The sequence below is a fragment of the Blastococcus litoris genome (assembly GCF_003075095.1).
GTDB classification, from domain to species: domain Bacteria; phylum Actinomycetota; class Actinomycetes; order Mycobacteriales; family Geodermatophilaceae; genus Blastococcus_B; species Blastococcus_B litoris.
The window spans coordinates 223,138-338,480 of record NZ_QCZF01000002.1; the positions used below are offsets into that span (position 1 = coordinate 223,138).

General features: G+C 73.3%; 103 protein-coding genes (2 of these 103 only partly in view). 65 read left to right on the forward strand and 38 right to left on the reverse strand.

All coding sequences use genetic code 11. From position 1 onward, the window contains the following. From uvrB to DCS98_RS05600, 6 genes are all read left to right on the forward strand, one after another. Positions 1-1,954: the 3' portion of an excinuclease ABC subunit UvrB gene (uvrB, locus tag DCS98_RS05575; protein WP_116450368.1), read on the forward strand. The gene continues 176 nt to the left of window position 1, outside the view; the window shows 1,954 of its 2,130 coding nt (coding positions 177-2,130); the start codon falls outside the window, past its left edge; it ends in the stop codon at positions 1,952-1,954. 75 nt (positions 1,955-2,029) lie between these two features. Further along, on the forward strand, positions 2,030-2,371 hold the full coding sequence (locus DCS98_RS05580; RefSeq protein WP_116450369.1) for an MmcQ/YjbR family DNA-binding protein: 342 nt from the start codon (positions 2,030-2,032) through the stop codon (positions 2,369-2,371). A 263-nt stretch (positions 2,372-2,634) separates the two neighbouring features. Beyond that, on the forward strand, positions 2,635-3,765 hold the full coding sequence (locus DCS98_RS05585) for a TerC family protein (RefSeq protein WP_116450370.1): 1,131 nt from the start codon (positions 2,635-2,637) through the stop codon (positions 3,763-3,765). A gap of 118 nt (positions 3,766-3,883) precedes the next feature. Then, positions 3,884-4,978, forward strand: coding sequence for a TerC family protein (locus tag DCS98_RS05590; RefSeq protein ID WP_116450371.1), 1,095 nt, complete (start codon positions 3,884-3,886; stop codon positions 4,976-4,978). A gap of 49 nt (positions 4,979-5,027) precedes the next feature. Then, a complete protein-coding gene (locus tag DCS98_RS05595; RefSeq protein WP_116450372.1) occupies positions 5,028-7,082 on the forward strand; it encodes a S9 family peptidase in 2,055 nt (684 codons plus the stop codon). 9 nt (positions 7,083-7,091) lie between these two features. Continuing rightward, entirely contained in the window at positions 7,092-7,280 is a 189-nt protein-coding gene (locus tag DCS98_RS05600) for a hypothetical protein (protein ID WP_116450373.1), read from the forward strand. A gap of 45 nt (positions 7,281-7,325) precedes the next feature. On the opposite strand, the gene DCS98_RS05605 is transcribed toward DCS98_RS05600, so the two are convergent. The 5 genes from DCS98_RS05605 to DCS98_RS23555 all read right to left on the reverse strand — a co-directional run bounded on the left by DCS98_RS05605 (position 7,326) and on the right by DCS98_RS23555 (position 12,359). Then, positions 7,326-9,032, reverse strand: coding sequence for a M20/M25/M40 family metallo-hydrolase (locus tag DCS98_RS05605; RefSeq protein WP_206340113.1), 1,707 nt, complete (start codon positions 9,030-9,032; stop codon positions 7,326-7,328). A 248-nt stretch (positions 9,033-9,280) separates the two neighbouring features. Further along, the gene (locus tag DCS98_RS05610) at positions 9,281-9,520 is read right to left on the reverse strand and encodes a hypothetical protein (RefSeq protein ID WP_116450374.1); all 240 of its coding nucleotides are present in this window, start codon (positions 9,518-9,520) and stop codon (positions 9,281-9,283) included. A 112-nt stretch (positions 9,521-9,632) separates the two neighbouring features. Then, a complete protein-coding gene (locus tag DCS98_RS05615) occupies positions 9,633-10,772 on the reverse strand; it encodes an AI-2E family transporter (RefSeq protein WP_116450375.1) in 1,140 nt (379 codons plus the stop codon). Positions 10,773-10,834: 62 nt separating this feature from the next. After that, a complete protein-coding gene (locus tag DCS98_RS23550; protein ID WP_241037221.1) occupies positions 10,835-11,329 on the reverse strand; it encodes an RDD family protein in 495 nt (164 codons plus the stop codon). After that, positions 11,319-12,359 carry a hypothetical protein gene (locus DCS98_RS23555; protein WP_241037223.1) on the reverse strand — a complete coding sequence of 347 codons (1,041 nt, stop codon included), beginning with the start codon at positions 12,357-12,359 and terminating at the stop codon, positions 11,319-11,321. The genes DCS98_RS23550 and DCS98_RS23555 overlap by 11 nt, the downstream gene beginning before the upstream one ends. A gap of 210 nt (positions 12,360-12,569) precedes the next feature. On the opposite strand from DCS98_RS23555, the gene DCS98_RS05625 reads away from it, so the two are divergent. Together DCS98_RS05625 and DCS98_RS05630 are read left to right on the forward strand one after the other, a co-directional pair. Next, positions 12,570-15,290 (forward strand): winged helix-turn-helix domain-containing protein, encoded by a 2,721-nt coding sequence (locus DCS98_RS05625; RefSeq protein WP_116450377.1) that lies wholly within the window; start codon positions 12,570-12,572, stop codon positions 15,288-15,290. Positions 15,291-15,384: 94 nt separating this feature from the next. Continuing rightward, positions 15,385-15,729: a hypothetical protein gene (locus DCS98_RS05630; RefSeq protein WP_116450378.1), complete on the forward strand. Its 345-nt coding sequence runs from the start codon at positions 15,385-15,387 to the stop codon at positions 15,727-15,729. On the opposite strand, the gene DCS98_RS05635 is transcribed toward DCS98_RS05630, so the two are convergent. Continuing rightward, a complete protein-coding gene (locus tag DCS98_RS05635; RefSeq protein WP_116450379.1) occupies positions 15,726-16,601 on the reverse strand; it encodes a YhjD/YihY/BrkB family envelope integrity protein in 876 nt (291 codons plus the stop codon). The two genes, DCS98_RS05630 and DCS98_RS05635, sit on opposite strands and share 4 nt — an antisense overlap. Positions 16,602-16,842: 241 nt before the next feature. Between DCS98_RS05635 and DCS98_RS05640 the strand changes: the two genes are divergently transcribed. Then, entirely contained in the window at positions 16,843-17,292 is a 450-nt protein-coding gene (locus tag DCS98_RS05640) for a DUF7144 family membrane protein (protein WP_116450380.1), read from the forward strand. A gap of 72 nt (positions 17,293-17,364) precedes the next feature. On the opposite strand, the gene DCS98_RS05645 is transcribed toward DCS98_RS05640, so the two are convergent. Beyond that, complete coding sequence (locus tag DCS98_RS05645) at positions 17,365-17,949, reverse strand: Rv1733c family protein (protein ID WP_116450381.1); 585 nt, start codon at positions 17,947-17,949, stop codon at positions 17,365-17,367. A 99-nt stretch (positions 17,950-18,048) separates the two neighbouring features. Further along, the gene (locus tag DCS98_RS05650) at positions 18,049-18,429 is read right to left on the reverse strand and encodes an SHOCT domain-containing protein (protein ID WP_116450382.1); all 381 of its coding nucleotides are present in this window, start codon (positions 18,427-18,429) and stop codon (positions 18,049-18,051) included. Positions 18,430-18,708: 279 nt separating this feature from the next. On the opposite strand from DCS98_RS05650, the gene DCS98_RS05655 reads away from it, so the two are divergent. Then, positions 18,709-18,939, forward strand: coding sequence for a hypothetical protein (locus tag DCS98_RS05655; protein ID WP_164704401.1), 231 nt, complete (start codon positions 18,709-18,711; stop codon positions 18,937-18,939). Positions 18,940-18,979: 40 nt separating this feature from the next. On the opposite strand, the gene DCS98_RS05660 is transcribed toward DCS98_RS05655, so the two are convergent. From DCS98_RS05660 to DCS98_RS05670, 3 genes are all read right to left on the reverse strand, one after another. After that, complete coding sequence (locus DCS98_RS05660) at positions 18,980-20,398, reverse strand: MFS transporter (RefSeq protein ID WP_116450384.1); 1,419 nt, start codon at positions 20,396-20,398, stop codon at positions 18,980-18,982. Positions 20,399-20,446: 48 nt separating this feature from the next. Then, complete coding sequence (locus DCS98_RS05665) at positions 20,447-20,809, reverse strand: carboxymuconolactone decarboxylase family protein (RefSeq protein WP_116450385.1); 363 nt, start codon at positions 20,807-20,809, stop codon at positions 20,447-20,449. An 85-nt stretch (positions 20,810-20,894) separates the two neighbouring features. After that, entirely contained in the window at positions 20,895-22,742 is a 1,848-nt protein-coding gene (locus tag DCS98_RS05670; protein WP_116450386.1) for a glycoside hydrolase family 15 protein, read from the reverse strand. 132 nt (positions 22,743-22,874) lie between these two features. Between DCS98_RS05670 and DCS98_RS05675 the strand changes: the two genes are divergently transcribed. Beyond that, positions 22,875-24,425 carry an SHOCT domain-containing protein gene (locus tag DCS98_RS05675; protein ID WP_116450387.1) on the forward strand — a complete coding sequence of 517 codons (1,551 nt, stop codon included), beginning with the start codon at positions 22,875-22,877 and terminating at the stop codon, positions 24,423-24,425. A 6-nt stretch (positions 24,426-24,431) separates the two neighbouring features. On the opposite strand, the gene DCS98_RS05680 is transcribed toward DCS98_RS05675, so the two are convergent. From DCS98_RS05680 to DCS98_RS05690, 3 genes are read right to left on the reverse strand one after another with little or no spacing between them, the layout of a single operon-like run. Beyond that, a complete protein-coding gene (locus DCS98_RS05680; protein WP_164704402.1) occupies positions 24,432-24,992 on the reverse strand; it encodes a potassium channel family protein in 561 nt (186 codons plus the stop codon). 59 nt (positions 24,993-25,051) lie between these two features. Beyond that, positions 25,052-26,494, reverse strand: coding sequence for a DUF2252 domain-containing protein (locus DCS98_RS05685; protein ID WP_206340114.1), 1,443 nt, complete (start codon positions 26,492-26,494; stop codon positions 25,052-25,054). Next, positions 26,488-26,907, reverse strand: a complete 420-nt coding sequence (locus tag DCS98_RS05690) for a hypothetical protein (protein WP_164704404.1) — start codon at positions 26,905-26,907, stop codon at positions 26,488-26,490. Before DCS98_RS05690 ends, DCS98_RS05685 begins: the two co-directional genes overlap by 7 nt. Before the next feature lie 115 nt (positions 26,908-27,022). Between DCS98_RS05690 and DCS98_RS05695 the strand changes: the two genes are divergently transcribed. The 10 genes from DCS98_RS05695 (at position 27,023) to DCS98_RS05740 (ending at position 38,137) form a co-directional block, all read left to right on the forward strand. Further along, positions 27,023-27,598 carry an HdeD family acid-resistance protein gene (locus DCS98_RS05695; protein ID WP_116450390.1) on the forward strand — a complete coding sequence of 192 codons (576 nt, stop codon included), beginning with the start codon at positions 27,023-27,025 and terminating at the stop codon, positions 27,596-27,598. A gap of 52 nt (positions 27,599-27,650) precedes the next feature. Continuing rightward, positions 27,651-27,914, forward strand: coding sequence for an SHOCT domain-containing protein (locus tag DCS98_RS05700; protein WP_116450391.1), 264 nt, complete (start codon positions 27,651-27,653; stop codon positions 27,912-27,914). Positions 27,915-27,958: 44 nt separating this feature from the next. After that, positions 27,959-28,474, forward strand: coding sequence for a DUF1269 domain-containing protein (locus tag DCS98_RS05705; RefSeq protein ID WP_116450392.1), 516 nt, complete (start codon positions 27,959-27,961; stop codon positions 28,472-28,474). A gap of 172 nt (positions 28,475-28,646) precedes the next feature. Next, positions 28,647-30,059: an amino acid permease gene (locus DCS98_RS05710; RefSeq protein WP_116450393.1), complete on the forward strand. Its 1,413-nt coding sequence runs from the start codon at positions 28,647-28,649 to the stop codon at positions 30,057-30,059. 25 nt (positions 30,060-30,084) lie between these two features. Next, positions 30,085-31,308 carry an arginine deiminase gene (locus DCS98_RS05715; RefSeq protein ID WP_116450394.1) on the forward strand — a complete coding sequence of 408 codons (1,224 nt, stop codon included), beginning with the start codon at positions 30,085-30,087 and terminating at the stop codon, positions 31,306-31,308. 16 nt (positions 31,309-31,324) lie between these two features. Then, entirely contained in the window at positions 31,325-32,329 is a 1,005-nt protein-coding gene (argF, locus tag DCS98_RS05720) for an ornithine carbamoyltransferase (protein WP_116450395.1), read from the forward strand. A gap of 1 nt (position 32,330) precedes the next feature. Continuing rightward, on the forward strand, positions 32,331-33,263 hold the full coding sequence (gene arcC / locus DCS98_RS05725; RefSeq protein WP_116450396.1) for a carbamate kinase: 933 nt from the start codon (positions 32,331-32,333) through the stop codon (positions 33,261-33,263). Then, positions 33,260-36,094 carry a cation-translocating P-type ATPase gene (locus DCS98_RS05730; RefSeq protein WP_116450397.1) on the forward strand — a complete coding sequence of 945 codons (2,835 nt, stop codon included), beginning with the start codon at positions 33,260-33,262 and terminating at the stop codon, positions 36,092-36,094. The genes arcC and DCS98_RS05730 overlap by 4 nt, the downstream gene beginning before the upstream one ends. A gap of 10 nt (positions 36,095-36,104) precedes the next feature. Continuing rightward, on the forward strand, positions 36,105-36,947 hold the full coding sequence (locus DCS98_RS05735; RefSeq protein WP_241037226.1) for a class II glutamine amidotransferase: 843 nt from the start codon (positions 36,105-36,107) through the stop codon (positions 36,945-36,947). Next, a complete protein-coding gene (locus DCS98_RS05740; protein WP_164704405.1) occupies positions 36,944-38,137 on the forward strand; it encodes a carboxylate-amine ligase in 1,194 nt (397 codons plus the stop codon). Before DCS98_RS05735 ends, DCS98_RS05740 begins: the two co-directional genes overlap by 4 nt. Here the strand turns inward: DCS98_RS05740 and DCS98_RS24055 are convergent. Then, a complete protein-coding gene (locus DCS98_RS24055) occupies positions 38,134-38,280 on the reverse strand; it encodes a helix-turn-helix domain-containing protein (protein WP_420837347.1) in 147 nt (48 codons plus the stop codon). The genes DCS98_RS05740 and DCS98_RS24055 overlap by 4 nt on opposite strands. Here DCS98_RS24055 and DCS98_RS23560 point away from each other — a divergent pair. Together DCS98_RS23560 and DCS98_RS05750 are read left to right on the forward strand one after the other, a co-directional pair. After that, positions 38,263-38,598: a putative sulfate exporter family transporter gene (locus DCS98_RS23560; protein WP_241037228.1), complete on the forward strand. Its 336-nt coding sequence runs from the start codon at positions 38,263-38,265 to the stop codon at positions 38,596-38,598. The two genes, DCS98_RS24055 and DCS98_RS23560, sit on opposite strands and share 18 nt — an antisense overlap. A gap of 54 nt (positions 38,599-38,652) precedes the next feature. After that, positions 38,653-38,967: a PLDc N-terminal domain-containing protein gene (locus DCS98_RS05750; protein ID WP_116450399.1), complete on the forward strand. Its 315-nt coding sequence runs from the start codon at positions 38,653-38,655 to the stop codon at positions 38,965-38,967. 33 nt (positions 38,968-39,000) lie between these two features. Here the strand turns inward: DCS98_RS05750 and DCS98_RS05755 are convergent, their stop codons facing one another. Together DCS98_RS05755 and DCS98_RS05760 are read right to left on the reverse strand one after the other, a co-directional pair. Then, the gene (locus DCS98_RS05755) at positions 39,001-39,492 is read right to left on the reverse strand and encodes a hypothetical protein (RefSeq protein WP_116450400.1); all 492 of its coding nucleotides are present in this window, start codon (positions 39,490-39,492) and stop codon (positions 39,001-39,003) included. 63 nt (positions 39,493-39,555) lie between these two features. Beyond that, positions 39,556-41,523, reverse strand: a complete 1,968-nt coding sequence (locus DCS98_RS05760; RefSeq protein ID WP_164704407.1) for an alpha/beta-hydrolase family protein — start codon at positions 41,521-41,523, stop codon at positions 39,556-39,558. 109 nt (positions 41,524-41,632) lie between these two features. Between DCS98_RS05760 and DCS98_RS05765 the strand changes: the two genes are divergently transcribed. The 4 genes from DCS98_RS05765 (at position 41,633) to DCS98_RS05780 (ending at position 46,248) form a co-directional block, all read left to right on the forward strand. Further along, positions 41,633-43,357 carry an alpha/beta hydrolase gene (locus DCS98_RS05765; protein WP_206340116.1) on the forward strand — a complete coding sequence of 575 codons (1,725 nt, stop codon included), beginning with the start codon at positions 41,633-41,635 and terminating at the stop codon, positions 43,355-43,357. 15 nt (positions 43,358-43,372) lie between these two features. Then, on the forward strand, positions 43,373-44,089 hold the full coding sequence (locus DCS98_RS05770) for a CPBP family intramembrane glutamic endopeptidase (RefSeq protein ID WP_116450402.1): 717 nt from the start codon (positions 43,373-43,375) through the stop codon (positions 44,087-44,089). Between the two features lie 90 nt (positions 44,090-44,179). Further along, positions 44,180-44,464, forward strand: coding sequence for a three-helix bundle dimerization domain-containing protein (locus DCS98_RS05775; RefSeq protein WP_116450403.1), 285 nt, complete (start codon positions 44,180-44,182; stop codon positions 44,462-44,464). Next, positions 44,461-46,248, forward strand: coding sequence for a SulP family inorganic anion transporter (locus tag DCS98_RS05780; RefSeq protein WP_116450404.1), 1,788 nt, complete (start codon positions 44,461-44,463; stop codon positions 46,246-46,248). Before DCS98_RS05775 ends, DCS98_RS05780 begins: the two co-directional genes overlap by 4 nt. Positions 46,249-46,258: 10 nt before the next feature. Here the strand turns inward: DCS98_RS05780 and DCS98_RS05785 are convergent, their stop codons facing one another. Both DCS98_RS05785 and DCS98_RS05790 read right to left on the reverse strand, forming a co-directional pair. Next, positions 46,259-47,614 (reverse strand): diacylglycerol/lipid kinase family protein, encoded by a 1,356-nt coding sequence (locus DCS98_RS05785; RefSeq protein ID WP_116450405.1) that lies wholly within the window; start codon positions 47,612-47,614, stop codon positions 46,259-46,261. A gap of 61 nt (positions 47,615-47,675) precedes the next feature. After that, positions 47,676-48,725: an AraC family transcriptional regulator gene (locus tag DCS98_RS05790; protein WP_116450406.1), complete on the reverse strand. Its 1,050-nt coding sequence runs from the start codon at positions 48,723-48,725 to the stop codon at positions 47,676-47,678. Positions 48,726-48,873: 148 nt separating this feature from the next. Here DCS98_RS05790 and DCS98_RS05795 point away from each other — a divergent pair, with 148 nt between their 5' ends. After that, positions 48,874-49,149 (forward strand): LuxR C-terminal-related transcriptional regulator, encoded by a 276-nt coding sequence (locus DCS98_RS05795; RefSeq protein WP_116450407.1) that lies wholly within the window; start codon positions 48,874-48,876, stop codon positions 49,147-49,149. Between the two features lie 133 nt (positions 49,150-49,282). Next, a complete protein-coding gene (locus tag DCS98_RS05800; RefSeq protein ID WP_164704408.1) occupies positions 49,283-49,714 on the forward strand; it encodes an STAS domain-containing protein in 432 nt (143 codons plus the stop codon). A gap of 1 nt (position 49,715) precedes the next feature. Here the strand turns inward: DCS98_RS05800 and DCS98_RS05805 are convergent, their stop codons facing one another. Next, positions 49,716-50,402 (reverse strand): MBL fold metallo-hydrolase, encoded by a 687-nt coding sequence (locus DCS98_RS05805; RefSeq protein WP_116450409.1) that lies wholly within the window; start codon positions 50,400-50,402, stop codon positions 49,716-49,718. 48 nt (positions 50,403-50,450) lie between these two features. Here DCS98_RS05805 and DCS98_RS05810 point away from each other — a divergent pair, with 48 nt between their 5' ends. Then, positions 50,451-51,899: an amidase gene (locus DCS98_RS05810; RefSeq protein WP_116450410.1), complete on the forward strand. Its 1,449-nt coding sequence runs from the start codon at positions 50,451-50,453 to the stop codon at positions 51,897-51,899. A 129-nt stretch (positions 51,900-52,028) separates the two neighbouring features. Beyond that, positions 52,029-54,920 carry an excinuclease ABC subunit UvrA gene (gene uvrA, locus DCS98_RS05815; protein ID WP_116450411.1) on the forward strand — a complete coding sequence of 964 codons (2,892 nt, stop codon included), beginning with the start codon at positions 52,029-52,031 and terminating at the stop codon, positions 54,918-54,920. 36 nt (positions 54,921-54,956) lie between these two features. On the opposite strand, the gene DCS98_RS05820 is transcribed toward uvrA, so the two are convergent. Continuing rightward, the gene (locus DCS98_RS05820) at positions 54,957-55,493 is read right to left on the reverse strand and encodes a hypothetical protein (RefSeq protein WP_164704410.1); all 537 of its coding nucleotides are present in this window, start codon (positions 55,491-55,493) and stop codon (positions 54,957-54,959) included. Between the two features lie 142 nt (positions 55,494-55,635). Between DCS98_RS05820 and DCS98_RS05825 the strand changes: the two genes are divergently transcribed. The 12 genes from DCS98_RS05825 (at position 55,636) to DCS98_RS05880 (ending at position 67,862) form a co-directional block, all read left to right on the forward strand. Beyond that, positions 55,636-56,562, forward strand: coding sequence for an alpha/beta fold hydrolase (locus DCS98_RS05825; protein ID WP_116450413.1), 927 nt, complete (start codon positions 55,636-55,638; stop codon positions 56,560-56,562). 106 nt (positions 56,563-56,668) lie between these two features. Continuing rightward, positions 56,669-56,977: a hypothetical protein gene (locus DCS98_RS05830; protein ID WP_116450414.1), complete on the forward strand. Its 309-nt coding sequence runs from the start codon at positions 56,669-56,671 to the stop codon at positions 56,975-56,977. A gap of 85 nt (positions 56,978-57,062) precedes the next feature. Further along, positions 57,063-59,099, forward strand: a complete 2,037-nt coding sequence (gene uvrC / locus DCS98_RS05835; protein ID WP_116450415.1) for an excinuclease ABC subunit UvrC — start codon at positions 57,063-57,065, stop codon at positions 59,097-59,099. Then, a complete protein-coding gene (rapZ, locus tag DCS98_RS05840; RefSeq protein WP_116450416.1) occupies positions 59,096-60,043 on the forward strand; it encodes an RNase adapter RapZ in 948 nt (315 codons plus the stop codon). Before uvrC ends, rapZ begins: the two co-directional genes overlap by 4 nt. Next, positions 60,043-60,993 carry a gluconeogenesis factor YvcK family protein gene (locus tag DCS98_RS05845; RefSeq protein WP_206340117.1) on the forward strand — a complete coding sequence of 317 codons (951 nt, stop codon included), beginning with the start codon at positions 60,043-60,045 and terminating at the stop codon, positions 60,991-60,993. Before rapZ ends, DCS98_RS05845 begins: the two co-directional genes overlap by 1 nt. Before the next feature lie 91 nt (positions 60,994-61,084). Continuing rightward, complete coding sequence (gene whiA / locus DCS98_RS05850; RefSeq protein ID WP_116450417.1) at positions 61,085-62,065, forward strand: DNA-binding protein WhiA; 981 nt, start codon at positions 61,085-61,087, stop codon at positions 62,063-62,065. Positions 62,066-62,228: 163 nt separating this feature from the next. Next, a complete protein-coding gene (gene gap, locus DCS98_RS05855; RefSeq protein WP_476727140.1) occupies positions 62,229-63,254 on the forward strand; it encodes a type I glyceraldehyde-3-phosphate dehydrogenase in 1,026 nt (341 codons plus the stop codon). After that, positions 63,254-64,447, forward strand: a complete 1,194-nt coding sequence (locus DCS98_RS05860; RefSeq protein ID WP_116450419.1) for a phosphoglycerate kinase — start codon at positions 63,254-63,256, stop codon at positions 64,445-64,447. Before gap ends, DCS98_RS05860 begins: the two co-directional genes overlap by 1 nt. Positions 64,448-64,458: 11 nt before the next feature. After that, the gene (gene tpiA, locus DCS98_RS05865) at positions 64,459-65,283 is read left to right on the forward strand and encodes a triose-phosphate isomerase (RefSeq protein WP_116450420.1); all 825 of its coding nucleotides are present in this window, start codon (positions 64,459-64,461) and stop codon (positions 65,281-65,283) included. Positions 65,284-65,332: 49 nt separating this feature from the next. Continuing rightward, on the forward strand, positions 65,333-67,108 hold the full coding sequence (locus DCS98_RS05870) for an ABC transporter substrate-binding protein (RefSeq protein WP_116450421.1): 1,776 nt from the start codon (positions 65,333-65,335) through the stop codon (positions 67,106-67,108). A 57-nt stretch (positions 67,109-67,165) separates the two neighbouring features. Beyond that, positions 67,166-67,399 carry a preprotein translocase subunit SecG gene (gene secG, locus DCS98_RS05875; protein WP_116450422.1) on the forward strand — a complete coding sequence of 78 codons (234 nt, stop codon included), beginning with the start codon at positions 67,166-67,168 and terminating at the stop codon, positions 67,397-67,399. Between the two features lie 124 nt (positions 67,400-67,523). Further along, positions 67,524-67,862, forward strand: coding sequence for an RNA polymerase-binding protein RbpA (locus DCS98_RS05880; protein WP_116450423.1), 339 nt, complete (start codon positions 67,524-67,526; stop codon positions 67,860-67,862). Between the two features lie 9 nt (positions 67,863-67,871). Here DCS98_RS05880 and DCS98_RS22875 read toward each other — a convergent pair whose 3' ends face one another. The 8 genes from DCS98_RS22875 to tkt form a co-directional block, all read right to left on the reverse strand. Next, the gene (locus DCS98_RS22875) at positions 67,872-68,072 is read right to left on the reverse strand and encodes a hypothetical protein (protein ID WP_164704411.1); all 201 of its coding nucleotides are present in this window, start codon (positions 68,070-68,072) and stop codon (positions 67,872-67,874) included. After that, positions 68,069-68,953, reverse strand: a complete 885-nt coding sequence (locus DCS98_RS05885) for a PIG-L deacetylase family protein (protein ID WP_116450424.1) — start codon at positions 68,951-68,953, stop codon at positions 68,069-68,071. The genes DCS98_RS22875 and DCS98_RS05885 overlap by 4 nt, the downstream gene beginning before the upstream one ends. Positions 68,954-68,993: 40 nt before the next feature. Then, positions 68,994-69,767, reverse strand: a complete 774-nt coding sequence (gene pgl / locus DCS98_RS05890) for a 6-phosphogluconolactonase (protein ID WP_116450425.1) — start codon at positions 69,765-69,767, stop codon at positions 68,994-68,996. Next, positions 69,764-70,816 carry a glucose-6-phosphate dehydrogenase assembly protein OpcA gene (locus DCS98_RS05895; RefSeq protein WP_116450426.1) on the reverse strand — a complete coding sequence of 351 codons (1,053 nt, stop codon included), beginning with the start codon at positions 70,814-70,816 and terminating at the stop codon, positions 69,764-69,766. The genes pgl and DCS98_RS05895 overlap by 4 nt, the downstream gene beginning before the upstream one ends. 37 nt (positions 70,817-70,853) lie before the next feature. Continuing rightward, positions 70,854-72,371 carry a glucose-6-phosphate dehydrogenase gene (gene zwf / locus DCS98_RS05900; protein ID WP_116450427.1) on the reverse strand — a complete coding sequence of 506 codons (1,518 nt, stop codon included), beginning with the start codon at positions 72,369-72,371 and terminating at the stop codon, positions 70,854-70,856. 72 nt (positions 72,372-72,443) lie between these two features. Further along, positions 72,444-74,042, reverse strand: coding sequence for a glucose-6-phosphate isomerase (locus DCS98_RS05905; RefSeq protein ID WP_116450428.1), 1,599 nt, complete (start codon positions 74,040-74,042; stop codon positions 72,444-72,446). Further along, a complete protein-coding gene (tal, locus tag DCS98_RS05910; RefSeq protein WP_116450429.1) occupies positions 74,039-75,139 on the reverse strand; it encodes a transaldolase in 1,101 nt (366 codons plus the stop codon). Before tal ends, DCS98_RS05905 begins: the two co-directional genes overlap by 4 nt. 32 nt (positions 75,140-75,171) lie before the next feature. Next, positions 75,172-77,382, reverse strand: a complete 2,211-nt coding sequence (gene tkt / locus DCS98_RS05915; RefSeq protein WP_116450430.1) for a transketolase — start codon at positions 77,380-77,382, stop codon at positions 75,172-75,174. Positions 77,383-77,667: 285 nt separating this feature from the next. On the opposite strand from tkt, the gene DCS98_RS05920 reads away from it, so the two are divergent. Continuing rightward, complete coding sequence (locus DCS98_RS05920; protein ID WP_116450431.1) at positions 77,668-78,600, forward strand: heme o synthase; 933 nt, start codon at positions 77,668-77,670, stop codon at positions 78,598-78,600. Further along, complete coding sequence (locus DCS98_RS05925) at positions 78,597-78,881, forward strand: hypothetical protein (RefSeq protein ID WP_116450432.1); 285 nt, start codon at positions 78,597-78,599, stop codon at positions 78,879-78,881. The genes DCS98_RS05920 and DCS98_RS05925 overlap by 4 nt, the downstream gene beginning before the upstream one ends. A gap of 70 nt (positions 78,882-78,951) precedes the next feature. Here the strand turns inward: DCS98_RS05925 and DCS98_RS05930 are convergent, their stop codons facing one another. Beyond that, positions 78,952-79,896: a COX15/CtaA family protein gene (locus DCS98_RS05930; protein WP_116450433.1), complete on the reverse strand. Its 945-nt coding sequence runs from the start codon at positions 79,894-79,896 to the stop codon at positions 78,952-78,954. A gap of 127 nt (positions 79,897-80,023) precedes the next feature. On the opposite strand from DCS98_RS05930, the gene DCS98_RS05935 reads away from it, so the two are divergent. The 9 genes from DCS98_RS05935 to DCS98_RS05975 all read left to right on the forward strand — a co-directional run bounded on the left by DCS98_RS05935 (position 80,024) and on the right by DCS98_RS05975 (position 87,657). Beyond that, positions 80,024-80,830, forward strand: a complete 807-nt coding sequence (locus DCS98_RS05935) for a helix-turn-helix transcriptional regulator (RefSeq protein WP_241037231.1) — start codon at positions 80,024-80,026, stop codon at positions 80,828-80,830. Further along, entirely contained in the window at positions 80,827-82,254 is a 1,428-nt protein-coding gene (gene sufB, locus DCS98_RS05940; protein ID WP_116450434.1) for a Fe-S cluster assembly protein SufB, read from the forward strand. The genes DCS98_RS05935 and sufB overlap by 4 nt, the downstream gene beginning before the upstream one ends. Continuing rightward, positions 82,254-83,570, forward strand: coding sequence for a Fe-S cluster assembly protein SufD (gene sufD, locus DCS98_RS05945; RefSeq protein WP_116450435.1), 1,317 nt, complete (start codon positions 82,254-82,256; stop codon positions 83,568-83,570). The genes sufB and sufD overlap by 1 nt, the downstream gene beginning before the upstream one ends. Continuing rightward, the gene (locus tag DCS98_RS05950; RefSeq protein WP_116450436.1) at positions 83,567-83,923 is read left to right on the forward strand and encodes a non-heme iron oxygenase ferredoxin subunit; all 357 of its coding nucleotides are present in this window, start codon (positions 83,567-83,569) and stop codon (positions 83,921-83,923) included. Before sufD ends, DCS98_RS05950 begins: the two co-directional genes overlap by 4 nt. Before the next feature lie 19 nt (positions 83,924-83,942). Further along, a complete protein-coding gene (gene sufC / locus DCS98_RS05955) occupies positions 83,943-84,716 on the forward strand; it encodes a Fe-S cluster assembly ATPase SufC (protein WP_116450437.1) in 774 nt (257 codons plus the stop codon). After that, a complete protein-coding gene (locus DCS98_RS05960) occupies positions 84,713-86,026 on the forward strand; it encodes a cysteine desulfurase (protein WP_116450438.1) in 1,314 nt (437 codons plus the stop codon). The genes sufC and DCS98_RS05960 overlap by 4 nt, the downstream gene beginning before the upstream one ends. A gap of 10 nt (positions 86,027-86,036) precedes the next feature. Continuing rightward, positions 86,037-86,492 carry a Fe-S cluster assembly sulfur transfer protein SufU gene (sufU, locus tag DCS98_RS05965; protein ID WP_116450439.1) on the forward strand — a complete coding sequence of 152 codons (456 nt, stop codon included), beginning with the start codon at positions 86,037-86,039 and terminating at the stop codon, positions 86,490-86,492. Next, a complete protein-coding gene (locus DCS98_RS05970) occupies positions 86,489-86,884 on the forward strand; it encodes a metal-sulfur cluster assembly factor (RefSeq protein WP_116450440.1) in 396 nt (131 codons plus the stop codon). Before sufU ends, DCS98_RS05970 begins: the two co-directional genes overlap by 4 nt. A gap of 239 nt (positions 86,885-87,123) precedes the next feature. Continuing rightward, positions 87,124-87,657: a hypothetical protein gene (locus tag DCS98_RS05975; RefSeq protein ID WP_164704413.1), complete on the forward strand. Its 534-nt coding sequence runs from the start codon at positions 87,124-87,126 to the stop codon at positions 87,655-87,657. Here DCS98_RS05975 and DCS98_RS05980 read toward each other — a convergent pair. The 3 genes from DCS98_RS05980 to DCS98_RS05990 form a co-directional block, all read right to left on the reverse strand. Then, positions 87,612-93,863 (reverse strand): hypothetical protein, encoded by a 6,252-nt coding sequence (locus tag DCS98_RS05980; protein WP_164704414.1) that lies wholly within the window; start codon positions 93,861-93,863, stop codon positions 87,612-87,614. The two genes, DCS98_RS05975 and DCS98_RS05980, sit on opposite strands and share 46 nt — an antisense overlap. Before the next feature lie 145 nt (positions 93,864-94,008). Beyond that, positions 94,009-95,817 (reverse strand): SCO7613 C-terminal domain-containing membrane protein, encoded by a 1,809-nt coding sequence (locus tag DCS98_RS05985; RefSeq protein WP_164704415.1) that lies wholly within the window; start codon positions 95,815-95,817, stop codon positions 94,009-94,011. A 39-nt stretch (positions 95,818-95,856) separates the two neighbouring features. After that, the gene (locus DCS98_RS05990) at positions 95,857-97,947 is read right to left on the reverse strand and encodes an SCO7613 C-terminal domain-containing membrane protein (protein WP_116450444.1); all 2,091 of its coding nucleotides are present in this window, start codon (positions 97,945-97,947) and stop codon (positions 95,857-95,859) included. Positions 97,948-98,078: 131 nt separating this feature from the next. On the opposite strand from DCS98_RS05990, the gene DCS98_RS05995 reads away from it, so the two are divergent. Beyond that, positions 98,079-99,680, forward strand: a complete 1,602-nt coding sequence (locus DCS98_RS05995; protein ID WP_116450445.1) for an ABC-F family ATP-binding cassette domain-containing protein — start codon at positions 98,079-98,081, stop codon at positions 99,678-99,680. 116 nt (positions 99,681-99,796) lie between these two features. Here DCS98_RS05995 and DCS98_RS06000 read toward each other — a convergent pair whose 3' ends face one another. Next, positions 99,797-100,429, reverse strand: a complete 633-nt coding sequence (locus DCS98_RS06000; RefSeq protein ID WP_164704417.1) for a tetratricopeptide repeat protein — start codon at positions 100,427-100,429, stop codon at positions 99,797-99,799. A gap of 220 nt (positions 100,430-100,649) precedes the next feature. Here DCS98_RS06000 and DCS98_RS06005 point away from each other — a divergent pair, with 220 nt between their 5' ends. The 3 genes from DCS98_RS06005 (at position 100,650) to DCS98_RS06015 (ending at position 103,622) form a co-directional block, all read left to right on the forward strand. Continuing rightward, on the forward strand, positions 100,650-100,877 hold the full coding sequence (locus tag DCS98_RS06005; RefSeq protein WP_116450447.1) for a helix-turn-helix domain-containing protein: 228 nt from the start codon (positions 100,650-100,652) through the stop codon (positions 100,875-100,877). Further along, a complete protein-coding gene (locus tag DCS98_RS06010; protein ID WP_241037233.1) occupies positions 100,874-101,656 on the forward strand; it encodes an enoyl-CoA hydratase/isomerase family protein in 783 nt (260 codons plus the stop codon). The genes DCS98_RS06005 and DCS98_RS06010 overlap by 4 nt, the downstream gene beginning before the upstream one ends. 79 nt (positions 101,657-101,735) lie before the next feature. After that, a complete protein-coding gene (locus DCS98_RS06015) occupies positions 101,736-103,622 on the forward strand; it encodes an ABC transporter ATP-binding protein (RefSeq protein ID WP_241037235.1) in 1,887 nt (628 codons plus the stop codon). A gap of 33 nt (positions 103,623-103,655) precedes the next feature. Here DCS98_RS06015 and DCS98_RS06020 read toward each other — a convergent pair whose 3' ends face one another. After that, positions 103,656-105,080, reverse strand: a complete 1,425-nt coding sequence (locus tag DCS98_RS06020) for an FG-GAP repeat domain-containing protein (RefSeq protein ID WP_164704418.1) — start codon at positions 105,078-105,080, stop codon at positions 103,656-103,658. Between the two features lie 263 nt (positions 105,081-105,343). On the opposite strand from DCS98_RS06020, the gene DCS98_RS06025 reads away from it, so the two are divergent. The 3 genes from DCS98_RS06025 to DCS98_RS06035 are packed head-to-tail and all read left to right on the forward strand — an operon-like array spanning position 105,344 to position 106,945. Then, positions 105,344-105,808 (forward strand): SgcJ/EcaC family oxidoreductase, encoded by a 465-nt coding sequence (locus tag DCS98_RS06025; protein ID WP_116450449.1) that lies wholly within the window; start codon positions 105,344-105,346, stop codon positions 105,806-105,808. A gap of 7 nt (positions 105,809-105,815) precedes the next feature. Continuing rightward, positions 105,816-106,637, forward strand: coding sequence for a sulfurtransferase (locus tag DCS98_RS06030; protein ID WP_116450657.1), 822 nt, complete (start codon positions 105,816-105,818; stop codon positions 106,635-106,637). A 29-nt stretch (positions 106,638-106,666) separates the two neighbouring features. Next, positions 106,667-106,945 carry a hypothetical protein gene (locus tag DCS98_RS06035; protein WP_164704419.1) on the forward strand — a complete coding sequence of 93 codons (279 nt, stop codon included), beginning with the start codon at positions 106,667-106,669 and terminating at the stop codon, positions 106,943-106,945. 1 nt (position 106,946) lies between these two features. On the opposite strand, the gene DCS98_RS06040 is transcribed toward DCS98_RS06035, so the two are convergent. Genes DCS98_RS06040 through DCS98_RS06050 form a run of 3 tightly spaced genes read right to left on the reverse strand, consistent with a single transcriptional unit; the run spans position 106,947 to position 111,257 of the window. Then, positions 106,947-107,639, reverse strand: coding sequence for a sirohydrochlorin chelatase (locus DCS98_RS06040; RefSeq protein WP_116450451.1), 693 nt, complete (start codon positions 107,637-107,639; stop codon positions 106,947-106,949). Then, positions 107,636-108,391, reverse strand: a complete 756-nt coding sequence (locus DCS98_RS06045; protein WP_116450452.1) for an SDR family oxidoreductase — start codon at positions 108,389-108,391, stop codon at positions 107,636-107,638. The genes DCS98_RS06040 and DCS98_RS06045 overlap by 4 nt, the downstream gene beginning before the upstream one ends. Before the next feature lie 13 nt (positions 108,392-108,404). Beyond that, positions 108,405-111,257, reverse strand: coding sequence for an aconitate hydratase (locus DCS98_RS06050; protein ID WP_116450453.1), 2,853 nt, complete (start codon positions 111,255-111,257; stop codon positions 108,405-108,407). A 232-nt stretch (positions 111,258-111,489) separates the two neighbouring features. Here DCS98_RS06050 and DCS98_RS06055 point away from each other — a divergent pair, with 232 nt between their 5' ends. The 4 genes from DCS98_RS06055 to DCS98_RS06070 all read left to right on the forward strand — a co-directional run. Next, positions 111,490-112,512, forward strand: a complete 1,023-nt coding sequence (locus tag DCS98_RS06055) for a phosphatase PAP2 family protein (protein ID WP_116450454.1) — start codon at positions 111,490-111,492, stop codon at positions 112,510-112,512. After that, positions 112,509-113,267: an SIR2 family NAD-dependent protein deacylase gene (locus DCS98_RS06060; protein WP_116450455.1), complete on the forward strand. Its 759-nt coding sequence runs from the start codon at positions 112,509-112,511 to the stop codon at positions 113,265-113,267. The genes DCS98_RS06055 and DCS98_RS06060 overlap by 4 nt, the downstream gene beginning before the upstream one ends. Positions 113,268-113,316: 49 nt before the next feature. Continuing rightward, positions 113,317-114,852 (forward strand): AMP-binding protein, encoded by a 1,536-nt coding sequence (locus DCS98_RS06065; RefSeq protein ID WP_116450456.1) that lies wholly within the window; start codon positions 113,317-113,319, stop codon positions 114,850-114,852. Positions 114,853-115,029: 177 nt separating this feature from the next. Beyond that, a protein-coding gene (locus DCS98_RS06070; RefSeq protein ID WP_241037238.1) for a C40 family peptidase crosses the window boundary here: on the forward strand, positions 115,030-115,343 show its start. It continues 955 nt past the right edge of the window; only the first 314 of its 1,269 coding nucleotides appear in the window; its start codon is at positions 115,030-115,032; its stop codon lies off the right edge, out of view.

Below are 115,343 nucleotides of genomic sequence, written 5' to 3' on the forward strand. Positions count from 1 at the left end.
CTGGCTGGTCGAGCAGGTGCAGCGGCCGACGCTGGTGATGGCGCCGAACAAGACCCTGGCGGCGCAGCTGGCCAACGAGTTCCGCGAGCTGCTGCCGAACAACGCGGTCGAGTACTTCGTCTCGTACTACGACTACTACCAGCCCGAGGCGTACGTCCCGCAGACCGACACCTACATCGAGAAGGACTCCTCGATCAACGAGGAGGTCGAGCGGCTGCGGCACTCGGCGACGCAGGCGCTGCTCACCCGGCGCGACGTCGTGGTGGTCGCCACCGTGTCCTGCATCTACGGCCTGGGCACCCCGCAGGAGTACGTCGACCGGGCGCTGAAGATCTCGGTGGGAGAGGAGCGCGACCGCGACGAGCTGCTCCGCACGCTGGTCACCGAGCAGTACACCCGCAACGACCTGTCGTTCACCCGCGGCACGTTCCGGGTGCGGGGCGACACCATCGAGGTCTTCCCGGTGTACGAGGAGCTCGCCGTCCGGATCGAGATGTTCGGCGACGAGGTGGAGCGGCTCTACTACCTGCACCCGCTGACCGGCGAGGTCGTGCGCGAGGTCCAGGAGCTGTTCGTCTTCCCGGCGACCCACTACGTGGCCGGCCCCGACCGCATGGAGCGGGCGATCAGGGGCATCGAGGCCGAGCTCGAGCAGCGGCTGGCCGAGCTGGAGCGGCAGGGCAAGCTGCTGGAGGCCCAGCGGCTGCGCATGCGCACCACCTACGACATCGAGATGATGCGCCAGGTCGGGTTCTGCTCGGGCATCGAGAACTACTCGCGGCACATCGACGGGCGCGCGCCCGGCAGCGCCGGCGCCTGCCTCATCGACTACTTCCCCGAGGACTTCCTGCTGGTCATCGACGAGTCGCACGTGACGGTGCCGCAGATCGGCGGCATGTACGAGGGCGACATGAGCCGCAAGCGGACGCTGGTCGAGCACGGGTTCCGGCTGCCGTCGGCGATGGACAACCGGCCGCTGAAGTGGGAGGAGTTCACCGACCGCATCGGGCAGACGGTCTACCTGTCGGCGACGCCGGGCAACTACGAGCTCGGTCGCACCGGCGGTGAGTTCGTGGAGCAGGTCATCCGGCCCACCGGGCTTGTCGACCCCGAGGTGGTCGTCAAGCCGACCAAGGGGCAGATCGACGACCTGGTGCACGAGATCCGGATCCGCACGGAGAAGGACGAGCGGATCCTGGTCACCACGCTGACCAAGAAGATGGCCGAGGACCTCACCGACTACCTGCTCGAGCTGGGCATCAAGGTGCGGTACCTGCACTCCGAGGTCGACACCCTGCGCCGCGTGGAACTGCTGCGCGAGCTGCGGCAGGGCGAGTACGACGTGCTGGTGGGCATCAACCTGCTCCGCGAAGGTCTCGACCTGCCCGAGGTGTCGCTGGTGGCCATCCTCGACGCGGACAAGGAGGGGTTCCTCCGCTCGGGCACCTCGCTGATCCAGACGATCGGCCGCGCCGCCCGGAACGTCTCCGGCCAGGTGCACATGTACGCGGACAAGATCACACCGTCGATGGCCCAGGCGATCGAAGAGACCAACCGGCGTCGCGAGAAGCAGATCGCCTACAACACCGAGCGCGGCGTCGACCCGCAGCCGCTGCGGAAGAAGATCGTCGACATCCTCGACGGCATCTACCGCGAGGCGGAGGACTCCGAGTCGGCCGAGCTCATCGGCGGCTCCGGCCGGCAGCAGTCGCGCGGCAAGGCGCCGGTCCCGGGTCTGTCGTCGAAGAACAAGGCCGGGTCGGCCAAGGGCAAGGCGGGCTCGATCGACGTCCAGGGCCTGCCGCGCAACGAGCTGGCGGACCTCATCACGCAGATGAACGAGCAGATGCTGGCGGCCGCGCGCGAGCTGCAGTTCGAGGTCGCCGCCCGGCTGCGCGACGAGCTGAGCGAGCTGAAGAAGGAGCTCCGCCAGTTCGACGCCGCGCACGCGTGACCGGGCGGCCGTCCTGCGGACGGTCGTACGCCACCGTGCACGCCGCCCACCGCGACAGGACGTGAGGAGCCGCCCGTGGACCGGGACGAGCTGGTCGCCTACTGCCTCGCCAAGCCGGGGGCGGAGGAGACCTACCCCTGGGGCGAGGAGGAATTGGTCGCCAAGGTCGGCGGCAAGGGCTTCGCCTTCATCGGCGCCACCACGGTCAGCGTCAAGTGCGGCCGCGACGCCGCAGAGGCAGGGGAGTGGCGCGACCGCTACCCCGGCGCGGTGACGACGAGCCACTACGTGGGCCGGTACGGCTGGAACTCCGTCGACTTCACCGGCCCGGTGCCCGACGACGACGTCCACGAGCTGGTCGACGCCTCGTACGACGCGGCGGTCGCCGCACTGCCGAAGAGCCGCCGCCCCGCCTGAGCCGGATGTGACGCAGGTCTCCGGCCGACGCCGCGGGTCCGGGAACTCGGGCCGCCCAGCTGTCGTTGCACCGGACGGACCACACGGAGTGCGGGCGGTGACGCGCGCCGTCATCCGGGCGGTCCGTGGAGGGGAGTATCCCCACGCGGCAGGGCCGTCAGTACGAGATCCCGTGATCTCCGGTCCCGTCGGTCACCGGCCCCGGCCGGTGGCGGGAGAGACCTCCGGTACTGACTGCTGCCAGTGACCGGAGGCATTGCCGTATGGACGTCCCCTTCTGGGTGTGGGCTCTCACGATCGGTCTGATCGTCGGGATGCTCGTCTTCGACCTCGTCGGCCACGTGCGGACCCCGCACGCGCCGACCCTGCGCGAGTCCGCCATCTGGTCGAGCGTCTACGTCGCCATCGCGATCGTGTTCGGCCTGCTGATCTTCTGGTTCTACGGGGCCCAGTTCGGCGGCGAGTACTTCGCCGGCTACATCACCGAGAAGAGCCTGTCGATCGACAACCTCTTCGTGTTCGTGCTGATCATGGCCAGCTTCTCCGTGCCACGGGAGCTGCAGCAGAAGGTGCTGCTCTACGGCATCACGTTCGCGCTGATCCTGCGCACCGTCTTCATCCTCATCGGCGCCGCAGCCATCGAGAACTTCAGCTGGGTCTTCTACCTCTTCGGCGCGATCCTGATCTACACCGCCTGGGCGCAGGCGCGCAGCGGCGGGCACGGCGAGGAGGAGGACTTCACGGAGAACATCCTCCTCCGTGGCGCCCGCCGGGTCTTCCCGACCACCGACGAGTACCACTCGGACAAGATGGCGGTGCGGATCGACGGCAAGCGGTACATCACCCCGCTGGCCATCGCGCTCATCGCCATCGGCAGCGCCGACATCCTCTTCGCCGTCGACTCGATCCCGGCGATCTTCGGCCTGACCCAGGAGACCTACCTGGTCTTCGCGGCCAACGCGTTCTCGCTCCTGGGCCTGCGCCAGCTGTTCTTCCTCATCGACGGCCTGCTCGACCGGCTCGTCTACCTGTCCTACGGCCTCGCGGTCATCCTCGGGTTCATCGGCGTCAAGCTGGTCATCCACGCCCTGCACACCAACGAGCTGGGCTTCATCAACGGCGGCGAGCACGTCACCGTGATCCCCGAGATCCCGACCTGGCTGTCCCTGTCGGTCATCCTCGTGACCCTCCTCGTCACCACCGTGGCCAGCCTGGCGAAGAACCGGCGCGACCGGGCCGAGCACGTCGCGCCCGCCGGCAGCGGCGAGGTCCGCGACGGGACCCGGGCAGAGGCCCCGGCCCAGCCCCGGCCCGCGGCCGAGGGGGGCACCTCGCCGGGGCGGGATGCCGGCCCGGCTGTCGCCCCCACCGAGGACGAACCGCTGCACCGGTAGCACCGCTCCACCCCGTCGCCGCGGGGCCGGCGACGGCCCCGCGGCGACGCGCCACGACCGCCCGAGGGGTCCTGCCGGCGTCAGCGACGGCAGGACCCCGCCCGTAGAGTGAGGCCCCGTGGAGCTCCCCGTCTGGTTCGAGATCACGACGTTCGTGGGGCTGACCGTCCTGCTGCTCGCCGACCTCGCCATCGTCGCCCGCCGCCCGCACGAGCCCTCCGTCAAGGAGGCCAGCCTGTGGGTGAGCTTCTACGTCGGCCTCGCCCTGGTGTTCGGGCTCCTCCTGCTCACGTTCACCACCGGCCGGTTCGCGACGGAGTTCTACGCCGGCTGGCTGACCGAGTACTCGCTGTCGGTCGACAACCTCTTCGTCTTCGTGATCATCATGGCGCGCTTCCAGGTGCCCCGGAAGCTGCAGCAGGAGGCGCTGATGGTGGGCATCATCATCGCCCTGGTGCTGCGCGGGATCTTCATCCTGCTGGGCGCCGCGGTGATCGAGCGCTTCACCTGGGTCTTCTACATCTTCGGCGCCTTCCTCGTGTACACGGCGATCAACCTCGTGCGGCACCGCGGCGAGGACGAGGACTACGAGGAGAACGCCTTCATCCGGCGGATGCGCAAGGTCCTGCCGATCACCAAGGACTTCCACGGCGCGAAGATCCGGGTGACCGAGGGTGGCAAGAAGATGTGGACGCCGATGATCGTCGTCTTCCTCGCGCTCGGGACGACGGACCTGCTGTTCGCCCTCGACAGCATCCCGGCGATCTTCGGCCTCACCAAGGAGCCGTTCATCGTCTTCACGGCCAACGTCTTCGCCCTGATGGGTCTCCGCCAGCTGTACTTCCTGCTGGGCGGCCTCCTCAAGCGGCTGGTCTACCTGTCGATCGGCCTGGCCGTGATCCTCGCCTTCATCGGGGTGAAGCTGATCATGGAGGCGCTGCACACCAACGAGCTGCCGTTCATCAACGGCGGGGAGCACATCGACGCGGTGCCGGAGATCCCCATCTGGCTGTCGCTCACCATCATCCTCGGCGTCCTCGTGATCGCGACCGTCGCCAGCCTGCTCAAGACCCGCGGCCAGCTGGCCGACGCCGACGACGCCGTCGTCGACACCGCGACGGCCGAGTCGGTGCCCACCGGTGGCCCGGAGGCGGCCGCCGCCGCGGAGGCCCGGATCGCCGGCGAGCCGGACGAGGACCGCGCCCGCCGCTGAGCCCCGGGGGCAGGGCCGGCCGTCAGCCCGCTCGGCTAGCGTCGCGCCCATGCGGCCGACCGACCTCGCGCTCCTGCGCACGCCGGGCGTGCCGACCGTGTCGCCGGACGGCCGCATGGCGGTGGTCTCGGTGACCCGCCCCGACCTCGGGTCCGACGAGTACCGCGGCCAGCTCTGGGCGGTGCCGGCGGACGGGTCGGCTCCTGCGCGGCCGGTCACCTCCGGGCACCGCGACACCGCCCCGGCGTTCTCCCCGGACGGCCGCTGGCTGGCCTTCCTCAGCGCCGAGCCCGGCGGACGCCCCCAGATCTGGCTGCTGCCCACGGCCGGGGGAGAACCTCGCCGGCTCACCGACCACCACCTGGGTGCCGGCGCGCCCGTGTGGGCACCGGACTCGCGGCGGCTGGCGTACGTCGCGCGGGTGCCCGAGCACGGTCGGTACGGCACGGTCGCGGGCGTCGACCCCGCCGCCGAGCCGCCCCGGCTGATCACGACCCTGCAGTACCGGCTGGACGGCGTCGGCTTCCTGGCCGACCGCCGCAGCCAGGTGTTCGTGCTCGATCTCCCCGCCGACTTCACCGACGACACCGCCCCGCTGCCGGAGCCGGTCCAGGTGACGACGGGCGACGCTGACTGCGAGGACGTCACCTGGCGCCCGGACGGCGCGGAGCTGGCCTTCGTCTCGGCGCGTCACCCTCGCGCCGACCGCGACCTCGTCCGCGACGTCCACGTGATCGCCCCCGACGGCTCGGGGCTGCGCCGGGTCACCGACTCCCGCGGCGACTGCTCGCTCCCCGCGTGGGCGGGCGGCGAGCTGGTCGTCACCGCCGTCCCCGACCTGGGCCCCGAGGGTCTGGACTTCGTCGCGCGGCAGGCGGTGCCGTGCCGGGTGGGGTCCGGCGGAGAGCTCGTCCCCCTGCTCGACCCCGAGGAGCACCAGCGCGGCGACGAGACGCCGGCGACCGTGGTGACCGACGGTGCCGTCCTGGTCGGGGTCGAGCGCCGCGGCAGCGTGGAACTGCTGTCCGTGCCCCTCGACGGGAGCGCCCCCACCGCGCTGGTCGACGGTCCGTTCACCGTGCGCGGCTTCGCCGCCGGGGGCGGGGTGGTCGTGGCCGTCGTCGCGCACGACCGGTCCGCCGGTGAGCTGGTCGCCCTGACGCCCGGACGGCGCCGGCTGCTGACCTCGTTCGGCCGGGCGCTCGGCGAGACGGGCCGGGTCCACCGGATGCAGGAGCGGACGGCGGCGGCGCCGGACGGCCACCCCGTGCACGGCTGGGTGACCACCCCACCGGGCCCCGGCCCGCACCCGGTGCTGCTCACGATCCACGGCGGGCCGTTCGCGCAGTACGGCTGGACGTTGTTCGACGAGACGCAGACCTACGTCTCCGCCGGCTACGCCGTCGTCCAGTGCAACCCGCGCGGGTCGTCGGGCTACGGTGCCGCGCACGGTAGGGCCATCGAGGGCGCCTGGGGCGGGCTCGACGCCGACGACGTGCTCGCCTTCCTCGACGCCGCGCTCGAGGATCCGGCGCTCGACGCGGAGCGGGTGGGCGTCATGGGCGGCTCGTACGGCGGGTACCTCACCGCGCTGCTCATCGGCCGCACGACCCGGTTCGCCGCGGCCGTGGTCGAGCGCGCCTTCACCGACCCGGTCAGCTTCGTCGGGTCGTCGGACATCGGCTGGTACTTCCCGGACCGCTACCTGGGCACCGACCCGGCGCGGATCGGTGCGCAGAGCGCCCTGGCGGCCGCGCACGGGATCACCACGCCGACGCTGGTGATCCACTCCGAGGAGGACTGGCGCACCCCCGTCGAGCAGGGGGCGCGGCTCTACGTCGAGCTCAAGCGGCGCGACGTGCCCTCCGAGCTGCTGCTCTTCCCGGGGGAGGGCCACGAGCTGAGCCGGTCGGGTCGCCCGCGGCACCGGCTCGCCAGGTTCGAGCACGTCCTGCGCTGGTGGGCCCGCTGGCTGCCGACGACGGAGAACCCGGCGGGCGTCCACGAGCCCGCGCCGGCGGAGTCCTCCGCGGCGGCGGACGGTCACCCGCCGGCCGCGCGTGCCGCCCAGCCGCTGACGGTGCGCGCCGGCCGGGCCGGCTGACGCCGGGCGGTGCCCGGCGTCCTGGGCGGCCGGGCGCTGGGGCGCGCCACGCTCGCCCGGCGGCTGCCTGGAGCGGGTGGACGGGCCGGTCGCCGGAGCGCTGGACCGGTCGAACGGGACGACGTCGTGGAGGAGGGGGAGCGGCTGCTGTCCTTCCTGGCCCCGGACCGTGCGCACGACGTGCGCGTCGGGGGCTGACGCGGACGGGGCCGACCCGCAGGCCGGCCCCGTCACGTCGTGCCCTTACGCGGTGGCGTGGTGGGCGTGCAGCCCGCCGCCCCCGTCCTCGGCGAACGTGCCCTCCGGGCCGGCGGGTGCCGGCAGGACGACGGGCTTGCCCGGGACCTTCTTGCCCGGGACGCCGTTCACCGACTCCGTGGAGTACGCGAAGGTCAGCATCGCGAAGGCGATCAGGTCGCTGTTGACCTCGAGCGCCTCGGGGTCGATGTTCCCGATGCCGTCGCAGGCCTGGTGGTAGCACTGGTCGAACGCCTCGTCGGCGACACCACCCCAGATCGCCTGCTGCTCCGGCGTCTTGATCTCCTCGGCGCCGGTGAACAGCCCGCTCGACGGGATGCCCGCCAGGATGAACGCCTCGTAGTCGCTGCGACCGGAGAACTCGGTGTCGTCGTACGGCTCACCGATGGACGTGTAGTACGACTCGTAGAGGTCCTCGATGGCGGTCGACCCGTCGGGGATCGGGACCGGCGCCTCGAAGGTCGACTCGTCGGCGTCGTAGACCATCTGGATGTAGTTCGGCGAGCCGACCATGTCGTAGTTCATGTAGAGCGCGATGCGGTCGCGCTCCTGCTCCGACAGGCCCGCGACGTAGGCCGCCGAGCCGAGCAGGCCCTGCTCCTCGCCGGCCCACCAGCCGAAGCGGAGGGTGTTCTCCGGCTTCGTGTTGGCCATCATCAGCGCGGTCTCCAGGATCGCCGCCGACCCGGAGCCGTTGTCGTTGATCCCTGGTCCCTCGATGACGCTGTCGAGGTGGGCGCCGGCCATGACCACGTTGTCCGGGTTCTTGCCCGGCAGCTCGGCGATCACGTCGTAGTCGGTCCGCGTCTGCGCAGGCAGGACGTTGACGTACGCCGTCGAACCCTCGTCGGCGAGCGCGAGGCCGTCCTCGAAGCTCGCCCCGACCACGGGGATGCCGTGGGTGACGGGGTCGGGGAGCGCGGTGCCGGGGTCGGCCGGGTCGTCGACGCTGGTGGCGTCGGCGACGATCAGCTCCTCCCGGTCGGGAGTGTTGCCCTGGTTCATGATGACGACGGCCTCGGCGCCGGCCTGCTCGGCGAACTGCGCCTTCGTGCCGAAGAAGCAGGTGCCGCGCTGGACGAGGGCGATGTCGTCGTCACCGGACCAGTCGACGCCCTCGAAGTCGGCCGCCTCGCAGCCGCTGGTCGAGACCGCGTCCTCGCCCGTCTCGAGGTTGAAGTCGATGGCGTAGACGTTCCCCTCGACCTCGCCCGAGCCGCTGCCGGTGAAGACGCCCGTCTCGTACTCGGCCTCGGTGGGCGTGAGCTGGCGGAGGGTCGCCGGGAAGTTGAAGGTGATGTCGACCGGGGTCAGGGTGACGTCGTAGCCCGCGTCCTCGAGCAGGCCCGACACGTACTCGACGCTGTCGGCGTAGCCGAGGGTGCCGGCGGCGCGCGTGCCCGGGTAGACCGGGTCGCCGCTGTTGTCGGCGATCTTCTGGAACGCGTCGAGGTGCTCCATGACGCCGTCCAGCGTCACGCAGCCCAGGAGCTTGTCGTAGGAGTTGTTGTTCCGGTGGTCGCAGGCGTTGCCGCCGCCATGGCCTCCGCCAGGCCCACCGCCGTGACCCCCGCCGGGCTTGCCGCCGCCCCCGGCGACCGCCGCCGTGGCGGGCATCGCTACGGCGAGCAGCAGGGCCCCCGTCGTGACGGCCAGCGCGCGTCGCGCCGGCCCTGTCCGCAGATCGTGCATCCCGTTCCCCTTCGTCGCGCCCGGCGGAGTCGCCGGTGCTGGGCGGTTCCCGATTCCGGTGACGATGGTCGGACCGGAACTCCCGGACAACGCGATGAGTGAGGGATCGGTTACGGGCGAGCGGGGTAAGAGCGGAAGTTGCTCTCGCAACGACCCCGGCAGGACAGGCGAACTTCCCGTTACCCGGAGTACGAAAGCGGCGACTCACCGAAGTCGTCGGTTTCACGCTCCGCGATCGGGTGGATTCATCAGGTGAGCATCTGGAGGGTTTCGTGGGCGGTGGTCCCGACCGCCGGGGCGACCCGCGCGGCGTGGCGGTAGTCGAGCAGGGCGTCGAGGTGCTCCTCGGCACGGGAGCAGAGCTCGAGGTTGCGGCGGCTCCCCGAGCGCTCCGCGCGGGACCGTGCGGCACGCAGGTCCCAGAGCGCCTCGAGGATCATCCGGTCGAGGAGGGCGAACTCGCCCCGTGGCAGAGCCGGTGCACTCATGGCGAGCCTCCCGCCGGTGGTCGTGCCGGTCGTCCGACGTACCGGATCCAGCGTCGGCCCACCGAGCCGGCGCCGGCATCCTCCGGGGAGGACGACGCCGCACCGCCCGTGCTCAGCCGGTGGAGGCGACCCGGGGAGCGGGAGGTGCGTCCGGGGACGGCGGCGGCTCGGCCCGCTCCCGCCGGTCCCCTCCGGCGGCGCGACGGCGGGCGCCGGCCGTCCCCTCCAGCAGGATGCGGGCCCACTGCCGCTCCGGGTCCTGCCCGACGAGGACCGCGTGGACGAACAAGGTCAGCGGCACGGCGAGCAGCGCGCCCAACGGTCCCAGGACGGTGGTCCACACGATGACCGACAGGAAGGAGAGCGTGACGGAGAGCCCGACCGCGTCCCCGACGAACACCGGTTGCACGACCGACTGGATGACGAAGTTGGCCAGCGAGTAGACCAGCACCACGACGAGCGCGAGGCCCGGACCGCCCACCAGCAGCGCGAGCAGCGCCGGGGGCGCCAACCCCAGGAAGAACCCGATGTTGGGCACGTAGTTGGTGAGGAAGGACAGCAGTCCCCAGAGCAGCGGCAGCGGGATGCCGATGACGACCAGGGCCACGGTGTCGACGACGGCCACGACGGCACCGAAGACCGTCGTGACCACGACGTAGCGGCGGGTGTTGCGGGCGAACCCGCGGAGCGCTCCCCGGAGGCGCCAGGTGCCCGGCGCCTGCGCCAGGCGCGCCGGGAGCTCGGCACCCTCGGCGGTCATGAACAGCACGGTCGCCAGCACGAGGACCAGGGCGGCGATCCAGCCGCCGAAGCCGGCGAGCACGCCCTGCACCGCGGAGAGGACCGCCTCGGGGCCGACCGTCCGCAGGGCCGCCTCGACCTGCTCCGGGCCGATGCCCGCGCCGGCCAGCGTGGAGCGGGCGCCGTCCAGGAGGTCCGCCCACTCCTCCGAGTACTCGGGGAGGACCGTCGCCAGCCTGCCGAAGGAGAGGAACAGGGCGACCGCGAAGCCGATGAGCGCGCCCTCCAGCACGAACACCGTCACCGCGACGGCCAGACCCCGCCGCACACCCCGGCGCTGCAGGGCACCGGTCATCGGGTGCCCGACGACGCACAGGACGAAGGCGAGGACGACGGGTCCGAGGATCGGCGCAGCCGTGCGGAGGGCCCACGCCGCGCCGCCGGCGCCGGCGACGCCGAGCACCACGGTCAGCCACAGGGGCAGGGCACGGCCGACCGGGGTCGCGGGCATGCCGTCCAGCGTGCGGGGCCGGAGGAGGCCTGGCGTCCCCTCGGGAGGGTGACCGCCGGGACTCAGGCGTAGACGACGGAGGTGCGCAGCAGCGCGTCCTGCACGGATCGGTTCTCGCCGCTGACCAGCACCCAGAGGAGCCCGACGGGGAAGACGGTGCACAGCCCCGCCCGGATCGCGCTCCGCGCCCAGCGCAGCCGCGCCCCCCGGTCGTCGCAGACCTGGAGACCGAGCAACCGGTCCCCGTAGGTGGCGCCGGCGACGGCCCAGGTGACCGTGAAGTACAGCGCCTGGATGCCCAGCCCGATGAGGAGGAACGCCCCCGCCGGCACCACGGGGAAGGAGAAGCTGGTGGGCCCGATGAGGAAGCGGACCGCCGCCACGCCGAGGTACCCCCCGGCCAGGAGGGCGAGGACGACGCCGACGTCCACGACGTTGGCCAGGGACCTGGTCACCAGCCCCGCGCGCGTGCCCACGACCGCGGACGGCAGCCGGGTGGACGGCGTCGGACCCGAGTCGTGCCACGGGTACGCGGGCTGCCGCTCGTCAGTGGTCACGGGAGGCCCCCCGACCTGCGGCGGGTCCGCCGTCGGCGGTCGCCGTCCGGCGGCTCTGGCGGTGCAGGAGGCGGTCCACCATCCGCTCGACCGCGCGGTCGGCGTCCGCGCCCTGCTCGCGGACGCTGCGCGCCATCTCGGAGGTGACCGAGCCGGTCGAGGTGCGCAGCAGGCCGGGCAGGTCGATCTCCTGCACGATGTAGCGGGCGAGACCGACGAGGTCGGTGCGCGCGATGACACGATCGACGTCCACCCGGTCCACGGCCCGGTCGAGGTCGACGCCGGCCACGACGGCATCGAGGTCGACACGGTCGACGATCCGGACGACGTCGACCCGGTCGACCAGGGCGTCGAGGTCGATGCGGGCGGCGATCGCGTCCAGGTCGATCCGGTCGAGCACGGCGTCGATGTCCACCTTCGCGACCACGTCGTCGACGTCCACCCGGTCGATGACGCGGGCGACGTCGACCCGGTCGACCAGGGCGTCGAGGTCGATGCGGGCGGCGATCGCGTCCAGGTCGATCCGGTCGAGCACGGCGTCGATGTCCACCTTCGCGACCACGTCGTCGACGTCCACCCGGTCGACGACGGCTGCGACGTCGAGCTGGTCGGCCAGGCGGTCGAGGTCGACGAACTCGCGCACGATCGCCGGGACGTCGAGCCTGGCCAGGACGGCGCGGACGACGGCCGGGACCAGTTCGTCGGCCGCGGTGGACACGGCGTCGGCCGCCGCGGACACCGGCCGGATCAGGGCGCGCGCCACCGACGCGTGGACCCCGCGCGCCAGACCCCACGCGTCCCGGGTGGTCGGGAGCCGCGGGTGGGGCCGGCGACGGAGAGCCCGCTCCGCGGCGTACCGACCCAGGGCGCCCGCGACGGAGAGGACGGCGAAGGCGCCGTTCACCGTGTCCTCCACGACGCCGCTGTCCACCAGCGCCAGGCGGGACCGGGCAGAGGCGGCCCGGTGGGGGACGACGGCCTCGACGCGCGGCACGGCGAACAGCCGGGGGTCCTCCGGGTTCACGGCCACCGTGGACCGACCTCCGCTGCGCGGCACATCCGTCCTCCCGGGTTCCGATCCTCGGACCAGCATCGGGGCGTGGTGCGGGCCGCCCACTCATCCGGAGCGGATGAGTCGCCGTGCGGGGCGGGCGACCGATCCTCGTCCGCGGGCCGGTACCGGGCCGGCGGGAGGAAGAACTCGGAGCGGGCGGGTGCCGCTCCCGTCCTGGGGGAGCACATGAGGGTTCCGACGGCCGCGGACGCGGTCACGGCGCACGGCGCGGCCGTGGCCAGGCACGTCGAGGAGCGGCCGTACCGGCCCCAGGACCGCCGCGGAGCGGCGATCCTCACGTCGAAGCTGGTGCCACCGGAGCCCGCGCACGCGACCGTCGCGCGGCCGCGGCTGGGAACGCTCGTGGACCGGCACGTCCAGCACTCGCCCGTGACCCTGCTCAGCGGTCCCGCCGGTTCGGGCAAGACGGTGCTGGCGGCGCAGTGGCATGCCGGCCAGAGCGCGGCCCGCCCCGTCGGCTGGCTGTCCCTCGACCAGTACGACGACGACCCCGCCACCTTCTGGACCTATGTGCTGGAGACGGTGTCCCGCGCCGGCGTCCCGGTGACAGCGGTGCCGGAGCTGGTGCCCGGGGAGCCCCTGCCGGGCCGGCTGGTCGCCGGTCTCGCCGCCGACATCAGCGCCTCCTCCCGTCCGGTCGTCCTGGTCCTGGACGACGCCGACTCCCTGACCGACCGCTCCATCACGAGCGGGCTCGACCTGCTGGTCCGCAACGCCGGGCACCGGCTCCGCCTGGTTCTCTGCGGCCGGGCGGACCCTCTGCTCCCGCTGCACCGCTACCGGCTGGACGGCGTCCTGGCCGAGATCCGGACCGACGAGCTCGCGTTCACGCCGGAGGAGACCCGGGAGCTGTTCTCGGCGCTCGGCGCGCCGGTGACGGAGGAGGTCGCGCGGGGCCTCGCGGCCGAGACGCGTGGCTGGGCGGTCGGGCTGCGGCTGGCCGCCGCCCCCCTGAAGCAGGGCGTGGCGCCCGAGGACCTCTACACCTCGCTGGCCCGCGACGACGGGAGCGTCGCGCAGTACCTGTTCGAGGAGGTCTTCAAGGACCAGCCGGCGGGCATCCGGCGCATCCTGGAGCGCATCAGCGTGACCGACGAGCTGTGGCCCGACCTGGTGGAGCGGCTCTGCGGCCGTCCGAACGTGCGGCGTGTCCTCACCGGGCTGGTGCACGCCAACGCGTTCGTCGAGGCGTCCCCCGGAGTCCCGGGTGGGTTCCGCATCCACCCCCTGTTCCAGGAGATGCTCCAGGCGCAGCTGATCTACGACCACCCGGGCGAACTGGCCGGCCTGCACCGGACCTGCGCCCGCTGGTACGCCGACCGGCACGACACCACGACGGCGCTCGACCACGCGGTGGCCGCATCGGACTGGGCGCTCGTGGCGCGCCTCCTGGTCGACGACCTCTGGGTACCGCGCGTCCTGGCGCACGGGACCGATCACGTGCCGGGTGGGCTGCGCCCCGTGCCGGCGGACGTGCCGGGCGCCGCGGCCGCGGTCGTCCGGACGGTCGCGGCAGTGGCGGGGGGCTCCCGCCCGTCACCGGCCGACGTCGCCGTCGCGGCGGGCGTCCGGGACAGCGGTGAGCGGATCGAGCTGCGGCTCTCCGCGGGCCTGGCCGGCCTGGTCGCCGGGGCGGACGCGGGCCGCCCCCCGTCCGCGCTCCTCGCGGACGTGGACGCCGTGGCTGCCCTCGTCGCGCAGCTGCCCGAGGACCAGGCGCAGGTCCGGCGCGAGTGCGCGGCGGTGCTGGGACACCAGCGGGCCATGGCGGTGGCCGCCACCGACGTCGCCGTCGACCAGCTGCTGGTGGTGCTGCGTGCGGCCGTGACGGCGGCGCAGGGCGCCGGTGCCCGGCGTCTCCGGGCGCGTGCCGCGGGGCTCCTCGCCCTGGTCGAGGCCGTGACCGGCCACCTCACCCGCGCCGGCCAGCTCGCCGGGTCGGCCGAGGCGTTCGCGGCCGAGGAAGGCGCCGAGGGCGCGAGGCGCGAATCGGCCCCCGCCCTGGCACTGGCCTGGACCCACCTGCGCCGGTACGAGCTCGTCGAGGCTCGGGACTGGCTGGTCCGGGTCCGCGAGCGCACGCCGGGCGGTTCCTCCCGGCTCCCCGGGGTCGAGGCGCTGCACGCCGTGCTCCTCGCCCAGCAGCTGCGGCTGCGGCACGAGCACGAGGCGGCGGAGCAGGCCCTGCGCCCCTTCGCGGAGGCGGACGGGCTGCCGCGGTGGCTGCGCGAGCAGGTCGTTCCCGAGGCGGTCCGGCTGCAGGTCGCCCGCGGCCGTACCGCCGAGGCGCTGCGGCTCCTGGACCGCGCCGGTCCGGGCGAGCGCTGGGCGGCCCGCCTGCGGGTGACGGTGGCGCTGGTCACCGGGGCCCCCGTCCCGGAGCTCCTGCCGCCCGCCGGTCCCGGGGCCGTGCCGGCCGATGCTGTGGAGACCTCCGTTCTCATGGCCTGCCAGCACCTCGAGGCGGGGCGGCTGACCACCGCCGTGGACGAGCTCGGTGCCGCGCTGGACCTGGCCCGCCCGGAGCTGCAGCGGTGGCCCTTCGTCGACACCCCGCCGCAGGCTCGCCGCCTGCTGCGGACCCAGCAACGGCTGCACGGGCCCGGAGCCTGGCTGAGCCCGTCGAGCGGAGCACGTCCGAAGCCGGGGACGGCGCCCGCCGCGCGGCCCGCGGTCACTGCGCCGCTGGTCCAGGACCTGAGCGACCGGGAGCTGGAGGTGCTGCGCTACCTGGCCGAGATGCTCTCCACCGCGGAGATCGCCGCGGCGATGTTCATCTCGGTGAACACGGTCCGCACCCACATCCGCAGCATCCTGCGCAAGCTGTCGGTGGGCCGGCGCAACCAGGCGGTCCGCAAGGCCCGGGAGCGCGGGCTCCTCGGGTGAGCGCGGTCATGCGCGGCGGAGGAGGCGCCCCGGACGGGGGACCGGCAGCCTCGGCGAGGACGGCGACCAACGCGAGCACGGAGGTCCATGGGACATGGAGGCGGTCGGAACCCGGTTCGAGGTACGGGTGGGAACTCTCGTCAACCCGGCGATCCTCGCCGCGTTCCGGCTCCCGCTGAGCCGGGTCGCGGTGCCGCGCAACACGCTGCGCCGGCTCCGGATCACCGCCGACCACGACGTGCCGGCCGTGCTCTCCCGGTTGATCGAGAGCGACGTCGAGGTCCTCGAGATCCGTCGCTGCACCATCCCCTCGGCCCGGGCCGACACCACCGAGCCGGCCCCGCGCACACCGCCCCCGGTCCCGGCGGGCACCGACGGCGCCGCCGGCGTCGTCCTGCCGTTCCGGGGCCGGTCCGGCGACCGCCGGCGGCCCCGCTAACCCCCGGAGCTGCCGGTCCTGCGGGTGTGCAGGAGGTGACCCACGACCGCTCCGCCCAGCAGCACCGTGCTGAACCAGGTGAGCCAGGACATCAGCACGAAGACGACGCCGATCGGGCCGTAGCGGTCGGCGTTCCACACGATCGCGCGGGACAGGTACACGCTCGTGACGACGCCGAACGCGGCGATGGCGGCCGCGGTCACGAGCGCCCCGGGCAGGAGCGAGGACCGGGGCACCCGCCCCGCGAGCAGGAAGCCCTGCATCCACCAGACCCACGTGAGGAGGAGCGGGGAGCACAGCCCGGCGGTGAGCAGCGCGCCGGCCACCCCGCCCGCGATGCTGCCGACCCAGGCGACCACGACGACGACGGCGAGCATCGAACCCAGCCAGACCAGCGGTCGCCACAGCTGGCGCCAGCCGAGCGGGGGGAGTCCCCAGACGGCCTGGTAGAAGCGCTGCAGCTCGGCCGGCCAGGCGTAGGCGGCCAGCACGGTGAAGACCGCCCCGACCGCGGACGTCGCCGTGCGCACGGTCCGGTCGGTGCCGAAGAGGGCCCGGACGGAGGCGCGCGCCTCTTCGGACAACGCCATGTGGTGGGCCATCCGGTCGGCCAGCCCGTGGTCGCTGCCCAGGGGGAGGACGGCGGCGAGGCTGATCAGCGCCGGCACGAACAGCACCATGCCGAGCGCGCTGAAGACCAGGGCGTGGTGCGAGATGCCCAGGTCGCGCATCCGCGTCTGCACCGAGCCGAGCGTCCCGGCGCGTGCGCGGTCCGCGGCGGTCGCCGCCAGCTCGCGCGAGCGCGCCAGCCGCGCGGCGACCCGCTGGGTGGCCCCCGTGCGCGCACCCCTGGTCGGTCCGGCAGGTGCCATGCGCGAGCCTCCTCTCCCCACCGGGCGCAGGGTCGAGTGAACCGGCGCCGGCGCCCCTGTTGATCCCCCCTCGCGGGGGAACGGAGCCCTCCGCCCGGGCCCGCGCTCATGCGCTGCGGACGATGCCGTCTCCCTGCCGCGGTCCCACGCTGCTGACGCACATCCCTGCACGAACTCGACGGCGCACCCCGTGGACGAGCGGCGACCCGGGCGCCGAGGCCGGATCTAGGAGGACAGGCACATGACGGACACCTCGCACCGAAGGATCACCGAGACCGACACCCGGTACGACGACGAGCTCTCGGGGTGGACCGGGTGGGTCGTCTTCGGCGGCGTCATGCTGATCATGCTCGGCGCGTTCCAGGTCATCGAGGGCCTCGTGGCCCTGTTCGACGACGGCTTCTACCTCGTCCGGTCGAGCGGGCTGGTGGTCGACGTGGACTACAACACCTGGGGCTGGATCCACATGGGCATCGGCGTCGTCGGCATCCTCGTCGGCCTCGGCCTGCTGACCGGCAACATGGCCGCCCGCATCTTCGGGGTGGGCATCGCGTTCCTGAGCGCGCTGGTCAACCTGGCGTTCATCTCGGCCTACCCGATCTGGTCGACCATCCTGATCGTCCTCGACGTCCTCGTGATCTTCGCGATCGTCGTCCACGGGCGCGAGATGAAGGGCACCTACGTCCGCTGACGCGGTTCCGGTGGGCAGGGGCGTCCGGCCGGACGCCCCTGCCCACCGCGCTGCCCGGCCCCGGACGGGGTGTCAGAGCGAGCGGGACGTCCACCCCGGTCCGACCGACGCCCACTCCCGCGCCCACCGGCGGTCCCGGTACCGGTCCAGCCCGGCGCACAGGACCACGTAGCACGCGCCGGCACCCAGCGGGACCACGAGCAGGGTCGACGCCCCGACGGCCGCCGCCGTGACGGGGATGGTCGCGGGGTCCCGGGGGGCGCGGGCCGGCTCGCCGCCCGCGTCGAGCCACACGTGCACGGGCGAGCCGGCGGGGGCTCCCGGCGCGGCCACCACGTCCCCGCGCCGCTCCCTGCCGTCCCGGTCGGTCCAGACGGCGGGCACCCGGGGTGGCCGCGGGTCCGCCTGCCCGAAGTCGCCGGCACCGCCGACGGACCGGGGTGGCGGCGCCTCCGCGAGCAGCACCGCGGTGGCCCGGGTGCGGGACGCCGCCTCGGCCGCGGCAACCTCGTCGAGGTGGGAGCCGGTCGCCGTGGCGGCCGCCACGGCGAGGGGTGGGGAGCCGAGGACGGAGAGAACGACCACCACGCGGCCCACGACCTGGATCCGGTCGGAGCGCCGCTTCAGCGGACCCGAGCCGAGGCCGAAGCGGCGCACGCACCGGCGGACCCTGCCCACCTCGCCTCTGCCGCGCGCCGGGTCCGTCCCGTCCTGGGGTCCGGGGGTGGGCATCGCCGGAGCGGGGGACGGGCCGGCTCAGACGAGGACGCGGCGCTTGAGCTGCTCGAACTCCTGCTCGGTGATCGCGCCGCCGTCGAGCAGCTCCTTGGCCCGCGCGATCTCGTCGACGGCGGTGTAGGCGCGGGGCGCGTCGGGCCGCGGCCGGCCCGCGAGGGCTGCCGAGCGGTCGAGGTCACCCGCCCGTGCCTGCGTGACCAGGTAGGCGAGCGACCCCAGCACCGGCAGGACGAGGACCAGGACGACCCAGCCGGCCTTCGCCCAGCCGGAAAGGTCGCGTCGTCGGAACACGTGCGCCAGGACCGTGACGACCAGCCAGAAGACGGTCATCAGGCAGAAGAAGATGACGAACGTCCACAGCACGTCGGCGAGCGGGTAGTCGTCGGCAGCGGTGATCATGTCCCACCTCCGGAGGGCTCGGCCCAGCATGCGGACCGGGGCACGGCGGCTCATCCCCCTGCTCGGATGACCGTCGCCAGCGTGCGAGGCGCCCGGGTCCGGACCGCGGGCCCCGGCCTCATCCGGGAGGGAGGAGGCGGCGCGGCGGGCAGTGGGCGAGGCTCTGCGCGTCGCACGGACCCGCCGTCGTCCCCGACCGGGCGCGGTGGGCGTCCGAACCAGCCAGCCGGGCCGCACCCCGCGGAGCGGCGTTCCGGTCGAGCGAGGGGGAACGCACAGATGGCACGTCTCGTGTACGAGCTCCGGGTGCGTGGGCCGGTCCCGCCCGAACTCCTCGAGGAGATCGGTGCGGAGGACCTGGGCGAAGAGCCCCCGTTGACCATCCTCCGGACCGAACCCACCGACCAGCCCGGGCTGCACGGGGTGCTGCAGCGGTTGCGCAGCCTCGGGCTGGACCTGATGGAGGTCCGCACCGCGGGCGCGGAACCGACCGACCGGGAAGGCGTCTGACCGGCAGGCCGTCGGCCCTCGCCCTCCGCGACCGGAGGCGTCAGGTGCGGGCCTGGTCCGCCCGGGGTGCACGGGGGAGCAGGAGGGCGGCGACCCAGCCCACGATCGCGAAGGCCCCCACCACGACGATCGCGGTGAGGAAGGGCGGGTTGCCCTGGGCGGTGGCGGCCACGATCACCGAACCGGCGATCGCGACGCCGAGGGACGACCCCAGGTTGGAGACGCTGCGCGACACCCCGGAGATGTCGCCCTGGTCCCCCTCCGGCCAGGCCGACTGCACCACGGTGACCGAGGCGGTCAGCATCGCGCCGACCCCGAACCCCATGAGGAACAGGCCGGGCCAGAAGGTCCAGACGGCGGAGTCCTCGCGGGCCAGCAGGAGCAGCAGGGCGATCCCGACCACCGTCGTCGTGAACCCGGCGCGGACCAGCAGCCGCTGGGGGTGCCGGCTGGCCATGCGCTGGGCCATCGCGGAGGACGCGAGGATGCCGATCGTCGCGGGCACCAGCATGAGCCCCGTCTGGATGGCCGAGAAGCCGCGCTCCTGCTGCAGGAACACCGAGATGACGAAGAAGACGCCCTGGAGCACGAGCCACTGGACGTTCTGGGTGAGCAGGCCCAGGTTCGACGTCCTGTTCCGGAACAGCGACGGCGACACGAGCGGCGCGCGGCCGCTGCGCTCCCGGTGCCGCACGTAGAGGAAGAACGCCGCGAGGACCAGGACGCCGGCGGCCACCAGCACCCAGACCCGCACCGCGGCCCAGCCGTAGGACGACGTCTGCAGGATGCCGAAGACGACCAGGAACAGCCCCGCCGCCGACAGGACGGCACCGGGCAGGTCGAAGCGTGAGCGGTCGCCGGTCCGCGGCGGGTCGGGCAGGCGGCGGGCCAGCCACACGATGACCAGGACGACGACCACCTGGAGCAGGAACGACGCCCGCCAGCTGATCGAGCTGGTGATCAGGCCGCCGATCAGCGGTCCGGCCGCCGACCCCAGCCCCGCGGCCCCGCTGACGACGCCGAACCACTTCGCCCGGGTCGTGACGTCGTCGAAGTAGACGGTGACGAGGATGTAGATCGGCGGGATCAGCAGCGCCGAGCCGACGCCTTCGAGCAGCGAGTAGCCGACCGTCAGCAGGCCGAGCCCCGGGGCCAGCGCCGCGAGCAGCGCGCCGGCCGCGTAGACCAGCAGGCCGAGCGTGAAGCAGAAGGTCCGGCCCCAGATCTCGGTCAGCTTGCTGCCGGGGATCATCAGCGCGGCCATCGTCAGCGTGAACAGGGTGATGGTCGTCTGGATCCCGCCGACGTCGGTGTCGAGGTCGTCGGCGATGGTGCTGATCGCGACGTTCATGTTCGACGCCGCGTAGCTCGCGATGAACTGCGCCAGCGCGAGCGGCAGGACGACGGCCCGCGCGGTCGCGACGGCGGCACCACCGCCGCCGACGCCGCTCCTCGTCATGGCAGGTGCTCCCGATGGGGAATCGGCGCCGGGGTGGGGGACGGGCGGTCAGGAGGTGCGCTGCTCCGGCAGCCCCATGTCGTCCAGGGCAGCGGCGCCCAGGACGCCGCGGACGATGGCCCCGGCGGCGGAGGTCACCCGTGCGCTGCCGACGACAGGGGCGATGGCGACCAGGACGGCCTGCGCCTTCTCCACCGTCAGGCCGGTGTCCGCCGCGGCGCCGAGGGTGATCAGGTACGAGACGGGCGCGGCGTCCATCGCCACGAGCGCGGCCAGCCGGACGGCCAGGTAGGTGTCGGCGTCCAGACCCGAGCGCTCGGCGGCGTCGAGGTTCATGTGCAGGAGGGTCTCGAGGACCGGGGCGTCGCCCTGCGCGATGCGTCCGAGCGCGTCGTCCTGGGTCTGGGTCATGTCGTCTCCTGGTGTGGGCGGAGGGGCAGCGCCCAGGGTCGTGAGGCGCACGCGGGCGCGCCTCACCCGTTCCGGACGAACCGGGTCAGCGCGGCGGGCGGCCGTCCAGGGCCGCGTCCAGGGTGATCGCGGCGTCGATCAGGGACAGGTGGGTGAAGGCCTGCGGGAAGTTGCCGATCTGCTCGCCGGTGAGGGCGATCTCCTCGGAGTAGAGGCCGACGTGGTTGCCGTAGGTGAGCATCTTCTCGAAGGCGGTCCGGGCTTCGTCGAGGCGGCCGGCGCGGGTGAGCGAGTCGACGTAGGCGAACGTGCAGAGGGAGAAGGTGCCCTCCGAGCCGCGCAGCCCGTCGGGGGAGGCGTCCGGGTCGTAGCGGTACACCAGGCTGTCGGTGACCAGTTCGCCGTCCATGGCCTCCAGGGTCGACAGCCAGAGCGGGTCGCGGGCGTCGATCATCCCGACGGTCGGCATGCGCAGCAGCGCGGAGTCCAGCACGTCGGTGTCGTAGTGCTGGACGAACGCCTGCCGCGACGCGTGGAAGCCGCGCTCCATGACCTGCCGGTGGATCCGGTCGCGCTCGGCCGTCCACCGCTCCAGCGGCGCGGGCAGGCCGTGCTCGCGGGCGAGCCGGATGCCCCGGTCGAAGGCGACCCAGCACATCACGCGCCCGTAGGTGAAGTCCTGCCGCCCGCCGCGGGTCTCCCAGATGCCCTCCTCGGGCTGGTCCCAGTTCTCGGCGAGCCAGTCCAGGACCCGGCTGATCGCGCCCCAGCCCTGCTGGGGGAGGGGCAACCCGGCGCGGACCCCGGCGAAGATGCTGTCCAGCGCCTCCCCGTAGATGTCGAGCTGCAGCTGCTCGGCGGCGCCGTTGCCGATGTGCACGGGGGTCGAGCCCCGGTACCCCCGCCAGTGGTCGAGCACCTCCTCCTTGAGGTCGGAGGAGCCGTCGATCCGGTACATGATGTTGAGCGGGCCGCTGTCGCTGCCGATCCGCTCCCGGATCCGGTCGCCCAGCCACGATCCGAGCTGCGCGGCCTCGCCGGTCATGCCGAGCTTGAGCAGGGCGTGCACCGAGAAGGACGCGTCGCGCACCCACGTGTACCGGTAGTCCCAGTTCCGCTCCCCGCCGATCTGCTCGGGGAGCGCCGCGGTCGGCGCGGCCACGATCCCGCCGGTCGGGGCGTAGGTCATGAGCTTGAGCGTGATGGCCGAGCGCTGGACGTCCTCCCGCCACCTGCCCGTGTAGCTGGAGCCGGCCACCCACGACCGCCAGAAGCCGACCGTCTCCGCGAACAGCGCGCGGACCTCGGCCGGCCGGATCTCGCGCGGCGGCCCGTCGGCGGCGGTCTCGAGCACGACCCCGCGCGTCTGACCGGCGACCAGGGGCAGCCGCGCGCGACCGTCACCGTCGCCGACGCCCTCCACCAGGCGCTCGTCGTCGGGTTCCCGGACGACGTGCAGCGTGAGGGTGTGACCGTTCGCCCGGAACACCGCGCCCTGCTCGGTCATCTCCAGGCGGTGCGCGTGCCGCCCGTAGTCGAAGCGCGGGGCCACGTCGATGTCGAACGTCATCCGGCCGCGCACGCACTCGACGATGCGGACCAGCCGGTGGTTGTCGGTGGCCGTCGGGCCGGCCGGCGGCATGAAGTCGACGACCTGGCCGAGGCCCTCCTCGGTGAAGAACCGGGTCACCAGGACGGCGGTGTCGGGCAGGTACATCTGCTTGGACGTGTAGGCGACGTCGGCGGGGCGGATCCGGAAGTGCCCGCCGCGCTCGTCGTCGAGCAGCGCGCCGAACACGCTGGGGGAGTCGAACCGCGGGGCGCAGAACCAGTCGACCGACCCGTCGGTGGTGACGAGCGCGGCGGTCTGGAGGTCACCGATGATCCCGTGCTCGGCGATCGCGGTCTCGGGCCGGAGAGGTGTCTGGGTCACCGTCCCACCGTGCTGCGGGTGCCCCCGGCGGACCTCATCCACGGGGGGTGATGAGTGGCCCCCGGCCGGCGGCGAGTCTGAGGAAGCTGTCGGCCGGGCGCCGCCCGCCTGCCGCGGGAGAGGACAGTGCCCATGCGCCGCTTCGTCGCCGGAGTGCTGATCGTGGTCAGCGCCGTCACGCTCGTGCTCGCCAGCGCCTCGTTGTGGCTGCGCCGCAACATCATCAACACCGACGTCTTCGTCTCCAACGTGCAGACCGTGGTCGACCTCCCCGAGGTCGAGGCCCGGATCACCGACCGGGTGACGACGACGGTCATGACCAACCCGCAGGTGCAGGACGCCGTCGACGAGGCGGTCGCGGTGCTCCCGGAGCGGCTCCGGCGGTTCGAGCCGACGGTGGAGAGCGGCATCCAGAACGTGGTGGCCGCAGGGGTGCAGCGGCTGCTCAGCGACGACCCGTTCCGGCCGCTGACCACGGCCGCGATGACCTCGGTCCACGACCAGCTGGTCGCCGGGGAGCCCCTGGAGTTCACCCTCGGCCAGGCGAAGGACCGCGTGCCCGACTCCCTGCGGGACGGGATCGCCGGGCAGGTCCTGGACCTCCTCCCGGACGACCTCGGCGTGACGCTGCTGTCGCCGGCCGACTCGCCGCAGGTCTACACCGCCATCGACGTGCTGGAGTCGGCGTGGTGGTGGCTCGGGCTCATCGCCGTGGCCACGCTCGTCGGTGCGCTCGGCGTCTCGCGGCGCCGCGGCGGCACGGTGCGGGCCTGGGCGGTGACCGTCACCGTGCTCGCCGTCGTCGTGCTGGCCGCCCTCCGGATCGGACGGGGGCTGCTCCTGCCGCAGGTCCGGGCGGAGAACCGCGACGCGGTGGGGGCGATCTACGACGTCCTCGCCGGCAGCCTGCGGTCCTGGACCCTCTGGGTGTTCGCCCTGGCCCTCCTGCTCGTCGTCCTGACCGTCGTGTGGGGGCGCACGGGGCTGGTCGCCGGCGTCCGGCGCGGCCTGGCGACGGGGCGGGCGCAGCTGCTCGTCCGGCGCGAGGAGGCCCGCGCGGCCCGGGCCGCGACGGCCATGGGGGGTGCGGCCGACGGGACGGGGACCGGAGCCGACGAACCGTGGACGCGCCGCGTGGCCGCGTGGTGGCGCGGGTTCGCCGCCGGCCTGGACCTGCCGGCACGGACGGCCACCGTCGGTGCCGCCGTCCGGGACCACTTCGTCCCGGCCCGGTGGGCCGGCATCGGGCTCGGCGCGCTGCTCCTGCTGTTCTGGCCGGCGCCCACCCTCTCGGTGCTCATCTGGATCGTCGCGCTGGTGGTCCTCTACGTGGGCGCCCTCGACTGGCTGCGCGACCGCGCCGCGCCGGCCGCGCCGGAGGCCCCACCCGCGTCGCGCCCGGCCGTGGTGCCCGCGGGCGGCCGGCCGGTCGCCGGGAACGGATCGCCCGTGACCCCGGCGGTCGTCCCGACGGCGCGCTCGTCCGGTGCCGACGGCGCTCCGCCGGCCGACGGGGCGGACCGCGCGGCGCCGGAGCTGGTCCCGGCCGCGCTCACGCCCCAGGCGATCTCCACGCTCAGCAGCCGGCTGGACCTCCTGGTGCGGCTCGGGGCGGCGCGGGACTCCGGTGTCCTCAGCGAGGACGAGTTCCGCCACGAGAAGGACCGCCTCCTCAGCGTGTGACCGCCCTCAGGCGTCGTCGGGCGGCGCATCGGCCGCCGTGCCGCCCACGAGCCGACGGCGGTGGGTCACGGCCGAGAGGAAGACGCGCAGGACGAGGCCGATCAGGACCAGGTCACCGATCATCTGGACGGTGACCAGGAGCCGGGCGGGGGAGCTCACCGGGCTCACGTCGCCGAAGCCCACCGTCGCGAACACGGTCACCACGAAGTACACGCTGTCGACCCGGTCCAGGGGCTCGGTGAAGGCGGCCGGGTCCGTCGCCGAGAGCACCACGTAGGTGCCGGCGAACAGCAGCAGGAAGTACGTCAGCGAGGCGGCGACCGCCTCGATCGCCCGCAGCGCCGGGTGCGGTGACTGCAGGATCGCGCGGACCTGCCAGGCGACCAGCAGCCCGAGCCCCAGCACGCCCGCCGCGAGGGCGGCGACGGTGCCCGCCGTGAACTGCCGGTCCAGGGGGAGCAGCACGTACACCAGCAGGACGCCGGTGGTGGTGAGCGCTGAACGCCACAGGGCACGGCTGACCGCGTGCCGGCCGGGTGCCGCGCCGTCCAGCAGGGGGCCGTCCACGCCGGGCATGCTCCTGGGCCGGAGCCCGTCGGAGGATCACCCGTCCCGGGTGAGACCGGTCAGAGGTCGGACCGCGCCTCCAAGCGGCCGGCCGCGACCGCGGCGGCCAGCCGGTCGTGGTCGACCTCCGTCACGTCCGCGTAGGCCTCGGCGAAGTCCGCGAGCGCGTTCTCGAACGCGGGGGACGAACCGAGGTAGCCCGCGACGGCGATCCGGTCACCCGACCGGGCGTGCGCCCGTGCGAGGCACCAGGCGCACAGCTCGCCGTAGGTGGTCAGGCCCTCCGGCCGCAGCTCGCCGACCTCGATCGAGCCCTTCCAGTCCCGCAGCTGGCGGACGTAGAAGTCCCGCTCGATCCCGTCGATCCCGGTGGTGCGCTGCCAGCCGAGGAAGATGTCGCTGGCCTGCTGCATCAGCCGCTGCCCGGCCACCACGCGGTGGCCCTGGTTGGTGTACGAGCTCCGGCCGACGACGTCCTCGTGCACCGAGCGGGACGCCTCCTTCACCTGGAGCAGCAGCGGGTCGTCGGAATCCCGGCCGGTGAGCAGGACGACCCAGCACCGGGTGCCCACGCTGCCGACGCCGACGACCTTGCGGGCCATGTCGACGAACGAGTACCGCTCGAGCAGCGTGCGCCGGTCGGACTGGAGCGTCCCCCGGTACTGCCGGATCAGGGCGTGGAACCTCGACTCGAGGTCGCGCTCCTCGGTCTCGGGCAGCAGGTCGCGCAGGGGGACCAGCAACGGCGGCTCGGCCCGGATGCGGAGCCTCCCGTCCACCACCTCCGTGAGCTTGCCGAACGCCTGCATCGTGTCGCGGCTGTGCGCCTTCTCGATGGCCTTCGCCAGCCGCTTCCGGGGACCGCTCTCCAGCTGCTCGCTCAGATCGCGCTGCAGCTCCTCGGCGTCGATCCGCGAGTACCAGACCTCGATGTCCCGGGCCTCGGCGAACTCCGCCATCGCCGTCCGGTAGCGCCGGCCGGCGGCGAGGGCGAGTGCACGGCGCTGCTTGCGGCCCACGCCCTGCCCGCGGGCCGCGACGACGAGGCTGGCGACCAGCCGCTGGACGTCGTGCTCGAACGGGCCGGGCAGCGTCTCGTCGAAATCGTTGGCGTCGAAGACCAGCCGGCGTTCCGGTGAGCCGTACAGGCCGAAATTGGCGACGTGCGCGTCACCGCACATCTGCACGGTCAGCCCGGAACGGGGTGCGCCGGCGAGGTCGGCGGCCATCACGCGAGCGGCACCCCGGTAGAACGCGAAGGGGGACTGCAGCATCCGCCCGTACCGGATGGGGACCAGCTCCGGCACGCGGTCGGCGGACTGCTCCTCCAGCAGCGCGACGGGGTCGCGGCCGGCGCGCCCGGGGTCGAACGCGCCGATGCCGTCGAGCGGCGCCCGGGCCCGCAGGGCCTTGCCCGAGGCCCGTCGCTCCTTCGGGGTCGGCCGCCCGCCGCGCCGAGCTGCCCCGTCCGGGCCGGGCGCCGGCCGCTCCACGGTCAGCACGTCGCACCCACCTCCTCGAGCAGCGCGCGGGCGTCCTGGACGAAGGCCCCCACCGCGGCGGCCACGTCGCCGAGCGTCTGCGCGGTCGCCTCCTCCTGGGTGGTCTCGACGCTCGACTGCACCGCGCCCGCCGCGGCCTCCACGTCGTGGACCTGGTCGGCGAAGCGCTCGCCGGCGGCCTCCGCGAGCTCCGACCAATCGTCCTGCACCGCCGTCCACGCCCGCTGGACGGCGTCCGTGCCCTCCTGGGCCACCTGGACGTCGCCGAGATCGGACAACGACCCGCGGAGGGAGTCCGCGGACGCGCAGACGTCCGGCTCCGCGGACGCCGTCTCCGCTCCGGTGTCCGACGAGCAGGAGACCAGCCCCACCCCGACCAGCACGACGACGACACCCACTGCCCAGCTCCGCATGGGCCGACGGTGCCGGGAGGTGGGGCGCCGGTGCGTCATCCGCGCGGGATGAGGTGCCCGCCGCGCTCGGGAGCGAGCCTCGGAGTCCCTGATCGGAACGGTGGAAGGAGCCGGCATGACCGCCGACGTCTCCAGCCCGCACGCAGCGGTGACCTCCCGGCACACCGGCCTGCGCGTGGTCGTCGGGCTGCTCGGGGTGGCCGCCCTCGTCGTCGGGATCGTCCTCCTGTTCGACCCGGTGGCCGCCGCACGGACCCTCGCGCTGCTCCTCGGCCTCTCCCTCGCCATCGGCGGCCTGCTCGAGATCGCCGTCGCCTGGAACGCGGGGAAGGGGCGGGGGGTCTCGCTCGTCCTCGGCGGGATCCTCGTCCTCGGTGGTGTCCTCGCCGTCGTCTGGCCCGGTGTCACCCTCCTCGCCCTCGCCTGGATCACCGGCCTGACGCTGGTCGTCCACGGTGCGTTGCGCGTGGGGCTCGCGCTCGCCGCCCGCCACGAGATCCCCAGCTGGGGCTGGCTGGTCCTCGCCGGCGCGGTGAACGTGCTGCTCGGCGTCCTGGCCATCGCCTGGCCCGAGGCCACCGTCCTCGTGCTGTCCCTGATCCTCGGCGCGCAGATCGCCGCCTTCGGGCTGCTGCTGCTGGTCGCGGCCTTCGCCTCCGGCGGGAGCCGGACGGGCGCGCGCCCCATCTGATCGCACTGGCCCGCCCCCACCCGACACCGACACCGACACCGAAGGAGTCGACATGCCCGGACTGCTCCGCGGGATGGCCCGCACCGCCGTCGTCGCCGGCACGGCCACCGCCGTGTCCAACCGCGTCTCGCGGCGCCAGGCGGGGAGGTGGGCGAGCCAGGCCGCGTACGCCCCCGAGCCGCAGGCGGCGCCGCCGCAGGGCACCGACACGAACACCAAGCTCGCGCAGCTGCGCGAGCTGGCCCAGCTGCGCGACTCCGGGGTCCTCGACGAGGCGGAGTTCGAGCTGCAGAAGAGCCAGATCCTCAATTCCTGACCCCGGACCGACCGGTCCGGCCGAGCACACCCGAGGAGAAGTCCATGGCCACGATGACCGTCTGGAAGTTCCCCACCGCCAACGGTGCGGCGATCGCCGAGGAGACGCTGAAGAGCCTGCAGCGCCGGGAGCTCATCCAGGTCCACGACGCCGCGATCGTCAGCTGGCGGGAGGGGACGAAGAAGCCGAAGACCCAGCAGCTCCGCAGCCTGGCCGGAGCCGGGGCCCTCGGCGGCGCCTTCTGGGGGATGCTCTTCGGGCTGATCTTCTTCGTACCGCTGCTCGGCATGGCCATCGGTGCCGGCATGGGCGCTCTCACCGGCAGCCTCAGCGACGTCGGGATCGACGACTCCTTCATCCGGCGCATGCGGGACGAGATCCAGCCCGGCACCTCCGCCCTGTTCCTGCTGTCCTCCGGGGCGGTCGTCGACAAGGTGAAGGACGCCTTCGAGGGCCAGCAGATGGTGCTCGTCGAGACCAACCTCAGCCACGAGCAGGAGGACAAGCTGCGCGAGGTGTTCTCGGAGGAGGAGGCGCCGGCGACGGCGGCAGCCGGCTGAGCCCGCTCCCCCGCCCGCCCGGGGCCCGGCTGCGACAGCAGCCGGGCCCCGGTGCGTCCCGGGCAGGGCGTCACGGACGACCGCGCGGGGCCATTCATCCGCTCGGGAGGAGGTCCCGCGGACGACCCGTCGCTGCAATGACCTGGCCGAGACCGCGCCCGGAGGGGGTCCCATGAGCACCGCATCCGCACCGCCGGCCGGCTCCGCCCCCGTCCAGGAGCAGGAGCCGCGCGGCACGCTCGGACTGGGCGCGGCGACCGCGCTGATCGTCGGCAGCATCATCGGGGTCGGCATCTTCAACCTGCCGGCGTCCCTGGCCTCCTACGGGCCCATCAGCCTGATCGCCATGGCGCTGACCACCGTCGGCGCGCTGGCCCTCGCCGTCATGTTCGCCTCGCTGTCCCGGCGGCTGCCCGCGGACGGCGGGCCGTACGCCTACGCGCGGGCGGCGTTCGGCAACCTGGCCGGCTTCTCCAACGCCTGGCTGTACTGGATCACCGCATGGTCGGGGAACGCGGCGATCGTCGTGGGCTGGGTGCTCTACGTCGAGGAGTTCGTCAACACCGACCAGAACAAGGTGTTCTCCGTCGTCCTCGCCCTGATCGGGCTCTGGATCCCGGCCGCGATCAACCTCGGCGGGGTCAAGGCGATGGGCGCGGTCCAGACGTGGACCTCGGTGCTGAAGTTCATCCCGCTGGTCTTCATGTCCACGGTCGGCCTGTTCTACATGAGCAGCGCGAACTTCGACGTCTGGAACACCAGCGGCGACAGTGCCATCGGCGCCATCGGCGGGGCCATGGCGCTGTGCCTGTTCAGCTACCTCGGCGTCGAGACGGCGGCGGTCGCCGCCGCCAAGGTGCGCGACCCGGACCGGAACGTCCCCCGGGCCACGGTCTTCGGCACCCTCGGGACCGCCGTCGTCTACCTGCTGTCGCTGACCGCCGTCTTCGGCATCGTCTCGGCCTCGGCGCTGTCGGAGTCCACCGCCCCGTTCGCCACCGCCGTCAACGAGATCGCCGGCGGCACCTGGGCCGGTTACGTGATGTCGGCGCTGGTCGTCATCTCCGGCTTCGGCGCGCTCAACGGCTGGACGATGATCTGCGCCGAGATGCCGCTGGCGGCGGCGAAGGACGGCCTCTTCCCGCAGGCGTTCCGGAAGCTCAACAAGAACGGCGTGCCGTGGTTCGGCATCGTCTCCTCGACCGTGCTGGCGTCGGTCTTCATGGTCATGTCGTACGCGGGCTCGGTCGGCATCACCGTGTTCAACACCCTGGTCTACATGTCGGGGATCACCGCGGCGATCCCGTACGCGTTCTCCGCCCTCGCCCAGGTCAAGTGGCGGCTGGTCGACCACCGCGAGCTGCAGACCCCTCGCTTCGTGCGCGACGTCGGGGTCGCCGTCGTGGGTCTGGTCTTCTCGGTGCTCTTCATCTGGTACTCGCGCAACACCGGCGAGGACAGCTTCATCGGGGAGTACCTGCCGTTCATCTTCGCCGGCGGCGCCTTCCTCGCCGGCATCCCGATCTACCTCAAGCACCGCACCTCGATGTCCCAGCCACCGGCCGTCCCGGCCTGGCGGCCCTGACCCGCGCGCCCAGAGGAGCCCAGCCATGCCGTTCCACGTCGACTCGGAGGTCGGTCGACTCCACCAGGTGATCCTCCATCGGCCCGGTCTGGAGCTGACCCGGCTGTCGCCGCAGAACGTCGACGAGCTGCTGTTCGACGACGTGATGTGGGCGCAGCGGGCGCGCGAGGAGCACGATGCCTTCGCCGAGAAGCTGCGCCAGAAGGGCGTGAAGGTCCACCTCTTCCACGACCTGCTCGCCCAGGCGATCGACCAGCCCGGCGCTCGGGAGTTCCTCCAGGAGGAACTCACCACCGCGACCCGGTTCGGCCCGGCGCTGGACGCCCCGCTGGACGAGCTGGTCGCCAACCGTCCCGCGGACCTGCTGGCCGAGGCTCTGGTGGGCGGCGTCCTCAAGTCCGATCTCGACCTGCCGAAGACCTCCAGTCTCCTGCTGGAGTACCTCGACGACGACGACTTCCTGCTGCCGCCGCTGCCCAACCACCTCTTCCAGCGCGACAACTCCGCCTGGGTCTACGACGGCCTCTCGGTCAACCCGATGAGCAAGGCGGCGCGCAAGCGGGAGACGATCAACTCGCGGGTGGTCTGGAACTACCACCCCATGTTCGCCGCCGACCCGCCGCACTTCTACTACGGCAACGACAACGAGAACCACGACCCGGCCAACTGCGAGGGCGGGGACATCCTCGTCATCGGCAACGGCGCCGTCATGATCGGCATGGGGGAGCGGACCAGCCCCCAGGGCATCGAGTTCCTCGCCCGCCGCTACTTCGAGCACGGCGCGGTCACGAAGGTGATCGCCGTCGAGCTCCCGAAGACCCGTGCGTTCATGCACCTCGACACCGCGATGACGATGATCGACCGCGACGCGTTCAGCGTGTACCCGCACCTGCCCGAGACCCTCCGGTCCTTCACTCTGACGCCGATCGGCAGCGGCGGCGACTACCAGGTCACCGAGAACGCCGAGCTCTGGCCCGTCGTGGCCGATGCGATCGGCGTGGACGAGATCCGCGTGATGCGCACGCCCATCGACGTGCTGGGCGCCCAGCGCGAGCAGTGGGACGACGGCAACAACTTCCTGGCCGTGGCCCCGGGCGTGATCTTCGGCTACGAGCGCAACACCACGACGAACACGTTCCTGCGCCGCAACGGCATCGAGATCGTGACGATCGCCGGCGAGGAGCTCGGCCGCGGTCGCGGCGGCCCGCGCTGCATGTCCTGCCCCATCGAGCGCGACGCCGTCGCCTGACACCGGGAGCTCAGCCATGGCCCTCAACCTGAACGGTCGCGACTTCCTCAAGGAGGTCGACTTCACGACCGCCGAGCTGCAGTTCCTGCTCGACCTCTCCCACGACCTCAAGCGCGCCAAGGCGACCGGCACCGAGCGGCAGCGCATGCGCGGGCGGGACGTCGCGCTGATCTTCGAGAAGACGTCGACCCGCACCCGCTGCGCCTTCGAGGTGGCGGCCTACGACCAGGGCGGGCACGTCACCTACCTGGACCCCGCGTCGTCGCAGATCGGGCACAAGGAGTCCGCGGCCGACACCGCACAGGTGCTGGCGCGGATGTTCGACGCCATCGAGTTCCGCGGCAAGGCGCAGGCCACCGTCGAGGAGCTGGCCGCCAACTCCGCGGTGCCGGTCTACAACGGCCTCACCGACGAGTGGCACCCGACCCAGATGCTCGCCGACTTCCTGACGATGACCGAGCACTCGGGCAAGCGGCCGCACGAGCTGGCCTACTGCTACATGGGGGACGGCCGGTTCAACATGGGCCGCTCGCTGCTGGTCACCGGCGCGATCATGGGCGCCGACGTGCGCATCTGCGCCCCCGAGGCGCTGTGGCCGGACAAGGACGTCCGCGACCTCGCCCAGGAGCGCGCCGACGAGTCCGGTGGCCGCATCACGCTCACCGCGGACCCGGACGAGGCGCTGCCCGGCGCCGACTTCGTGCACACCGACGTGTGGGTGTCGATGGGCGAGCCGGACGACGTCTGGAAGACGCGGGTCGACGAGCTGCTGCCCTACCAGGTCAACCGCGCGGCGCTGGAGAGGACCGGCAACCCGCGGGCCCGGTTCATGCACTGCCTGCCGGCCTTCCACGACACGAAGACCGCCGTCGGACGCAAGGTCGCCGACCTCACCGGGATCACCGACGGTCTCGAGGTCACCGACGAGGTGTTCCGGTCGCCGGCGAACATCGCCTTCGACCAGGCGGAGAACCGGCTGCACACGATCAAGGCGGTCATGGTCGCCACGATCGGGGACTGACGTGAGGATCGTCGTCGCCCTCGGCGGCAACGCCCTGCAGCGCCGGGGCGAACCGATGACCGTCGAGGGCCAGCGGCACAACGTGGCGCTGGCCTGCATCCCGCTGGCGCCGGTCGCCGAGCGGCACGAGCTGGTCATCTCGCACGGCAACGGGCCGCAGGTCGGCCTGCTGGCCCTCCAGGCCGCGGCCTACGACGACGTGTCGATCTACCCGTTCGACGTCCTCGGGGCGCAGACCGAGGGCATGATCGGCTACCTCATCGAGCAGGAGCTCGGGAACCTGGTGCCGCAGGACAAGCGCCTGGCCACCCTGCTCACGATGACGCTGGTCGACGCGGCGGATCCCGCGTTCTCGAACCCGACGAAGTTCGTCGGGCCCGTCTACACGGCCGAGCAGGCGGAGAAGCTCGCCGAGCAGCGCGGCTGGGCGTTCCGGGCCGACGGCGACAAGCAGCGCCGCGTGGTGCCCTCGCCGATCCCGCGCCGGATCGTGGAGGTCGAGGCCGTCGAGGCGCTGCTCGACCGCGGGTACGTGGTCGTGTGCGCCGGCGGCGGCGGCATCCCCACGATGTACTCGCCGGGTACGACCACGCTGGTCGGCGTCGAGGCGGTCATCGACAAGGACCGCGCCAGCGCCGTCCTGGCCACCGACCTGGGTGCCGACCTGCTGGTGATCGCCACCGACGTCGACGGCGTCTACCTGGACTGGGGCACCCCGCAGCAGCGGCGGGTCGTCGCGGCGCACCCGGATGCGCTCGACCCCGGTCTCTTCCCGGCCGGCTCGATGGGCCCGAAGGTCGAGGCGGCGGCGGACTTCGCGCGCGCCTCCGGCCGGACGGCCGTCATCGGCTCGCTCGAGCAGCTGTCCAGCATCCTCGCCGGTGACGGCGGGACCCGGATCTCGGTGCAGACCGAGGGGATGGAGACCCGATGAGCGCCTCGACGGACCCGCGCAGCGACACCACCGCGCCGGCGGGCGCGACCGCCCGGCTGCCCGTGCCGGAGCCGCGGACGGTACCCGACGAGGGGACCGCGCCCTACCTGCGCTCGGTCGACCAGGTCGTGCTGGAGACCGGTGCGGACCTGGCGCGCGGACTCTCCCACCGCGAGGCGGCCCGCCGGCTGCAGGAGCACGGCCCGAACAAGCTCACCAGCGAGAAGCCGCCGTCCACGTGGGCGGTGGCGCTGGCCCAGCTGCGCGACCCGATGAACATCATGCTGATCGCGGTGGCGGTGGCCAGCCTGCTGATCGGCCAGGTGTCCACCGCCGTCCTCGTGGCGGCACTGGTGCTGCTCAACGTCCTGCTCGGTGCCCGGCAGGAGCTCAAGGCGCGAGCCAGCGTGGACGCGCTGGCCAAGCTGCAGGTGCCCCAGACGCGCGTGCTGCGCGAGGGGGCGCTGGAGATGGTCCCGGCCGAGGAGGTCGTGCCGGGGGACGTCGTCCGGCTCGAGGCCGGCGACATCGTGCCGGCCGACGGGCGGATCGCCGCGTCGGCGACGCTGGAGACGCAGGAGGCGGCGCTGACGGGGGAGAGCGCGCCGATCAGCAAGGGCGCGGACACCCTGACCGGTCCGGAGGTGGGGCTCGGCGACCGCGTCAACATGCTGTTCCAGAACACGTCGGTCACCCGCGGCACGGCGACCATGGTCGTCACGGCCACCGGCATGCAGACCGAGATGGGCCGGATCGCCACGATGCTCAGCTCGGTCGACCGCACCCGGTCACCGCTGCAGAAGGAGCTCGACGGGCTGACGAAGGTGCTCGGGATCGTCGCCTGGTCCGCGGTGGCGCTCATCATCGTGGTGGGCCTCGCCCGCGACATGCCGATCGAGGACGTGCTGCTCCTGGGCACGGCGATGGCGATCTCGGCGATCCCCACGGGCCTGCCGACCTTCGTGCAGGGGATGCTCTCGTTCGGGGCCCGCCAGCTGGCCGAGGCCAAGGCCGTCGTGAAGAACCTGACCGACGTCGAGACCCTCGGGGCCACCAGCGTCATCAACACCGACAAGACCGGCACGCTGACGCTGAACCAGATGATGGTCTCCACCCTCTACACCGAGGGCGCGTGGTTCACCGTCGATGGCGAGGGCTACCGGAAGACCGGGTCGATCCGGTCGGTGGCCGGGTCGCGGGTGCCGGACTTCACCCGGCTCGCCTACGCGCTGGTGCTCGACAGCGACGCCACCGTCGGCGACGACGGGACGGTCGTGGGCGACCCGACCGAGGCCGCTCTCGTGGTGCTGGCCGCCAAGCTCGGGGTGGACGCGGACCAGACCCGGCGGGCCTACCCGCGCCTGGCCGAGGTGCCGTTCGACTCCGACTACAAGTTCATGGCCACGTACCACAAGGTGGAGATCGACGGGGCCTACTACGTCGTCGAGCTGGTGAAGGGCGCCCCCGACGTGGTCCTGGCCCGGTGCAGCGTGGCCGGGGGCCCGTTCCGGTCGCCGCAGGTGCCGATCGAGCAGGAGCGGGACCGCATCGAGGCGGCCAACCGGCACATGGGGGAGCAGGGTCTGCGGGTGCTCGCCTTCGCCGCGCGCGTGGTGCGCGACGAGGAGATCCCGACGATGCACGCCGACCCGATGGCGCTGACCACGGACCTCGGCTTCGTGGGGATGGTCGGCATCATCGACCCGCTGCGGCCCTCGGCGAAGGCCGCGGTCGAGACGGCCCTGCGGGCCGGTATCGACGTCCGCATGATCACCGGCGACCACGCCGTCACCGCGCATGCCATCGGCGAGTCCCTGGGGCTCGGCGAGGGGTCCATCAGCGGGGCGGAGCTCCAGGCGCTCTCCGACGAGGAACTGCGCCGCCGGCTGCCGCACCTGCACGTGTTCGGGCGGGTCACGCCGGAGGACAAGCTGCGCCTGGCCCGCACCATGCAGGGCGAGGGCATGATCGTCGCGATGACCGGCGACGCGGTCAACGACGCCGCGGCGCTCAAGCAGGCCGACATCGGCGTCGCGATGGGCAGCGGCAGCGAGGTGTCCAAGCAGGCCGCGCGGATGATCCTCACCGACGACAACTTCGGCACCCTGGTGCATGCCGTCGAGCTCGGCCGCAGCATCTACGGCAAGGTCGTCTCCTACATCCGCTACCAGATGAGCCAGCTGCTCTCGCTGGTCCTGCTGTTCGTCACCGCGACGATCTTCAACATCAACTCCGGTGTGGCGATGACGCCGCTGATGGTGCTGTTCCTGAACTTCTTCGTCGCGATCTTCCCGGTCGTCGTGATCATGCTGGACCCGGCCGACCCGGAGATCATGAACCGGCCGCCCCGCGACCCGAAGGTGCCGATCACCAACGCCGCCGCGGTCACCCGCTGGGTCCTGTACGGCACCATCCTGTTCGCGTCCGCGCTGATCCCGCTCGTCCTCGGCCCGGACGACCCGCGGACCGACGCGGCGAGCGCGTCGATGACCATGTGCTACGTCGTCATCGGCCTGGGGACCATCTTCAGCGGCGTCGTCATGCGGCGGGACCCCACGTCGGGGCTGATCCCGCCGATGCTGACCGCGGTCAAGTGGTCGGCCATCCCGGCCGGCCTGCTGATCCTGTCCACCGAGCTGGAGTTCCTGCAGAACGGCCTGCTCACCCAGTCCCTGACCGGTCTGCAGTGGCTGGCCTGCATCGGTCTCGGCCTGGTCATGCCGCTGGCCGTCGAGCTCGACAAGTGGATCCGCCGGCGGCGGCTCAGCCCGCCGGCGCCGGTGCCCGTCGCGGCGGCCGTGGCCCCCGTCCGCGCCGCCGTCCCGGCCTGAGGGGGCCCGCATGTGCCGCTGGATGGCCTACACCGGTTCGCCGCTGTCGATCGAGGACCTGCTCTACACACCCGAGAACTCCCTCGTCGTGCAGAGCCTGCACTCGCGGCTGGGCGTGGAGCCTACGAACGGCGACGGGTTCGGGATCGGCTGGTACGACGACAACGAGTTCCCGGGCCGGTACCGGAGCATCGAGCCGGCCTGGAACGACCGCAACCTCCGGGAGGTCTCCGCGCACGTGCGCTCGCGGCTCGTCCTCGCGCACGTGCGCGCCTCCACGGGCACGCCGGTCCAGCAGACCAACTGCCACCCGTTCCGGCACGGCGGGTGGCTCTGGGTGCACAACGGCGCGATCGCCGGGTTCCGGGAGTGCGAGCGGGAGCTGCTCCTGGCGGTCGACCCGGACCTCTTCCCGGACATCGCGGGGTCCACCGACTCGGAGCTCTTCTTCTACCTGGCGCTCACGTACGGGCTGGTGGACGACCCGCCCGCCGCCGTCGCCCGGGCCGTGGGCCTGATCGAGGACGTCGGACGGCGGCACGGCGTGCAGTTCCCGCTGCAGATGACGGTGGGGACGACGGACGGCGAGACGCTCTGGGCGTTCCGGTACTCCAGCGAGGGGCGCTCCCGGTCGCTGTTCCACAGCACGGACATCTCGACGCTCCGGGCGCAGTACCCCGACAACCCCGTGCTGCACCGGTTGGCCGACGACGCCCGGGTGGTCGTCTCCGAACCGCTGGGCGGGCTGCGCGGCGCCTGGCGGGAGGTGCCCGAGGGCACCTGCGTCGTCGTGCGGGACGGCCGGGAGGAGCTGCGCCCCTTCGGCCCGGCCGTCCTCGAGCCGGTCGGGTGACGAGCCCGCTGCCGCCGGCGGGCCCGGTCGCGGTGGCCGGGCCCGCCGCCGCCATCTGCCGGCCGCGGCCCGCCGCCGACCTGCTGGTGCCCGTGGCCGGTGACGCCGTCCCGACCATCGGGGTGGAGGAGGAGTTCCTGCTCCTCTGGCCCGACGGCGGCACCGCCACCGTGGCCCCCGACGTCATCGCCGCGGTGGCGCCGGAGATCCGGGCCGCGGCGGAGTTCTCGCGGTGCCAGGTGGAGAGCTCGACGGGGATCTGCCGTGATCTCTCCTCGGTCGGCGTCGACCTGTCGGTGGCCCGGCGGGCGCTCGCGCAGGCGGCGGCCGACCGCGGGGCCCGCCTCGTCCCCGTCGGAGCACCCCCCGTGGACGAGCCGGGGGCGGCCGACCTCACCGACGACGACCGCTACCGCCGGCTGCTCACGACGGTCCCCGGGGTGACGGGGGAGGAGATCACCTGCGCGGGCCAGGTGCACGTCGCCGTCCCCTCCCGCGACGTGGGGGTGGCGGTCCTCGGCCGGCTGCGGCCGTGGCTGCCGCTCCTGCTGGCGCTGACCGGCAACAGCCCGGTCCGGCGGGGACGGGACACCGGCTGGAGCAGCACCCGCTTCCTGGTGCAGCGACGGTGGCCCTCGTTCCTGCCGCCGCCGCGATGCGCCGGCGCGGCCGAGTACGACGCCGGCGTGGACCGGCTGATGTCGTGCCGGGCGGCCCTCGACGAGCGCGGCGTCTACTACTGGGCGCGGCTCTCGCCGCGGTACCCGACGGTCGAGGTCCGCATCGCCGACGTCGGGCTGACCGTGGGGGAGGCGGTGCTGCTGGCCGGGCTGTGCCGGGCGGCTGTCATGACCGCGCTGGCCGACGAGCTGGCGGGGCGGCCGCTGCCGGACGTCCCCGAGCGGGTGCTGCTCGCCGCCGGGTATGCCGCCGCCCGCCGGGGGCTCGGCGCCGTGGTGCTGGACCCGGCGCACGGGGGCTGGGCGCCGGCGCGCGCCCTCCTTCCCGCCTGGCTGGACGTCCTCGGTCCGGCGCTGGAGGCCGCGGGGGACCGCTCCCTGGTCGAGACGCTGCTGGCCGCGCAGCTCTGCCGGGGGCCGGGCAGCGACCGGCAGCGGGCGCTGCTGCGCCGGGGACGCCGCGGCTTCGTCCAGGCGCTGGCCAACCTCGGGGCCGGCATCGACGCCTAGAGGGGCGCCGACCGCGAGGAGGTCCGCCACTGCGTCGGGCTGACGCCGAAGCGCTGCCGGAACCAGCGCGAGAGGGCGCCGGGAGAGGCGAACCCGAGCAGCTCGGAGGCGTCGGTGAGCGATCTGTGAGCGTCCGGAAGCAGATGGCCGGCGGGGAGACCACCGGACGCCGGCCGCCGGTCGTGCCCCTGTTCGTGCTCGGCTTCCTCGCCTGCGTCGCCCTCCGGAGCACCGGCGTGGTGCCGGCGGCGGCCCTCGGGGCGGTCTCCCAGGTGCAGGCCGCCGCGCTCGCCGCCGCCCTCTTCGGCATGGGCGCCTCGGTGCAGGTGCGGGCGCTGTGCCGCGGCACCGGGCGGCTGCTGGTGGTCTCGGCGGCGTCCACGCTCCTGGTCGTGGGGCTGGCGCTGGTCGCGTCGTGGTCCTGCTCTGAAGGGCGGGGTCACCCCGGCGGGATGACGTGACCAGCGCGCGCCGCGAGCAGGCTGGGCCAGGGACGCCGTCGACGGAGGTGCGCCGTGCTCGCTGCGGAGTCGGACGAGGGGCTGCCGCTCCTGGACCTGTTCTGGACGATGCTGCTGTTCTTCTACCTCGCCCTGGTCGTGTGGCTGGTCGTCCGCGCGCTGCGGGACCTCTTCGGCCGCGACGACGTCGGCACCGGCGCACGGGTGGGCTGGACGCTGTTCGTGCTGGCGCTGCCGCTCGTGGGCGCGTTGGCCTACCTGGTGTCGCACGAGCGGGACACGGGCGTCCCGGACCAGCTGGTGGAGGAGCGGGACCTGTGGCGGGTCGAGCGCAGCCAGCACAGCACGTACGTGCCGAACTTCCACTGAGCGCCGCCTCTCGCTGGGCACAGCTCGCGGGGATCAGTGAACCAGCGACTTCAGCACGATCAGCCCCGCACCGATCAGCGCCACGAGCACTCCCTTGAGGAGCGCGCGGTGGGGGGCGGCGCCGGCGAAGCGGGCCGCCCAGAACCCGTAGAAGCCGATCAGCCCGAGGCCGCTCCACTTCGCGATGGAGAAGGCCCGCTCCACCTCCATCAGGCCGAGCGCGGAGAGCACGAAGAACAGCGCCGGGAAGGCGACCCCGAAGGCCACCGCGCCGGCGTCCTCGAGCATGTGGCGCAGCTGGTGGCGGGCGACCGGGCGTCGGGTGCTCGTCTCGAGCCCGACCACCTCGCTGTAGATCTCGGCGAGGCCGACCGCCAGGGCGGTCCCCGCCAGCCACACGGCCATCACCCCGGGTGCCGGCGGGTGGCTCTCGATCGCCACCACCAGCGCCAGGCCGATGATCGAGCCGTAGACGACCCTGCCGACCTGCCGTGACCCGAGGTGCTGTTCGAGGCTCGCGCGCATGCGCGAACCATCGACCGCTCCCGGGCGCCGTGCACCGTCCCGCGCGGAGGATGTTCGGAGCGGTCAGCCGACCGCGCCGGGGACGACGGCGAACAGCCGCTCGCGGACGGTCTCCCGCAGCTGCAGCGTCTCCTCGATCCGGTGCAGCTGCTGCGGCGAGGCGGGCAGGTCGTAGACCCGGCTGAGGAAACGGGGGAGGTCCGCGCGGTAGTCGTGCTGGAACGCCCGGTACTCCCCGGCGGTCTGCGCGTTCTTCATGTCGACCAGGCTCTGGAAGAACGTGGTCAGCGGCCGCCAGCGCATGGCCGGAGGTATCCCGCGGGGGCTGCCGCCGTCGACCTGCTGGGGGAGCGAACGGCCGGGGCCGAGCCAGTCCGGCGAGTGCCAGAGGAGGTCGGGCCCGAACCTCGTCACGCCGTCGTTGTCGTGGCTGAGCAGGACGAACCGCGGGCGGGTGCCGCGCTGCTCCGTCACCGCGTCCAGCTGCTGGAGGTCGTTGACGACGGCCACGGCGTCGGGCTCCACGTCGAGCCGGTCGCCCCGGGTGACCTGGCGCATCCAGCCGCTGCCGTACGGCGTCCCGATCCAGAGCGCGCGGTCGATGCCCATCGCGTCCAGGCCGAGCGTGCCCCAGTGCAGGAAGACGTCCTGGCTCGTGTGCGCGCCCAGGCTCTCCCCGAACAGGACCACCCGCGGCCGCGGGCCGGGGCGGTCGCGGATCCGCTGGAGGACGCGCAGCCAGAGCAACCGGTTCTGCTCCCTGGCCGTGCGGATCATGGCGAGGGACAGCGGGGAGGGCCGGCGCGAGTACTGCAGGGTGACCGTGGCGACGTCGCCCAGCGCGAGGTACTGCAGCGCGGCCGTCGCCACGTAGTTGAGGTAGCCGGTGCCGGTCGGGGAGGCGAGGACGAGCAGCGACCTGTCCAGGGCGCCGGTGCGCTCGAGCTCGGCGAGGGCCAGGTCGACCCGCTCCCGGGGCGTCGCCCCGTTGTCCAGCCCCACGTAGACGGCGGCCGGCGTCGCCCGGGCGGGCGTGCCCATGACCGTCTCGACCGAGAGGTCCGGCACGGTGTCCGGGAGCCCCTCGGCGGGCCGGGGCCGCACGGTCGCGAGGACGTGCAGCCGGCCGTCGCGCCCCAATCCCGCCCAGGGCACCCGGCTTCCGGGAGCGCCGCTCACCGTCGGGAGGAGCCAGCGCTTCTCCTCGCCCGGTTCGATCACCGGCACCTCCACCGAGGTGGTCGACTCGATCCGCAGCATCGCCCGGTGCCACACGGCGGAGGCGCCCGCCCCCAGAGCCGCCAGGAACGCGCCGTGGCCGGCCAGCCGCCACAGGGCCTGCGGCCCTGGCAGGACGGCGGTCAGCCGGCGGGCCAGCAGGTCGGCCACGGCGTGCTCGCCGTACGCGGCCCCGGCGAGGCCGCCCACCACCCCCGCCGCGATGCCGAACGAGGACAGCGGCGGTCCTGCTCCCTCGGGGGTGCCGGGGTCGTCGGCGACCTCCTGCCGGCGCAGCCGGTCGACGACGTAGGCCAGCCCGAGACCGACCGGGACGGCCAGGGGGACGGCGGCCAGGCGGCCTCCCAGCCCGAGCCGCGCGTCCAGGGTCCGGGTCCCCGCCTGCGCCGCCGCGAGCAGCGAGCCGCTCAGCCCGGCGACCCCGAGCCGCCAGGCCGCCTGGCGGACCAGGCCGCGCAGCGGGTCCTCCGACGTCGGCAGTGCCCGCAGCACCGCGAGCCCCAGCGGCACCGCCGCGAGGTCGACGGCGACCGCGGCCCGGCGCGCCGCGGCGGGTGGGGCGGCGGCGTCCAGGAGGGCGCGCGCCGCCGCCTCCAGCGCGTCCTGGGCACCGGCCGACAGCAGGTAGTGCAGCCCGGTCGCCAGGCCGGTGACCAGCCCTTGGTCCACCGCGCTACGCGGGGAGAGCGAGGGCGCGAAGGTGCCCGGTGCCGTGGCGGACGCGATCACCAGCCCCACGCCCGGTGCGCTCGACGCCGTGACCGCCCACGCGTGATCCCTCACCCGCTCCATGACCCCGATGGTGGCGCCGGAAGGGTCGGTGCAGTTCATCCTCCCGGTGTGAGTCCTGGGGAGCGGTCGTCCCCCTAGCGTCGGAGCCGCCGGAGGAGCGGAGGCGGGCATGACGGCTGAGCCGACCACGAGGCCTCCCCGGGAGGACGTCGCGACAGTGCGGCCGGAGGCCTCCGCGGGGGCCGGGGACGTCCCTCCCCGCGGGCGGTGGCTCCGGCTGCCGCATTACACCTGGAGCGGCACCCTGGGCGCGCTGCTCTTCGGAGGCGCGTCCCTCATGCCGTCCCTGCTGCCGCGTGGGTGGGTCCTGCAGGGGCTGATCGCCGGCCTCACCGCGGCCATCGGGTACGGCGTCGGCGTGGCCGTGGCGTGGTTCGTCGCGGAGGTCACCGAGAGCCGCATGTCGGCGGGGTTCCGCCGGCGCGCCTGGCAGGTCCTCGCCGTGGCAGGACCGATCTTCGCCGTCGTCATGCTGGTGTTCGGCGCGATCTGGCAGCGGCGGATCCACGAGCTCATGGGCCTCGACGCCCCGGCGGGCTGGTCCTCGATCGGCATCGTCGTCCTGGCGGTGGTGGTGTTCGCGCTGTTCGTGGGGATCGGCCGCGGCGTGCGGTTCCTCGGGCGCTGGTTCGTCCGCCTCCTCGGCCGGTTCCTGCCGCGGCGGGTCGCCCGGCCGCTCGGCGTCCTCGCGGTGACGGTGCTGGTCGTCTTCCTGCTCAACGGGGTGCTCTTCCAGGGTCTGGTGAACGCGATGAACTCGGCGTTCAGCGTCAAGGACGACGGCACGGAGGAGGGGGCGGTCGAGCCCACCGCTCCCGAGCGGTCGGGCAGCCCGGACTCCCTGGTGCCCTGGGACGACCTCGGCCTGCAGGGGCGCAACTTCGTCGGGCTGGGCCCGACGCCGGAGGACCTGGAGGAGTTCTCCGGCGGGCCGGCGGAGCAACCGGTCCGCGCCTACGTCGGCCTGGCCAGCGCCGAGGACGTCGGGGACCGGGCGGCCCTGGCCGTCCGCGAGCTCGAGAGGGCGGGCGGCTTCGAGCGCTCGGTGCTCGTCGTCGTGACGACGACGGGCACCGGTTGGGTGGACCCGGCGGCCAGCGACTCGCTCGAGTACGAGTTCAACGGCGACACCGCGATGGTCGCCATGCAGTACTCCTACCTGCCCAGCTGGCTGTCGTTCCTGGTGGACCAGGTCAAGGCGCGCGATGCCGGCCGCGCGCTGTTCGACGCGGTGTACGGCACGTGGGCGCAGCTGCCACCCGACGACCGACCCCGGCTCTACGTGTTCGGGGAGAGCCTGGGCACGTTCGGCGGCGAGGCGGCGTTCAGCGGGCTGGCCGACATCCAGAACCGCACCGACGGCGTGCTGTGGGCCGGGCCGCCGAACTTCAACGCCCTGTGGCGGGACATCGTGGCCGATCGCGAGGAGGGCACGCCGGAGTGGCTGCCGGTCGTGGACGAGGGGCGCACCGTCCGGTTCGCCGACGCCGCCCCCGACCTGGGCCGGCCGGCCGGCCCCTGGGGGGAGCCGCGGCTGGTCTACCTGCAGAACGCGTCCGACCCGATCGTCTGGTGGTCGCCGCAGCTCATCCTGGGCCGCCCCGACTGGCTCGAGGGGGACCGCGGCCCCGACGTGTCGCCCGGCATGGTCTGGCTGCCGCTCGTGACCTTCTGGCAGGTCACCGCCGACATGGCCTTCTCGACCGGCGTGCCCGACGGGCACGGGCACAAGTACCAGGCCGACTACGTGGACGGGTGGGCCCAGGTCGCCCAGCCGCCCGGGTGGACCGACGCCGACACCGAGCGGCTGCGGTCGCTGGTCAGCGACGGCTGACGCGGGGACGGGGGGATGACGACCTCGGCCGCCCGCCGGGCCCGCTTCCGCGTGGTCTCGGGGGCGGTCGTGCTGGTGCTCGCCGGGGTCAACGTCGTCGACCACACGCTGCACCCGCCCTGGTGGGTGCGGGCGCTGGGTGGGGCCGCTCTCCTCGCCTGGGCCCGTCTGGAGGGGCTGACGTGGTCGCAGCTCGGGCTGGGCCGCGACCGCCTGGCGGCCGGGTCCCGCTGGGCCCTGGGAGCCATCGGCCTGGTCGCCGGCATCTACGTGATCGGGGTGCTGCTGCCCCTCACCCGGCCGGGGTTCCAGGACGTCCGGTACGACCTGCCGGTGCCGGACGTGCTGCACAAGGCGTTCGTCGCCATCCCGCTGGGCACCGTGGCCCTGGAGGAGCTCGCGTTCCGCTCGGTGCTGTGGGGCGTGCTGGCCCGGCACCTGCGCACGTGGCAGGTCCTGATGACGACGTCGGTGCTCTTCGGTCTCTGGCACGTGATCCCGGCGGTGGGCGTCGGCGAGACCAACCGGGGCGTGTCCGAGACCGTCGGTGCGGCCGGCAGCACCGCCCTCGTCCTCGGGACCGTCGCGCTCACGACGGTCGGGGGCCTGGTCTTCGGCGAGCTGCGACGGCGCAGCGGCAGCGTCCTCGCCAGCGCGGGCGCGCACTGGGCGACCAACGCCCTCGGTGTGCTCTTCGGGCTGCTGGCCCGGCGGCTCGACCGTGCGGGGTAGGCGCCCTCATCCCGCCCGGGTGATGCCCGGTGCCGGTCACCCCCGCCACGCTGCTGCACGATCCGGTCGTCGACGGCGAGGAGGCCCGCGGTGTCCCTGCCCGCCACGGTGGTCCTCGCCGGGGACGACGGCGCAGCCCGTCCCGCCGGGCCGGGGGACCCGCCGTTCCTCGCGTCCCTGGTCGAGCGCCTGCACGCCGAGTTCGGGGTCGACCGGCTCCTGGTCCGGCGGCTGGCCACCGCCGTGCTCGACGGGTTCGCCACCGCCCGCGTCCAGACGTTCGTCCCCATCCTGGTCGAGAAGAACCTGCGGGCGGCCTTCCGCAGCCAGGGCGAGATCGCCGCCGCCCGCGGGGCGGCCTCCCCGGTGGTGTGAGCACCGGCCCGGTGCCGCCCGGTGTCCGGGCGCTGCACGGATACCGCGGCTCGTGGCTGCCGAAGGACCTCGTGGCGGGGGTGGTCCTGACCGCCCTGCTCGTACCCCAGGGCATGGCCTACGCGGAGCTCGCCGGTCTGCCGGCGATCACCGGGCTGTACACGTCCATCACCTGCCTGCTCGCGTACGCGGTGTTCGGCCCCTCCCGGATCCTGGTGCTCGGGCCGGACTCCTCGCTGGGACCGATGATCGCCGCCACCGTGCTGCCGCTGGTGGTGGCCGGCGGGGACCCGGACCGCGCCGTCGCCCTCGCGTCCATGCTCGCGTTGATGGTCGCCGTCGTCATGATCGCGGCCGGCTTCGCCGGCCTGGGCTTCGTGGCCGACCTGCTGTCGAAGCCCACCATGATCGGCTACATGAACGGGCTCGCCCTCACCATCCTGGTGGGCCAGCTGCCCAAGCTGCTCGGCTTCTCCGTCGACGCCGACGGGCTGCTGGGCGAGATCGGCGGGTTCGCCTCCGGCGTGGCCGGCGGCGAGGTGGTCCCGGCCGCGGCAGCCGTCGGGATCGGCGGCGTCGTCGTGATCCGCGCGCTCCAGCGGTGGCTCCCCAAGGTCCCCGCGGTGCTGGTCATGGTGGTCCTGGCGATCGCTGCCACCACGGTGTTCGACCTGGAGGAGCGGGGGGTCGGCCTGGTCGGCGAACTGCCCCAGGGCTTCCCGCCGCTGACCTTCCCGGGCGTCGAGTGGTCCGACGTCCCCCCGCTGGTCGGCGGCGCCCTCGCCATCGCCCTGGTGGCACTGGCCGACACCATCTCCACCGCGTCGGCGTTCGCCGAGCGCACCGGGCAGGAGGTCCGGGGGAACCAGGAGATGATCGGCATCGGTGCGGCCAACCTGGCCGCCGGGCTGTTCCAGGGTTTCGCGGTCAGCACCAGCGCCTCCCGGACGGCGGTGGCCGAGCGGGCCGGCGCGCGCTCCCAGCTCACCGGCGTCGTCGGGGCCGTCCTGATCCTGCTGATGATCCTGCTGCTGCCCGGGCTGTTCCGGAACCTGCCGGACGCCGCGCTGGCAGCCGTCGTGATCACGGCCGCGCTGTCGCTGGCCGACCTCCCCGGGGTGGTCCGCCTCTGGCACCAGCGGAGGGTGGAGTTCGGCCTGTCGCTGGCGGCCTTCGCCGGGGTGGCGCTGCTCGGCGTCCTGCCCGGCATCGCGATCGCCGTCGGCCTGTCGATCCTCAACGTCTTCCGTCGGGCATGGCGGCCCTACCAGACGACGCTGGGGCGGGTCGGCGCCGTCGCCGGCTACCACGACGTGCGCTCCTACCCGGACGCCGAACTGCTGCCGGGCCTGGTCATCCTGCGCTTCGACGCGCCGCTGTTCTTCGCGAACGCCAAGACGTTCCGCGACGCGGTCACGGCGCTCGCCCGCCAGGAGCCGGCGCCGCGCTGGATCGTGGTGGCCGCCGAGCCGATCACCGACGTCGACACGACGGCCGCCGACGTGCTGTTCGACCTGGACCGCCGGTTGGACGAGAACGGCCAGTCGCTCGTGTTCGCGGAGCTGAAGGACCCGGTGCGGGCCAAGATCGAGCGGTACGGCCTGACCCGCGAGATCGAGCCCCAGCACTTCTTCCCCACGGTCGAGTCCGCGGTGGAGGGCTTCCGGGCGCGTACGGGGGCGACCTGGGCCGACGGCACGGCGGCCCCGTTACCGACGGTGCTCCCGCGTCCCGCGGCACCGCTGCCGGAGCCTGCTCCCGGGGGCAGCGGGCACCCGGGCTGAGCGCCCCGGCTCAGGCGTCCCCGGCGGCGGAGGCGGCCGGCTCTCCGGCCGGCGTCCCGCCGCGGAGGGGGACCTGCCGCCCGGCCGCCAGCGCCCAGAGCGTCGCCCAGTGCAGGCGACCCCGCGGTGCGCGCACGCCCGGCCGGTGCCGGGGAAGCCGGACGCGCAAGGCCGCCGGGCGCGACGTGCAGCGCACCGGGACCGTCATCCGCAGCGTCTCGCCGTCGACGCCCACGGGGATGTCCGGCTCGTCCGCCGTGACGACGACCTCGCGGACCTCCAGCCGGCGCAGCCCGGTGCTGTGCGCGCCGTTGAGCAGGCCCACGGCCTGCCGGGCGCTGTCCACGCGGACGGCGACGACCCCGAGGAGCCCGCGGTCCAGCCGGGAGCGGCGGCCCAGCCCGGCCAGGTCGGACGCCTCGTAGGGGTCGTTGCTCACCAGCAGCGCCTGTGGGGCGCGCACCGTCACCTCGCCGACGTCGGCCACCAGCCGGGCGCCGCGGCGACGGCTGAGCACGTCGGGCAGGGCGGCGAGGGTCGTGCCGCGCTTGTCGTCGCGGTACGCCGGGTTCTCCACGATCTCGGCGTAGGCCCCGAACGAGGCGTTGTTCACGAAGACGCGGCCGTTGATCTCGCCCAGGTCGATCCGGGCCTCCACCCCGTCGCGGAGCGCGTCCAGGCACCGAGTGGGGTCGTCGCGGTCCAGCCCCAGGTCGAGCGCGAAGTGGTTCCGCGTGCCGGCGCTGACCACGAGGAAGGGGACGTCGTGCTCGGCCGCGACCTGTGCGACGAGAGCCTGGGTGCCGTCACCGCCCGCCACGCCGAGGAGGTCGGCGCCCCTGGCCACGGCCTCGCGGGCGAGCTGCTGGACGTCGGTGCCCGGCCGGTCGAGCAGCGCCACCTCCGCCCCGAGCTCCTCGGCGCGCTCGCGGAGCCGGAACCGGATCACCTTGCCGCCACCCGAGCGGGGGTTCATGACCAGGAAGGGGCGCCGCGGCGCGGGGGCCTCGGCGACCGGCAGCGCCCACTCCGACGGATCGGGGCGCAGGGCCTCGTGCGCCGCGGCCGTCGCAGCGGCGAGCAGGGCGGCGGCGACCAGGGCGACCCAGAGCAGGCCGTCGGTCACCAGGGCCCAGCCGACCGCCACGGGGGCGCAGACCGCCAGGGCCAGCGCGATCCAGCGCAGCGGCGCCCGTTCACGGAGGAACCAGAAGAGCGCCGCGACGACTCCTGCGCAGGCGGCCGCGACCAGGGCCAGCAGCCACAGGCTGCGCGGGCCGGCGGCGGCCAGCAGGAGGAGCACGGTGAGGACCACCAGACCGAGGGACGCCCGTGCCCACCAGCGTCGAGCTGCCGTCGAGCCCACGTCGCCTCCCGTCGGTCCGCCGCGTCGACCCGACCATGGCCGTTCGAGGCGACCGCCGGCATCACCCCCCGGGGACGGTCGGCAGCGTGGTGTCGCGCGACCGGTCGGGTGCGGCGAGGGCGGTGCGCCGCCAGTCGGCCGCGGTCACGCCGAAGTGCTGGCGGAACCAGCGGGAGAAGGCGCTCGGGGCGTCGAAGCCCAGGAGCATCGCCACCTCGGTCAGGGAGTAGCGCTCCGCCGCCAGGTAGCGCTCGGCCTCACGGGCGCGGGTGGCGTGCACGATCGCCGAGAAGCGCGTCCCCTCACCGGCGAGCAGGCGCTGCAGCGCCCGCGGCCGGGCGCCGAGGTACTGCGCGACGTCGGTCAGCGAGCAGCGGCCGAGCGGCAGCAGCACCTCGACGACCTCGCCGACCTGCCCGGCCGCGGTCGGCGCCGCGGTGTCGACGATCGCGCGCAGGAACTCGTGGGTGTAGCGGCGGAGGGAAGGGTCGGCGATGACCACCGGGACGTCGAGGTCCCGGCTGGGCAGCACCAGGCCGGTGAAGTCCCCGCCGAAGCGCAGACCGAGGCCGAAGACGGACCGGTAGGGAGCCACGTCTGCCGGCGCCGGCCGCGCGAAGGTGGGCGTCAGCGGCTGCCACCCGTCACCGACCAGCGCGCGCACGATGCCGACCAGCGCGCCCATCACCAGGTCGATCGACTGGGTGCTGGGCACGGGCTCCTCGAACTCGAGCCAGACCTCGATCGAGGCCAGCTCGCCGGCCTCCCGGAGACGAAGGTGCAGCGCTTCGTTGTAGGCCCGCTCGTGGCGGACGAGGAGCTGCACCGCGCTGCGCAGGTCGGGCTCGTCGCGGAGGACGACGCTGAGGGGTCCGAGCGCCCCGAGCGGTCGCAACGCCGCGAGTCGCAGGCCGAAGTCGGGGCACGAGGACTGCTCCGCGGACCGTTCGAGCAGCCGTGCGACGCGGGCGGCGAGCACCCACCTGTCCGGGACGGCGAGGTCGCCGAGGTCCAGGCCCGCTTCGTGCAGCAGGGCCGCGGGATCGAGACCCAGCGACCGCGCCAGGCCGACGAACCCGGTCAGCGCGGCGGTCCGGACGCGAGGTCGCACGAGGTCCCTCCTGGGCGTGCGCGAAAAGGTACGCCCGGGGGTGGGATCGGTAAAGCGTCAGGACCCCACGCTGCCTACTCTCGGCGAACCGGACGTTGGCAACCGAGCGGCGCGGCCTCCGGACGACGGCGGCGCGGAGGAGGGCCCGATGACCTCGAAACTGCCGTCGTCCCGAGGCCGCACGGCCATCCCGGTTCCGCGCCGCCCGTCCGGCGCCGCGGTGACCGGACTGCCGGTCCTGGGCGACCGCGACCGCGAGCTGCTCGCGCTCCTCGCGGAGGGCAGGTCGGTCCGCCAGATCGCCGCTGCGATGGCGGTCACCACCAACACGACGCGGACCAGGATCCGCCGCGTACAGCGGAAGCTGACCGTCGCCGACCGCGAGCAGGTCGTGCGGGCGGCGCGCACCCTCGTCCCCGCCTGACCGCCCGGCGGGACACCGTCCCCGGCGGAGGAGGCCGGGCGTCCGCGGAGGGCGGACCATGCCGGGCAGGGGCCAGGCGTCTCCCGTGGGACGTCCTCCCGGTCCCCGCGTCCGCGGAGCGAGGTGCAGAGGGGTGGGAGCCGACCGTGCCGACACGCCGGCGCGCCGCCAGGCCGCCCGGCGGCGGGCGGTCGCGGTCGCGGCTGCCTCGGCCAGGCCCGGCGCCCAGGGCAGCACCGACCTCCCGCCGCTGGTCGTCCGGGTGGACCTCTCGGACGGGCGGGTGACGCTCACGGGACGCCTGGCCGGCGGCGGCGCGCACGTGCTGCAGGAGGCGGTGTCCGCCATGCTGCGCGCCGGGAGGACCAGCTGGGACGTCGACGTCGCGGGGCTCGACGTCGCGGACGACGACGGTCTGCGGGTCCTCGTCGGTGCCTACCGCCGGGCGGTGCGCCACGGCCGACGGCTGACCCTGCACCGGGCATCGGCGCAGCTGCAGGGGGCGCTGGGCCGGCTGCGCCTGGAGCGGCACCTGCTCCCGGCGGGGGAGGAGCCCCCGGGCTGACCTACCAGCCGCGCTCCCGCCACTCGGCCAGGTGCGGGCGCTCGGCCCCGATCGTCGTGTCGCTGCCGTGGCCGGGGTAGACCCACGCCTCGTCCGGGAGGGCGCCGAACAGCCGCTCCTCGACGTCGTCGATCAGGCTCGCGAAGCGGGCCGGGTCCTGCTGGGTGTTGCCGACGCCGCCGGGGAAGAGGCTGTCCCCGGTGAAGACGTGGACGCCTCCCTCGCCCGGGCCGCGCCAGACCAGGGCGATGCTGCCGGGCGTGTGCCCGCGCAGGTGGACCACCTCCAGGGTCTGGTCGCCGACGGTCACCGTGTCCCCGTGCTCGACGGTGCGCTGGACGGGCACCGGCAGGTCCGCCGCGTCTGCGGTCCCGGCAACCGTCACCGCTCCGCTGGCCGCGACGACCTCGGGCAGCGCCCGGTGGTGGTCCCAGTGCCCGTGGGTGGTGACGACGGTGCGCACGCCGGCGTCGCCGATCAGCGCGAGCAGCGCCTCCGGCTCGGCGGCGGCGTCGATCAGCAGCCCCTCGCCGGTGGCCGTCGAGCGCAGCAGGTACACGTTGTTGGCCATCTCGCTCACCGCGAGCTTCGTGATGGTGAGCCCGGGCAGCTCGCGCACGTCGGCGGGCCCGCCCACCTCGACGTCGCCGGTGTAGGTCCGGTCGCCGGACGGGGGGGAGGCGGTCATCGAGGACTCCGATCGGAAAGTGTCGGCGGACGCCGTTACGGTCCAGGCATGGACGCTAGCGGAGCCCTCGACAGTGCCCGTCCCGCTCCGAGCGCGGCCGCGACGGTGGGCCTGCCGGCCACCGAGATCGCGCGGCTGGTCCGCTCGGGGGAGGTGACGGCGGTCGACGTCGTCCGCGCCCACCTCGACCACATCGACGCCGTGGACGCCCGCGTCGGCGCCTTCCGCCTGGTCCGGCGCGAGGCCGCGCTCGCCGAGGCGCACGCCATCGACACGGCGCTCACCCGCTTCGCGCTCCCGCTCGCCGGCGTCCCCGTCGCGGTGAAGGACAACGTGGCCGTCGCGGGGGAGGTCTGCACCGACGGCTCGCCGGCCTGCCCGGAGCGGACGGCGGAGCGGGACCACCCGGTGGTCGCCCGGCTGCGCAAGGCCGGGGCCGTCGTCGTCGGCATCACCCGCGCCCCCGAGCTGTGCCTCTACGCCGCGACCGACGGCCCGGGCGCCGTCAGCCGCAACCCCTGGGACACGGCGCGCTCGCCGGCCGGCAGCTCGGGGGGCAGCGCCGCGGCGGTCGCCTCCGGGTCGGTCCCGCTGGCGCACGGCAACGACGGCATGGGGTCCCTGCGCCTCCCGGCCGCCGCCTGCGGACTCGTCACCCTCAAGCCCGGCACCGGTGTCGTCCCGGCCGAGATCGGCGCCGACAGCTGGTCGGGCATGGCGGTGAACGGCGCCCTGGCGACCACGGTGTCCGACCTCGCGGTGGCCCACGCCGTCCTGGCGGGGGAGGAGCCGAGCGAGCCCGAGGCGCCCGGCCGGCCGCTGCGCATCGTCCTGTCCACCCGCTCCCCGGTCCCGGGTGTGCGTGCCGACGCCGCCACCCGCGCGGCGGTCGAGGCGGTGGTCGAGCGCCTCCGGGCGGCCGGCCACACGGTGGTGCGCCGCGAGCCCCCGATCACCCTGGGCGCGGCGGCCGGGGCGCTGACCCGCTGGATGGTCGGTGCGGAGGACGACGCGGAGCACCTCGGGATCGACCGGCGCGCGCTCCAGCCGCGCAGCCGCACGCACGCCCGGATCGGTCGCCTCGTCCGCCGGGCGGGCCTGGTCCGGCCCCGGACGGCGGAGCGGTTCCGGGAGCGCATGGTCGGCTTCTTCGGCGACGTCGACGTGCTGCTCAGCCCCGTCACGACCGGCCCGCCGCTGCCCGCGCGCCCCTGGCACGAGCGCGGGTTCCTCGCCAACATCACGGCCAACGCCCGCTGGGCGCCCTGGACCGCGGCCTGGAACCTCGCCGGCCTGCCGGCCGCCGTGGTACCCGCCGGCAGCCGACCCGACGGGCTGCCGGTCGCCGTCCAGTTCGTGGGCCCCCCGGGTGCCGAATCGCGACTACTCTGGCTGGCCGGAGAGCTGGAACGCCTGCAGCCGTGGCGGCGCTACGCCCCCGTCTTCGATCCCACCGCGCCACCGTCCGCGCCGCCCGCCGGGGCGTCCGCGGAGTAGCGCGGCGCGCCGTCGCGCGAGCGTGACGGGAGCGACACGGGGGCACGCCGAGCGGGGGGAACAGCTCCCTGACCGGGGACCTTGCTCCCGGTGATGATGCATCTGGCCACAGCGACTGACAGGGATCACATGGACCGGCTCGTCGTCCGCGGCGCCCGTGAGCACAACCTCAAGGACGTCCACCTCGACCTGCCCCGCGACGCACTGATCGTCTTCACGGGGCTCTCCGGCTCGGGCAAGTCCAGCCTCGCCTTCGACACGATCTTCGCCGAGGGCCAGCGCCGCTACGTCGAGTCGCTGTCGGCCTACGCCCGCCAGTTCCTCGGGCAGATGGACAAGCCCGACGTCGACTTCATCGAAGGTCTGTCTCCCGCGGTGTCGATCGACCAGAAGTCGACCAACCGCAACCCGCGGTCGACCGTCGGCACGATCACCGAGGTCTACGACTACCTCCGCCTGCTCTACGCCCGTGCCGGCCAGCCGCACTGCCCCAACTGCGGCAAGCCGATCTCCCGGCAGACGCCGCAGCAGATCGTCGACCAGGTGCTCGCCATGGAGGAGGGCACCCGCTTCCAGGTGCTCGCCCCGGTGGTCCGCGCACGCAAGGGCGAGTACGTCGACCTCTTCGGCTCCCTGCAGACGCAGGGCTTCTCCCGCGTCCGCGTGGACGGCGTCATCCACTCGCTGACCGAGCCGCCCAAGCTCAAGAAGCAGGAGAAGCACACGATCGAGGTGATCGTCGACCGCCTCACCGTCAAGGACAGCGCGAAGCGCCGGCTCACCGACTCGGTGGAGACCGCGCTCGGCCTGGCCGGCGGCCTCGTCGTCCTCGACTTCGTCGACCTGCCGGAGGACGACCCGGAGCGCGAGCGCACGTTCTCCGAGCACCTGGCCTGCGTCGACGACGGCCTGTCGTTCGAGGCGCTCGAGCCGCGGTCGTTCTCGTTCAACTCGCCCTTCGGTGCCTGCCCCGAGTGCACCGGCATAGGCACGCGCAAGGAGGTCGACCCCGAGCTGGTCGTCCCCGACCCGGAGAAGAGCCTCGCCCAGGGTGCGATCGCGCCGTGGTCGACGTCGATGAGCAACGAGTACTTCACCCGGCTGCTCACCGGTCTGTCGCAGCAGCTCGGCTTCTCGATGGACGACCCGTGGGAGCGGCTGCCCGCCAAGGCGCAGAAGGCGATCCTGCACGGCTCGCCCGACCAGGTGCACGTCCGCTACAAGAACCGCTACGGCCGCGAGCGCAGCTACTACGCCGCCTTCGAGGGCGTGCTGCCCTTCCTCGAGCGCCGGCACGAGGACACCGACAGCGACTACATGCGGGACAAGTACGAGGGCTACATGCGCGACGTGCCGTGCCCCGTCTGCCACGGCACCCGCCTGAAGCCGGAGATCCTGGCGGTCAAGCTCAACAGCCGCTCCATCGCCGAGGTCACCAACCTGTCGATCGGCGACGCGTCGGAGTGGCTGAACGGGCTCGAGCTCGGCGAGCGCGAGCGCGCCATCGCCGACCGCGTGCTCAAGGAGATCCAGGCACGGCTGTCGTTCCTGGTCGACGTCGGCCTGGACTACCTGTCCCTGGACCGGCCGGCCGCGACCCTCGCCGGCGGCGAGGCGCAGCGCATCCGGCTGGCCACCCAGATCGGCTCCGGCCTGGTCGGTGTCCTCTACGTCCTCGACGAGCCGTCGATCGGCCTGCACCAGCGGGACAACACCCGCCTGATCGAGACGCTCGTCCGGCTGCGCGACATGGGCAACACGCTGATCGTCGTCGAGCACGACGAGGACACCATCAAGGTCGCCGACTGGATCGTCGACATCGGCCCGGGCGCCGGCGAGCACGGTGGTGAGATCGTCGTCAGCGGTCAGCTCGACGACCTGATGAAGAGCGAGCGCTCGCTCACCGGCGCCTACCTGTCCGGGCGCATGGCCATCGAGATCCCCGAGAAGCGGCGCCAGCCCACCGCCGGCCGGGAGCTGGTCGTGAAGGGCGCCCGCGAGCACAACCTCAAGGGCGTCGACGTGACGTTCCCGCTCGGCTGCCTGGTGGCCGTCACCGGGGTGTCCGGGTCGGGCAAGTCCAGCCTGGTCAACGACATCCTCTACACGACCCTGGCCAACCAGCTCAACCGCGCCCGGATGGTGCCCGGCCGGCACCGGACCATCACCGGGCTGGAGCACCTGGACAAGGTCGTGCACGTCGACCAGTCGCCGATCGGCCGCACCCCGCGGTCCAACCCGGCGACCTACACCGGCGTCTGGGACCACGTCCGCAAGCTGTTCGCCAGCACCACCGAGGCGAAGATGCGGGGCTACCAGCCGGGGCGCTTCTCGTTCAACGTCAAGGGCGGCCGCTGCGAGGCGTGCTCCGGCGACGGGACGCTGAAGATCGAGATGAACTTCCTGCCCGACGTCTACGTCCCGTGCGAGGTCTGCAAGGGCGCCCGGTTCAACCGGGAGACCCTCGAGGTCCACTACAAGGGCAAGACCGTCGCCGAGGTCCTCGACATGCCGATCGAGGAGGCCGCGGACTTCTTCGCCGCCATCCCCGCGATCGCGCGCTACCTGCGCACGCTCACCGAGGTCGGGCTGGGCTACGTCCGGCTCGGGCAGCCCGCGACCACGCTGTCCGGTGGCGAGGCGCAGCGGGTGAAGCTGGCCAGCGAGCTGCAGAAGCGGTCCAACGGCCGGAGCATCTACGTCCTCGACGAGCCGACCACCGGGCTGCACTTCGAGGACATCCGCAAGCTGCTCCTCGTCCTGCAGGGCCTGGTCGACAAGGGCAACTCGGTCATCGTCATCGAGCACAACCTCGACGTGATCAAGAGTGCCGACTGGCTGATCGACATGGGCCCCGAGGGCGGGTTCCGGGGTGGCACCGTCGTCGCCGAGGGCCCGCCGGAGTTCCTGGCCACGGTCCCGGAGAGCCACACCGGCCGGTACCTGGCCACGATCCTCGAGCCGGACGCCGTCGCGGCGGCCGCGGCGCCGAAGAAGCGAGCGCGCAAGAAGGCCAGCTGAGTTCCCTGACGTCGCCTGACCCGGATCCGGTCCGGGTCAGGCGACGGGCTGCGGCCGGGAGGGCGGCCGCTGGTCGACGACGTCCACCAGCACCGCGCCCCATGGCTCCGGTACCCGACCGGCGGACACTGCCGCCACGACCGTGGTCACCGTCTGCGCGGCGGCCTCCGCCCCGGTGATCTGCCAGCGGCCCCAGCGCCGGATCCGGCCGCGTGCCACCAGTTCGACCTCCCAGGTCTCCGACTTCGGCGTCCGCAGGTGGGCGATCGCCTCACCGACGAGCCGGACGGCGTGACCGACGGCCCACGGTGCGGTGCCCTGACGCATCGGGGTGTCCCGGAACTCCGCGAAGACCAGTTCGCGCTCCACGTCGACCGTGTCGGCCGGCAGACGCCAGTCGCCGCACCCCGGAGCGATCGCAGGAGGGGGCAGCGGGGACAGCGCTGCCGTCAGCCGGCGCCGCAGCGACTCCTCCTCCGGTCCGGGCAGCGGTGGGGGCGTCCCGGTCCCGCGCAGCTGCCGCGCGCGCACCGTCCAGCGGGCACCCCACGCGTCGGTCACCGTTCGGCGCACTGCACCCGCCCTCCGTCGTCAGGAGGAAGGAGCGTGCCATCGCGCCGCGGACCTCCGGACCCTCTGTCCACAGGTACTCCCGCTTGACCGGCCGACCGCGTCCCGGTAGGCCCGACAGGGACATCAGGCGGAGGGACGTGCGATGAGCTTCAAGGCCGAGGACGGAGTGCTGCAGGGGCCGGACGGGTCCCGGGTGCGCTACCGGCACTGGCAGCCGGGCGGCGACGTCCGGGGGACCGTCCAGGTCGTGCACGGGGCCTCGGAGCACTCCGGTCGCTACAGCCGTCTCGCCGGCGCGCTCACCGACCGTGGCATCGCCGTCTACGCGATGGACCTGCGCGGCCACGGCCGGACGGCGGAGAGCACCGGCATCGGCCGGTTCGGCGGGCTCGGCGTCGACGCGGTCCTCGACGACGTCGAGGCGCTGCACCTGGTGATGGACGAGCGCCACCCCGGGGTGCCGCGCGTGCTGCTGGGGCACTCGATGGGCTCGATCATCGCCCTGGCCGCCGCCGAGCGGAACGGCACCGACCTCGCGGGGCTCGCGCTCTCGGGACCGATCGGCGTCGCCCCGCACCTCGCCGACAGCGTCACGGCGCTCGAGGAGGCCGTCGCCGCCGGCGCGGGCGACCACGCCCTCGATGCGCTCGGCGCCTTCAACGAGTCGTTCGAGCCCGCCCGCACCCGGTACGACTGGCTCTCCCGCGACCCGGCAGAGGTCGACGCCTACATCGCCGATCCGTTGAGCGGGGACGAGATGCCGCTGACCGCGGCGTACGCCGCGGGCGTCTTCGCGCTCGCGGTCCGGGCCGCGACGCCCGAGGCGGTGGCCACCCTGCCCGCGGGGCTGCCGGTGCTGCTGCTCTCCGGGCAGCTCGACCCGGTCGGTGGCGCCGACGCCGTCCAGGTCACGGCCCTCGCCCAGCTGTTCACCGAGCGCGGCCTGCCCGTGGAGCAGCACGTGTACCCGGAGGCCAGGCACGAGGTCTTCAACGAGACGAACCGCGACGAGGTGGTCGCCGACCTCCTCGCCTGGCTCGACCAGCGGCTGGCCGTGGGCACCGGCTGATCACCCCCCGGGGGCGCGGGCTTGATACGAGCGGTCCCGGCCGCCTATGGTCCGTGTGACGGACGTCACCCCAGGTCGCCGGACGGTGGCCGCGAGGAGGCAGTGGATGACCGCGCTCACGCCCGGCTGCGACCCCGACATGTCCACCACCGGGGCGCCTTTCGGCTCCGTGCCCGCTCGCCCGCGCCTGGTGTCCGGGGCGGTCCTGCTGGGGTTCGTGGTCCTGGCAGCGCTCCTCGTCCGGGCCGGCGCCCCCGGCGTCCTCGCCGTCCCCGTGCTGGTCGTCGCCGTCCCGTGCGCCGTCGCCCTCGTCGCGCGCGCCGTGCGGCTCGCGCAGCACGCCGGAGGAGCCGCCGCGGCTCCCGTGGCCCGTGCGCTGCACCTGTCCCGTCCGGTGCCCGGCACGACGTCCTGAGCCGCCCCGCCCGTCCGATGTGACGCCAGGGGCGGACGGGTACCGGGCCCGGCGGCCTGTCGGTCCCGCGACCTAATGTGGGGGCATGCCCGATCCGTCCACGTACCGCCCGGCGGTCGGCAGCATCCCGGAGTCCCCGGGGGTCTACAAGTTCCGCGACCCGAACGGCCGGGTCATCTACGTCGGCAAGGCCAAGAGCCTGCGCCAGCGGCTGAACAGCTACTTCGCCGACGTGGCCGGCCTGCACCCCCGCACCCGCCAGATGGTCACGACGGCGGGCAGCGTCGAGTGGACGGTCGTCGGCACCGAGGTCGAGGCCCTCCAGCTCGAGTACAACTGGATCAAGGAGTTCGACCCCCGGTTCAACGTCCGCTACCGCGACGACAAGAGCTACCCGTCGCTGGCCGTGACGCTGAACGAGGAGTACCCGCGGCTGCAGGTCATGCGTGGCCCCAAGAAGAAGGGCGTGCGCTACTTCGGCCCCTACGCGCACGCCTGGGCCATCCGCGAGACGCTGGACACCCTCACCCGCGTCTTCCCCGCGCGCACCTGCTCGAACGGGGTCTTCAAGCGGGCGGGCCAGATCGGGCGCCCCTGCCTGCTGGGCTACATCGGCAAGTGCGCGGCGCCCTGCGTCGGCCGGGTCAGCGCCGACGAGCACCGGGCGATCGTCGACGACTTCTGCGACTTCATGGCCGGGAAGACCGAGTCGATGATCAAGCGGCTCGAGCGCGAGATGGCTGCCGCCGCCGAGTCGATGGAGTACGAGAAGGCCGCCCGGCTGCGCGACGACCTCGGCGCCCTGCGCCGGGCCCTCGAGAAGCAGGCCGTCGTGCTCGGTGACGGCACCGACGCCGACGTCGTCGCCTTCGCCCAGGACGAGCTGGAGGCCGCCGTCCAGGTCTTCCACGTGCGCGGTGGGCGGGTCCGCGGCCAGCGCGGCTGGATCGTCGACAAGGTCGAGGCGGTCACCACCGGGGAGCTCGTCGAGCAGTTCCTGCTGCAGGTGTACGGCGGCGTGGACGAGCAGACCGGCGTCGGCGAGGCGGGGGAGGCCGTGCCCCGGGAGGTGCTCGTCCCCGAGCTGCCGGAGGACGCCGACGTCTACACCGAGCTGCTCGAGGAGCTCCGTGGTGGCCGGGTGTCCCTGCGGGTGCCCCAGCGCGGTGACAAGCGGAGCCTGCTGGAGACGGTGGAGCGCAACGCCAAGGAGGCGTTCGCCCGCCACCGGGTGAAGCGGGCCAGCGACCTGACCGCCCGCTCGCTGGCGCTGTCGGAGCTGCAGGAGGCGCTGGAGCTCCCGGACGCGCCGCTGCGCATCGAGTGCATCGACATCTCGCACGTCCAGGGCACCAACGTGGTGGCCAGCATGGTCGTGTTCGAGGACGGGCTGGCGAAGAAGTCCGACTACCGCCGGTTCTCGGTGGCCCAGGGGACCGACGACACCGCGGCGATGGCCGAGGTCGTCCGCCGCCGCTTCGCCCGGCACCTCAAGGAGGAGGCCGACCGCCGCGACGAGCAGGGCGTGGCGGCCGAGGAGGGCCGCCCGCGCCGGTTCGCCTACCCGCCGAACCTCCTCGTGGTCGACGGCGGCGCGCCCCAGGTGGCCGCCGCCAGCAGGTCACTGACGGAACTCGGCATCGTCGACGTCGCGGTGTGCGGGCTGGCCAAGCGCATGGAGGAGGTGTGGCTGCCCGGCGACAGCGACCCCGTGATCCTGCCGCGCACCTCCGAGGCGCTGTACCTGCTGCAGCGGGTCCGCGACGAGGCCCACCGGTTCGCGATCACGTACCACCGGCAGAAGCGGTCCACCAGCATGCTGGTGTCGATGTTGGACGACGTCCCCGGCCTCGGGGAGACGCGGCGGAAGGCGCTGATGAAGCAGTTCGGGTCCCTCAAACGGCTGCGCGCCGCCACCGTCGACGAGCTCACCGCGGTGCCGGGCATCGGCCGGCGCACGGCGGAGGCTGTGCAGGCGGCGATCGCGCTGCCGGCGGTGGAGGAGGGGCAGCCGGACGACGGGGCCACCGAGTCGACCACCGCACCGCAGGGGCCCGCCGAACGCGGCACGCCCCGGCCGGGCGCGGGGGAGACCGCCGAGGTCGGCCGGGTGGCCTCGTGAGCGACGGGCTCGACGGCCGGGGGCCGAATCCGGCCGGACCGCAGACCGACGTCCCGCCCGGGCTCGACCCGGCGAGCACCGAGGTGCAGCCGCTCGAGGTCGTCGTCGTCACGGGCCTCTCCGGGGCGGGGAAGCTCAGCGCCGGCCGGGTCCTCGAGGACCTCGGCTGGTTCGTCGTCGACAACCTGCCGCCGGCGCTGCTGCAGCCGATGGTCGAGCTGGGCGCACGCGGCGACATCCGCCGCTTCGCCGCCGTCGTCGACGTGCGCAGCCGCGCCTTCTCCAGCGACCTGCAGGAGTCCATCCGGGTCCTGTCCGACGCGGGCAACCGGCCGCGCGTCATCTACGTGCACGCCCGCGACGAGGTGCTCGTGCGCCGCTACGAGTCGGTGCGCCGCGAGCACCCGCTGCAGGGCAACGGCACCCTCATCGACGGCATCTCGGCGGAGCGGGCGCTGCTGACCGGGATCGCCGGTGACGCCGACCTGTGGGTCGACACCAGCGACCTGAACGTGCACCAGCTGCGCGCGACCCTGGAGAACGCCTTCGCCCGCGAGGGCCGCACGCAGCCGCTGACCGCGACGGTCATGAGCTTCGGCTTCAAGTACGGCCTGCCGCTCGACGCCGACCTGGTCGTGGACGCGCGCTTCCTCCCGAACCCGCACTGGATCCCCGAGCTGCGGCCGAAGACCGGGCAGGACGCCGACGTGAGCGCCTACGTGCTGGGCCAGCCCGACGCCGGCGAGTTCCTCGACAGGTACACCGACGTCCTCCGCCTGCTCATCCCCGGCTACCGGCGGGAGGGCAAGCGGTACCTCACGCTCGCCGTCGGCTGCACCGGGGGCAAGCACCGCAGCGTCGCCATCGCCGAGGAGTTCGCTCGGCGGCTCACCGCGGAGGGCCTCACCGCCGCGGCCCGGCACCGCGACCTGGGCCGCGAGTAGTGGGCGCCGGACCCCGCGTCGTCGCCTTCGGCGGCGGGCACGGGCTGGCGGCCGCTCTCGCCGCCTGGCGGCGGATCACGCCGGAGCTGACCGCCGTCGTCACCGTCGCCGACGACGGCGGATCGTCCGGCCGGATCCGGCGCGAGATGCCCATGCTGCCGCCCGGCGACCTCCGGATGGCGCTGGCCGCCCTCGCCGGGGACACCGAGCAGGGGCGCGAGCTGGCCGACCTGCTGCAGCACCGCCTCGGCGGCACGGGCGTCCTCGCCGGGCACCCGGTCGGGAACCTCATGCTCACCGGGCTCACCGAGATGCACGGCGGCGACCTCACCCGTGCCCTCGACCAGCTCGGGCAGCTGCTCGGCTGCTGCGGGCGGGTGCTGCCGATGGCCGACGTGCCGCTGGACCTCGTGGCCCGCGTGGAGAGCACCGACCCCGACGACCCTGAACGCAGCCGCACCATCCGCGGTCAGGTGGCGATCGCCGCCACCCCGGGGCACGTCCGCGACATCCTGCTGTCCCCGCCCGACCCGCCGGTGCACCCGGACGTGCTGTCGGCGATCGCCGCGGCGGACGTGGTCTCCCTCGGTCCCGGTTCCTGGTACACCTCTGTCCTGCCGCACCTGCTCGTGCCCCGGCTGCGCGCTGCGCTGACCGCGTCGGAGGCCCGGGTGGTCGTGGTGCTCAACCTCGTCCCGCAGCCGGGCGAGACCGACGGCTTTTCCCCGGAGGAGCATCTGAGCGTCCTGCGGGCACACCTGGGCGGAGTGGCGTTGCACACGGTGATCGCCGATGCTGACTCGGTGGTTGACCGCCGTGGTCTCCTGTCTGCGGTGCGCGAGTGCGGTGCCGAGCTCGTCCTGGCTCCGGTCGCCGAGCTCGACGGCGCGCCGCGGCACGATCCCGTGCGACTGTCCGCCGCGCTGGCCTCCGTGGTCGGTGCCCGGTGAGGGAGTACGGGTGTCCGATCGGGTATCGGAACTGGCGTTCGACAGCTTTCGATCCTGAGCGGTCGGTACAAGGGGGAAGGGGACGCCGCACATGGCGATGACCGCAATGGTCAAGGACGAGCTCTCGCGGGTCGAGTGCACGAAGACGTCCGAGCGCAAGGCCGAGGTCACGGCGCTGCTGCGCTTCTCGGGCGGGCTGCACATCGTGGGCGGGCGCGTGGTCATCGAGGCCGAGCTCGACACGGGCTCGGTGGCCAGACGGCTGCGCCGCGACATCAGCGAGGTGTACGGCTACACGAGCGGCGTGAGCGTGCTCGCCGGCGGCAACATCCGCCGCGGGGTGCGCTACCTGGTCCGGATCGCCAAGCACGGCGAGGGCCTGGCCCGGCAGACCGGGCTCGTCGACCAGCGCGGCCGGCCGGTCCGCGGGCTGCCGCCCGCGGTCGTGTCCGGCGGCATCAACGACGCCGAGGCCGCCTGGCGCGGCGCGTTCCTCGCGCACGGCTCCCTCACCGAGCCGGGCCGCTCCTCCTCGCTCGAGGTGACCTGCCCCGGGCCGGAGGCCGCGATGGCGCTCGTGGGCGCCGCCCGCCGGCTCGGGATCCCGGCCAAGGCGCGCGAGGTCCGCGGCGCCGACCGGGTCGTCATCCGGGACGGCGACGCCATCAGCGCGCTGCTGACCCGCATGGGTGCGCACGACGCCGTCCTCGCCTGGGAGGAGCGGCGCATGCGCCGCGAGGTCCGGGCCACCGCCAACCGGCTGGCCAACTTCGACGACGCCAACCTGCGTCGGTCGGCTCGCGCCGCCGTCGCGGCCAGCGCCCGCGTGGAGCGCGCCCTGGAGATCCTGGCCAACGACGCGCCCGAGCACCTGCTGGTCGCCGGCCGCTTGCGTCTGGAGTACGGCCAGGCGTCGCTGGAGGAGCTCGGGCAGCGCGCCGACCCGCCGATGACCAAGGACGCCGTCGCCGGTCGCATACGGCGTCTGCTCGCCATGGCGGACAAGCGCGCGAAGGACCTCGGCATCCCCGACACGGAGTCCGTCGTCACCGACGACATGCTCGCCCAGTAGCGCCGTCCGTCCTGGCTCACCGTTCCGGGTCCTGGCTCACCGTCCACCGTGAGCCAGGACCCGTGATGATCAGGAGAGCTGATCATCACGGGCGGCAGGAGCCTCGGACGCGCCGGACCGATAGGGTTTCCGTGAGCGAGGCCGCATCCCCGACGCGCGGCCCATGAGCGACGTGGAGGCTGCAGTGACGGTCCGGGTGGGCATCAACGGGTTCGGCCGGATCGGCCGCAACTTCTGGCGGGCCGCGGCGGCCAGCGGCCAGGACATCGAGATCGTGGCGGTCAACGACCTCACCAGCAACGAGGCCCTGGCCCACCTGCTCAAGTACGACAGCATCCTGGGCGTCCTCAAGGAGGACGTCGCCGCGGACAGCGAGGGCATCAAGATCGGCGGCAGCACCATGAAGGTGCTGTCCGAGCGCGACCCCGCCAACCTGCCCTGGGCCGACCTCGGCGTCGACGTCGTCGTCGAGTCCACCGGCTTCTTCACCAAGGCCGCGGACGCCCGCAAGCACGTCGACGCCGGCGGCGCCAAGAAGGTCATCATCTCCGCGCCCGCCACCGACGACGACATCACGATCGTCATGGGCGTGAACGACGACCTCTACGACGGTTCGCAGACGATCATCAGCAACGCGTCCTGCACCACGAACTGCCTCGCGCCGCTGGCGAAGGTCCTCAACGACGCGTTCGGCATCGAGCGCGGCCTGATGACGACGATCCACGCCTACACCGCCGACCAGAACCTGCAGGACGGCCCGCACAAGGACCTGCGCCGCGCCCGCGCCGCCGCCCTCAACATGGTGCCGACCTCGACGGGCGCCGCGAAGGCGATCGGCCTGGTGCTGCCCGAGCTCAAGGGCAAGCTCGACGGCTACGCGATCCGCGTTCCCGTCCCCACCGGCTCGGCCACCGACCTCACCGTCCAGCTGACCCGCGAGGCCTCGGCCGACGAGATCGACGCCGCCTACCGCGAGGCCGCCGCCGGCCCGCTGGGCAAGTACCTCACCTACACCGACGCGCCGATCGTCTCCTCCGACATCGTCACCGACCCGTCGTCCTGCATCTACGACGCGAAGCTGACCAAGGTCTTCGGCCCGATGGCCAAGGTGCTGGGCTGGTACGACAACGAGTGGGGCTACTCCAACCGCCTCGTCGACCTGACCACGCTGGTGGGCTCGAAGCTCTGATGCGTTCAGTCGACGACCTCATCACCGAGGGGGTCTCGGGTCGGCGCGTGCTCCTGCGCGCCGACCTGAACGTCCCGCTCGACAAGACCACCCGCCAGATCACCGACGACGGCCGCATCCGCGCCAGCCTGCCCACCCTGCAGGCGCTGCGCGAGGCCGGCGCGCGCGTGATCGTCTCCGCGCACCTCGGCCGCCCGAAGGGTGCCCCGGACCCGCAGTTCTCCCTCGCGCCGGTCGCCGCGCGCCTGGGCGAGCTGCTGGGGACGGCCGTGCCGCTGGCGACCGACGTCGCGGGGGACGACGCCCGGGCCAAGGCCGGGGCGCTCGGCGACGGCGAGGTCCTGCTGCTGGAGAACGTGCGCTTCGAGGCCGCCGAGACCTCGAAGGACGACGCCGAGCGGGGGGAGCTGGCCGACCGGTTCGCCGCCCTGGCCGACGTCTACGTGGACGACGCGTTCGGCGCGGTGCACCGCAAGCACGCGTCGGTCTACGACGTCGCCCTGCGGCTGCCGCACTACGCCGGCCGGCTGGTGGCGCAGGAGCTCGACGTGCTGCGCCGCCTCACCAGCGACCCCGAGCGGCCCTACGTCGTCGTCCTCGGCGGGTCGAAGGTCAGCGACAAGCTGGCGGTCATCGAGGCGCTGCTGCCCAAGGTCGACCGGCTGCTCGTGGGCGGCGGGATGTGCTTCACCTTCCTCGCGGCCCAGGGCCACGGCGTCGGGAAGTCGCTGCTGGAGGCCGACCAGGTCGACACCTGCCGGCGGCTGCTCGACGAGGCGGGCGACCGGATCGTGCTGCCGGTCGACGTGGTGTGCGCGCCGGAGTTCAGCGCCGACGCCCCGACCACCACGGTCGGCGTCGACGCCATCCCGGACGACCAGATGGGCCTCGACGTCGGCCCCCGCACGGTGGAGCTGTTCGGGCGCGAGCTCGGCGGCGCGCTGACGGTCTTCTGGAACGGCCCGATGGGCGTGTTCGAGCTGGCCCCGTTCCAGGCGGGCACCCGCGGGGTGGCCGGGGCGGTGTCGCACGTCGAAGGGCTGTCCGTCGTCGGCGGCGGCGACTCGGCGGCGGCGGTGCGGCAGCTCGGGCTCGACGAGAGCGCCTACGGGCACATCAGCACCGGCGGCGGTGCCTCCCTCGAGTACCTCGAGGGCCGGGACCTCCCGGGCCTCGCGGTCCTCGCCGACTGAACGGGGCCGAGATGGCACGCAAGGAGTCCGCACCGCGGCGCGGGGCCTTCCAGGGCGGTGACCGGCGGACGCTGATCGCCGGCAACTGGAAGATGAACATGACCCACCTCGAGGCCATCGGTCTCGTGCAGAAGCTCGCGTTCACCGTCGCGGGGCCGGTCCTCGACACCGCCGAGGTGGTCGTCCTGCCGCCGTTCACCGCGCTGCGCAGCGTGCAGACACTGGTGACCGGCGACAAGCTGTCGGTCGGGTTCGGGGCGCAGGACGTCTCCGTCCACGACTCCGGGGCCTACACCGGCGAGGTCAGCGGCGGCATGCTCGCCGCCCTGGCCTGCCAGTACGTGACGGTCGGGCACTCCGAGCGCCGCGCGATGCACGCCGAGGGCGACGCCGTCGTCGCGGCCAAGGCGCAGGCGGCCCTTCGGCACGGCGTCGTGCCGATCGTGTGCGTGGGGGAGGGGCTCGACGTCCGCAAGGCCGAGGAGCACGTCGGCTACTGCACGACCCAGCTCGACGCCTCGCTCGACGGGCTCACCGCCGAGCAGGTCGCCGGCATCGTCATCGCCTACGAGCCCGTGTGGGCGATCGGCACGGGTGAGGTGGCCACCCCGGAGGACGCGCAGGAGGTCTGCGGGGCACTCCGGGCGCGGCTCGCCGAGCGGTTCGGACCCGAGACCGCCGAGTCCGTCCGTATCCTCTACGGCGGGTCGGTGAAGGCCGCGAGCACGGCCGGGATCCTGGCCGGGCCGGACATCGACGGTGCACTGGTCGGCGGCGCAAGCCTGGACGCCGACGAGTTCGCGCAGATCTGTCGGATCGCCGCCGACGGCAGCTGAGCCCCGCTGTCGCCGCCGGCCGCATGGAACTGGGGGCGGGCAGCAGGCAGTGGAGAACACCCTGGAGCGGCTGACCGGCCGGCTGCCGGCGTGGGCCCGGAACCGGTCGCCGCGCCGCATCCTCGCGTCGGCCGCCGTCGTCCTGCTGATCGTCGTCATCGCCGTCAGCTGCGGCGGCGGCTCCGGCGGCCGAGCCGACGTCCCGGTCGTCGAGGGCCAGCCGGACGCCGGCGTGACCGGCGTCCGCGCGCCGTCGACGGCGACCGGCGAGACGCTGCGCGTGGTGTCGGCCGAGATCGACAGCCTCGACCCGCAGCGCTCCTACCTGCCCGGGGTCTGGAACCTGATGCGGCTCTACACCCGCACCCTGGTCACCTACTCCACCGAGCCCGGCCGCACGGACGAGCTCGTGCCGGACCTCGCCACCGACCTGGGGACGCCGTCCGAGGACGGGCTGAGCTGGACGTTCACGCTGCGCGAGGGCGCGATGTTCGAGACCGGGCGTCCGATCACCAGCCGTGACGTCAAGTACGGCATCGAGCGGTCCTTCGCCTCCGACGTGATCGTCGGCGGTCCGACCTACGTCGTGGACCTGCTCGACGTGCCGGGCAACGAGTACGCCGGCCCCTACCAGGACGAGGCCGCCGACAAGCTCGGCCTGCCGACGATCGAGACCCCCGACGACCTCACGATCGTCTTCCGCCTGCGCGCCCCGCAGCCCGACCTCCCGTTCGTGATGGCGCTCCCCTCGAGCAGCCCGGTGCCCATCGAGGCCGACACCGGCGCCGGCTACGGCGCCGACCCGGTGTCGTCGGGGCCCTACGCGATCACGTCGGTCGACCCGGCGACCGGCATCCTGCTCGAGCGGAACCCGCAGTGGAACCCCGACTCCGACGACGTCCGCACCGCGCTGCCCGACCGCGTCGTCGTGCGCACCGGCCTGAACGGCGTCGAGCGCGACCAGGCCCTGCTGGCCGGCTCGGCCGACATCGACATCACCGGCACCGGCGTCGCGACGACCTCGCGGTTCTCCTCGGACGACGGCAGCCCCGTCCTGGACCGGGTGGACGACACGACCACCGGGGCCATGCGGCTGCTCGCCATGCCCACGGACGTCGCGCCGATGAACAACCCGGACTGCCGCGCCGCCGTGGCCGCGACCGTGGACCGCGCGGCGATCCAGGACCAGCTCGGCGGGCCGGTCAACGCCGTCCGCCGGTCGGTCCTCTGGCCGCGCGCCCTCGACGGCGGCCCGGAGGACCCCGACACGCGCCCCGACCTCGGCGCCGCCCGCGCCGCGCTGGAGGCCTGCGGGCAGCCCGACGGCTTCAGCACCGTCCTCGCCGTCGCCGACACACCGACCAGCGTCGACGTCGCCGACCTCATCGCCGGGCAGCTCGGCGAGGTCGGCATCGACGTGACCGTGCAGCCGCTCGGCGCGACGAGCTTCTACGCCACCGACGTCGGATCCCCGGACAACGTGGCCGCGAACGGTTTCGGGCTCGTCCTGGCGACGTGGACGGCGGACTTCCCGACGCCGGCGTCGTTCCTGGCGCCGCTGGTCGACAGCCGCAGCATCCGCGCGGTGGGCAACACGAACTACGCGCGTCTGGCCGTCCCCGAGATCGACGCGCTGGTGGACGCCGCCCGGGTGGCGGGCGACCCCGCGGCGTGGCGGGAGGTGGCCGCCGCGGTGGACGCCGCGTCCGTGTACGTGCCGCTCGCCGAGACCCGGGTCCAGCTGCTGGCGGGGCAGCGGTTGCACAACGGCGTCGTGATGCAGCCCTACAGCGGCTACGACCTCGCGACCGCGGGCGTCAAGTAGGCTCGGAAGTCAGAGCCCGGTGCCGTCCTGCCGGCCGCCCAACCTGGAGAAGTCGTCATGGAGCTGGTCCTCAACGTGCTGCTGGTCCTCACCAGCGCGATCCTCGTGGTGCTGATCCTGCTGCACCGCGGCAAGGGCGGCGGTCTGTCCTCCATGTTCGGCGGCGCGGTGTCCTCGTCCCTCAGCGGCTCGTCCGTGGTCGAGAAGAACCTCAACCGGCTCACCGTCTTCTGCGCGCTGATCTGGGCCGTCTGCATCGTGGGCCTGGGCATCCTCCTCAAGGTCGGCTAGCGCTCCTCGGGACGGATCGGCACCGATCCGGAGCGAAAACGTGACCGGAGATCGCGCCTCCAGGCCCTAGACTGCCCGCGCGGCCGTGATCTGCCGCACGATCCCGAAGACACAGGGGGCGCTCGTGGCTGGTGGCAACGCGATCCGGGGGACCCGGGTCGGCGCAGGTCCGATGGGGGAGGCCGAGCGCGGTGAGGCCGCGCCGCGCAACCGGATCCCGTTCTGGTGCGCGAACCGGCACGAGACGCGGGTGGCCTTCGCGTCCGATGCCGACGTGCCCGAGTTCTGGGACTGCCCTCGTTGCGGCCTGCCCGCCGGCCAGGACCAGCAGAACCCACCGCCGGCACCGCGCACCGAGCCGTACAAGACGCACCTGGCCTACGTCCGCGAGCGGCGCAGCGACGCCGACGGGGACGCGCTGCTCGAGGAGGCCCTGACCCGGCTGCACCAGCGCCGGGCCTGATCCGCCCGGTCAGTCGCCCCGGCGCGGGCCGGGGACGGGCGGACGGGTGACCCACCCGGCGGTCTCGACGTCCCAGTACTGCGACCGCGGCCGCGTGCCGCGCGGGAACTGCCCCGGCTCCAGCCAGGGCAGCGGGCGCGCAGCTCCCGGCGTGCGCGGCGCGGGGACCACTCCGGTCGTCGGGCGGGTGAGAACTGTGCCGTCGGTCATGGGGTGCTCCTGCTCGCGGGGTCCACTCGGCGGCAGCTTGCCGCCTCGGTAGGGAAGAGGAACCGCCCCCGCCGCGCGGATACCGAGCGCGCCGCCGGTCGCTGCCGGCTGCGGTCGGGAAGTCGCACGCGGGCGAGGTGGTCGACGGTCAGGAACGCCCGGCGCAGCCCCTCGCTGAGCCCCTCGAACGGCGACACCTGGGAGCGGTGCTCGGCGATCGCCGCCTCGCGGCGGTCGAGCACGTCGCTGGTGCCGACGACGTCGGTGATGTCGGCGTCGTCCCGGCCGAGGCCGGCCGGGTCGAGCGCGTGGTACGCGGTGTCGGGTCGCACCGCCCGCATCTCGTCCAGCCACCGTCGGAGCAGGCTGTTGGGCAGGCACTGCTCGACGAGCAGGGGAGCGGGGCCCTCCAGCGCGGCGACCGCCTCGCGGACGGCGGCGCCGACGTGCAGGTGGTCGCGGTGCCCGTCGCTGCCGTCCAGGGTGAGCAGCACCTGCGGCGCCTGCTCCCGGATCAGCGAGCCCAGCACGGCGGCCACCTCCTCCACCGGCGCCGCGCAGAGCGAGCCGCCGGGCAGGTCGCCGTCGAACCCGGAGTCGCGGTAGCCGAGGAGGTCGACCCGGGCGACGCCCAGCCGAGCGGCGGCCCGCCGGAGCTCGGCCTCCCGCACCGTGCCGAGGTCGCCGTCCGCGGTGCCGGGCACGGTCTCGCCGGCCTCACCCCGGGTGGCGCACACGACGGTGACGTCGGCCCCGCGGGTGGCCGCGTAGGCGATCGTCGAGCCGCAGCCGAACGACTCGTCGTCGGGGTGCGCGACCGCGACCAGCCAGCGGTCGCCCGGGTGGACATCGAGCAGGGGGTCACGGGCGCTGTCGGTCATGCGGCCATCCGTCCTCGCAGACGCCGGCCGCCGGGCGCGGCTAGCCGGGGGGTGCCGGCAGCTTGCCCGCGGCGGCGCGGTCGAGCAACCACCTCGTGGCCCGCACGCCGTGGACACCCGCTGCGGGCAGCTGCACCGGGTCGGCGCCGTCGGCCAGCGCGCCGGCCACCGCCGCCGCCTTGCCCTCCCCGGCGACGAGCAGCCACACCTCGTCGGCCGCGTTGATGGCCGTGAACCCCAGGCTCACCCGGGTGGGCGGCGGCTTCGGGCAGTCGCGCACAGCGACGACCGGGCGCTCGTCCCGGACGGCAGGGGAGTCGGGGAAGATCGAGGCGACGTGCCCCTCGGGCCCCATGCCGAGCAGCAGGACGTCGATGTGCGGGAGCGCCTGCCCCTCGTCGGCCGCGCCGGCCAGCTCCGCGGCGTACCAGTCGGCCGCCTCCTCGGGATCGGCGAACTCGCCGTCGGACGCCGGCATCGCGTGGATCCGGTGCTCGGGGACGCCGACGCGCGCGAGCAGCGCCTCGCGGGCCTGCTTCTCGTTGCGGTCGTCGCTGCCGGCGGGGACGAAGCGCTCGTCGCCCCACCAGAAGTCGACGTGCTCCCAGTCGACGGTCTCGCGCACCGGCTCCTCGGCGAGGCCGGCGACGTGCTCGAGCACCGCGATGCCCACGCCGCCGCCGGTCAGCACCACCGACGCCCGCCCGTGCAGGATCTGCGCCGCGGCGAGCCGGGCCACCAGGGCCTCGGCCACGGCCCGCGCGAGGCCGTCGGCGTCGGCCTCGACGACGACGTCCGGCCGGGGGGCGGTCACGAGTCGCCGGCCGGCTTCGCGGCGGCCTTCTTGCGCGGCCGGCCGTTGCCCTCGCCGTTCTCGGCGGGGTCGAACCAGACGTGCTCGCGGTCGGGGGAGCGGCCCGACAGCCCGGTCATGCCGGTCGCCGCCTGCAGCGCGTCGCTGTAGGGCTCGTCGCGGTCCAGCCGCCGCAGCTCCTCGCTGAGCAGGTCGCCGAGCACGCGGTCCGGGAGCGCCACCGTCGCGTCCGGGCGGAAGGGCTGAGAGATGACCGCCCCACCCCGGCGGTCGGCCTGGATCCGCACCTCCTCGTCCTGGTCGAGCTGGAGGGTGACGGAGTCGACCCCGCTGGAGTTCGGCTTGCGTCCGCCGTCCTCCACCGAGACGGGGCAGCCGCACCGGGACGAGAGCCAGCCGGCCAGCAGCTGGGCGGTCGGGTTGGCCGAGTCGCCCTCGACGCGCGCTCCGTGGACCGCGACGGGCTCGCCCCGCCGGCCGGAGACGGAGTCCAGCGTGGACGCCAGGATCGACCGCCAGGCCGTGCTGCGGGTCCACGCCAGGTCGGTGTCACCAGGCGCGTAGTCGACCGCGCGGGTCCGGAGCGCGGCCAGCGGGTCCGCGGCGATCGAGCTGTCGGTGATCCGCCTGTGGGCGAAGACCGCGAGGGCATCGGTGGCCAGCTTGTCCGGGGGAGCCGCGTGCCACCAGGCCACGACCGGGGCGTCGGCGGCCAGCAGCGGCAGGACGACGGACTCGGCGTGCAGCCCGAGGCGGCCGTACATCCGCATGACCACGGCCTCGCCGGGGCCGAGGCGCCCGCCGATGAGCACCTCGGCGTCGAGCCGCGGCGCCGGGGCCTCCAGCTGGCGGCGGACCACGACCAGGATGCGGCAGGGGTGGGCCTCGGCAGCCTGGGTGGCGGCCTCCTCGGCCTCGTTCACCCGGCTCTCGTCGGCGATCACGACCAGCGTCAGCGCTACCCCGGAGAGCACCGCGCCGCCGGTGCGCCGCTGGGCGGCCAGTTCCTTGACCACGGCCGAGCCGGTGGTGTCCCAGAGGGTCGTCACGGTGTCTCCTCGGTTCGGAGTGCGGGGAGGGGCGCGGTCACGGTCGCCGCCACCGCCGTCCCTCGGCGGCCAGCATCTCCTCGGCGGCGCGCGGGCCCCACTCGCCGGCGCGGTAGGGGTGCGGCGTCGACCCGGCCCAGAACTCCTCGAGCGGGTCGATCACCGCCCACGAGGCCTCCACCTCGGCGTTGCGGGGGAACAGCGTCGCGTCGCCGAGCAGCACGTCGAGCAGCAGCCGCTCGTAGGCCTCGGGGCTGGCCTCGGTGAACTGCTCGCCGTAGAGGAAGTCCATCGAGACGTCGCGGACCTCCATGACGCTCCCGGGAACCTTGGACCCGAACTTGAGGGTGACCCCCTCGTCGGGCTGGACCCGCACCACGAGCTGGTTGTTGCCGAGCTCCTCGGTGTCGGTGTCGGCGAAGGGCAGGTGCGGGGCGCGCTTGAACACGAGCGCGATCTCGGTGACGCGGCGGGGGAGCCGCTTGCCGGTGCGCAGGTAGAACGGCACCCCGGCCCAGCGGCGGGTCTCCACGCCGAGCCGTACGGCCGCGAAGGTCTCGGTCTTCGAGCGCGGGTCGACGCCCTCCTCCTGCCGGTAGCCGTTCGCCCGCTGACCGGCCAGCCAGCCCTGCTCGTACTGGCCGCGGACGGCGAAGGTCTCGAGGTCCTCGGGCAGCGAGATGGCGCGCAGGACCTTCAGCTTCTCGGTGCGGATCTCCTCGGCGGAGAACTCGACCGGCTCCTCCATCGCGGTCAGCGCGAGCAGCTGGAGGAGGTGGTTCTGCAGCACGTCCCGGGCGGCGCCGGTCTTCTCGTAGAACTGCGCCCGGCCGCCGATGCCGACGTCCTCCGCCATGGTGATCTGCACCGAGTCGACGTTCTGCGCGTTCCAGATGGGCTCGAACAGGCTGTTGGCGAAGCGCAGGGCCAGCAGGTTCTGGACCGTCTCCTTGCCCAGGTAGTGGTCGATCCGGAAGACGTCCTCGGCGCTGAACACCGAGTCCACCAGTTCGTTGAGCTCGCGGCTCGAGGGAAGGTCCTCGCCGAAGGGCTTCTCGACGACGACGCGACGCCACCGGTCCGGCGTGCTCTGCGCCATGCCCGTGCGCTCCATCTGCTTGAGCACGGTGGGGAACATGGCCGGCGGGATGGAGAGGTAGAACGCGGCGTTCCCCCCGATGCCGTGCGAGCCCTCCAGCTCGCGCAGCGTGGCGGCCAGCTGGTCGAAGGCGTCGTCGTCGTCGAACGAGCCCTGGACGAAGTGGACGGTCGCGGCCAGGCGCTCCCAGACCTCCTCGCGCCACGGGGTCCGCGCGTGCTCGCGTGCGGAGTCGCGCGAGAGCTCGGCGAAGTCCTGGTCCTCCCAGTCACGACGGGCGAACCCGAGCAGCGCGAAGTTGGTGGGGAGCAGCCCCCGGTTGGCCAGGTCGTACACCGCGGGGAGCAGCTTCTTGCGGGCGAGGTCGCCGGTGATGCCGAAGACGACCAGGGCGCACGGCTCGGGTACCCGGGGCAGCCGCCGGTCCCGCGGGTCGCGCAGCGGGTTGGGGATCATGTCCGTCCGTCCTCGAGGTCTGGGAGGGGGCCCGTCGTCCGGCCCGGCGGGAGGACCGGACGACGGGGTCGGTCAGGCGAGGGCCGAGAGGAGCTGGCCCAACCCGGCGGCGCGGTCGGTCAGGTGCAGGTGCAGCAGCGGGCGGTCGCGGTCGGCGAGGGCCTTGCGGTCGCCACCGGCCTGGGCCGCCTGGAGCGTCGCGAAGCTGTACGGCTGGTCGGGCACGGCCAGGTCCTCGGCGACCACGCCGGTCACCTGCAGGAACGCCCCGACCTGCGGACCGCCCTTGTGGTACTGCCCGGTGGAGTGCAGGAACCGGGGTCCCCAGCCGAAGGTGACCGCGTGCTCGCCCCGCCGGGCCAGGGCGGAGCGCAGGTTCTCGGCGCTCGCGTCGGCCTCCCGGTCGAGGTAGGCCATCACCGCGAGGTAGCCGCGCGGCGGGACGGAGGCCAGCAGCGCGTCGACGGCCAGGACCACGCCGTCGTGCGAGGACAGGTCGACCCCGTCGAGCACGCCGCCGCTGCCGCGGATCTCGATCGCGCCGATCGTCGCCGCCGGCTGCTCGTCGGGGAGGCCCTCGCCGAGGATCCGCTGGGTGTTCTCCTTGCTCTCGGTGACGTTGGGCTGGTCGAAGGGGTTGATGCCCAGGACCCGCCCGGCCACCGCGGTGGCGTACTCCCAGCCGAGGAACTGCGCGCCGAGCGGCCCGTCGACGGTCACCGAGGGCCCGGTGCCGGGGCCGCCGGAGCCGATGACGGCGAGCAGGACGTCGCTGCCGGCGGCGCCGGGTGCGTCGACCGACTCGAGGACGACGGGCAGGATGCCGCGCCCCTCCTTGCCGGTCGACTCGGCGATGAGCTGCTCGGCCCAGTCGCCGAAGCCGGTGATCCCGGAGCCGGCGTCCGCGAGGGCGAGCTTGTCGCGCCCGGCGCGGAAGCCGGCGCCGAGGGCGACGCCCAGCTCGAGGGCGGGGTTGCCCGGCTCGGCGAGCGTGCCGGCGAGCTCCTCGGCCTGGTCGAGCAGGGCGCCTACGTCGGCACCCGCGAGGGCCGAGGGAACCAGCCCGAAGGCGGAGAGGGCGGAGTAGCGGCCGCCGACGTTCGGGTCGGCCAGGAAGACCGCCCGCGCGCCCATGGCCGCGGCCGTCTCGGAGAGGGGCGACCCGGGGTCGGTGACGACGACGAAGCGCCGGCCGATCTCCTTGTCGTCGAGGCCCGCCTCGGCGAACGCGGCGATGAACGCCCGTCGCTGGCTGTCGGTCTCCACGGTGCCGCCCGACTTCGAGCTGACGACGACCACGGTGCGGTCGAGGTCGGACATGGCCGCCGCCACCTGGCCGGGGTCGGTGGTGTCGAGGACGATGAGGGGCACCCCCGCCGTCCGGCAGATGACCTCCGGCGCGAGCGAGGAGCCGCCCATGCCGCAGAGCACGATCCGGTCCAGCCCCTCGCCGGCCAGCTCGGCGCGCAGGTCGGCCAGCCGGGCGACCAGCTCGCGCGAGGTGGCCGGCAGGTCCAGCCAGCCGAGGCGGATCGACGCCTCGCTCTCGGCGTCGGGACCCCACAGCGTGGCGTCCTTGCCGACCAGCCGGCCGGCGACGTCGTCCTCGCTGAGCGGGCCCCGGACGGAGTCCGGGATGTCCAGCCCGGAGACGCTGACCTGCAGGGTCATGCCTTGTCCTCGAGCTCGGTGCGCACCGACTCGGTCAGCTCGTCCCAGGAGTCGACGAACTTCTGCACGCCCTCCTCCTCGAGGACCCGGAAGACGTCGTCGAGGTCCACGCCGGCGTCGTGCACCGACTGCATGACGGCGGCGGCGTCCTCGTAGGCCTTCTGCACCGGCGTGCCGGGGCTGCCGTGGTCGGCGTAGGCCATCATCGTCTTCTCGGGCATGGTGTTGACCGTGCCGGGCGCGATGAGCTCGCTGATGTACATCGTGTCCGAGTACTCGGGGTTCTTGACCCCGGTCGAGGCCCACAGCGGCCGCTGCGCGACCGCGCCCTGCGCCTCCAGTGCCCGCCACCGGTCGGAGGAGAAGACCTCCTCGTAGGCCTGGTAGGCCAGCTGCGCGTTGGCGATGCCGGCCTTGCCCTTCAGCGACGGGTCGGCGCCGGCCTTGTCGAGGCGCTTGTCGATCTCGGTGTCCACCCGGGACACGAAGAACGACGCGACCGATGCGATGCCCTCCAGCGACCCGCCGTCCGCGACCCGCTTCTCCAGGCCGGAGAGGTAGGCGTCCATGACCGCGCGGTAGCGCTCCAGGCTGAAGATCAAGGTGACGTTGACGCTGATGCCGTTGGCGATCGTCTCGGTGATCGCCGGCAGACCGGCCTCGGTCGCGGGGATCTTGATGAACAGGTTCGGCCGGTCGACCAGCCACCACAGGTGCCCGGCCTCGGCGGCGGTCGCGTCGGTGTCGTGGGCGAGGCCGGGGGCGACCTCGAGCGACACCCGGCCGTCACCGGGGGAGGCCTCCGCGACCGGCGCGAGCAGGTCGCACGCGTCGCGGACGTCGGCGGCCGTGATGGTGCGCAGGGCCTCCTCGACGCTCACCTTGCGGACGGCGAGGGCGTGCAGCTGGTCGTCGTAGGAGTCCGACCCGCTGATCGCCGCGGCGAAGATCGTCGGGTTGGTGGTGACGCCGACGACGGAGTACTCGTCCACCAGGGACTGCAGGTTGCCGCTGCGGATCCGGTCGCGGGAGAGGTCGTCGAGCCAGACGGCGACCCCTGCCTCGGAGAGCTCGGCCAGCTTCTCGTTCTGTGCCATGGCTGTTGCCTTTCGGGCTGGGTGGTGCGGGGTCAGCGGTCGCCGGTGGGGTGGGGGAGGCCGCCGGTGGCGGCGACGGGTCCGGCGGGGACGGCGTTACCCGAGGCGGCGGCCTCGATGCTCTCGCGGGCCGCGGCCACGACCGCCTCGTCGGTGAGGCCGAACTTCTCGTAGAGCACCGTGTATGCCGCGCTCGCGCCGTAGTGGGTGAGGCCGACGATCCGGCCGGCGTCGCCGACGAACTCGCGCCAGCCCAGGGGCACCCCGGCCTCGACGCTGACGCGGGCGCGGACGGTGGGCGGGAGCACCTCGTCCTTGTAGGCCTGGTCCTGGTCGGCGAACCACTCGACGCACGGCACGCTCACCACGCGGGTCGGGACGCCGTCGGCCTCGAGGCGCTCGCGGGCGGCGACGGCGATCTGCACCTCGGAGCCGGTGCCCATGAGGATCACCTGCGGGTTGCCGTCCGACGCCTCGGCCAGCACGTAGGCACCGCGCGCGACGCCGTCGGCCGAGCCGAACTCGCCGCGGTCGAACACCGGCAGGTTCTGCCGCGAGAGCAGCAGGCCGGCCGGGCGGTCGTTGTTCTCGAGGATCGTGCGCCAGGCGACCGCCGTCTCGTTGGCATCCGCGGGCCGGACGACGTCCAGGCCGGGGATGGCCCGCAGCGCGGCGAAGTGCTCGATCGGCTGGTGGGTGGGGCCGTCCTCGCCGAGACCGATCGAGTCGTGCGTCCACACGTAGATCACCGGCAGCTGCATGAGGGCGGCCAGGCGCACCGCGCCGCGCATGTAGTCGGAGAAGGTGAGGAACGTGCCGCCGTAGACGCGGGTGCCCCCGTGCAGCGCGATGCCGTTCATGACGGCGCCCATCGCGTGCTCGCGGACTCCGAAGTGCAGCGTGCGGCCGTAGGGGCCACCGCTCCACATCTTGGTCTGGCGGTCGGCCGGCAGGAACGACGGTTCGCCCTTGACGGCGGTGTTGTTGCTCTCCGCGAGGTCGGCCGACCCGCCCCACAGCTCGGGCAGCTCAGGGTAGAGCGCGGCCAGCACCTCGCCCGAGGCCTTGCGGGTGGCCACGCCCTTGGGGTCGGCGTCCCAGCTCGGCAGCTTCTCCGCCCAGCCCTCGGGGAGGGTGCGGGTACCCATGCGCTCCAGCAGCGCGGCGCCGTCGCGGTTGCCCTGCTTCCAGGCGTCGAACTCCTCCTGCCAGGCGGCGTGCGCCTCCTGGCCGCGGTCGACGACCTTCCGCGCGTGCTCGATGACCTCGGGAGCGACCTCGAAGGTCTGCTCGGGGTCGAAGCCGAGGACCTGCTTGGTGGCCTTCACCTCCTCCTCGCCGAGGGCGGAGCCGTGGGCGGCGCCGGTGTTCTGCTTGTTCGGCGCCGGCCAGCCGATGATCGTCTTGAGCACGATGATCGAGGGGCGGCCGGTCTCGGCCTTGGCGGCGGCGAACGCGGCGTCGACCGCGGCGAGGTCCTCGCCGTCGTGGACGTGCTGCACGTGCCAGCCGTAGGCCTCGTAGCGCTTGCCGACGTCCTCGGTGAAGGCGACGTTCGTGTCGTCCTCGATCGAGATCTTGTTGTCGTCGTAGACGAGGACCAGGTTGCCGAGCTGCTGGGTGCCGGCCAGGGACGACGCCTCGCCGCTCACGCCCTCCTCCAGGTCGCCGTCGGAGGCGAAGGCCCAGATGGTGTGGTCGAAGAGGCTCTCGCCCTCGGGGGTGTCGGGGTCGAGGAGACCGCGCTCGCGGCGGGCGGCCATCGCCATGCCGACCGCGTTGCCGACGCCCTGGCCGAGCGGGCCGGTCGTGGTCTCGACGCCGGGGGTGTGGTTGACCTCGGGGTGGCCGGGGGTCTGCGAGCCCCAGGTCCGGAGCGCCTTGAGGTCGTCGAGCTGCATGCCGTAGCCGGAGAGGTAGAGCTGGACGTAGAGCGTCAGGCTCGAGTGGCCCATCGACAGCACGAACCGGTCGCGGCCGACCCAGTTCGGGTCGCTCGGGTCGTGGCGCAGCCACTTCTGGAAGAGGAGGTAGGCGGTGGGCGCCATGCTCATCGCGGTGCCGGGGTGGCCGTTGCCGACCTTCTGGACCGCGTCCATCGCCAGGACGCGCGCGGTGTCGATCGCGCGACGGTCCAGGTCGCCGAAGCCCTCGGGGAGGGTCGGGTTCGGCTGGCTCGGGCTGCCGGTCGGGCTGTCGGAGGCGGCCTCGGCCGGAGCTTCGGGCCGGGTGCTCTGCGTCATGTGCTGGGTGCTCCCTCGGAAGATGGTCCTGCGTGCGGCCGGCGCCCGCTCGGTCCCGCGCTGGACCGGGGGCGCACCGTCGTCGACGTCGGCCCTACCCGCTGCACACGCAGCAACAACGCGATCAACCCTAGTCATCCGCGCTCATGCCGCGACGTGGCCGGTGCGTCGTCCGGGCTACAGTGGCCGGAGTTCACGTCCCCGGTTTCGGAGTGGCCCCCTCGTGCTCTTCATCTGGCCGGCAGCACCCTGCTGCCCGCGCGCCGCCGCGCACGAGGGCACCCGGTGACGGCGCTGTCGGAGCGCCGCTCCGCCCCCGCCCACCGCGACCCGAGCTCGCTGCGCGCTCGCGTGAGCGCCTACGTGGCGCTGACCAAGCCGCGGATCATCGAGCTGCTCCTGGTGACGACGGTCCCGGCGATGATGCTGGCGGCCCGGGGCTGGCCGTCCCTGTCGCTGCTGCTGGTCACCCTGCTCGGCGGGACGCTGGCCGCCGGCGCGGCGAACGTCTTCAACTGCTACTTCGACCGCGACATCGACCGGTTGATGAAGCGGACCCAGAACCGGCCGCTGGTCACCGGCGCGGTCACCCCGAAGGCGGCGCTGGTCTTCGGCGTCGTGCTGACGGTGTCGTCGATCGTGCTGCTCGCGGTGACCACGACGCTGCTGGCCGCCGCCCTCGCCGCGGGCGCGATCTTCTACTACGCCGTGCTCTACACGATGGTGTTCAAGCGGCACACCCGCCGCAGCACCGAGTTCGGCGGCGTCCCCGGGGCGGCGCCGGTGCTCATCGGCTGGGCCGCGGTCACCGGATCGCTGGACTGGCCGGCCGTCGTCGTGTTCGGCATCGTCTTCTGCTGGCAGATGCCGCACTTCTGGGCGCTGGCCATGCGGTTCAAGGACGACTACGCGCGGGCCGACGTCCCGATGCTGCCGGTGGTGACCACCGACCTGTCGGTGGGCCGGCAGACCGTCGTCTGGGCCTGGATCACCGTCGCCGTCTCGCTGCTGCTGTGGCCGGTCGCCTCCGGTTACGGCATCGGGCTGGGCTACACGATCCCAGCGGCGCTGCTCGGCGGCTGGTTCGTCGTCGAGTCGCACCGCCTGCTCGGCCGCATCAAGCGCGGCGGCGAGACCAAGCCGATGCAGCTGTTCCACGTCTCGATCTCGTACCTGGCGCTGCTGATGGTCGCGATCGTCGTCGACGCCATCGTGTGAGGCGCGACCTCGCGAACGCCCGGATGGGGCAGCTCGTGGGGGCCGACGGGCGCACGTACTCGATCCGCCGGCCGCGCATCGAGGCGGCCGAGGTCGAGGCGCTGATCGAGGACGGGTGGCCGGTGGTCACCTACTTCGCGGGCGGGCGGCTCGTCTGGCACGACGAGACCGATGCCTGGCCCGCGTGGGCGGACGCACGCAGCGCGACGGAGACCGTCACCGCCGGGCGCTGGGAGTCACCCGACGGGTCGCTCGCCGTCGTCCTCGTCTGGCACGAGTGAGCCGGTCCGGCGTTGTCCCCGGAGCGGCCACTATCGAGCGGGAAGTGACCGGCTCAGGGACAACGCTCGGTCAGCGGGTGGCGGCAGCCTCCGGCGTCGACGGTGCGAGCGGCAGCTCCGAGGCCGGGCCACGGACGGACCAGACCAGCCGCGCGGTGTAGGCGGTGATCAGCACCGCGCCCAGCATGTGCAGCAGCACCAGCGCGATCGGCAGGTCGGTGAAGTACTGCACGTAGCCGACGACGCCCTGGGCAAGCTGGACGATCAGCAGGTCGCGAGCTGCCCGGCGGACCCGGCCGGGGGAGTCGGTGGCGTAGAGCGCGACCAGCAGCGCGACGGTCAGCCCGATCAGCAGGAAGACGACGTCGGCGTGCAGCTGGCTGACCAGCTCGGGGTCGAAGCCCATCCGGTCGCCGGTCGGGACGTCGTTCGAGTCGACGTCGCCGCTGTGCGGACCGCTGCCGGTGACGATCGTGCCGAGCACCAGCACGGCGGCGGTGACGGCGGCGATGCCCCAGGTGAGCAGGACGAAGGGACGGCGGAGCAGCGGCTGGCCCACGCCGGGTTCCCGCGAGCGCAGCCACAGCGTCGTGGCCAGCGCCACGAGGACGGCGGAGAGCAGGAAGTGCGCGGCGACCGTCCACGGGTTCAGGCCGGTGAGCACGGTGATGCCGCCCAGCAGCGCCTGCGCCGGGATGCCGAGGAAGGTGACGACGGCGAGCGGCCGCAGGTCGCGCCGGGCCGACCGCCACACGACGACGACGGTCGCGATCGCCACGACGGCCAGCACGAAGGTGAGCAGGCGGTTGCCGAACTCGATGGCGCCGTGGCCGGCGAGCTCCGGCGTCGCGACGAAGCTCTCCGAGGTGCAGCGTGGCCACGTCGGGCAGCCCAGGCCGGAGCCGGTCAGCCGCACGGCGCCGCCGGTGACGACGATCAGCCCGTTCGCCACGGCGTTGGCCAGGGCCACGCGGGAGACGGTCGCGGGGGAGAAGACGGAGGGGAGAACCGGCACGCGTCGATGCTAGGCGGTGGGCCGCGGCGTGAGGCTGCTCACGAGTCGTCCCCCGGAGGCCTCTTCTTAGGTGCACCTTCCTTGCGAGGTCGCCGAAATAGGACACACTCGTGTTGTGGAAAGCGTCGTGGCACACCCGCGCTCGTCGGCTGCGGCCGACGACGGGCGTACCCGCGACCGCGTCAGCGCCCTGCTCATGGAACACGGCCCGCAGACCGCCACCGAGCTCGCGGGCCGGCTGGGCATCTCGCCGGCCGCCGTCCGTCGCCACCTGGACTCGCTCGTCGCCGCGGGGCGGCTCGAGGAGCGCATGACGCGGGAGGCGCACCGCGGCCGCGGCCGCCCGGCCCGCCGCTTCCACCTCACCGACGCCGGCCGTGCGACCTTCCCGCACGCCTACGACGACCTCGCCCTGACGGCGCTGCGCTACGTCGCCGCCTCCGGGGGGCCGGACGCCGTCCGTGCCGTCGCCGAGCAGCAGCTCGCCGGGCTCGAGGCCCGCGCCTCCAGCGCCGTCCGGCAGGCGGTCGACGGCCGCGGGGGAGAGCCCGCCGACCGGGCGCAGGCCCTCGCCGCCGCCCTCACGGCCGAGGGCTACGCTGCCACCGCCTCGGCGATCTCCAGCGGGGGGCAGCTCTGCCAGCACCACTGCCCGGTGGCGCACGTGGCCGCGGAGTTCCCCCAGCTGTGCGAGGCCGAGACAGCGGTGATCGGCCGGCTCGTCGGCACCCACGTGCAGCGGCTGGCGACGATCGCCCACGGCGACGGGATCTGCACCACCCACATCCCCGGGCCGCTGCAGTCGGGATCACCGCGCCGGGGGAACAGATCGGCCCCCGAACGCCCTGTACCACGTGAGCCCGCAGCGCCCGAGCGCGCGCGCACGAGCACCAGCACCACCCCCACGAACGACCGGGAGAGGACGCCCGCATGACCAGCACCCAGCAGCCGCTGACCCAGGACGAGCAGATCGACCAGCTCGGCCGCTACGAGTACGGCTGGGCTGACGCCGACGTCGCCGGTGCGTCGGCCAAGCGTGGGCTGAGCGAGGACGTCGTCCGCGACATCTCCGCCCGCAAGAGCGAGCCCGAGTGGATGCTCGAGCGGCGCCTCAAGGCCCTCAAGCTGTTCGACCGCAAGCCCATGCCCGACTGGGGTTCGGACCTCTCCGGCATCGACTTCCAGAACATCAAGTACTTCGTGCGCTCCACCGAGGCCCAGGCCGCCTCGTGGGAGGACCTGCCCGACGACATCAAGAACACCTACGACCGGCTGGGCATCCCGGAGGCGGAGAAGCAGCGTCTCGTCTCGGGTGTCGCGGCGCAGTACGAGTCCGAGGTCGTCTACCACCAGATCCAGAAGGAGCTCGAGGACCAGGGCGTCATCTTCCTGGACACCGACAGCGCCCTGAAGGAGCACCCGGAGATCTTCCAGGAGTACTTCGGCTCGGTGATCCCGTCCGGCGACAACAAGTTCGCCGCGCTGAACACCGCCGTCTGGTCGGGTGGCTCGTTCATCTACGTGCCGAAGGGCGTGCACGTCGACATCCCGCTGCAGGCCTACTTCCGGATCAACACCGAGAACATGGGCCAGTTCGAGCGGACGCTGATCATCGTCGACGAGGGCGCCTACGTGCACTACGTCGAGGGCTGCACCGCGCCGATCTACAAGAGCGACTCGCTGCACTCCGCGGTCGTCGAGATCATCGTCAAGAAGAACGCGCGCTGCCGGTACACGACCATCCAGAACTGGTCGAACAACGTCTACAACCTGGTCACCAAGCGGGCCGTGGCCCACGAGGGCGCGACCATGGAGTGGGTCGACGGCAACCTCGGCTCCAAGGTGACGATGAAGTACCCGGCGGTCTGGATGACCGGTGAGCACGCCAAGGGCGAGGTCCTCTCGATCGCCTTCGCGGGCGAGGGCCAGCACCAGGACGCCGGCGCCAAGATGGTGCACGCCGCCCCGCACACCTCCTCGACGATCGTGTCGAAGTCGGTGGCCCGTGGCGGTGGCCGCACGTCCTACCGCGGCCTGGTCCAGATCGACGAGGGCGCCTACGGCTCCAAGTCGACGGTCAAGTGCGACGCCCTGCTCGTCGACACGATCAGCCGCTCGGACACCTACCCCTACGTCGACGTCCGCGAGGACGACGTGGCGATGGGTCACGAGGCGACCGTCTCGCGCGTCAGCGACGACCAGCTCTTCTACCTGATGAGCCGTGGTCTGTCCGAGGACGAGGCCATGGCCATGGTCGTGCGCGGGTTCGTGGAGCCGATCGCCCGCGAGCTGCCCATGGAGTACGCCCTCGAGCTCAACCGGCTCATCGAACTGCAGATGGAAGGTGCCGTCGGCTGATGACCGACCAGAACACCGGCACGACCGACCTCACCACCCAGCCGAGCACCCTCGCCTCGGAGTTGTTCGCTCCGGGCGTGGGCGCGCAGGCGGGCCCGCCGACCACCCCGGCCTCCGACACCGGCAGCGCCGGCGACGTCCAGCCCGGTGCGCACTCGCACGGCGGCCCGACGCCGACCGGTTCGCCGGCGGAGCGGTTCACCTCGACCGACCCGGACGCCTTCGGCGTGCCCACCGGTCGCGAGGAGACGTGGCGCTTCACGCCGATGAAGCGGATCCGTCCGCTGCTGGACGGCGCGGCGTCGGACGCCCACCTCAGCTGGACGACCGACCTGCCCGAGGGCGTCGAGCTGACCAGCGTCGAGGCCGACGACCCGCTGCTCAAGGGCCTGCCCGAGCCGGTCGACCGGCTCGCCGCGCTCACCCGCCAGCGCAGCGGCGGCGCCGCCGTCGTCCGCGTGGCGAAGGAGGCCGAACTGGACCGGCCGGTCACTCTCGGCCTGGCCGGCACCGGCTCGGACGACGTCGTGTGGGGCCAGCTGGTCGTCGAGGTCGGCGCGTTCGCCAAGGCGACGATCGTGCTCGACCACTCCGGCCTGGCCCGCTACTCCGGCGGCGTCTCGGTGCTCGTCGGCGACGGCGCGCAGGTGGATCTCGTCTCGGTGCAGGACTGGGCGCCCGGCTCCGTGCACGGCGGCCAGTACGACGCCGTCGTCGGCCGCGACGCCACCTTCACGCAGGTCGTGGTCACCCTCGGCGGCGATCTCGTGCGCCTGGTCAGCAACGTGCAGTACGCCGGCCCCGGCGGCACCGCGGAGCTGTTCGGCGTCTACTTCGCCGACGAGACCCAGCACCAGGAGCACCGTCTCTGGGTCGACCACGCCGTCCCGAACTGCCGCAGCAACGTCCTCTACAAGGGTGCGCTGCAGGGCGAGGAGGCGCGCACCGTCTGGATCGGCGACGTCCGCATCCGCCCCGCCGCCACCGGCACCGAGACCTACGAGCTCAACCGCAACCTGGTGCTCACCGACGGCGCCCGCGCCGACTCGGTGCCGAACCTGGAGATCGAGACCGGCGAGATCGTCGGCGCCGGCCACGCCAGCGCCACCGGCCGCTTCGACGACGAGCAGCTGTTCTACCTCTGCTCGCGCGGCATCGACGCGGAGACCGCGCGCCGCCTGGTCGTCCGGGGATTCTTCGCCGACGTCGTCCAGCGCATCGGGATCGATGCCCTGCAGGACCGGCTCATGCGCTCCATCGAGACCCGCCTGGGCGCGCTGCCCGGTCTCGACGAGCAGGAGGTCGTGCCGGCATGAGCTTCGAGCGGGTCTGCGCCCTCTCCGACATCAAGGAGCCCGGCTCCCTGAGGGTCGAGCTGGACGACGTCGACATCGCCGTCGTCCGGTTCGAGGGAGAGGTCTACGCGATCCAGGACCTCTGCTCGCACGCCGAGGTGCCGCTGTCCGAAGGGGACGTCGAGGAGTTCAAGGGCGCCCCCACCATCGAGTGCTGGCTGCACGGGTCGTGCTTCGACCTGCGCACCGGCGAGCCCACCAACCTGCCGGCCACCGAGCCGGTCGATGTCTACCCGGTCCGCGTGGAGGGGGAGGACGTGTACGTCGACACCGAGTCGAACGGCGCGCTCCCCGCCATGCGTGCGACCAACTAGCCAGCAACTGAGGAGCGAAGTGTCCGTTCTCGAGATCCGCGACCTGCACGTCACCGTCGGGGAGGGTGACGACGCCAAGGAGATCCTCCGCGGTGTCGACCTCACCGTCCGGTCGGGCGAGACGCACGCGATCATGGGCCCCAACGGCTCGGGCAAGTCGACCCTGGCCTACTCGATCGCCGGCCACCCGAAGTACACGATCACCGGCGGCACGGTGACCCTCGACGGCGAGGACGTCCTCGCGATGACCGTCGACGAGCGCGCCCGCGCCGGCCTGTTCCTCGCCATGCAGTACCCGGTCGAGGTCCCCGGCGTCAGCGTCTCCAACTTCCTGCGCACCGCGGCCACCGCGATCCAGGGCGAGGCGCCCAAGCTGCGCACCTGGGTCAAGGACGTCAAGACCGAGATGGCCGGCCTGGAGATGGACCCGGCCTTCGCCGAGCGCAACGTCAACGAGGGCTTCTCCGGCGGCGAGAAGAAGCGCCACGAGATCCTGCAGATGCGCCTGCTCAAGCCGCGCATCGCGATCCTCGACGAGACCGACTCCGGCCTGGACGTCGACGCGCTGCGGATCGTGTCCGAGGGCGTGAACCGCACCCGCTCCGAGGGTGACGTCGGCGTCCTGCTGATCACGCACTACACCCGGATCCTGCGCTACATCCAGCCCGACTTCGTGCACGTCTTCGTCAACGGCCGCGTCGTCGACGAGGGTGGCAAGGAGCTGGCCGACAAGCTCGAGAACGAGGGCTACGCCGCGTACGTGGCCGACTCGAAGGAGACCGCGAAGGCATGACCCAGACCGTCTCGCGTCCCGGAGCCGGGGCGCAGCAGGTGCCCCTGCCCCTGGACGTCGAGGCGATCCGGGCTGACTTCCCGATCCTGTCCCGCACCGTGCGGGACGGGAAGCGGCTGGTCTACCTCGACTCGGGCGCCACCTCGCAGAAGCCCCGTCAGGTGCTCGACGCCGAGCGCTGGTTCTACGAGAACGTGAACGCCGCCCCGCACCGCGGCGCCCACCAGCTCGCCGAGGAGGCGACGGGCGCCTACGAGGAGGCCCGCGCCACCATCGGCCGCTTCATCGGTGCTCCCGAGCGGGAGATCGTGTTCACCCGCAACACCACCGAGGCGATCAACCTGGTGGCCTACGCGATGAGCAACGCCGCGACCGCCAAGGAGCCGGAGTTCCGGACCTACGCGGTCGGCCAGGGCGACGAGATCGTGGTCACCGAGATGGAGCACCACGCCGACCTGGTGCCGTGGCAGCAGCTGTGCGAGCGCACCGGCGCCACCCTGCGGTGGCTCGGGCTCACCGACGACGGCCGGCTGGACCTCTCGGACCTGACCACGGTGGTCAACGAGCGCACCAAGCTGGTCGCGGTCACCCAGCAGTCGAACATCCTCGGCACGATCAACCCGCTGGGCGACATCGTCGCGCGGGCGCACGAGGTCGGCGCGCTGGTGCTGGTCGACGGCGCGCAGTCGGTGCCGCACCAGCCGGTCGACGTCACCGAACTGGGCGCGGACTTCCTGGTCTTCTCCGGCCACAAGATGCTCGGCCCGACCGGGGTCGGCGTGCTGTGGGGCCGCTACGACGTCCTCGAGAAGCTGCCGCCGTTCCTCACCGGCGGCTCGATGATCGAGGTCGTGCGCATGGAGGGATCGACCTTCGCCGCGCCGCCGCAGCGGTTCGAGGCGGGCGTCCCGATGACCGCGCAGGTCATCGGCCTGGCTGCCGCCGTCGAGTACCTGCAGGGCCTCGGCATGGACGCGGTGCAGGCCCACGAGGAGGCGATCACCGCCTACGCGCTGGAGAAGCTCGCCGAGATCCCCGGCGTCACGGTGATCGGCCCGGCCGACACGGTTGCCCGCGGCGGCGCGATCTCCTTCACGGTCGAGGGCATCCACCCGCACGACGTCGGCCAGGTCCTCGACGACCACGGCATCGCCGTCCGCGTGGGGCACCACTGCGCGTGGCCGGTCGTCCGGCGCTACGGCGTCCCCGCGACGACGCGCGCCACGTTCTACGTGCACACCGGGTACGACGACATCGACGCGCTGGCCGACGGAATTCGCGCGGCCCAGAAGTTCTTCGGAACTGTGTGAGGCGCGACTGATGCAGCTGGAGTCGATGTACCAGGAGATCATCCTGGACCACTACAAGAACCCGCACGGGCGTGGCCTGCGCGAGCCGTTCGAGGCCGAGGTGCACCACGTCAACCCGACCTGCGGTGACGAGGTGACGCTGCGGCTGCACGTCGAGGGCGACACCATCGCCGACGTCTCCTACGAGGGCATGGGCTGCTCGATCAGCCAGGCGTCGATCTCGGCGATGTACGACCTCGTCGTCGGCAAGACCGTGCCGGAGGCGCTCGAGACCGGCGAGCACTTCATGACGCTGATGCAGGCCAAGGGCGACCCGTCGGTCGCCGAGAAGCTCGAGGACGAGCTGGAGGACGCCGTCGCGTTCGCCGGCGTGTCCAAGTACCCCGCGCGCATCAAGTGCGCCCTGATGAGCTGGATGGCGTTGAAGGACGCCTCCGCCCGAGCCTGGGGAGGCACCGCAGCATGAGCGAGACCACCGAGAACGTGACCACCGACGAGACCCCCGCCGAGCTGCCCGCCTACAAGTCGGCGCTCATCGAGGACGTCGAGGAGGCCATGCGCGACGTCGTCGACCCCGAGCTCGGTGTCAACGTGGTCGACCTGGGTCTCGTCTACGGCCTGGACGTCGCCGAGGAGGGGGCGTCGCAGGTGGCGATCATCGACATGACGCTGACCTCCGCGGCCTGCCCGCTGACCGACGTCATCGAGGACCAGGCGCGCCAGGCGCTGACCGGCGGCCCCGGCCCCGGCCTCGTCGACGACATCCGGATCAACTGGGTCTGGATGCCGCCGTGGGGCCCGGACAAGATCACCGACGACGGCCGCGAGCAGCTGCGCGCCCTGGGCTTCCGCGTCTGACACCCTCATCGCATGCCGACTGCATGGATGAGGCGGGAGTCCACTCCGAGGCCGTGAGACCGGGAGTGCAGGACTGCCGCACTCAGCCGGGTCACGGCAGGCGCGGTCACCGTCCGGAGCAGCCCGTCGAGCGATACGCACCGGTCAACGGACGCACGTCGACGGCTTTATGGTCGTCAAGCGGGGTCTGAACCGCGGTCGTGCTCGTCTCGGGGGTGTTGGTCGTGGATTGGGGCTCTGTGCCGGACTGGCTGGCCGGTGGAGGGACGATCACCGCGCTCGTGGCTCTGGGGGCGGAAGTGCGGCGGAACCGCCGAGCGAACGAGCAGCGCGGCCGGGAGGAGCGAGCCGCGGAAGCCCGTCGTCTCCAGGACGCGCGCGAACAGCAAGCGCGCGGAGTGACGGCCTGGGTGGAGGCGACCCAGACGGAGGAGCGCGTCCAGAACGTGCACGTGGTGGTCGCCAATGCGACGGCATTCGCAGTTTTCGACGTACGAGCTCGGCCGGAAGATCTGGGGCCACTGGAGGAGGCCGTCCTCCCCGTCGTGTCGCCCGGTCAGACCATGAGGACCAAGTCCTGGCTGGCCGTCGAGGTCCCGGAGGGGTACTTCTTCCGCGCGTCGGTCACGTTCTCCGACGCCCATGGTGTCCGCTGGATACGGCAGGGCGCCGACGTCTACGAACTCACGTCTTCGCGATCCGAGCCCGCCGGCGGACGGCTGCCGGCTCAGACCTGGCTGAGCCACGTCGACAGCGTCGACCGGACGAAGTGAAGGGCCGGACGTTCGTCCTCGTCGGGGGCCAGCATGCGCGACATCATGCGGCGCAGGTCGTTGTCGACGCCCAGTTGTACGAGTTGGCGTACAGGCGAGCTCGTGTCCGCGCAGCCGGAAGCTGACAACGGGTAGGGGTGCTCTCCATGCGGGTCGAGGGCCGCATACATGATCGCACCGAGGGCGAATACGTCGTCGGCGTGCTTGTGCGTGCCACCTGCCAGCCAGCGCTCGGCCTGGGCTTGCGGCCGAAAGCCGTTGGGGCGGAACGCCGTCCAGGGAGTCCGTCGACCTCTGCTGCCGTAGACCCAGTCGGCGAGGAACACGCCAGAGCTGCCGCGGTCGATCACGTTCTCCGGCGTGAGATTCCCGTGGACCCAGCCGTCGCGCTCCTCCGCCTCGACGAGTACCGACAGAGCCTGTTGCGCGAGACGGACCACGCGATGGGTGTCCCGTGCCTCCCACTCCTGCGCCCGGTGGGCAGCTCCCTCGGACAGCCGCCGTCCTGCGCAGTGCAGGACGATGGCCCAGCGGTCGACGCGCTCCACGAACATGCCGACGGACGACGTCTGCGGGTCGTGGCCGACGGGGACGGCGTCGGTCAGCCCTTCGTCCCCCGGTCCACCGCTGGGACGCAGGTTACGGGCCTGGTAGATGACGGAGTCGCGCTCGAGGCCGATGCTCTCGCCGAACTCGTCGACGTCGTTGCGGATGATGCGAAAGCCCCGGTCGCGCAGGGCGGCGAAGTCCCGGCGGTCTTCGAGAGCGGCTCGCCTCATCTCCAAGTGCAGGGAGTTCTCGACGAGCCACCGGCGGAGGAGGCCGTTCGCCACCGTGACCGCGCCGTCGGCGCTGGACTGCAGGAGCCCGAGGCGGACGAACCGGTTGATCCCCTCCTCGTAGTCCGTACCGACGAGGTCGATGAGCTCGCGCATCGTGAGCCCATCGCCGTCCTCGTCGTCGGAGCCGTACACCGAGGCCAGATTCGCGAGCACTCGCTCCTGGTACTCGTGCTCGCGTTCCCGGCCGAGCAGATGCTCCACGACCGTGCGTCCGCGGCGCACCAGCGCGTCGGCCGCCTGCGCCACGATGTCGGAGGAGACGAGCCTCCGCCGTCGTTCGTTGAGGACGCGGGCGACCTCGGCTCCCAACAGGTGCACGTGGTTCGGGTATCCGGCGGTCAAGTCCCAGAAGGCTTGGTGCGCGCTGGCCAGTACATAAGCTCGGCCGCCCGGAGCCCCGAATCCGCGTGACACCAGTTCACGGGTATCGGCCTGGGAGAGGAAGCCGACGAGGTGCTCGGTGATCTCCGCCGCGATATTGGTGTCCGCGAGACGGTCGCGCACGCTACGGAACGAGCAGGAACCGAGCAGCAGCAATCGCAGCGGATTGTCAGCATCCCCGTTGATGCTCCGCAAGGCACCTGCCACTGACGCCAGCGAGTCCACGGTGTCGGCATCGCTCTCGATCACCGCGTCGAGGAGGACCTGGACCTCATCGATGGCCAGGACGACCCCGGCCTCCCGCACCGCCTCGGGCAGCTGCCGCCTCACCCAGGAGGACAGAGCAGCCACCGATCGCCAGTCGTCCGGTCCCGGCCGCTGCACACCCCATCCGCTGATCTCGCTCTCGAAGTACACCGCCTCGGCGATGTGCGCGAGCAGCCCGTGACTTCCGCGGAAGGTGTCGCCATCGAACACCACGAACCGCGGTCCCGAGGGTTCGCCGCGGGAGAGATGGCGGCAGCGGTGGACGAGTGATGTCTTGCCAACCTGACGAGGGCCCCCGACGAACATGATCTGTGCCCGCTGGCCGTAGTGGTCGGTGATCGCGGAGATGTCGCGTTCGCGTCCGACGAACAGCCCCTCGGGGACGGGTTGCGTCGGAGCGAAGGGCACCACGAGCGTTTCGGGTTGACCGATCGACCGTCCCCGTGGCCGCTTGCGGCCGGCGCGCGCCCGAGCCATGCCGCGGCGCCCGTCCTTGTCGGTGTAGCGCACCATGATCGTCGGAGAACGGAGATCGCCGCCCAAGTCCTGCGCTGCGAACTCGATGGGGACGAGCTCCTCCTCGCCTCCGGCCAGATCACGCACCGGGACCGTCTGCTTGCCGATGGAACAGACGATGCCGGTCAGCGGTCGACGGGCGGCCAAACGCAGGAGGACTTCGACAGAGCCGTCCTGGGTGAGCCCGACGTACACCTGTTCCGGCTGCATCAGCCCGAACTTCGCGGGCAAGGGATCGCGGTTGGCATTGAGCGCCGACAGGAAGTTGCGAGCTTCCTCGGAGTTCGGCGACAGGGCCAGCGCGTCTACGGCCCGCTGTGTCGCCTCCGGTAGGTGACCGAGGAGGTAGTGCAGCTTCGCCTGCGCCAGCACTACCTGCGCGTTCTCGCTGGAGGCGGTCAACATCTCGAGGGCCCGGGTCTCTCTCCCCGCCGCCGCAGCGACCGGGACCAGTCCAAGGGTCTCGGTCCCGTTGAAGGGCCGTTCGCGGACAAGTCGTTCCAGGACATCGAACGCCTCGTGAGCCTCGTCCGCGTCGGCGAGCAGCCTCGCGTGCATGAACCAGGAGGCCCGCCCCGCCGCCGGCAGGTTGTCGAGCGCCAGCCGGCTGTGCTGCACGGCCCGCTCAGGTGCGAGCTCGCCGTTCTCGACGGCATCTCTCAGCCGTTTGACGAGAGTGCCGTAGGACGCATGGTCGACGGGCAGCGCGTCGAGCGCCATGACGGCGGTGAGTTCACGGACGTCGCGTTGACCCGGGCGAGCGGGGGGGCGCAGGCCGACGTGACTGAGGACGCTGTTGCGCGCCTGTGCTTGCGCTTCTCCGAGTGCACTCGAGTTGACCCGTTCGGCGTAGAGGAACCACTCCGCAGCGGCGTCGTACTGGCCGATGTTGGTCAGTGCTGTAGCAACGTTCCACGCAATCGTGACGTGCGGGTACAGACCCTCCTCGTGCGCACGGTACAGCTGCAGTGCTTCTACTGGGCGCTTGTCCAGGACCAGCCAGCCCAAGGCGAGTCCGAAGACCACCGGGTTCCTTTCCTGCGCAACAGCCACGAGCGCGTCGGCGATGTCGCCAGGAGCTCCGTCCCGGGCGTTGCTGGAGAGGACCGCATCGGTGAGCGCCCGCGGCGCCGAGCGCGGGAGCGACATCCGGGCGATGAATGGCTCCGGAATCGTCACCGGAGCCAGCGGCCGCACGTCGATCGGGGGTGTGGTCGGGAACTCCTGCCGGCGCAGCGCGGACGCCTCGTCCGCGTCCCCACACTCGCGGAGGATGCGTTGCAGCTCGAAGACGACCCGACCGCGGGTGTGCTCGGGCAGAGACGGTAGCGCCGCGCGGAGCAAGGCCCGGGCGTCTGGCTCGACCGGCACCGGCTGGCCGATCGACCGGTCGTGCAGGTATGCGGCCAGCTGCACCAGGGCGACGGGATCGCCGGCGGCGACCATGACCTCGAAGATGCGACGGCGGCCGGCCGAGGACTCGAGCCGGTTCCTGCTGTCGACCAGCGCCTCCACGAATGCCCTGGCGACCCAGGACGCGTTGGGCTGCACCGTCGCCAACGTCTCGGCGAGCGTCAGCACCTCCCCGCGGTCCAGGTGCTGACGCACCGCGCGGATGAAGTCCTGGCGGTCGAGGTTGCCGCCGCTGAGCAAGCGGTTGACGACGTCGGGCTGGATGTTGGGTCCGCGAAGCAGGGTGGCCGCGCGCCGGTCCTGAGCCGCGAGTTCGCTCGCCTGGTCGTGCAGCCGGGCGAAGTCCGCGCTCGTGTCGGATGCACGGGAATCGAGCTCGTGGGCCCGGGTCAGGGCGTGCAGCGCGAGCCGCGGCTGAGCGCACGACACACCCACCCGAGCCGTCTCCAGATAGTGCTTCCACGTGGCGGCGCCGAGACGATCCAGCTCTCCCACGAGTGTCTCGGCGGCCCGCCAGTCACCCGTCGTGCGCAAGATGCGGAGCAGCAGGAACGCGCCGGGGGACTTCGGCTGGGTCTGGAGAAGAGCGCGGAGGCGAGTGATGGCTCCGGGGGCGTCCCCGGCTTCGAACTGCTGGCGGGCCAGCTGGACGACCTCCGGCGTACCCGGTCGCTGCGCTGCTACGAGCGTCCCTGTGGGAGGGCCGGCCGGCTCGACGGCCTGCGGGCTGTCCCTCACCAAGGCACGGCGTTCGAGGTACCGCCCGCACTCTTCGGCCTGCACCGGGCGCGGGGTGGGTTGCCTCTCCAGGAAGGCACGCAAGAGATCCTCGGCGCGCGCGTGGTCGCCGGTGCGCTCGCACGCGACAGCCCCGTTCCACAGCGCGAGGGGAGGCAGCGCGGCGATCGTCTCCGCCGGGAGGGAACCAACGATTTCGTGGACCCGCTGCCCGTGACCGGCGCGGAGCAGATACGCGAATGCCCAGGTGTGTCCTCCGGGCAGGCCTTCGCCCACCAGAGCCAGGCAGGCGTCTGCCGCTGCCAGCAGGTCCCCGTCGTTGGCAAGCTTCCGCGCGGCCGCGACCGCGTCCTTGAACCGCGGGGCGACCGGCGCGGTCGGCAGAAGTTCGTGCAGGCAGTAGCCGTCGTCGGACGGTGGGAGCAGAGCAGGCCGGCTGAGCTCGGCACCCAGCTCCACCCCTATCTCCGCGCCCCGCGGGACTTCCGTCGCCGTGACCGGGCCGTCGGCCGATCGGACGAGATCGTCCAATTGGGGCACCTCGCGCCGAGCCTCGTCGATCTCCGACGGCGAACCGTTGGCGAGGATGCGGTCGGCGACGGCCTTACGGGCCACAGGGTCCGGTGACTCGCGGATGATGCCGAGCCACAGGCGCCAGCGATCACGCCACGGTGTGGCGCTGTCGTCGGCATCGGCTGGGGGAGCTGCACGTGGGCCTGCTCCGGCCGGACCCGTGGCGCTGCCGCGGGCAGGCGCGGATGCGTTCCCCGACGGTTGCCGCTCGGCCTGCGGGGCGGAGCTCGCCCCCTCCGCGTCGAGCAGTTCGGACAGCGAACCCACGAGCAGGGTGGCGCCGTCGACGTCCTCGGCGTCGAGCCTGTCGTCGAGCGCGGCGAGCAGGCGCTGCACCCGTTCGTCCGTGCCGGAGTTCACCGCCCGCTCGCGCAGGGCTGTCGATTGCGTCCGGAGCGTCCGTACGGCGGCCCCCCGTTGGACGGTCATCTCCGCTTCCCGGAGCCAGTCCTCGGCCTCGGCGACCATGCCCCAGGCAGCACTCTCCTGGACTTCGCCGAGCATGTCTCGCACGGTGGTGTCAGCCAAAGGGGAGCTGAGGAGGTCAGCCGCCCGTTGGAGCAGGGCGCCGGTGGCGGGGGCATCGGCAGCGAGGCGTTCCCGAGCCCAGGCCGACAGCGGCGAGAGGACGGATGCGACCACCGCCAACGGGCCGCAGGTCCGCGTGTCCGGATTCCGGGCGTCGGCCAGGATCCTGGAGAGCAGCGCAGCATCGGGCAGGTCGTCGACGGCGTCGCTCGCGGCGGCCCCGACGACCGTCCGGAAGGTGGCGATCTCCGAGGCGGAGACACGCCGTGGCCGTGGCCCGTCGGGCAAGGCGCGCAAGGCCATGGCGGCGCGGGCGAGGGCGCGGGCGGACTCCTGGAGGTCAGCTGCACGTCGCTCGATGGCCGGCCACCGGTTGCCGTTGCGCGGGACGGTCCGCTGCGGGTCGGCGCGCGCTGCGAGCGCGCCGGGATCCAGCTGCAGAAGGTCGTCCGCGTCCAGGTCCGCCCCGCTGTCGATCGCGCCCAGGAAGTGCTGCACGCTCTCGATGAGCAGCGCTTGATGCATGTCCGGTGATGCCGGGAGCGGTCGGTCGCCATGGCGCCGTAGTGCCTGCAGACGCGAGCTGTACTCCGCCTCGACCGCCAGCCGCGCCATGGTGCGGGGTTCAGCCTCACGCACGAGGCCGGTCAAGAAGGATTTCTCCTCGGCGGAGATCTGCTGCTGGACGAAGAAGTTGCCGGTCAGCGGGGCGCCGGTGTAGGCGAGGGCCCACCAGTCGACGGCCTGCTCGAGCCCAGGCACCTCTCTCGTCGAGCTCGACGTCGCCAGCAGCGCCGCCAGTTTGAGCTCGTCGACGGGCGCCGCGCCGTCGATCAGCCGATGGACGTGCAGGCCCCGCAGGCACAGGAGCAAGAAGGGTGCAGCGGACTCCAGGTCGGAGGCAGGCACAGTACGGCCGGCCACCAGGCCGTGGAGGACGTCAGCCAACGTGGAAGCCAGACGCTCAGGGTCCGGCTCCCACTCCTGGTCCCCGACGAGTCGAGGGCCGTCCCCCTGGCGCGACATCGCTGAGGACACTAGCCCGCTTCTGATGCCCCGGAACGCTCGTCGCGGCGAGTCGCGGCGGGGCGGCTCAACGCAGCTGCGCCACTTTCAGCCCGAACCCGGCGACCGGACGGCGCTCCCGCCGCATCCCGAGCGCCAGCAGCGCGCAGCCCACGACGAGCGCCGTGCCCAGCGGCCAGGGCAGCGCGCGCACGGTGAAGCCGAGCCCGAGGAAGAGCACCGTCCCGGCGCCGACCACCAGCGGCGCGCGCACGCCGGTGCGGGCCCCGGCCACCAGGACCGCCGCGGCGGCCAGCAGCACCCACACCGCCCGGTCGCCGTCCGACGTCGTCACGGCCAGGACGGCCGACGGCAGCGCGGCGGTGAGCAGGCCGGGTCCCCACGCGGGCCAGGACGGTCCGTCCAGGAGGCGCGGCCCGGCCGCGACCAGGAGCCCGATCGCCGCCGGCAGCGAGTACCACTCGACCGCGGCCAGGCCGGCGGCCGCGGCGAAGAACCATCCGGCGGCCACCAGTTGCACCGCCCCGCCCCGCCAGGCGGTCGCCGACGTCGGGTGCAGCGGATCGCCGGGGACGTGCGTGCGCCACGCCCAGGTGAGGGTGACGACGCCCTGGACGGCGAGCAGCACCGCCAGCGTCGTCCGGTGGTGCTCGACGCGCAGCAGCGTCGCCGCGGCCAGCGAGCAGAGCGCGGCCGCGCGCGCCGTCGCACTGCGGGACGAGGCGTCGAGGCCCGCGCCGACCGTCATCGCCACGCAGTAGAGGACCGTCAGCAGCACGCCAACGGCGACCGGGCCGAGCAGCCCGTCGGGCAGGGCCAGCAGAGCAGCGCCGGCCAGGCAGCCGATCGCCGTCGGCAGGGCCACGGGCCGGTCGGCGGGACGTCTCGCGGCGACCAGCACCGTGGGGAGCGCGGTGAGCAGGAGCAGCAGGCTCAGCTCCGACCACCGCTCGCGGCCGACCAGCTGCACGATGGAGAACAGCGCCATCACGGTGCCGGCCGACACGGCGACCGGGAGGATAAGCCCGCGTCGCCAGCCGGTGAGGACGGCCGCCGCCGTGTTCGCCAACAGGACACCGGCGTACCCGGTGAGGGTCATCGCGAGGGTCCCCAGCGACGAGAACGCCCCGGTCACCGCAGCCCCCGCGACGAAGCCGGCGAGGACCGGGACGGCGACCGGTGGACCGGTGAGGGGTTCGAGCTCCGCGCGGAGCCGGGCGACCAGGAGGCCCGCGGCAGCAGCGACCATCAGGACGGCGGACAGCCACCGCTCCGCGCCGACTCCGTTCCACGCCGTGGACGACCCCCCGACGACCCCGGCCGCCCACCACGGCGCCGTGGTCACGAGCGCGACCTGCGCGACGACCCGGCGTGCGAACAGGGCGATCCCCAACCCGGCCAGCGCGACAGCGAGCAGGACCGCGGTCTCCAGGGCCTCGGGGACCACGTCGAAGGCACGGAGGACGGCCAGCTGCCCAGCGGCCCACGATGCCAGCGGCCAGCTCGCGGTGGTGGGCGCCACCCGGTGCAGGCCGAGGAAGCCCGCGGCCAGGAGGGCGGCCCAGCCGGGTGCGCCCCCGAGCACCGGTGCGCCCAGGTCGGAGCCGGCGAGAGCGAGGCCGGCGGTCGACGCGGCCAGCGTCTCCTCGGAGCTGCGCAGGCCCGTCCGCGCTGCCCGCACGGAGAACCAGGCGGTCGAGGCTGCCAGCGCCAGCAGCAGCACGCGGACGGGACCACCGCCGTACGCGGAGGCGACCGCCGCACCCGCGCTGACCAGCAGCACGGCTCCCACGCCGAGCAGGACCTGGGGCGGCCGCGCGCGGTAGGGCAGGGGAGGCAGCGGCGCCGTCCCGACCGTCCGGTCCACGCTGGTCACCTGGTCACGGTAGGGCGGGCGGCGCAGCGTGGCACCCGCTCAGCGCATCTGCGCGACCCAGGCCACCGCTTCCCGCGCCTGCTGGCGCCGGCGCTCGTAGGTGGCGCCGACGACGAGCAGCAGCAGCCCCGCGGTGCCGAGCGTGACCCAGCGCGGCAGCAGTGGCGCGTAGGGCCCGAGCCGGCCGACGGCGACGAGCAGCAGCACGCCGGCGCCGACCACGAACGGTGCCTGCCGGTGCAGGACGGTGCCCGCGACCGTGAGCAGCGCCGCCGCCGCGATCACGAGGACCAGCCGGAGCGCCGACGGCTCGGCGACGACGACCAGCGCCGAGGGGACCAGCGCCACCCCGGCCGCCGCCCCCTCGGAGGCCCAGGACGGCGCCCCCGCCCGCAGCTGCGGCAGGGCCACGACCAGCAGCCCGAGCGCGGCGGGCAGCGTGTAGGCCTCCACCGTCTCGACGCCCGCCCCGCCGACCGCGATCCACGCGGCGACGACGAGGTCGGCCACCGCCACGACCCCCACCCAGCGGCGGGAGGCGACGATCGCGTAGGCGCCGGCCGCCACGCCCGCGATGCCGAGCTGGACCGCGACCTGGCCCCATGCCCCGACGGCGCCGCTCGTCGCGCCCGCCGCCAGGCCCGCCAGCGCGCCCGCGCCGGCCGCCGTCCACTCCTCGGGGTGCCCGGTGCGGAGGGTCGCGAGCGCGAACGCGGCCGCGGCCAGCAGCGCGAGGAGCAGTCCGGCGACGGGAGCGGTGAGGACGTCGTCCGCACGGGCGAGCAGCACCGCGCATCCCGGGGCCAGGATCGACGCGGCGGTCGCGGGCGGGCGCAGCAGGGGGAGCCGGACCGCGGCCAGGGCGGCGGGCGCCGTCGCGACCAGCGCGAGGACGGCCAGCTCCGCGTAGCGCCGGTCCTCGGCGAGCAGCAGCGCGTGCGCGCCGGCCAGGAGCCCGCCAGCGGCCACGAGGGCGGCCGTGGGAGCGGTCCGGGGCGCGGTGAGGACGGCGGCCGCGAGGGCGCCCAGGCCGACACCGGCTGCCACCCACCAGCCCTGGTCACCGGCCGCCCTGAGCGAGCCGGCCAGCGCGAGGCCCACCACGGCGCCGACCGCGCCGGGCCGGAGCTCGGCGAAGCGGGGGACGGGGCGCCGGCGGTCGGCCACCAGCGCCGCGGCTCCGGCGAGCACCAGGACGCCGGTCGCCGCCCAGGAGTCGCCGACGCCGCCGACCCACGCGGTCGCCAGACCGCCGAGCGTGCCGACCACGGCGAGGACCGCAGCGAGGACCGTGGCGACAGGCGCCAGCGGACGCCGCAGGCGGACGGCCGCCACCAGGTCCACGGCGGCCGTCCCGAGCGCGACGGCGACCCCGGCGGGGCCGGTGAGCAACGCGCCGGTGAGGAGCAGGAAGGGCAGCGGCTGGGCGGCGAGCAGCGCGGCCAGCGGCCAGGTCGCCGTCGTGCGGGTCAGCCGCCCCAGGGCGAGCGCGACCACCACGACGACGGCGGAGGAGACCGCCCACCAGACGCGCAGCGGGACCTCCTCCAGCCGGAAGAGGCCGAGCGCCCGGGCCGCGCCGAGGTCGATGGCCAGCAGTGCCGCGCCCGCCGCGGCGAGCGCCTCCTCGGTGGCGCGCAGGCCGCGCCGGGCGGTCACGGCCGAGGCGGCGCAGGCGGCCGCGGTGGCCGTGAGCATGACGCCCGCCTGGAACGCCAGCCCGAACCGGGTCCACGCGACGGCGACGAAGGTGATGGCGGCCGCGACGACCAGCAGCGCCCCCAGCCCGAGCAGGACCTCCTGCGGGCTGAGCCGGCGCCGCGGTGTGGCCGGTGGTGCGGGCGCCGGCGGGCGCCACGGCGGAGGCGCGGCGGGCTGCGGCGGCACCCAGGTCGGGGGAGCGGCCGGGACGGGAGCCGCGGCACCCGGCGCGGTGGCGCGCAGCGTGGCCAGCAGCTGGTCCCGCTCGCGGGCCAGCTCGGCCATCGTCGTCCCGATCCGCGCCACGACCAGCGCGGACTGCAGCGCGGCCGGCAGACCGCAGGAGGGGCACGGACCGGGGCCGATGCCACCCACCGGCCGCCCGCAGACCGGGCAGGTCGGCACCCACGGGGCCCCGTGCGGGTTCATGGGGGCATCCTGGCGTGCCACGAGACCGCGCGGTGCCGATGATCGCGGCAACACGCCCGCGCGGGTGATGCCGCCGATGTCACCACGAAAGCGTTCGGAACATCACCCGGTGAGCGCCTACCCTGGGTTCAGTGATCACGACGACCGGCCTGGAGCTGCGTGCCGGTAGCCGCATCCTCATCAGCGGCGCAGACCTCCGCGTGCAGCCCGGCGACCGGATCGGCCTCGTCGGCCGCAACGGCGCGGGCAAGACGACCACCCTGACCACGCTGGCCGGCGAGCGCATCCCGCACGCCGGAAAGGTCGACGTCGTGGGGGAGATCGGCTACCTGCCGCAGGACCCGCGCAGCGGCGACCTCGACATCACCGCCAGCGACCGGGTGCTGTCCGGCCGCGGGCTCGACGTGCTCCGCACCCAGCTGGTGAAGGCCCAGATCGCTATGGCCGAGCCGGCGGACGACGACGAGCGCGACAGGGCCGTGCGCCGCTACGGCCGGCTCGAGGACCAGTTCGCCGCCATGGGCGGGTACGCCGCCGAGAGCGACGCCGCCCGCATCTGCACCAACCTCGGCCTGCCCGACCGGGTCCTGGCCCAGCCGCTGCGCACGCTGTCCGGTGGTCAGCGCCGCCGCGTGGAGCTGGCCCGCATCCTCTTCTCCGACGCCGAGACGCTGCTCCTCGACGAGCCCACCAACCACCTGGACGGCGACTCGATCACCTGGCTGAAGGGCTTCCTGGCCGGGCACAAGAGCGGCCTGATCGTCATCAGCCACGACGTCGAGCTGCTCGAGGCCGTGGTCAACAAGGTGTGGCACCTCGATGCCAACCGCGCCACCGTCGACATCTACAACCTCGGCTGGAAGCGCTACCTGCAGCAGCGCGAGACCGACGAGCGCCGGCGCAAGCAGGAGCGGGCGAACACCGAGCGGAAGATCGACACGCTCAACGCGCAGGCCGACAAGATGCGGGCCAAGGCCACCAAGGCCAAGGCCGCGAAGAGCATGGACAAGCGCGCCGAGCGGCTGGCCGCCGGACTCGCCGATGTGCGCGTGCACGACAAGGTCGCCAAGCTGCGCTTCCCGACGCCCGCCGCGTGCGGCAGGACGCCGCTCACGGCCGAGGGCCTGTCGAAGAGCTACGGCTCGCTGGAGATCTTCACCGACGTCGACCTGGCGGTGGACCGGGGTGCGCGGGTCGTCGTCCTGGGGCTGAACGGCGCCGGGAAGACGACGCTGCTGCGCATGCTGGCGGGCACGGAGACACCCGACACCGGCGAGGTCAAGGCCGGGCACGGCCTGCGCGTGGGCTACTACGCCCAGGAGCACGAGACCCTGGACATGGACCGGACGCTGCTGGAGAACATGGCCTCCGCGGCGCCCGACACCACCGCCACCGAGCTGCGCAAGATCCTCGGTGCGTTCCTCTTCTCCGGCGAGACCGTCGACCAGCGCACCGGCACGCTCTCCGGTGGTGAACGGACCCGCCTCGCGATGGCGACGCTCGTGGTCTCCGGGGCGAACGTGCTGCTGCTCGACGAGCCGACCAACAACCTCGACCCGGCCAGCCGCGAGCAGGTGCTGGAGGCGCTGCGCACCTACACCGGCGCGATCGTGCTGGTCACCCACGACGAGGGCGCCGTCCGCGCCCTCGACCCGGACAAGGTCATCCTGCTGCCCGACGGCACCGAGGACGCCTGGAGCGAGGACCTCGCCGACCTCGTCGAGCTGGCCTGAGGCCGGGTTCTCCTCGCGAGCCATGCGAACTCGTGGTCATCAGCCGCTGACGACCAGGACATCACATGGCTCGGCCTGGCTGCCGCCCATCGGCGGGGAGGAGCCGGCGCCGCTGGTCAGCCGGCGGGTGGGCTGTCTGCGGAGGCGATCACCGCGAGCAAGGAGGTGGTCGCGTCATCGCTCTGCACCGCTCCCACGCCGGGATGCCGCGAGTACTGATCGGGAGCGTCCATCAGGGCGAGGGCCTGTCTGGCGAGATCCGCAGCGGTGCGGTTCTCACCCCGGGCCGAGGCGATCCGGGCCGAGGCCGTGAGATAGCGGAAGCGGTTCGCGTAGAAGGCGCTGACCGAACTCTGGTCGGCCCCGGCCAGCGTCGCCGCCGCATCGTCCGCCCGACCCCGGTCCAGCAGCACCTCGGCGAGCGACACCTCGGTCATGCCCATCGTGCCGTTGAGGGGTCGGAAGGTCAGGACGAGGCGGTACCGACGCTCCGCCTCGTCGAGCCGGCCGCGCTTCCGGGCCACGCCGCCCAGGCATTCGTGCACGTAGCGCACGAAGAAGTCGCCCGGGTGCTCGCGCAGGAAGCGCTCGTACAGCCCCACTGCCTCATCGAGGAGGCCGGCGTCCTCGAGCGCCGCTGCCTTGATCTTCAGGTACTGCGATCGCGAACCCCGTGATCGACCGAGGCGCTGCTCGAAGTCGGCCCGCGCGGCAGCATCCCAGTCCCGAGTGCGGTACCACTGCTCCACGAGCGGCACCCTGGGCAACCGCGACGCCGGGTCCCTGCAGGCGGTTGCGCTCGTTCCCGTTCGCGTGGCCGCGCTCCGGCGCGTGGGTGATCATGGGGTCTCGGGATGCCGCGGTCAGCGGGACGGCGGCACCCGGTGGACGGACTGCCAACACCGGTGACCGGTACGGCCGGTCGAGCCCGGTGCTGACATGGGCCGGCGGCTGACACGGAGGGGAGTCATGGCCGACTCGAGCACTGCGGATCTCGGCAAGGGCAAGCGGATCACCGGAGGGGACCGGTCGACGCTGGCCGATGATCTCCGCAAGCGCTACGACGGTGGGGAGAGCATCCGCTCCCTGGCGACGTCCACGAACCGGTCCTACGGCTTCGTCCACCGTCTCCTCTCGGAGTCCGGGGCGACACTGCGCAGCCGCGGTGGAGCCAACCGGAATAGTAAGAAGGCGTGACCGCAGAAGACCTCGAGAACAACGGCTGGATCCGCACGAGCCGGGACGGCGCCGTCCTCACCGTCACCCTCGACCGCGCCGACCAGCTCAACGCCCAGACCCCGGCCACCTGGAACGCTCTGGCCGCCGTCGGCGACTCGCTCGACGACGACGTCCGCGTGGTGGTGGTGCGCGGTGAGGGGCGCTCCTTCTCCGCGGGCCTCGACCGCAGCCTGTTCAGCGCCGAGCGCTCGACCGACGGCGGGCTCGGCGAGCTCGGGCACATGTCCGCCGAGGACGCGCAGGAGCGGATCCGCACCTACCAGCGCGGGTTCCGGTGGCTCCGGTCGCCGTCCGTCGTGTCCGTCGCCGCGGTGCAGGGGCACGCGATCGGCGCCGGCGCGCAGCTGGCACTCGCCTGCGACCTGCGCGTCTTCGCCGACGACGCCCAGCTGCGCCTGCCCGAGGCCACGCTCGGCCTGGTGCCCGACCTGACCGGCACGAGCACGCTCATGGAGCTGGTCGGCTACTCGCGCGCCATGGAGATCTGCCTGACCGGCCGCGCCGTCAAGGCCGCCGAGGCGCAGGCCATCGGGCTGGCCAACGCCGTCGTCCCGGCGGCGGACCTCGACGCGACGGTCGCCGACCTGGTCGCCGCGATCACCGCCGCGCCGGTCGCCGCCAGCCGGGCGACGGCCGCCCTCGTGCGCTCGGCCGTCCGCAACGACCCCGAGCAGCAGGACGCCGCCGAGCGCGCAGCCCAGGTGCGGCGACTGCACGAACTCGTCGGCAGGGGCTGACACACTCCGGCGGAAGAGCCCACCCCCGTCCGGCGTTGCCGGTGGGTGGCGGGACGTCCCCGCACGAGGAGGTTGTCGCGTGAGCACCCCGGCGATGGCCGCCATGCGTTCCTTGCGCAACGACCCGGGCGCGGCGTCCCGCGAGCTGCCGAAGGGCACCGTGCGGCGGGTCCTCGGCGTCGCCCGGCCCTACCGGCGGGAGCTGACGTACTTCCTCCTGCTCGTGACCGGGTCGTCGGTGATCGGCGTCGTCACCCCGCTGCTCGCCGGCGACATCGTCAACCGCATCTCCCGGCTGGACGGGACGGCCGGAGACATCGTCCGCATCGCCCTGTTCATCGCCGGCCTGGCGGTGGTGGACGCCGCGATCTCCGTGGCGACGCGGTGGTTCTCCGCCCGCATCGGCGAGGGCGTCATCTACGACCTGCGCAGCAGGGTCTTCGAGCACGTCCAGCGGATGCCGCTCGCCTTCTTCACCCGCACCCAGACCGGCGCGCTGGTCAGCCGGCTGAACAACGACGTGATCGGGGCGCAGCGGGCGTTCACCTCCACCCTCTCCGGCGTGGTCTCGAACGTGATCGGCCTGGTCCTCACCGCCGGCGTGATGCTGACGCTGTCGTGGCAGATCACCCTGCTGTCGCTGGTGATGGTCCCGCTGTTCGTGCTCCCCGCGCGCCGCATCGGCAAGCGCCTGCAGGAGATCACGCGGGAGTCCTACGGGCTCAACGCGTCGATGAACGCGACCATGACCGAGCGGTTCAACGTCGCGGGCGCGCTGCTGGTCAAGCTGTTCGGTCGCCAGTCGTCGGAGGCCGAGGCGTTCCGCGGCCGCGCTGCCCGCGTCCGCGACATCGGCGTCCTCTCGGCGATGTACGGCCGCACCTTCTTCACCGCCCTGACCCTCGTCGCCGCACTGGCCACCGCGCTCGTCTACGGGCTCGGCGGCTGGCTGGCGTTCACCGGCTCGCTCAGCGCCGGTGACGTGGTGGCCCTGGCGCTGCTGCTGTCGCGGCTCTACGGCCCGCTCACCGCGCTGGCCAACGTCCGCGTCGACGTCATGAGCGCGATGGTCAGCTTCGACCGGGTCTTCGAGGTCCTCGACCTGCAGCCGATGATCCGCGAGGCGCCCGACGCCGTCCCGGTGCCCGCCGACGACCGGTCGATCGAGTTCGACTCGGTGTCCTTCAGCTACCCGTCGGCGCAGGACGTCTCGCTGCCGTCACTGGAAGAGGTGTCCCTGCCCGAGCACGGGGGGCCGGTCGACGTCCTGCACGACGTCTCGTTCCGGGTGGAACCCGGCCAGCTGGTGGCCCTAGTCGGGCACTCCGGCGCCGGGAAGTCGACCATCGCCAACCTCGTGCCGCGCATCTACGACGTCACCGGCGGGTCGGTGCGGGTGGGGGGCATCGACGTCCGGACGGCGACGCTCGACTCGCTGCGCGACTCGATCGGCGTGGTCAGCCAGGACGCCCACCTGTTCCACGACTCGATCCGGGCCAACCTGCTCTACGCCCGTCCCGATGCGGGCGAGACGGAGCTGTGGACGGCGCTGGAGGGTGCGCGGATCGCGGCACTCGTGCGGTCGCTGCCGGAGGGCCTGGACACCGTCGTCGGCGACCGCGGCTACCGCATGTCGGGCGGCGAGAAGCAGCGGCTGGCCATCGCCCGCGTCCTGCTCAAGGCGCCCGGGATCGTAATCCTCGACGAGGCGACCGCCCACCTGGACAGCGAGTCCGAGGTCGCCGTCCAGCACGCGCTGGACGCCGCGCTCAGCGGTCGCACGTCGCTGGTCATCGCGCACCGGCTGTCCACCATCCGGAGCGCCGACCAGATCCTCGTCATCGAGAACGGTCGCGTCGCGGAGTCCGGCACGCACGACGAGCTGCTGGCCCTGCGGGGGAGGTACGCCGACCTGTACCGGACGCAGTTCGCGGCGGGCGCCGACACCCAGCCGGCCGTCGCCTGACGGCGGGCCGGGGTCGGCTCCGACGCGAGCCGGTCAGAGGAGGACGTCGTGCGCGTCCCAGCCCCAGCCCACGACCCGGTGCGGGGAGACCGGTCCGCGAGTGGCCCCTGTCGGGTACAACCACCGCTCCCAGGAGCTGCGGTTCCGGGCGAACAGGTCGGGGACGCCGTCACCGGTGACGTCGGCCGTCGCGGTCAGCAGGTCGTGGCCGCTCCAGCCGGAGCCGAGGAAGCGCGGGGCGGCCCAGCTGCTGTCCGGCGCACCGGGGTAGAGCAGCAGGGTGCCGTCGGTCCGGTTCCGGGCCCAGAGGTCCGCGTGGCCGTCGCCGGTCACGTCGCCGGGGGAGACCAGCTGGTCGAAGCCCTGCCACCCGAAGCCCACCGCCCGCGGTGCCTGCCAGGTGCCGCCAGGGCCTCCGGGGTAGAGCACCAGGGTGCCGTCGGCCCTGTTCCGGGCCCACAGGTCCGGCAGCCCGTCGGCTGTGACGTCACCGGGTGCCATCAGGGCATCCATGCCCTGCCAGCCGATGCCCACCTGCCGCGGGGCGCCGAAGCTGCCGGCGCCGTCGCCCGGGTACAGCCACAGCACTCCCGAGGCGTCGCGTGCCCACATGTCCGCCCGGCCGTCCGCGGTCACGTCGGGGGTGATGACCATCGCGGTCATCGACTGCCAGCCGACGCCGACGACACGGCTCCCCAGCGACCCGCCGCTGCCGTCACCGGGGTACAGGAACAGCTGACCGGTAGCCCGCTGGCGGCCGAGGCCGTCGGGGATCGCGTCGCCGTCGAGGTCGCGGGACGCCGACGAGGCGGCGTTCTCCGGCCTGGAGGCCAGCGGCGGGCACGCGGTGTACCGGGGGCCGGTGTAGGCCGGGGCGAGCTCGTCGGCGTAGACGCGGCACGGTCCCCGGTCCTGCTGGGTGATGGCGGTGCCGGTCCACCACGAGGTGCGCCCCATCGCGCCGTCCCAGCTCAGGCTGAAGTGGATGTGGTCGGTGTGCGCGTTCGGCCCGCTGTAGGGCCGCCAGCCGGCCGCGGCGTTGTTCGCCGACCAGATCGAGCGGTTCCAGATCAGGTACATGACACCCAGACGGCGTGCGTTCCCGCCCATGTTGCCGCCCGCGTCGGGGCCGACGAGCCACTGCAGGACGGCCTCGGCGTGCTGGCGCTCGACGGGGTCGTTGACGTTGAGCATCCAGTCCCAGGCGCGCCCCTCCTTGTGCTCGCTGGTCCCACCGATCGAGCAGGCGCGCGTGATGCCGCCGTCGCGGCCGACGCCGTACGTGCTCAGGATGAGCGACCGGAGTGCGGCGGTGCCGGGCTGGGCGACCGGGCTGCAGGAGTTCTGCTCGTGGTACTCGGCGTACGGGTCCGGAGCGGTCTGCGGGGCCACCGGCGGAACGGGCGGCCCGCCGGCGTGAGCGGGAGCCGCGGTGAGGAGGACCGTAGCCGCGGTCACGCAGGCCACCAGGACGGTGTACGCGGATCGGGTCGCGCCGAGGGGGAGCATGTTCCATCGCTTCCGGGGAGGGGGATGACAGCTATGGCCTCGTCACCCGCCGGGGTGTCCCTTGAGCGGATCCGCGCAGGCCGCGGCGCCGTCTCACCCCGAGGGGTGAGACGAGGCGTGCGTCACCCCTGGCTCCCGACGGCGAGCGTCGGACGACGCGCCGACGGCGACCACTACCGTCACTCCTGTCCCGAACCGCACGAGGAGACGACGTGACCGCAGCACACCCGCAGGACGCCCAGATCCGCGCGCTCTACCACGCGTTCCTCGACGGGTGGAACCGCCGCAGCGGGGCGTCCGTGGCGGCCGGATTCGCCGACGACGGGGACATCATCGGCTTCGACGGCACCCACCACCGTGGCCGCCTGTCCATCGCCGCCGACCTGCGGGCGATCTTCGGGAGCCACCAGACCGCCGCCTACGTCGGCGTCGTCCGATCGGTGCGGCCCATCGCGCCGGGTGTGGCGGTCCTGCTCGCCCACGCCGGGATGATCCCGCCAGGGGAGGCCGACCTCGACCCGGCGCTGCACACCGTGCACACGCTGGTGGCGGTCGACGAGGGCGGCGGTCGCTGGCGCATCTCGCTGTTCCAGTCCACGCCCGCGCAGTTCCACGGCTTCCCCGAGGAGCGCGAGGCACTCACCCAGGAACTGCGTGGCCTCCTCGCCCCGCAGTGAGCCGGTCGTGAGCGGCGTCCTGATCTCTGCCGCCGAGCTGCGGCGGAGCGGTCGTGCCGTGCTGCTCGACGTGCGCTGGGCCCTCGGCGACCCGCACGGGCGCGAGCACCACCGGGACGGCCACCTGCCCGGTGCCGTCTTCGTCGACCTCGAGACCGAGCTCGCCGATCCGCCGTCACCGCGGGCCGGCCGGCACCCACTGCCCTCGGTGCAGCGACTGCAAGCAGCCGCCCGGCGGTGGGGGATCCACACCGGGGACCGCGTCGTCGCCTACGACGCGACCGGTGGCCTCGCCGCGGCCCGTGCGTGGTGGCTGCTCCGCTGGGGCGGGCTGGAGGACGTCGTCCTCCTGGACGGCGGGCTCGACGCCTGGGTCCGCTCCGGCGGCGCGCTGGAGAGCGGGGGCGTCGAGCCGGAGCCGGGCGACGTCACGCTGACCGGCGGAGGCATGCCGGTGCTGTCGATCGACGAGGCGGCCGCGCTCCCGTCGTCCGGCGTGCTGCTCGACGCCCGGGCGGGGGAGCGCTACCGCGGGGAGGTGGAGCCGATCGACCCCCGCGCCGGCCACGTGCCCGGTGCGCTGAGCGCCCCCACCACGGGGAATCTCGCGGAGGACGGCACGTTCCGCTCGCCGGCCGAGCTGCGCGAGCGGTTCGCCGCCCTGGGCGCCACGCCGGGGACGACCGTCGGTGTCTACTGCGGGTCCGGGGTCACCGCCGCCCACGAGGTCGCGGCGCTGGCAGCAGCCGGCATCGACGCCGCCCTGTGGCCGGGCTCGTGGTCGCAGTGGTCGGCGGACCCGGCGCGCCCGGCGGCGACGGGGGCCTGAGCCGGTCGCGGTCCTGCCATGCTCCCGCCGTGCAGACCGACACCGCCCGCCCCACGGGGCCGATCGTCCTCGCGGTGCTGGCCGGGGTCGCCCACCTGGTCGTGGGGTACTTCTACCTGGCCGGCGGGCTGGTGGTCCCGGGGCCGGTGCTCGTCGTCCTGTGGCTGTTCTGGCTCGTCCTGGCCGCGGTGCTGATCCGGCTCGCGATGCGCAGGTCGTGGTGGACGCCGGTGGTGCCGGCCGTCGCCGCTGTCGTCTTCGTCCTGGTGCTGGTGGTGGGGGAGCAGGCGCTGGGCTGGCAGGCCTGAGTCACTCGAGCGCGGCGTCGTAGCGGTCGAGCAGGACGGCGGCGATCCGCTCGTCGGGCAGCAGGGGAGCGGTGACGAGGTCGGCGCCCGCCCCGGCCAGCTTGTCGTGGAAGTGCCCCGGCGCCAGCAGGTACGACGCGACGACGACCCGTTCGGCGCCGCCCCGCCGTGCGGCGGAGACCGCGTCGGGCACCGGTGGCCGGGCCGCCGAGCCGTAGCCGGTGGTCACCGGGCCGGCCCACGACCGCTGGAGGAGGTCGGCGGTGTCCTCGACGTCGGCGACCGATCGCGGGTCGCTGGAGCCGGCCGCCGCCAGCACCACCGCGGTGAGCGGGTCGCGCGGATCGGCGCCGGCCTGCACCAGCCGGTCGCGCAGCACCTCCACCAGCCGCGGGTCGGGGCCGAGCGGGCGGGCAGCGACCGCGGACTGGGCGTCGGCGACGGCGCCCGCGATGTCGACGTGCACGTGGTACCCGCCCGAGAGCAGCAGCGGCACGACCACCGCGGGGCGCCCCTCGGCCGACAGCCCGGCGACGACGTCCACCACGGTCGGGGGCTGCACGTCGACGAACGCCGCCGTCGTCACCAGCCCGGGACGCCGGGCCCGGGCAGCCAGTGCCAGTTCGGCGATCAGCCGCCGCCCTGTGGGGTTGCGGGTGCCGTGCGCGCAGGCGACGAGGACCGGCTCGTTCACGGGCTGCGCAGGCGGCCGCCGTCGACGGCGACCATCGTGCCGGTCACGTAGGACGCGGCGGGGGAGAGCAGGAACGCCGCGACGCGGCCGAACTCCGCGGGTTCGCCGATCCGGCCGAGCGGGATCCCCGCCTCGGTCCTCGCGTGGTAGGCGTCCGCATCCCCGGAGGCCGCCGCGATCTCGTCGATCCGCTCGGTGGCGATGGTGCCGGGCAGGATGCCGACGACGCGGATGCCGCGCGGGCCCAGCTCGTCGGCCAGGCCCTTCGCGGTCATGGCGAGGCCGGGCCGGAGGCCGTTGGAGATCGCCAGCCCGTCCAGCGGCTGGCGCACGGACGTGGACAGCACGAAGCCGATGCAGGCGCCCTCGGCGAGGTGAGGGACCAGCGCCTTCACCAACCGCAGCGGGCCGAGCAGCACGCTGTCCACGCCGGCCCGCCAGTCCTCCTCGGGGGTGTCGAGCACGGAGCCCGGCTTCGGCCCGCCGACCGAGATCAGCGCGCCGTCGATCGTGGCGAGCCGGTCCAGCGCGGCGGTGACCAGGTCAGAGGCGGCCTCGGGGGTGGCGAGATCGGCCGGGACGCCGGACGCCGCCGTCCCCAGGGAGGAGACGGCGGCATCCACGGAGTCGGCGGAGCGGGCGCTGATCAGCACCCGCGCGCCGTCGTCCACCAGGGCGCGGGCGGTCGCGAGACCCAGTCCCCGGCTCGCGCCGGTGAGCAGGTACCCGCGACCACCCAGGCCGAGGTCCATCAGGCGGCCAGCATCAGGCGGCCGAGCCCCGCAGCGAGCGCAGGACGTACTGCATGATCCCGCCGTTGCGGTAGTAGTTCGCCTCACCGGGGGTGTCGATCCGGACCCGGGCGTCGAACTCCACGTCGCCGGCCTTCACCTTGACGGTGCGGGGCACCGAGCCGTCGTTCAGCGCGGTGATGCCGGTGATCGTGAACTCCTCGTCGCCGGTCAGGCCCAGCGAGTCGCGGTTCTGGCCCTCCGGGAACTGCAGCGGGAGGACGCCCATGCCGATGAGGTTGGAGCGGTGGATCCGCTCGTAGCTCTCGGCGATGACCGCCTTCACGCCCAGCAGCGCGGTGCCCTTGGCCGCCCAGTCGCGCGAGGAGCCCGAGCCGTACTCCTTGCCGGCCAGCACGACCAGCGGGATGCCGGCCTCCTGGTAGGCCTGGGACGCCTCGTAGATCGACGTCGTCTCGCCGGTCAGGTGGTTCTTGGTGACGCCACCCTCGGTGCCGGGCACCAGCTGGTTGCGCAGCCGGATGTTGGCGAAGGTGCCGCGGATCATGACCTCGTGGTTCCCGCGGCGCGAGCCGTAGGAGTTGAAGTCGCGGCGGTCGACGCCGTGCTCGCGCAGGTACTTCCCGGCCGGGCTGTCGGCCTTGATGGAGCCGGCCGGCGAGATGTGGTCGGTGGTCACCGAGTCGCCGAGCACCGCGAGGGTGCGGGCGCCGGTGATGTCCTCGACGGGGGCCGGCTCGGCGGGCATGCCCTCGAAGTACGGAGGACGCCGCACGTAGGTGCTGTCCTCGGCCCACTCGAAGGTGTCCCCGGTCGGCGTGGGCAGGTTCTGCCACTGCTCGGTGCCGGCGAACACGTCCTCGTAGCTGCGGCCGAACTGCTCCGCGGAGACCGCGTGGTCGATGACCCGCTGGACCTCCTGCGGCGACGGCCAGATGTCGCGGAGGAAGACGTCGTTGCCGTCGGTGTCCTGACCCAGCGGGTCGTTGTTCAGGTCGACGTCCATCGACCCGGCCAGCGCGTAGGCGATGACCAGCGGGGGCGAGGCCAGGTAGTTCATCTTGACGTCGGGGTTGATCCGGCCCTCGAAGTTGCGGTTGCCCGAGAGCACGGAGACGACGGCGAGGTCGGCCTCGTTGACCGCGTTCGACACCGGCTCGGGCAGCGGGCCCGAGTTGCCGATGCAGGTCGTGCAGCCGTAGCCGACCAGGTAGAAGCCCAGCTTCTCCAGGTACGGGGTGAGCTCGGCCTTCTCGTAGTAGTCCATGACGACCTTGGACCCGGGGGCCAGCGTCGTCTTCACCCACGGCTTGGAGGCCAGCCCGCGCTCGACGGCGTTCTTGGCCAGCAGCGCGGCGCCGATCATCACCTGCGGGTTCGAGGTGTTGGTGCAGGACGTGATCGCCGCGATCACCACGTGGCCGTGGTCGACCTCGGTCTCGGTGCCGTCCTCCATGACCACGCGGGTGGGCTTGGAGGGACGGCGGGAGGCGACCTGGTCCTCGTAGTGGTGCGGCTTGCCGGCCTCGCCGTTGCCGTGGGTCTCGGCGACCGGGTCGGACGCCGGGAACGTGTTGGCGACCGCGTCGTCGATCTGCGAAGCCACGCCGAACGGCTTCTCCTGCGCGGGGACGCCGGGCTTGCGGTCCTCGCCGCCGGTCTCGTCGGCCTGCACGTAGTCGCCGAGCGCCTCGCGGAAGGCCGCCTTGGCGTCGGTGATCGCGACGCGGTCCTGCGGGCGCTTCGGGCCGGCGATCGAGGGGACGACGGTGCCGAGGTCGAGCTCGAGGTACTCGGAGAACGCCGGCTCGCGGGACGCGTCGTGCCAGAGGCCCTGCTCCTTGGCGTAGGTCTCGACCAGCGCCACCTGCTCGGCCGAGCGGCCGGTGAGCTTCAGGTAGGTGATGGTCTCCTCGTCGATGGGGAACATCGCCGCGGTGGAGCCGAACTCGGGGCTCATGTTGCCGATCGTGGCGCGGTTGGCCAGCGGCACCGCGGAGACGCCCTCGCCGTAGAACTCGACGAACTTCCCGACCACGCCGTGCTGGCGCAGCATCTCGGTGATCGTGAGGACCAGGTCGGTGGCGGTGGCGCCGTCCGGGAGCTGGCCGAACAGCTTGAAGCCCACGACGCGGGGGATCAGCATCGAGACCGGCTGGCCGAGCATCGCGGCCTCGGCCTCGATGCCGCCGACGCCCCAGCCCAGCACGCCCAGGCCGTTGACCATCGTGGTGTGGCTGTCGGTGCCCACGCAGGTGTCGGGGTAGGCGATGACGCGGTCACCCTCCTGGCGCGGGAAGACCACGCGGGCCAGGTGCTCGATGTTGACCTGGTGGACGATGCCCGTGCCCGGGGGGACGACCTTGAAGTCGCTGAACGCGCCCTGGCCCCAGCGGAGGAACTGGTAGCGCTCGCCGTTGCGCTCGTACTCGATCTCGACGTTGCGCTGGAACGAGTCCTCGGTGCCGAAGATGTCGGCGATCACCGAGTGGTCGATGACCAGCTCGGCAGGGGCGAGCGGGTTGATCTTCTGCGGGTCGCCGCCGAGGTCGGCCATGGCCTCGCGCATGGTGGCGAGGTCGACGATGCAGGGGACGCCGGTGAAGTCCTGCATGACCACGCGGGCCGGGGTGAACTGGATCTCCTGGTCGGGCTCCGCGTTCGGGTCCCAGTTCGCCAGCGCGCGGATGTGGTCGGCGGTGATGTCCGCGCCGTCCTCGGTGCGCAGCAGGTTCTCGAGGAGGATCTTCAGGCTGAAGGGCAGCTTCTCGGAGCCCTCCACCGCGTCGAGCCGGTAGATGTCGTAGTCGGTTCCGTCGACGCTGAGCGTCGACCGGGCTCCGAAGCTGTCCTTGCTGGCTGCCACTTCTTCTGCGCCTACCCCTCGCTGGTTCGTCGCGCTCGGTTCCACCCCCGATCATCCCAGTTCAGCGCCAGGAGCACCGGGTCAGGCAACCCTTCCTTCACCCGGTGACGTCGGTCACGGGCCGGAACCCCGGTGTCCCAGCGGCCACAGTGACCCCGCCAGGTGCCGCCGCGGGGTGAACTCGCGCAGATTTCCTGGTGGCCGGGCGGTGCGGCGCCTAGCGTCCCCCGCCATGACCGCGGTCGAGACGACTCCGCTCGCCGGGGCGATCCCGAGCCCGCGGACCCCCGTGCACGAGCTGCCTGCGCAGGTCCGCGCCGGGGCGCCCACGAGATCCCCGGCCCGCGCCCGCCGCCTGCTCCTGCGACGGCTGCTGTTCCTCGGGCTGGTCCTCGCCTTCGCGGGGACGTGCGTCGTGCACGGGCTCCCCACCGACCGCGTCGTCCTGCTGGGCTGGGTGGTCGGTGGGCTGGCGGTCTACGCCGTCGCCGACGGCGTGCGCCGCCTGGGCCGGCTGCTGGCCGACTGGCTGCCCCTGGTCGCCCTGCTCCTGGCGTACGACGCGAGCCGCGGCTTCGCCGACCAGTTCGGTGCCCCGGTGCACGTGACCGAGCCGGCCGCCGCCGACCGGTTGCTCGGGTTCGGCGCCCTCCCGACCGTCGTGCTGCAGGAGCACTGGGACGCCGACTGGTGGCACGCCGTGGCGACGCTCGTCTACGCCAGCCACTTCGTCGTCACCCCGCTGGTCCTCGGCATCCTCTGGGTGCGCGACCGGCAGCGCTGGGTGCACTACGCCCGGCTGGTCGTCGCTCTCTCGGCCGCGGGCCTGGCCACGTACGTGCTCTACCCGGCTGCCCCGCCGTGGCTCGCCGCGAAGGACGGCGTCATCGAGCCGGTGCGCCGGCTGAGCGGCACCGGCTGGGAGGTCCTGGGGCTCCCGCGCGCCGGCGCGCTCCTCGCCGACAGCCAGGGGCAGGTCAACCAGGTGGCCGCGGTGCCCTCGCTGCACACCGCCTTCGCCGTCCTCACCTGCCTGGCCCTCCTGCCGGTCGCGCGCCGCACCTGGCAGCGGGTCCTGCTGCTCGCCTACGGGCCCGCGATGGCGCTGGTCCTCGTGTGGGCGGGGGAGCACTACGTCGTCGACACCCTGCTGGGGGCGCTGTACGCCGTCGCGGTGGTGGCGGTCGCCGCCCGGGCGCGGACGCTGCTGCGCCGGCTCCGCGGACGCGTCGCTGCTCCTACCGTGGAGGCGTGACCGGAGCCGTACCCGAGCCGCTGCCCGGCTGGCTGACCGGGGCCCGGCGGATCGTCGTCCTCGCCGGCGCCGGCATCTCCACCGAGAGCGGCATCCCCGACTACCGGGGGCCGGACGGCGTCTGGACGAAGGACCCGCACGCCGAGAAGCTCGTGACGCTCTCGTACTACATGTCCGACCCGGAGATCCGCCGCCGCTCCTGGTTGCTGCGGCAGGCGATGCAGGACGCCGAACCGCAGCCCAACGCGGGGCACCGCGCGCTGGTCGACCTCGAGCGGCAGGGGCGGCTGCGTGCGCTGATCACCCAGAACATCGACGGCCTCCACCAGGCGGCGGGCTCCAGCCCCGACCTGGTGCACGAGATCCACGGCACGGTGCACGAGGTCGTGTGCACCGCCTGCGGGGAGCGGTCGGCGATCCGGGAGGCGCTCGACCGCGTCGCCGGCGGCGAACCCGACCCGCCCTGCCGGCGCTGCGGGGGGATCCTCAAGACGGCGACGGTCTACTTCGGCCAGCTGCTGGACGAGCGCGTGGTGGAGGCGTGCACCGCGGCCGCGGGCGACTGCGACGTCCTGGTCGCCGTCGGCACCTCGCTGCAGGTGTGGCCGGCGGCGGGCCTCGCCGACGTCGCGGTCGGGTCGGGCGCCCGGCTGGTCGTGGTCAACGCCCAGGAGACGCCCTACGACTGGACGGCGGACCTCGTCGTCCGGGAGCCGATCGGCGTCGCCCTGCCACGGCTGGTGGCCCCCGGCTGATGCCCGTTAGCGTGGCGGGCACCACAGCCTGAGCACCCGGGAGCCGGCCATGCGCGTGCCCTTGACCACTCGTGACTTCCTCGACCGGGCCGAGCTCGTCTACGGCGACCGCGTCGGGATCGTGGACGAGCCGACCCAGCCGGCGCCCTCGCTCGGGGACGTGACCTACCGCGAGGTCGCGCGGCGTGGCCGGGCGCTGCAGGCGGGGCTCGACGAGCTCGGCGTCGGGGAGGGCGAGCGGGTCGCAATCGTCAGCCACAACGCCGGCCGCCTGCTGGAGCTGCTGCTGTCGGTCCCGTCGTCCGGCCGGGTCGCGGTGCCGATCAACTTCCGGCTCTCGCCCGAGGAGGTCAACTACATCGTCGGGCACTCCGGCGCCCGCGTGCTGCTGGTCGACCCGGAGCTGGAGTCCTCGCTCAAGGGTGTGGAGGCCGAGCACCGGTTCGGCACGGGGGAGGAGTACGAGCAGCTCCTGCGGTTCGACACCGAGCCCCGGCCGTGGTCGGCGCCCGACGAGGACGCGACCGCGACCATCAACTACACGAGCGGGACGACGGCCCGGCCCAAGGGCGTGCAGATGACGCACCGGAACCTGTGGGTCAACGCGGTCACGTTCGGCATGCACATGCAGGTCAGCGACCGCGACGTCTACCTGCACACGTTGCCGATGTTCCACTGCAACGGCTGGGGGCTGCCCTACACGATGGCCGGCCTCGGGGCCCGGCAGGTCGTGCTGCGCAAGGTCGACGGCGCCGAGATCCTCCGCCGCGTCGACCAGCACGGCGTGACGATGATGGCCGGCGCGCCCGCGGTCTGGAACGCCGTCCTGGAGGCCGCCGCCGACTGGGACGGCGAGATCCCGGGCCGTGACCGCGTGCGGATCGTGGTGGCCGGCGCGCCCCCGCCCTCGAAGACGATCGCCCGGGTCGAGCGCGAGCTCGGCTGGGAGTTCAACCAGATCTACGGCCTCACCGAGACCGCGCCGCTGCTGACGATCAACCGCCCGCGCGCGGAGTACGACGAGCTGGAGCCCGAGGACCGGGCCAAGAAGCTGTCGCGGGCGGGCGTGCCCGCGCTGGGCATCCGGCTGCAGACCAGCGAGTCCGGGGAGGTCCTGGCGCAGGGCAACGTCGTCCTGCAGGGCTACTGGGAGAACCCGGACGCCTCGGCGGAAGCGCTCGAGGGCGGCTGGTTCCACACCGGGGACGGCGGATCGATCGACGAGGGCGGCTACGTCACGATCTCCGACCGCAAGAAGGACGTGATCATCACCGGTGGCGAGAACGTCTCGTCGATCGAGGTGGAGGACGCCGTCTTCAGCCACCCGGCGGTCGCGGAGGTCGCGGTGATCGGCGTCCCGGACGACAAGTGGGGCGAGATGGTCACCGCGATCGTCGTCGTGGGCGAGGGCGAGCAGGTCACCGAGGAGGAGATCATCGCCCACTGCCGCGGCAAGATCGCCGGCTACAAGATCCCCAAGCGCATCGAGTTCCGCGACGAGCTGGCCCGGACCGCCACCGGCAAGGTGCAGAAGTTCAAGCTGCGCGAGTCGTTCTGGAAGGACTCCGAGCGCCAGGTGAACTGACGGAGGGGCCGTTCCAGCACCTCACCCGTCACCCGGTGGTGGCGTCTCACCCCGAGGGGTGAGACGCCCTCAACGGCTGCCCGCCTGCTGTCGATCTCGACTGCACGACGCCCTGCCGGGCGCGCGTAGTCGATGGCGCAGACCTCCGGGTCGTCCGCGCCGGAAGAGGTTTCACCGGTGGACAGCGGTACGCGGAACTCGTCCGTGCGCAGCGCCCGTCGTCTGGCGGCCAGGGCCAGTGGCCTGGCCGTGGTCGCGGCCCTCGCGGTCGGCCTGACCCCGTCCGTGGCCGCCGCGGCCCCGCGCCGGCCCAGCGACACCCAGATCGCGAACGCGCAGGCGCAGGCCGACGCCGTCCAGGCCCGGATCGGCGAGCTGTCGGGGCAGCTGACGGCCGCCCAGGACGCCGTCGAGGGCGCCCGGGTGGATGCGCTGATCGCGCTCGACCAGTACCAGGCCACGGAGGCCTCCTACGTCGCCGCGCAGGCGGA

Excerpts from the sequence above, each read along its gene's own strand:
- DCS98_RS05585 (WP_116450370.1), top strand. The coding sequence starts at position 2,635 with ATGGACGTCCCCTTCTGGGTGTGGGCTCTCACGATCGGTCTGATCGTC.
- DCS98_RS05595 (WP_116450372.1), top strand. The coding sequence starts at position 5,028 with ATGCGGCCGACCGACCTCGCGCTCCTGCGCACGCCGGGCGTGCCGACC.
- DCS98_RS05605 (WP_206340113.1), bottom strand. The coding sequence starts at position 9,032 with ATGCACGATCTGCGGACAGGGCCGGCGCGACGCGCGCTGGCCGTCACG.
- DCS98_RS05610 (WP_116450374.1), bottom strand. The coding sequence starts at position 9,520 with ATGAGTGCACCGGCTCTGCCACGGGGCGAGTTCGCCCTCCTCGACCGG.
- DCS98_RS05615 (WP_116450375.1), bottom strand. The coding sequence starts at position 10,772 with ATGCCCGCGACCCCGGTCGGCCGTGCCCTGCCCCTGTGGCTGACCGTG.
- DCS98_RS05625 (WP_116450377.1), top strand. The coding sequence starts at position 12,570 with ATGAGGGTTCCGACGGCCGCGGACGCGGTCACGGCGCACGGCGCGGCC.
- DCS98_RS05630 (WP_116450378.1), top strand. The coding sequence starts at position 15,385 with ATGGAGGCGGTCGGAACCCGGTTCGAGGTACGGGTGGGAACTCTCGTC.
- DCS98_RS05635 (WP_116450379.1), bottom strand. The coding sequence starts at position 16,601 with ATGGCACCTGCCGGACCGACCAGGGGTGCGCGCACGGGGGCCACCCAG.
- DCS98_RS05640 (WP_116450380.1), top strand. The coding sequence starts at position 16,843 with ATGACGGACACCTCGCACCGAAGGATCACCGAGACCGACACCCGGTAC.
- DCS98_RS05650 (WP_116450382.1), bottom strand. The coding sequence starts at position 18,429 with ATGATCACCGCTGCCGACGACTACCCGCTCGCCGACGTGCTGTGGACG.
- DCS98_RS05655 (WP_164704401.1), top strand. The coding sequence starts at position 18,709 with ATGGCACGTCTCGTGTACGAGCTCCGGGTGCGTGGGCCGGTCCCGCCC.
- DCS98_RS05660 (WP_116450384.1), bottom strand. The coding sequence starts at position 20,398 with ATGACGAGGAGCGGCGTCGGCGGCGGTGGTGCCGCCGTCGCGACCGCG.
- DCS98_RS05665 (WP_116450385.1), bottom strand. The coding sequence starts at position 20,809 with ATGACCCAGACCCAGGACGACGCGCTCGGACGCATCGCGCAGGGCGAC.
- DCS98_RS05675 (WP_116450387.1), top strand. The coding sequence starts at position 22,875 with ATGCGCCGCTTCGTCGCCGGAGTGCTGATCGTGGTCAGCGCCGTCACG.
- DCS98_RS05690 (WP_164704404.1), bottom strand. The coding sequence starts at position 26,907 with ATGCGGAGCTGGGCAGTGGGTGTCGTCGTCGTGCTGGTCGGGGTGGGG.
- DCS98_RS05695 (WP_116450390.1), top strand. The coding sequence starts at position 27,023 with ATGACCGCCGACGTCTCCAGCCCGCACGCAGCGGTGACCTCCCGGCAC.
- DCS98_RS05700 (WP_116450391.1), top strand. The coding sequence starts at position 27,651 with ATGCCCGGACTGCTCCGCGGGATGGCCCGCACCGCCGTCGTCGCCGGC.
- DCS98_RS05705 (WP_116450392.1), top strand. The coding sequence starts at position 27,959 with ATGGCCACGATGACCGTCTGGAAGTTCCCCACCGCCAACGGTGCGGCG.
- DCS98_RS05710 (WP_116450393.1), top strand. The coding sequence starts at position 28,647 with ATGAGCACCGCATCCGCACCGCCGGCCGGCTCCGCCCCCGTCCAGGAG.
- DCS98_RS05715 (WP_116450394.1), top strand. The coding sequence starts at position 30,085 with ATGCCGTTCCACGTCGACTCGGAGGTCGGTCGACTCCACCAGGTGATC.
- argF (WP_116450395.1), top strand. The coding sequence starts at position 31,325 with ATGGCCCTCAACCTGAACGGTCGCGACTTCCTCAAGGAGGTCGACTTC.
- DCS98_RS05730 (WP_116450397.1), top strand. The coding sequence starts at position 33,260 with ATGAGCGCCTCGACGGACCCGCGCAGCGACACCACCGCGCCGGCGGGC.
- DCS98_RS05735 (WP_241037226.1), top strand. The coding sequence starts at position 36,105 with ATGTGCCGCTGGATGGCCTACACCGGTTCGCCGCTGTCGATCGAGGAC.
- DCS98_RS05755 (WP_116450400.1), bottom strand. The coding sequence starts at position 39,492 with ATGCGCGCGAGCCTCGAACAGCACCTCGGGTCACGGCAGGTCGGCAGG.
- DCS98_RS05760 (WP_164704407.1), bottom strand. The coding sequence starts at position 41,523 with ATGGAGCGGGTGAGGGATCACGCGTGGGCGGTCACGGCGTCGAGCGCA.
- DCS98_RS05765 (WP_206340116.1), top strand. The coding sequence starts at position 41,633 with ATGACGGCTGAGCCGACCACGAGGCCTCCCCGGGAGGACGTCGCGACA.
- DCS98_RS05770 (WP_116450402.1), top strand. The coding sequence starts at position 43,373 with ATGACGACCTCGGCCGCCCGCCGGGCCCGCTTCCGCGTGGTCTCGGGG.
- DCS98_RS05795 (WP_116450407.1), top strand. The coding sequence starts at position 48,874 with ATGACCTCGAAACTGCCGTCGTCCCGAGGCCGCACGGCCATCCCGGTT.
- DCS98_RS05805 (WP_116450409.1), bottom strand. The coding sequence starts at position 50,402 with ATGACCGCCTCCCCCCCGTCCGGCGACCGGACCTACACCGGCGACGTC.
- DCS98_RS05810 (WP_116450410.1), top strand. The coding sequence starts at position 50,451 with ATGGACGCTAGCGGAGCCCTCGACAGTGCCCGTCCCGCTCCGAGCGCG.
- uvrA (WP_116450411.1), top strand. The coding sequence starts at position 52,029 with ATGGACCGGCTCGTCGTCCGCGGCGCCCGTGAGCACAACCTCAAGGAC.
- DCS98_RS05825 (WP_116450413.1), top strand. The coding sequence starts at position 55,636 with ATGAGCTTCAAGGCCGAGGACGGAGTGCTGCAGGGGCCGGACGGGTCC.
- DCS98_RS05830 (WP_116450414.1), top strand. The coding sequence starts at position 56,669 with ATGACCGCGCTCACGCCCGGCTGCGACCCCGACATGTCCACCACCGGG.
- uvrC (WP_116450415.1), top strand. The coding sequence starts at position 57,063 with ATGCCCGATCCGTCCACGTACCGCCCGGCGGTCGGCAGCATCCCGGAG.
- whiA (WP_116450417.1), top strand. The coding sequence starts at position 61,085 with ATGGCGATGACCGCAATGGTCAAGGACGAGCTCTCGCGGGTCGAGTGC.
- gap (WP_476727140.1), top strand. The coding sequence starts at position 62,229 with ATGAGCGACGTGGAGGCTGCAGTGACGGTCCGGGTGGGCATCAACGGG.
- DCS98_RS05860 (WP_116450419.1), top strand. The coding sequence starts at position 63,254 with ATGCGTTCAGTCGACGACCTCATCACCGAGGGGGTCTCGGGTCGGCGC.
- tpiA (WP_116450420.1), top strand. The coding sequence starts at position 64,459 with ATGGCACGCAAGGAGTCCGCACCGCGGCGCGGGGCCTTCCAGGGCGGT.
- secG (WP_116450422.1), top strand. The coding sequence starts at position 67,166 with ATGGAGCTGGTCCTCAACGTGCTGCTGGTCCTCACCAGCGCGATCCTC.
- DCS98_RS22875 (WP_164704411.1), bottom strand. The coding sequence starts at position 68,072 with ATGACCGACGGCACAGTTCTCACCCGCCCGACGACCGGAGTGGTCCCC.
- DCS98_RS05885 (WP_116450424.1), bottom strand. The coding sequence starts at position 68,953 with ATGACCGACAGCGCCCGTGACCCCCTGCTCGATGTCCACCCGGGCGAC.
- zwf (WP_116450427.1), bottom strand. The coding sequence starts at position 72,371 with ATGATCCCCAACCCGCTGCGCGACCCGCGGGACCGGCGGCTGCCCCGG.
- DCS98_RS05905 (WP_116450428.1), bottom strand. The coding sequence starts at position 74,042 with ATGACCCTGCAGGTCAGCGTCTCCGGGCTGGACATCCCGGACTCCGTC.
- tal (WP_116450429.1), bottom strand. The coding sequence starts at position 75,139 with ATGGCACAGAACGAGAAGCTGGCCGAGCTCTCCGAGGCAGGGGTCGCC.
- tkt (WP_116450430.1), bottom strand. The coding sequence starts at position 77,382 with ATGACGCAGAGCACCCGGCCCGAAGCTCCGGCCGAGGCCGCCTCCGAC.
- sufB (WP_116450434.1), top strand. The coding sequence starts at position 80,827 with ATGACCAGCACCCAGCAGCCGCTGACCCAGGACGAGCAGATCGACCAG.
- sufD (WP_116450435.1), top strand. The coding sequence starts at position 82,254 with ATGACCGACCAGAACACCGGCACGACCGACCTCACCACCCAGCCGAGC.
- DCS98_RS05950 (WP_116450436.1), top strand. The coding sequence starts at position 83,567 with ATGAGCTTCGAGCGGGTCTGCGCCCTCTCCGACATCAAGGAGCCCGGC.
- DCS98_RS05960 (WP_116450438.1), top strand. The coding sequence starts at position 84,713 with ATGACCCAGACCGTCTCGCGTCCCGGAGCCGGGGCGCAGCAGGTGCCC.
- sufU (WP_116450439.1), top strand. The coding sequence starts at position 86,037 with ATGCAGCTGGAGTCGATGTACCAGGAGATCATCCTGGACCACTACAAG.
- DCS98_RS05970 (WP_116450440.1), top strand. The coding sequence starts at position 86,489 with ATGAGCGAGACCACCGAGAACGTGACCACCGACGAGACCCCCGCCGAG.
- DCS98_RS05990 (WP_116450444.1), bottom strand. The coding sequence starts at position 97,947 with ATGAACCCGCACGGGGCCCCGTGGGTGCCGACCTGCCCGGTCTGCGGG.
- DCS98_RS06005 (WP_116450447.1), top strand. The coding sequence starts at position 100,650 with ATGGCCGACTCGAGCACTGCGGATCTCGGCAAGGGCAAGCGGATCACC.
- DCS98_RS06045 (WP_116450452.1), bottom strand. The coding sequence starts at position 108,391 with ATGGACCTCGGCCTGGGTGGTCGCGGGTACCTGCTCACCGGCGCGAGC.
- DCS98_RS06055 (WP_116450454.1), top strand. The coding sequence starts at position 111,490 with ATGACCGCGGTCGAGACGACTCCGCTCGCCGGGGCGATCCCGAGCCCG.
- DCS98_RS06065 (WP_116450456.1), top strand. The coding sequence starts at position 113,317 with ATGCGCGTGCCCTTGACCACTCGTGACTTCCTCGACCGGGCCGAGCTC.